Source organism: Pseudomonas sp. IT-P260, from assembly GCF_949768395.1.
In the GTDB taxonomy this organism is placed as follows: Bacteria; Pseudomonadota; Gammaproteobacteria; order Pseudomonadales; family Pseudomonadaceae; genus Aquipseudomonas; species Aquipseudomonas parakoreensis.
Genome location: NZ_CATKPO010000041.1, coordinates 1 through 112603 on the forward strand (window position 1 = coordinate 1; position 112603 = coordinate 112603).

Genomic DNA, 112603 nt, shown 5'->3' on the forward strand with positions numbered 1-112603 from the left:
TTTGATCGGTGGTGTACACAAAATCAATGTGGGAGCGAGCCTGCTCGCGAAGACGGCCGGCCAGACACCACAGATCTCGAATCTGCCCGCCCTCCCCCAATCCCCGTATAATCGCCCTCTTTTTCCCGAAGGCACCCCGCTCGTGGCAGACAAACGTTACAGCTGCATTGGTTTGTACAACCCCAAGTCACCGGAGAACGTCGGTTCGGTGATGCGCGCCGCAGGCTGTTACGGCGTGGCGTCGGTGTTCTACACCGGCAAGCGTTATGAACGCGCCGCCGACTTCGTCACCGACACCAAGCGTGTGCACTACGACATCCCGCTGATCGGCATCGACGACCTGAAAAAGATCCTCCCGCTCAACTGCGTCCCGGTCGCCGTGGAACTGGTCGAGGGCGCCCGCCCGCTGCCGGAATACACCCATCCGGATCGCGCGCTATACATCTTTGGCCCGGAAGACGGCTCGCTGGATAAAGAGATCCGCGACTGGTGCGAAGACGTTGTGTACATCCCGACCACCGGCTGCATGAATCTGGCAGCGACGGTCAACGTGGTGCTCTACGACCGCATGGCCAAGGGCCTGAATACCCGCTCCGGGCCGAAATTCCGCTGAAACGTCGCACATCCGATGGAACGAGCCGGCCGCTGCGGCAGTCAGCTTATCTATCTATTGCACATCGCCTGGGAGACAGATCATGACCGAACTCAAACGCGTCCAACGTATCGATTCCACCCCGTTCCAGAGCCCGACCGAGCAGAACGTACAGGGCTGGGAGCGCATCGGCTCGCTGGCCGGTGGCGTGATCATGGTCGGCAAGGGCCTGCGCCGTGGCGGCGTGTTCGGTCTGATTCAAGTGGCGATTGGCGGCGTGGCGATGGCCCGTGGCATCACCGGGCACAGCTCGGTGAAGAGCCTGCTGGAGAAAAGCCGTCAGGACATGAACAACGTGCGGGCGAAGATCGAGCGCGCCGGTGAAGAACTGAGCCAGCTCAAGGCCAATGCCGAGGCGGCGACCAGCACCGCGACGGTGACTGGCAATGATTCGGTGAAATCGCCGAAGGCCGGGGTTTAAAAGCAAAAGATCGCAGCCTGCGGCAGCTCCTACATGTGGAATGCGTTTCCCCTGTAGGAGCTGCCGCAGGCTGCGATCTTTTGATCTTTACTGCAACAATGCGCTATCGAGGACTTTGGAAGACTCGCCCAGAACACTCTCGGCCAGTTGCACAAACTCCTTGGTACTCACCATCCCCAGATGCATCGCCCCGCGCAACACATCATCCAGCGAACGTTTGTTGCGCGTCTTCAAGCGAATCTCGCGATCGAGTTCCTGCAGCACCACCACCGCTTTGGCAACTTGCGCCGGGCTGATCTGCTCGCCGCGCAGGGACGTGACTTTCTGACTGTCCTTGGTCAACTTCGCCTGCAACGCCTGATAACGCTCATCGCTCATGCCACCGGCACGGCGCACCAGTTCGATCGCGTAATACTCGGCAAAGCCTTCACTGATCCAGTCGCTGCGATGTTCATCGTTGATGCGCCCGAACACCTGCGCCAGTTCACGCACCAGCGCACTGCTGCCGCTCTCGCTGACCAGCGGCAAACGCGTATTCAGATAGATCGATTCATGCGCACCGAGACTGCCACGCCACATAGGGTCGTTGGCGCCGACAATCAGCAGTTTTTTCGGATGCCGGGGATAGACCGCTTGCACCTGCGGCCAGACGAACGTCAGCAGCGTCAGCACATCCATGCGGCGCATGCCCTGCCCTCGCGGTGAGGCCACGGTGACTTCGGTTTCGCCCAGGCGTGTACGACGGCTGCCGAGGTGACCGGCAAGCATCCAGCCGGTCGGGCGGTCGAACAGGCGCGAAGGGTTGTCGATGCGAAATGTGTTTTTGCCGATGCGCGGCCAGGCGGTTTCGACGCTTTGCCAGCCGTTGGGCAGTTCGAATTGCAGACGTGACATCAGCTCGACGCCATCCTGCTGATCGAGCCGGGCCGGCGGCACCAGATCATCACCGCGCAGCAGCGCCCAGGTCGGGGTCATGCGCGTGTCGAAGCTGCCGCTCTTGCGGCCGTGGCTGATGCTGACGCGGTAAGTCAGGCTGGGCTTGTCGCCGCTCGGACGCCAGAGGCCCCGAGCATGCTTGCCCGGAGACAATTGCCACTGACCATCGGCCTTGAAGTCGCTGTAGTGGCTACCATCGCCGAGGTCAAAATCGAGGCTGCGTACCGCTTCGCCCTTGGCCAGGGTCAGGCGCACTTCGGCCTGATCGCTTTGCGGCAGCAGGCGCACGTGGTAATCCAGATCGACTTTCTTTGCCGCCCACACCGGTGCGCTTAGCGCCAGCAGGGCGATCAGCGATGCCCGCAGCAATCCCCCAGCCATACACACTCCTTGTTCAATCCTGGAAACCCTGGGTACTTATCCGGCGCGGAAAATCAGATGATCTTCCCAGTCATCCTCCGGCACGCTGCCTTCGGCGAGCATGCGTCCGGACTGGGAAATCCGTTCGTGGTGCACGGCGTCACGATCGCCACACACCAGGTGGTGCCACAGCGGCAGATCCTTGCCTTCGCTGACCAGGCGATAACCGCAGGTCGGCGGCAGCCATTTGAATGATTCGGCCTGGCCCGGAGTGAGCTGAATGCAGTCCGGGACAAACTTGATGCGGTTCGGGTAGTCGCTGCACTGGCAGGTTTTCAGGTCCAGCAGTTTGCAGGCGATGCGCGTGTAATAGACGCTGTTGTCTTCTTCATCTTCGAGTTTCTGCAGGCAGCACAGACCGCAGCCGTCGCACAGCGATTCCCATTCCTCGTGATCCAGTTGCTCGAGGGTTTTGCGTTTCCAGAACGGTTCGACTTTGGCGGCCATGGCTCAAGCATCAACATCAGGTGGTGAAAAGGCCGCCAGTCTAGTGCCCAAGGCCTTGCGGGCCAAGCGCTGGCGACTGTCGGTAAATCGCGCTTGTCAGCCGAATCGCCGCCCAGTAGGGTTTTGCCACGAATTCATGACGCAAACACAGCAAGGAATCTTTTGATGAGTGCCAACCCTCGCGTTGCCGATTACGCCATTCACCCGCAGTTCACCGATCGCTGGTCGCCCCGCGCCTTCACCGGTGAAGCGATCCCGGAAGAAACCCTGCTGAGCTTTTTCGAAGCCGCACGCTGGGCGCCTTCGGCGTACAACTCGCAGCCGTGGCGTTTTCTGTATGCGCGTCGTGATACGCCGAACTGGGAGCGCTTCCTGGGGCTGCTGAATGAATTCAACCGCAGCTGGGCGCAACACGCGTCGGCGCTGGTGATCGTGATTTCCAAAACCACCTTCACCGCACCGGGCGCGACGGAAGAGAGCCCGGCGCTGTGGCACACCTTCGATACCGGCTCTGCTTGGGGCCACCTGGCGCTGCAGGCGAGCATCAGCGGCTGGCACACCCACGGCATGGCCGGTTTCGATCAGGAGCTGACCCGCAAGGAGCTGAATATTCCGCAAGGTTATGCGCTGCACGCGGCGGTCGCTGTCGGCAAGCTGGGTGACAAGGCGACCTTGGCCGAGTACCTTCAGGCCCGCGAAGAGCCGAGCCCGCGTCGCCCGCTGAGCGAGCTGGCTGCAGAAGGCAACTTCACCCTCTAAGCCAGCACAAAAACAAATGTGGGAGCGAGCCTGCTCGCGAAAGCGGTATGTCAGACAACGATGATGTTGGCTGACACTCCCCCTTCGCGAGCAGGCTCGCTCCCACAGTTTATTCGGCGAACATTCAGTAACCGCGGTTGAAATCCACTTCCCCGCGCAACGCTTCTCCCGCCTGATACGCCTTCAGATTCTCGACGAACAACTGCACCATCAACGCTGGCGACGTCGGTGCCGAGCTGTGTCCGGTCAGCAACAAGCCCCACGCCGTCCAGAACGGATGGCGTTGCGGCAACGGCTCCTGACGGCAGACGTCGATCACCGCACCGGCCAGATGCCCTTCCTTCAGGGCTTCCACCAGATCCGCATCAACCACCGCCACGCCGCGTCCGACGTTGATGAACAACCCCGTCGGCTTGAACTGCTTGAACAGCGCCGCATCGTAGATATCGTGGGTGTGCGCAGTGTTCGGCAGCAGGTTGACCACGTAATCGACCGCGCCCACCAGCCGTGGCAGATCCGCCATCGAACCGACTTCGATGAACGGCGCTTGCTCACGCGCGCTGCTGGCAATGCCGTACAACTCGACGCCAAACGGCAGCAGGAACTGCGCCACACTCTGACCGATATCGCCGGTCCCGACGATCAGCACCTTGCGCCCGACCAGGCTCTGGCCGGTGCGGTTATCCCACTTGCGTTCGACCTGGCTGACCAGCCGCGCCAGCACTTCCCGTTCATGACCGAGCATGTAGGTCAGTACGTATTCGGCCATCACCTGACCGAAGATCCCCACCGCGCGGGTCAGGCGGTAATCGCGGCGCAGACCATCAGCGAGCAGCGGCGTGATGCCGGCCCAGGTCGATTGCAGCCATTGCGGCTGGTGGCCCTGACGCAGCAGGGTCGCCAACAGGTCCGGCTGCCCCAGCCACACCGGGCAATCGGCAGCCTGACGCGCCAGTTCGGCAGAGTCGCCACTGGTCAGGACTTCAAGTTCGGGGGCCATCTGGCGCAGTAGCCGGGCGTACACCGCGTGGTCGTGTTCAGCAATCAGAACGCGCATCTTCAAACCTTTCGCAAACCGTGCAGGCAACCGCCGAAAGAGCCGTGCTCCTTCGTGGCGGTCGTCGCCGTAAAATCAGTTCCAGGGTGGCAAGAGGCCCAGAACAGGGCCTCGCAGATCAGACCGGGTCGTTGCGTCGCAGCAACTCTTCGGGCAAGTGTTCGATGTACTCGTCCTCGGCCGGTGGCATCTGCAGGTGATAGCCCTGCTTGTCGAGGTTTTCCAGGACCACGGTGATGTCCTCGCGCGCCAGTGTGCGCTCGGGGGTCAGTACCAGGTCAAAGGAATGCTTCGCCTTGCCGAAGGCCGCCATCAGCGCCTCGGGCACGCGCTCAAGCGCATCGCTCTTGAGCACATAAAGATACATCCCGGGTTTCTTCGAACTTTGGTAAATGGAGCAAATACGTTTCAAGGCTGTTCTCCGGCGGTGGCCAGGCTGTCGAGCAGCTTCTGGCCCATGAGTTCGCGGCGCCAGCCACGCAGCGACTCAGGCAATTGATAAGGGCCCTCGGGGAAGCCGCTTTTGACCAGCGCTTCGAGGGTTTTCTTGCGCAGCATCAGTTCCGGCGCGATGCCCAGGCGTTCGGCTTCGACCTGGCCGAGGGCGCGCAGTTGCTTGATCAGCGCCGCCGCTTCGACCGGCAATGGCTCCGGCACCGCCGGCGGCCATTGATCAGGCCCCACACTGCCAGAGCGCTTGATCAGATCAAGCAGAAATTGGCCGTCCTGACGCACGGTACGCGGGTGCATGTCTTCGATCTTGCCCAGCGCGGCGAGGTTGTCCGGTTGCGTGCGGGCCAGCGGCCACAGCGAGTGCTCACGGACAATGCGGTTGCGCGGCAGATCACGGGCACGCGCTTCTTTTTCGCGCCAGGCGCACAGTTCACGCAGCACCGCCAGTTGCGCGCGGGACAGTTTCCACGCCAGTTTGGCTTCGCGATAGACCTCGTACGGATCGGTCTCGCGGCGCAGGTTGGCGACCAGTTCGGCGCCGTCCTCCAGCACCCAGGCGAACTTGTCGCCGTACAGCTTCGGCCGCAGCTGTACGAAAACTTCCGCCAGATGCACCGCGTCTTCAGCGGCGTAGCTGATCTGCGTGTCGGACAGCGGGCGTTGCAACCAGTCGGAACGGGTTTCGCCCTTCGGCAGCTCGATACCGAGCACCTCCTGCACCAGCCGCGAATAGCCCATCGAGAACCCGAGGTTCAGATAGGCCGCGGCCAATTGAGTGTCGAACAACGGCGCCGGCAAGCTGCCGGTCAGACGCAACAGCACTTCGAGGTCTTCGCTGCAGGCGTGCAAGACTTTGAGCACCGCCGGGTTTTCCAGCAGCGCCGCCAGCGGTTGCCAGGCGTCGATGGTCAGCGGATCGATCAGGTAGGCGCGTTTGCCGTCACCGACCTGCAGCAAACCGGCAATCGGGTAGAAGGTGTCGACCCGCATGAATTCGGTATCGAGGGCAACGAACGGCAGTTGCTGCCACTCGGCGCAAAGCTGCGCGAGGCTTTCGTTGTCGCGAATCCAGTGAATATCGATGGCCACACGGCTCTCCCTTGAAGAATGGCGCGCAGTATATATCGCCGCCGGCGTTTTACGCGCCTGCGCAGGACCAGAGCTGTAACGAAATATCCTGCCAGAGATAAAGAATAGTCTGACAGCGTGGTCAGCACGAGGGATCCGAACCTCCCCGTGTAGGAGCTGCCGAAGGCTGCGATCTTTTGATCTTGTTTTTAAAAACCAACGTCAAAAGATCGCAGCCTTCGGCAGCTCCTACACAGGGGAGTGTTATTTAGTTTTTAAATAGTACTGGGGAAATCTGATTTGCCGATAAGTGCTGCGCGCCGCCTAATCGACAGCCTCCGCAATCCAGAGTCTGCCGATGGAAAACGTCCGTGCCACCTCCCGCCCCGCTGTCTGGCTGATGCTGGGCATCATCCTCGTCGCGCTCAATCTGCGCCCGTCCATGGCCGCCGTCGGGCCATTGTTGTCGGCGATTCGTGGCGATATCCCGCTGAGTTTCAGCGCGGCCTCGCTGCTGACCATGCTGCCGGTGATGGCGATGGGGCTGGCGATGTTTTTCGGCATAGGCATCAGCCGACGCCTGGGCGAGCAGCGCACGGTGATCCTGTCGTTGCTGATTATCGGGCTGGCGACGCTATCGCGGCTGTGGCTCGGTTCGGCACCGCAATTGATTGGCAGCGCGGTGCTGGCGGGGCTTGGCATCGCCTTGATTCAGGCGCTGATGCCGGCGCTGATCAAATCACGCTTCCCCGATAACGTGGTGCTGTGCATGGGCCTGTATGTCACGTCAATCATGGGCGGCGCCGCGCTGGCCGCCTCATTCTCGCCGCTGGTAATGGGGCAGACCGGCAGCTGGCGCACCGGGCTGGCGATCTGGGCAGGACTGGCCGTGCTCGCGTTGCTGGTCTGGTGGACACAGTCGACCCCATCATCCATCCACAACACGCCTGTAGGAAAAGAGTCCTTCACGCGTAATTCCCGTGCCTGGTTGCTCGCCCTCTTCTTCGGCCTCGGCACGGCGTCCTACACCTGCGTGCTCGCCTGGCTGGCGCCGTACTACGTGGAACAAGGCTGGAGCGAACAGCACGCCGGTCTGCTGCTGGGTTTTCTGACCGCCATGGAGGTGATTTCCGGGCTGCTGACGCCGGCCATCGCCAATCGCAGCCGTGATCGCCGTACCGTCCTCGCAGCGTTGCTGCTGTTGATCATCGGCGGCTTCTGCGGACTGATCCTCAGCCCGCAACACCTCAGCCTGCTGTGGCCGTGCCTGTTGGGGCTGGGCATCGGCGGCTTGTTCCCGATGAGCCTGATCGTCTCACTCGATCACCTCGACAACCCGCAGCGCGCCGGCAGCCTGACCGCATTCGTGCAAGGTATCGGCTACTTGATCGCCGGCCTTTCGCCGCTGCTGGCCGGAATGATCCGCGACCGGCTCGGCAGCTTCGAATGGGCCTGGTGGTCGCTGACTGCGGTAATGATGGTGATGTTGCTGATAGTGCTGCGTTTCGACCCTCGGCAGTACGCCCGACACATCCGTTGAAGCCAGATACCATCGCCGAGCTAGAGGCTTCTTGCCATCTTTTTGCGGTTTATCTGGCGACGTCGTGTTGCTAAAACTTTCTGTCCCACAACTGACATTGAATCGTCCTACAAGGCTTTGTCCTGGCACCATCGTTCCGTTACGATCATGCGCACACGTTTGCGCGGATTCAGCGCAAGGAGCACAGCGAGACGGAACGGATGCTGAACAGTAACTTGCTTCGAAAGCTCGACATGCAGGACCTCATGGTGTTTATCGCCGTGTATGAGCAAAGCAGCGTCACGGATGTCTCGGAGACGCTTTGCGTCAGCCAGTCCACTGTCAGCTACTGCCTGAAAAAATTGCGCACCAGTTTCGAAGACGATCTGTTCATCAACACCCGCACAGGCATGCGCCCCACCTACAAGGCCGGCACCATGTACGGCCATGTGCAGAAAATTCTCGAAAGCATCAACCTGTGCCACGCCGGTGCCCCGGCCTTCGACCCGACCCACCAAGCGAAAACCTTCAACATCTGTGCGCCGGAATACTTCGAGCAACTGGTGTTGCCGCGCCTGTTGAAGCGTTTCGACTTCGACGATTTGCCGGTGGTGGTCAACATGCACAAGTTCGAGACCGACGTACCCGCCGACGAACTGCGCGAAGGCAGCCTCGATCTGGTCATCTGTTTCGGCCCCAACTTCCACCGCAGCCACACCGACCTCAAGTCGCGAATGCTGCTGGAAGACGATCTGGTCTGCGTCTTCGACAAACGCGCCACGCCGCTGGAACCGCGCCTGAGCCTGCAGGCCTTCACCGAGCGGCGCCATGTGTTCCCGACACCGTGGACGTCCAGCACCAACATGGTCGATGGCTGGCTGGCGCGCCAGGCGCAGAAACGGCAGATCGTTGCGCGCTCCAACAGCTACAGCGCGGCGCTGAAAATGATCACCGGCACCGACTTCATCCTCACCCTGCCCCGGCGCATCCAGCGTCTGCTGACCAATGATGCGGTGTTCAATCACTGCGAAGCGCCGAACGGCCTGCCAGGGTTCACCCTCGACATGCAGTGGAGCCAGAACGCCGATCAGGACAGCGCCAACGTCTGGCTGCGCGAGCAGGTAATCAAGGTCTGCAATGAGCTGGAAGCGGCCTGAGTCCTACACGCCGATGGCGGTCTTGGTGTAGGAATCGCGGTCGATATCGAGCAACTCCACACAGAGCTGCACTTCAACCCCGGCCGGCCACTCGCACAGATCCTGCAACACCGCCAACAGACTTTCCGAGAGCTGCTTCTTGATTTGCGGCGAACGACCGCTGAGCAGCGCCAGCTTCACGTGGACAAAGGCGCGTTCGCCCATGCCGGTGCCCACCTTGAAAGTCTCGACCTTCACCGCCCGGCTTTTGATATCGAACTCCGCCGCGAACTGACCGGAACCCACCAGCGTGTTGTTGAGCCGGATCAACGCCACATCCGCGTTCAATTGCGGCAGGTTGGCGGTGTATTCCATGTGCAGATGTGGCATGGGGTGCTCCAGTCAGTCGGCAGAAAGGTCGTACATATACCACAGCATTGCCCTGCTCCCGTGCGGGTTTTTGCCTGCTCGCGATGAGGGCGTGTCAGTCACATCAATATTGTCTGATACTGCGCTTTCGCGAGCAGGCTCGCTCCCACAGGGGAGATTTGTGGTGGAATTCAGGGCGCGGTCAGCGGCCGTTCGCTCATGAATGCCTCAAGCCGTGAACGCAGCCAGCGTTCGGCCGGATCGCTGTCGACATGGCTGAGCCAGACCATCGACAGATCCAGCATCGGGGTCTTGAACGGGAACGGTTCCTTGAACAATCGACCAGAAGCCGCCATGGCTTCGGCGGTATAGTCCGGCAGGCTGGCGATCAGGTCGGTACCGGCGAGCAACGCCGGCAGCGCACTGTATTGCGGCACCGACAACACCACATGCCGGGTGCGGCCGATTTCCGCCAGCCACTCATCGGCATAGCCGCTGATGTTGGCCGTGTGCGACACCAGTACGTGCGGGCGTGAACAGTATTCGTCGAGGGTCAGCGGCGAATCCGAGGCGTCGGCACGCAGGATGCTCGGCTGGATATGCCGCAGCAGCTTGCGTTTGGCATTGGCCGGCAAGCCACGGGTCTGGCTGATGCCGACGGTAATGTCGCCGGCAGCCAGCAGATCGGGAATGCGCCAGTAGTCGACGTGTTGCACCACGAACACCACGCTCGGTGCCTCCTGGCGCAATGCCCGCAACAGCGGCGGCAACAGGCCGAACTCGACATCATCGGACAGGCCGATACGGAACGTCATGTTGCTCACGGCGGGGTCGAAGTCGTGAGTCAGGCTCAGCGCCACCGACAGCGAGTCGAGCGCCGGCGACAGATACCTGAACAACTCTTCGGCGCGGGCGGTCGGTTCCATGCGATGGCCGACGCGGATGAACAGCGGGTCATTGAACATCGCGCGCAAGCGATTGAGGGCCGAGCTGATGGTCGGCTGGCCGAGAAACAGCTTCTCCGCCGCCCGGGTGACATTGCGTTCAAGCATCAAGGTCTCGAACACCACCATCAGGTTGATGTCGGCCTTGCGTAATTCATTTCGATTCATCCATTGCCCCCGATCCCCAGACTGCTGGCAGTGTATGAAGTCCTTGGGATCGGCGTCTATCAGACGATTGGCGGTTTGTTCGACAACTTCACTGCACCGTCAGGGTTTGCAATCCCAGCCCCATGACTCGCGCATCGTCATTGAAGCCGAGCTTTTTCGGGCTGACCGCATCTGGCAGATGCAGCTGGACATTCAGATACTCCTCGGCGACCTGCGCCGCGCTGAGCGGAATTTCCAGCCGATTGCCCTGCACCTGGGTCAGACGCGTCGACAACGCCTCGACGCCATTGATGCTGACGATCACCCGCTGGCTGAGGTTCGGCGGCATGGCAAAGGCCAAGGCATCAATCACCAGCGCATGCGATCCGGGAGCGACGCGCAGCAGCAGTTCCGCATCTTGTCCATCACTCCAGGTGCCCCAGGCTTCCGGCGTGGACCAGCCTTTAACCAGTTGCCGGGTGCTGCGGTTGAACGTCTGCACCAGTCCCGGCTGGCTCAAGGGTATCGGCGACAGCGCCCGCCCCTGATCGACCATCGCCAGACAGTCATTACAGTGTTTCCAGCCCGGGGCCAGCACGACAAAGTCGTCGACCCGGGTCAACAGATCGGTGTCGCTGTGAATGCTCTTGACCGCCAGCTCCAGCGCGTCGTCATCGAGGATGTACAGCGAATCGCTGTCGTACCGGCCGCTGGCGACTTGGCTTTGCGTCGTGCGCAACAGCTTGTCCAGCGCCTTGGGGCTCGTACGCCCCAGGTAAGCCGCGTCGGTTTCCAACCCATGAGTGCCGGCAAAGTCGGCAATGGCCTGCCACTGATCAGGCTGATTTTTCGGCGTCACGGCACGGATGCTCTTGTAGTGCGCCGCTGCACTGACCCAGAACGGATCATGCATCGGGCTGGCCCAGGCCGAGGCTTCGGGGAGCATTTTCGCTGCTCTCAAACCTGCCCAGGCAATCCGGGTGTCGGCGACTTGCACCACCAACGCCAGCGCCAGCAGCCCCACGGCGATACGCGGCCGATAACCGCGCACCACCAGATAAGTGAGCAATATCACGATGGCGTAAAACACCGGCCAGAACATCCGGCCCGAAGCGCGAAAAATACTCGCTGCACGCAGCACGAATTCTGGCAGCGGATAGCTGAACGTCTGCAGGCCGAATCCGATCTGGTTCGACAGCGCGAACAGCGTTAATCCGATCAACGCCAACAACAAGAACGGGCGACTGCACAACAAAGCCTTCAACGAGATACCACTTTTGTACCAGCCGATAGCGGCCAGCGGCAGCAGCAACAGGACACCCAGCCCCAGGTAGTTGAAACCTTCGTAATCGCCTGCGCCCTTGGGGATGCCCGGCAAGACAAATGACCAACCGTCTGGATCCACCAGCGACAACAGGTTCATTCGATAAAAGCCGAAACCGCCGCCCGCCGCGCCATCGGTAATACTGAAATAACCCGCCTGCCAGCAGCACACGCTCACCAGCGCGAACAAGCCGCCCAGCTCGATCAGGACCTGACGGCGGATCAGCTTGCCGCCCCGCAGCTTGCCAAGCAGATCAGCCACCCAGATCAGCGCCACCATCCCCAACAGGTAGGCATGCACCAGCGCTGTCGCAGCCAGCAACATGCCCCATGCCAGGCGCCGCCGCTGCAGTGCCGGATGCAACGCCAGGTACAGCGCCGCAAGAATCAGAAAGTGCCCGGCCAGCGAAAGATGACCACCGGTGCGCAGAAACATCGGCGGCGAAAATACCAGCAGCCCGGTGCCGACCAAGCGCAACACGGGATTGTCGGTGATCAGTCCGAGCAGCTTCCAGGCAAACCAGGCCTGCAGAACGAAACACAGCAACAACCACATGCCGAAGTACTGGAATGTTTCCGGCAGCCACGCACTGAACGGCTTGAACAGCAACGCCAGCAACGGATTGGAATCGGAAAAAATGATCGCACTGCCCAACTCCATTCCATAGGACGGATTCAGCCCGAGCGGAAAGGTCCAGGGCGAGTGGCGAAAGAACGCCCAGCCCAGGTAATGCGTCGCCGGGTCGCCGTCCTTGAGCCAGGCAATGTTTTGCGGATCAAGGGCACGCGGGCCGATCACCAGAAAAAACGCCAGCGCTCCCAACAGGATTGGCAACAGCGCCAAGGCCGGATGCTTGTTCAAGCCTTTCATCGGTACGTCCAGAAATTGTGCAGCACAAAGGTGAACGCCGGAATGATCAGTGCCACGGCACCGATGCCCAGCAAATAGTGCAGTCCAGCCAATTGCGCTGCCCACGCAACGAACATCGCCAGCAAGAACCCGCCGAAGGACACCAGCATGAACCGCACCAATGTTCTGCCATGCAGCCGCGCGGAGAAACTCCAGGTGGTGTTGATCACGTAGGACACCACCGTCGCCACAGCGAATGCCACACCGTTGGCCAACGGCGGATGCGGGGCCACGAAGTTGATGAACAGCACCGCCACCAGCGCATGCAGAGCGGTGACGAACAGCCCGGTCACGGCAAAGCGCAAGCCGCGCTGGATCAACGCCGATCTATCGGCTGAAGTCACGGTTTGCACGCCAGCACAAACACGCTCAGACCAGCCAGACGGTTCATCCCCATCAGCGGCAGTTCAAGGCGGCAGAGGGTCTTGAGCACGCCGTTGACCAACGGATGATGACGCTTGAGTTGAGACTGCGGCGCGGCGGCCTGCGGGCCTTGGGGCAGCAAACGCAAGACCGCCGCGATCGGAAACACCGCACCGAAAAAGTAGGCACCGCGCTGCACAGTCAAGCCGGCGTCACGGGCCAGGGCTTCAAACTGCGCCAGGGTGTAGCGGCGTTTGTGTTCGAGGAAGTCGTCATGCCCGCTCCACAGAAACTGAAACGCCGGCACGGTCATCAGAAAACGGCTGCCGGACGGCACTTTATCGACGTAAGCCTTGAGCAGGCCGAGGTCGTCGTCGACATGCTCCAGCACGTCCATCAGCAGCACCAGGTCCGCGTCGACGGCGTCGATATCGCGGCGATAATGCACCGGTTTGCCGGCAGTGCTTGCATCAGAATCGGCGGGGTAGCTGATATCGACGCACCACGCCTCCTGCGCCGAGGTATGGGTCAACAGATGATGCGAAAAAAAACCCGATCCGGCGCCCACGTCGAGAATCCGCGTGATCGGTGCCTCACCGAGCAGGCGACGCGTTGCCGCCGCTTTGGAGCAGTAATACCAATGCTCGCCAATGCTGTCGCCGAGGATGTCGGTTTCCTTGAGATCCATGTATCAGTCCTTGGGGTCATAGACGCGGCGCACCAGAAAAACCGGCCGGCGTTTGGATTCGATGTAAGTGCGCCCCAAGTACTCGCCGAGTACGCCGATGCCGATCAACTGCAGGCCACCGAGGAACGTCACAGCCACCATCAACGAGGCATAACCGGGCATGTCGACGCCGTGGATCAGCGTGCGCACCACAATAAAAATGGCGAAGGCAAACGAGACCAGCGACACCGCCGCGCCGATGTAAGTCCAGATTCGCAGCGGTTCGGTACTGAAACTGGTGATGCCCTCCAGGGCAAAATTCCACAGCCGCCAGCCGTTGAACTTGCTCTGCCCTGCCACGCGCTCGGGCCGCTCGTAATCCACATGGGTGGTGCGAAACCCCACCCAGGCGAACAGGCCCTTCATGAAGCGCCGGGACTCGGGCAAGGTCAGCAAGGCATCGACCACACAACGGTCCATCAAGCGGAAATCGCCGACGTTTTCCGGCAGTGGTTGCTCGGCGATCTTGTTGTGCAGACGGTAGAACCAATGCGCCGAAGTCTGCTTGGCCCAGGTGTCGCTGCGGCGACTGATGCGATGACCGAGCACGACTTCATAACCTTCGCGCCAGCGCTCGATCATTTGCAGAATGACTTCGGGCGGGTCCTGCAGGTCGGCATCGATGGGGACAACGATCTGCCCGGTGGCGATCTGCAGGCCAGCTGACAAGGCGGCCTCTTTCCCGAAGTTACGGCTCAGATCGACGATGCGCAGCCGCGAGTCGTGCCGTTGCCGTTCCAGCAGCCCCTCAAGCGTGGCGTCGGTACTGCCGTCATTGACGAACACCAGTTCCAGAGCAATCGAGGTCTGCTGCCGGAAGACTTCGTCGATGCGCAGAATGAACGCGTCGAGACTGTCCTCCTCGTTAAAAACCGGGATAACCAGCGATAACGTGACCCGTGTGGCCTGTGCTGTTCCATGCTCAGTCAAGGGAATGCTCTTTTATAGTGTTTGTCGGTCGTCGAAGCATTTTCGACGCCATGAGCCGTCCCGTATTAAGCAGTAGCGCCGTTAACCTTGCAAGGCGCAAATGGCGACATTCCGGCCAATCCAGACGCCATTGCGCACGCTCTAGCCCGCACTCCTCAGAAACATCTGCCAACGATTGGAAACAAATACCCGATAGCGAAAAAAACTCGCTCCGCTAGGCTTGCGTCGATGCGACACACAGGTTGTCGCAAACACCATCGCAAGGAGCGAACTGAATGTATTTCGAGATCTACAGGCAATCCCGAGGCACCCCGAGCACCGGCAAAGGCCAATGGCGCTGGCGGCTGCGGGCGGGAAACCACGAGACGGTTGCCAGTGGCGAGTCCTATGTGAACAAGGCTGACTGTTTACACGTGATCGAGTTGATCAAGGGTGTGCAGAGCGATACGCCGGTGAAGGAGATCTGACCGCACCGTGCAGCACAGCGCTGCGTCCTACAGCCTCTTCCTTTTTTGCCTGCACCACTGGCGAAGCACTTCTGTGCCCCTACGCTCTTCCGCGTATGGGGCGATCCAGCCCTGTTAAGCCATATGACGTTCAACTCAAAAAAGGAGCCGCACCATGGCTAGAGACAAAGCGAAAGACGACAAACACTTCAACTGCACCCAAACACACGAAGCCGACTATGTCGCCAGCCTCTACCCGCACGCCAAGGATGAAGTGAAGACCTTCCTGGCCACGGCTTGCAAGGACAACACCCTGCGCAACTCGACGCACAAGGAAGTGTATGACTTGATCAAGCAGAAGCTGGGGCATTCACAGCCGTAAGTGGCTGAGGCGGGGTTCTCTAAAACCTGCAGAAACAAAAAAGCCCTGTAGCTTCTCAGCTACGGGGCTATTTGCTCTGTTCGGGAACGACGTACAACCTCCAGACCAGAATCAAGCTAGGCATGGGCCTCTCGGTCAAGAACATCCGCAACCCACTGATTAATGCTTTTTTGAGCCAATTGCGCTTTTACGGCAACAGTCGCATGAAGAGCTGGCGCCAAACGCAGACTGAGATTGCCCGAATAAGGCTTTTGAGGAGCACGGCCCAGTTTTGCGCAAGTCTCCAGATAGTCAGTAACAGCCTCTTCGAACGCTGACCGAAGCTCTTTTACAGATTCGCCATGAAAACCTACAACGTCCTTGATCCCAGCGATATGACCAACAAAAAGACCATCTTCATCACTGTATTCAATTCGGGCGGCATACCCGTTGTAATTCATCACGTTCATGGAGTGACTCCTGCTTGTTCAAGAAAAGCCCGAGCATCACGAACCTGATAGGGCTTTGCTTCTTTATCCGGGTGAGGTCGGTGGAACGTAGCGACCACACCTCTTAATTCAAACCGAACTCGCGAACCATTGCCTTCCAAGGTTCTGGCCCCGACCGCATTGAAAAGAGACTCGATGCGCGCCCATTCCAACGTGGCGGGTGGGTCGTGAAAATATAGCTGCGAGCGTACCGAGCTGTTTGTTGTTCATAGTATTACACCATGATACCGCGCAGGAAAAATTGCCAATCGCGATTCATATCGCTGATCGATGAAGCGCCCCCCTTTGAACAAGCGGACAACGCCACCCTCCAGGCTTGAAAAGCGGCGTCTTTTTCTCCGAATTTCGGTCAATATTGGGCACGCAGGTCAGGATAAGGAGTGATTTGAAACAGAGCTGTAGGTAGACTCCGAGAGTTACGTACGAACCGGCATCAATCGAGTCACATCCGATTATCGACTTTTCAACCTCGGGTTCCGGCGACAGGATTTGCTGATTACTCAAGCGAGCAGAAACAAAAAAGCCCCGTAACTCTTCAGCTACGGGGCTTTTTCTATGTAATGGCGGAGAGATAGGGATTCGAACCCTAGGTACCGGTGAAGGTACAACGGATTTCGAATCCGTCCCATTCGGCCACTCTGGCATCTCTCCAACGGCGCGCATCATAACAACACTTCTGTCGAAAGCAAACCCTCTTTCGAAAATTTTCTCCGTGCTATCAGATGCTTGCGTCGATTAAAGCGGTACACCCAGACGATTGGCGACTTCTTCGTAAGCTTCGATGACGTCACCGAGGCCCTGGCGGAAGCGGTCTTTGTCCATCTTCTTCTTGGTGTCCTTGTCCCACAGACGGCAGCCGTCCGGGCTGAATTCGTCGCCCAGGACGATAGAACCGTCGCTGAACACGCCGAACTCAAGCTTGAAGTCCACCAGCAAGAGGCCTGCGTCGTCGAACAGTTTGCTCAGGACTTCGTTGACCTTCAGCGACAGTTCTTTCATGCGCGCCAGTTGCTCGGCGGTGCCCCAGCCGAATGCCACGACGTGAGATTCGTTGATGAACGGGTCGCCCTTGGCGTCGTCCTTCAGGAACAGTTCGAAGGTGTACGGGTTGAGCTTCATGCCCTCTTCGACGCCCAGACGTTTTACCAGGCTGCCGGCAGCGTAGTTACGCACGACGCACTCGACCGGGATCATGTCCAGCTTCTTCACCAGGCACTCGTTGTCGCCCAGCAGCTTGTCGAATTGGGTCGGGATGCCCGCCGCTTCGAGTTTTTGCATGATGAAGGCGTTGAACTTGTTGTTCACCATGCCTTTGCGGTCGAGCTGCTCGATGCGCTTGCCGTCGAACGCCGAGGTGTCGTTGCGAAACAGCAGGATCAAGCGGTCAGCGTCATCGGTCTTGTAAACCGATTTGGCTTTGCCGCGGTAGAGTTCTTCACGTTTTTCCATGATGGGCTCCGCTTGCTAAGTAGATGGGCTAGGCGATATGGCGCCAGTCGAGCCCTGAATCTTGATCGGCCAGTTGCAGCCAGTCCGGGTCGCACCCGAGGGTGTCGACAAAACATTGCCGGGCCAGCTGCGGCAGGTTGTTCTTGCTGCTCAGGTGGGCGAGAACCAGATGCTGCAAGCCCTGCCACCCCAACTCGGCCACCAGGAATGCCGCCTGATGGTTGTTCAAATGTCCCAGCTCGCCGCCCACCCGCTGCTTGAGAAAGTACGGGTAATGACCACGTGCCAGCATGTCGCGGCAATGGTTGGACTCGATCATCAATGCATCGAGATCCCGATAACCGTCCAGCACCCGCTCGCAGTAGGAACCCAGGTCGGTCAGCAGGCCGAAGCGCCGCTGCTCGTTGTCACTGAATACATACTGAGTCGGCTCTTGCGCATCATGGGCCACGGCAATGACCCCGATGTTCAGTGCGCCGATCTGCAACTGCTCGCCGCCGGCGAGAAAGCCTGCGGGTTCGATCGGTTTGCGCATCCCGCGCAGTGTGCCGCGACTGAGGTAGACCGGCAGATTGTAGCGCCGAGACAGCAAACCCACGCCATGCACGTGGTCGGCATGTTCGTGGGTTACGAGTATCGCGCTCAATTGCGCCGGGTTCACACCCAGGCGCAACAGGCGTTTTTCGGTTTCCCGCAGGGAAAAACCACAATCCACCAGCACATACGTATCAGCGCTGGCGATCAGCGTGCCGTTCCCTTGGCTACCGCTGCCGAGAACGGCAAAGCGCATGTGATCAGCCCAGGTTGTCCTGAATCACGCTCAACACTTTGCGAGCCACATCGGCCGGCGCAACGGTGTTGATGTTCTTCTCGACGGTTACCTGAACGTTTTCGCCGACCTTGCTCAGGCGCACCTGATAACGCTCGGCGCGGGCTTCAACTTCTTCCTTGGTCGGCGCACTGCCGAACAGGCTACTGAAGAAACCAGGCTTCTCGTCCTTCTTCTCGGCTTTTTCGGCCAGGTTGATGTAATACAGACCCAGGCTGCGGTTGATGTCTTCAACGCGCCACTGACCTTGCTCCAGCGCACGACCGACGCTCGACCAGGCACGATCCAGATCCGGACCGACGTTCAACACCGGGTTGCCGCTACCGTCTTCGCTGAGGCTGACACGGCTTGGGGTATCGAAATCACGCGAAGCCAGCATCGACACCGAACCACCCTTCTCGGAGATCCGGCTCATGCTCGCCAGCATGTCGTCGACCAGCGCTGCGTCCAGGCCAGTGTTGACCGAACGGTTGGTGAAATCGACGTCAGCGGTGCTGCCGGCAGGACGCTCGGCGCTGACCACGTAGATTTCACTGGTGTTGCGCTGCACGCCCGGCTCGATGCGCACCCGCACGCGGGTTTCGCTGTCGGCGCCGACACCCGCTGCGCTCAGGCGCTTGGCCATGGCGGCGGAGAGCTCGTCGGAATGCTGCCAGGTGGTGGTGAATTCACCGGTTTGCGGACGCTGTTCATCCAGACGGAAACCGTTGTCCTGGAAGAACTGCACCGCCACTGGCCAGACTTCGGCTGGTGGGTGCTGGGCCACGACCCAACGCGAGTCACCGCTCTTCTGCAGCGAGTAGTCGGTTGCATCGGCAGCCGCCGTCAGCGGTTGTGGACGCGGCACCACGTATTCGCCCTTGGCAGTGTCATCGGCAACGTTGCGCGGGATCGGCAACAGCGGATCCAGACGCTTGGAGGTGCTGACATTCGGTGGCAATTGCATCGGTGCAGTCTGTTGCGCTTCCAGGTAATCGCTACCACGGTCACGGAAATAACCTTCCGGGCCCCAGACCCATCCGCAGCCACTGGTGCTGGAGATAATCAAGGCAAGTGCGGAAAGTCCGGCCATTCGCTTCATGCGTTGTACTTCCTCAATTAAACCAGGACGCTGCACTGGCGCAGGGCCGTGCGAAGCGTTTCATGACAAGGAGCGCTCAGCCAGGTCAGCGGCAGGCGGATGCCTTCGTGCATCAGGCCCATTTCAACCAAAGCCCACTTCACCGGAATCGGGTTGGCTTCGATGAACAGGTCCTTGTGCAACGGCATCAGTTTTTCATTGATTGCCCGTGCGGTCTCGGCGTCGCCTTTCAGCGCGGCCTCGCACAGGTCAGCCATTTCACGCGGGGCGACGTTGGCTGTTACGGAGATGTTGCCTTTGCCACCCAGCAGGATCAGCTCGACCGCGGTCGGATCATCACCGGACAGCACGATGAAGTCCTTGCTCACGCCGTCGATGATGGCTTTGGCGCGTTTCAGGTCGCCGGTGGCTTCCTTGATGCCGATGATGTTCGGCACGCTGGACAGGCGAATTACGGTCTCGGCCTGCATGTCGCAGGAGGTGCGGCCGGGAACGTTATAGAGAATCTGTGGAATGTCGACGGCTTCGGCAATGTGCTTGAAGTGCTGGTACAGGCCTTCCTGGGTCGGCTTGTTGTAGTACGGCACGACCAGCAGGCAAGCGTCGGCGCCGGCTTCCTTGGCGTTGCGGGTCAGCTCGACGGCTTCGCGGGTCGAATTCGCACCGGTACCGGCGATCACCGGGATGCGGCCTGCGACCTGTTTGACCACGGCTTTGATGACGGCGATGTGTTCTTCTACATCAAGGGTTGCCGACTCGCCGGTAGTACCGACCGCGACGATGGCATGGGTGCCGTTCTTGAGATGGAAGTCCACGAGTTTGCTGAGGCTGTCCCAGTCAAGACGCCCTTGTGCATCCATGGGAGTGACCAGTGCCACCATACTGCCCGCAATCATGAAACCGCTCCTGCCGGAAAAAGAGAGCGGTAATGGTACTGGCGCCAAGATGCTTGCACAAGCGAAGTACTGCGCCGCCATTCCCCTTGGCGTCGGTTTTCGCTACCCTTCAGACTTTGATCGGTACAGATCAGCTTGTACGCCGGGTTCCAGCCTCCCCTTTCGGCCTCCCAGGCCCCGTTCCAGTGTCGCTGCTGCACGTTCCGCCTTTATTGGAGCGAATTGCGAGCCAGGGTCCGGGGCTTTCTGAACGGGCACGCGCAGACGCATCCCGACGGCCAACGCCCATCGGCCTACCGACCGCTCATCGCTTTAGGAATGCTGCATGTCCACCCCCACAGTTCGCGAACAATTCCTTGTCATCAGTGCCCTTGGCGCCAACCCCATGGAGCTGACTAACGTCCTGTGCCGCGCCAGCCATGAAAATCGCTGCGCCGTCGTCACGTCCCGCCTGACCCGCCACGGCGAGTGCAGTGCTTTGGTACTGGAAATTTCCGGTAGTTGGGACGCCTTGGCCCGCCTCGAAGGCAGCCTGCCGACCCTGGCCAAGCGCCACGCCTTCACCGTCAACGTGGTACGCAGTGCGGCGCTGGAAAATCGCCCGCAGGCGCTGCCTTACGTGGCTTATGTCAGCTCGGCGTATCGCCCGGACATCATCAATGAGCTGTGCCAGTTCTTCATGGACCACAACGTCGAGCTGGAAAACCTGACCTGCGATACCTACCAGGCCCCACAGACCGGCGGCACCATGCTCAACGCCACCTTTACCGTGACTCTGCCGGCCGGCACCCAGATCAGTTGGCTGCGCGACCAGTTCCTGGATTTCGCCGACGCGATGAACCTGGATGCCCTCATCGAGCCTTGGCGCCCACAAAACCCAATGTAAGGAAGCTTTCATGGCCGTCGTCATCGACCAACCCGTTGCGGATTTCGAAGCACCTGCCACCAGCGGGCAGACCATCAGCCTGTCTGCCTTGAAGGGCAAGCAAGTGGTGATCTACTTCTATCCGAAGGACAGCACCCCGGGCTGCACCACCGAAGGCCAGGGTTTTCGTGACCAGTACGCGGCGTTTCAGGCTGCCAACACGGAAATCTTCGGGATTTCCCGCGACAGCCTGAAGTCCCACGAGAACTTCAAGTGCAAGCAGGAATTTCCGTTCGAACTGATCAGCGACAAGGACGAAGCGGTCTGCCAGCTGTTCGACGTGATCAAGCTGAAGAAGCTGTACGGCAAGGAATACCTGGGCGTCGATCGCAGCACGTTCCTGATCGACAAAAACGGTGTGCTGCGTCAGGAATGGCGCGGCGTGAAAGTGCCGGGGCATGTGGATGCGGTGCTGGCTGCGGCTCAGGCGCTGAATAAAGCCTGAAGATCAAAAGATCAAAAGATCGCAGCCTGCGGCAGCGCCTACATTGGAATGTGTTTCCCTGTAGGAGCTGCCGCAGGCTGCGATCTTTTTGCTTTTATAGTAACGGAGCCACTACAGGCTCCTTGCGCGGCCAGGCATCCAGCACGGCCTTGAACAGCGTCGCCAGCGGAATCGCAAAGAACACGCCCCAGAAGCCCCACAACCCGCCAAACAACAGCACCGCGCAGATGATGGCCACCGGGTGCAGGTTGACCGCCTCGGAAAACAGCAAAGGCACCAGCACGTTGCCATCCAGCGTCTGAATGATCCCGTAGACCGCCATCAGATAAATGAACTGATCGCTCCAGCCCCATTGGAATAGCGCGATCAGCAGCACCGGTACGGTCACCACCACCGCACCGACGTACGGCACGACCACCGACACCCCGACCAGCAACGCCAGCAGCGCCGCATAGTTGAGGCCGAGGGCGACGAAGGCGATGTAAGTCACGCCGCCGCAGATCACGATTTCGATGACCTTGCCACGAATGTAGTTGGCAATCTGCCGGTTCATTTCCTGCGCGACCCGGGTGATCAGCGCCCGCTCGCGAGGCAGATAGCCGCGCACCCACTCGCCGATCATGGCCCGGTCCTTGAGAAAGAAAAACACCAGGATCGGCACCAGCACCAGATAGATCATGATGTTGACCAGCAGGGGCAGGCTCGACAGCGAGAAGGTCAGCGCCCACTGCCCGAATTTGCCGATTTCGCCACGCGCGGCTTCGATGGCTTGCAGCACCTGCTCGTCAGAAACCAGATGCGGATAGCGCTCGGGCAGCAACAGCAGCAGCGACTGCCACTTGGCGAGCATGCCCGGCAGCTCGTTGAACAAGGTGATCAACTGATGCCAGAGCAGCGGCAACACCACCACGATAAACACCAGCAAGACGCCCATGAACAGCGCAAACACCAGGCCCACCGCCGCCGCACCAGGCACGCGCATACGTTCGAGGGCAAGCACCAGCCCTTGCATCAGGTACGCCAGCACCATCCCCGCCAGTACCGGCGCGAGCATGCCACCGAGCGTGAGCACTGCGGTGAAGGCCAGGAACAGCAGCACTGCCAGCACCACGGCTTCTTCGTCGGAAAAATAGCGCTGAATCCAGTCGCGTAATACTTTGAACATCAATAATCCCTGGGTCTTTTACGCGGTGGGTTTCAGGCTTTTTTCAACCAGTAACGGTAAACGCCCGCTTCGTCTTCTTCGCGCAGCAGCGTATGACCGGCCAAACGGGCAAAGGTGCGGAAGTCACGCTGCGAGCCCGCGTCCGTGGCGATCACCTTGAGTACGGCGCCGCTGGGCAGCTTGTTGAGTTCCATTTTGGCCTTGAGCAACGGCAACGGGCAATTCAGGCCACTGGCGTCCAGTTCACAATCATGGGCTACAGCGTCAGTCATTGCGTCACTCCGGTTCAGATGGTCGAGCGGCCTAGAATATCTGGTCGCGGGCCCGGTGTCCGGCTACAGTAAGGTCTTTGTCTTCTAAGGCTTTGTGCATGACATTTCTGCGCCCTACCCTGTTGACGCTCGCTTGCCTGCTCGCCTCACCGGGCTTTGCCGACGATCTGCCGTCACTTGGCGACGCCAGTTCTGCCATTGTCTCACCGCAACAGGAATATCAGCTGGGCCGCGCCTGGCTGGCGATGTTGCGTAGTCAGGTTGCACAACTCAACGATCCGCAACTCAAGGACTACGTCGAGTCCAGCGTCTACAAGCTGGTGGAAACCAGCCAGGTCACTGACCGCCGCCTGGAATTCATCCTGATCAACAGCCCGCAACTCAACGCCTTCGCGGCGCCAGGTGGCGTGGTCGGGGTCAACGGCGGGCTGTTCCTCAATGCGCAGACCGAAGGCGAATATGCCTCGGTACTGGCTCACGAACTGGCTCACTTGTCACAACGTCACTTTGCTCGTGGCGTCGAAGCTTCGCAACGGATGCAGGTACCGATGATGGCGGCGCTGCTGGCTGGCATCGTGATTGCCGCTGCCGGTGGTGGTGATGCCGGGATCGCGACCATTGCCGGCAGTCAAGCAGCAGCCATTCAATCGCAACGTACCTTCTCGCGCCAGAACGAACAGGAAGCCGACCGTATTGGCATCCTCAACCTGGAAAAGGCCGGATACGACCCGCGCTCAATGCCGACCATGTTCGAACGTCTGATGCGCCAATACCGCTTCGACGCCAAGCCGCCAGAATTTCTGCTGACTCACCCGGTGACCGAATCGCGTATCGCCGACACCCGTAACCGCGCAGAACAAGCGCCAGCGGGCGGCATCGAAGACAGCATGCGCTATCAGCTGATCCGCGCCCGCGTACAGCTGATCTACGAAGAAACCCCGGGGCTGGGCGCCAAGCGCTTCCGCGCACAACTGGATGAGAACCCGAAGAACGACGTGGCGCGCTATGGCCTGGCAATCGCCCAGATCAAGGGTGGTCAGCTCAATGAAGCACGGGAGAATCTCAAGCAATTGCTGGCCAAGTCGCCCAACGAGATCATCTACAACCTCGCGCAGATCGACCTGGACATCACCAACAACCGCCTGCCGGATGCGCAAACGCGGGTGGACCGGATGCTTACGCAATATCCGGGCAACTACCCGTTGAATCAGGTTCGTGTCGATCTGTTGCTGAAACAGAATCGCACCGCTGACGCGGAAAAAGCCCTCGACAGCTTGCTCAAATCTCGTCCGAACGATCCGGACGTGTGGTATCAGGTCGCTGAAACTCGTGGCCTGTCCGGCAATATCATCGGTCTGCATCAGGCTCGCGCCGAGTACTTTGCGCTGGTGGGGGACTATCGTCAGGCGATCCAGCAGCTCGATTTTGCCAAACGCAAGGCGGGCAGCAACTTCCCGCTGTCCTCGCGGATCGATGCGCGCCAGCGCGAGCTGATGGAGCAGGAGCGCATGATCAAGGACATGATGGGCTGAGTTCTCATCAGCGACATAAAAATTTCAGGCATAAAAAAACCGCCTCTTTCGAGGCGGTTTTTATTTCACCGCAACCGGGTTATTCAGCCAGTTTGAAGGTGATGAAGCTCGCGCGACCTTGACGCAGTACGCGCATCGACACCGAACGATTCTTCGGCAGTGCCTTGGCGATCTCGGTGAACTCCTTGGTGGACCCGATGGCCTGGTTGTTCAGGTGAGTGATCACGTCACCCGGCTGCAGACCGATCAGGGCCGCAGGACCGTCCTGAACCTCCTTGATCACTACCCCGCCTTTGAGGTCGTAGGTTTTCTTCTGCTCGGCGGTCAACTCGACCACCGAAACACCGAGGCGATTGCTGCTGCTTTCCGCGCCGGATTTCGGCAGCGCTGCCAGCTCTTTGTCCTCGTCCGGAATCGCGCCAACAGTCAGCTCGACATTCTTGCGTTTGCCGTCACGAATCACTTCAAGATTGGCCTTGGCGCCTGCCTTCAGTGCACCAACCAGATGTGGCAGGTCAGCGGACATGACGATCGGCTGACCATTCATGCTCAGGATCACGTCACCCACTTGCAAGCCGCCCTTGGCTGCCGGACCGTCATCCTGAATCTGCGCAACCAGCGCACCAGCCGGCTTATCGAGTCCGAACGACTCAGCCAGATCCTTGTTCACTTCCTGGATGACCACGCCCAGCCAGCCGCGGCTAACCTTGCCACCGCTTTTCAGCTGATTGGAAACGTCCATCGCCACATCGATCGGGATGGCGAACGACACACCCATGAAGCCACCGGAACGGGTGTAGATCTGCGAGTTGATCCCGACCACTTCACCGTTCAGGTTGAACAGCGGGCCACCGGAGTTACCCGGGTTGATGGGTACATCGGTCTGGATGAACGGCACGTAGTTTTCATTTGGCAGGCTACGGCCAACGGCGCTGACAATGCCTTGGGTCACGGTGTGGTCAAAGCCGAACGGTGACCCGATCGCCACTACCCACTGACCGGCTTTCAGATCCTGGGACTTGCCGAGTTTAAGCACCGGCAGATCCTTGCCGTCGATTTTCAGCAGGGCCACGTCGGAGCGCGGGTCGGTGCCGATCAGCTTGGCTTTCATTTCACTGCGATCTGCAAGACGCACGAGGATTTCGTCGGCGTCGGCAATCACATGGTTGTTGGTCAGGATGTAGCCATCCGAAGAAATGATGAAGCCCGAACCCAGCGATTGTGCTTCACGCTGACGGTCGCCGCGCGGCGAACGCTGCTGAGGCGGCATGCCGCGCTCGAAGAACTCGCGCAACATCGGCGGCAAGCCTTCCAGGTCAGGCATCTGCTGGTTCACCTTGCGGTCCGGCAGTTTCTGCGTGGTACTGATGTTCACCACTGCAGGCGAGGCCTGTTCAACCAGTTGGGTGAAATCCGGCAGGTCGGCCGCCTGGACAGCGGGGACAGCCTGACCCAGCACCAGCACGGTGGCGAAAATGGAGAGATAAGACTTCAAGCTAAGTATCGACATACAGCTCCCGTTACGACGAGCAGGGTTAAGCGATATGGAGCAAGGAACACCGGGAACCGCGGGCCGGTATTTTTGTTCCGGGAACAACAGACAAGGCCAGAGCCGTGAGGCTCTGACCTATAAAAAACTTTCGGGTGATTTGCAAATGAAAATGCTGAGCAAACATTTCATCTACGTCTCGACGAAGAGGTGGAAATGACTGAAATCAGCTCACTGCTTGCTGGTTGCAGTGCCATCGTTGCGCATCGACAAAGCAATGCGTTCAGCTGTGCCGATTGGAATTTCACCGACCACCGTGACCATCATTTCACCCTCGGGCGTAGTGAGACGGCGGGAAACGGCAACAGTTGGCCCCAACTGCGTGCGGGTATCGGTCACTGTTGCACCGTTCAACGGCTCAAGAAATACCGAAAAACGCGCAAGCCCGTCGTCGTACATCAGGCTGCTGACTTGAGTCTTGGTTTCCGGATCTTTGTGCGAGGTGCTGCTGGTCAGCACAAAACCCGGAGGGAGCCAGTCGGAATGCCAGACCTGAGCCGTCTTCACGGCAGAGGCCTTGTCACTATCAATAGTAACGGCCTTGCACTCGGCGCCAGCTTGAAGTTCTTTGTCCGACGGGACATCAGCGGTATCGAGGCTGGTGAACTGGAAACGCTCGAGTAGCTGCCCTTTGTCGTTGAGCAACAACGACTTCAATGGCAAACCGGTCTGTTTATCCAGATGCAGTTCGAAACCATAACGATGCTGGTCGCGAGGCGTCAGCGATACGATGACCGCATCACGCCCAGCCACGCGCGACTTGCCGATGACGGCAAGCTCATACCAGTTTTTCAGCTTTTGGGGGTCAAGCGAACGAGCGGTCGAGTTGGGAGAATCTCCCAACCCCGCAATCAGAGTGCCGCTGACGCATTGAGTATGCCCATCAACACGCACGACTTCCTGAGCCGAGCCGTCGAGCTGAAGCAAACGCTCGCGGACCTGACCGTTCTGGACACGATGCCAGATATTGTGGGTAGAAAAACTACCGTTACGCTCGTAAACGAAGGTGCCTTGAAAGCTTTGCTGCTGTTCGGCCTGGCCCAGACGGTTCAACCAGTCCTGGGCCTCATCAGCATGGGCTGGAACAACGAACCAGCCACTGAGCAGAAGCGAAAGTAAAGGTATGGCGCGCATGATCCTCCTTAACGGTTTTCCATGCTTGCTGCACGCGCATAAGGCAAGGCGCTTTCAGTACCTTTCAGCGCAGCCTGCTGGGCATGCTGGCGCAGATAACCTGGCAGACGCTGATCATGCCAGCCTGGCTGACCTTGCAGAACGCCATTGGCCATCGGACCGGTGGTTTCCGAGCTTTCCTTATAGCCTGCCAGCACTGCCGGGCCTTTGGCTTGTGGCGCTACCAGCGAAGGCTGATTGGACTGCTGAGCCAACTCGACACCCGCAATTTCGTCCTGGTTGTACAGACGAACACCGGCCAGTACGGCAACGGTCACCGAAGCGGCAACGGCCAGACGACCGAGGTTACGCCATGGACCACGGGATACTTTGGCTGGAGCCGTTTCGTCTTCCAGCGCAGCAGAGACTGCCGCAGCGATGTCCAGACGCGGAAGCAGCAGGTCCTTGTGCATGGCTGCCCGGGCGATCTGGTAACGAGCCCAGGTCTCACGGGTTTCAACATCGTCCAGCGCATTGATCACTCGACGCAATTCCAATTCGTCCGCTTCGTTATCCATCACTGCGGACAGCGATTCCTGCAGGGCTTCACGACTCATGGCGTTCCTCTCTTGGCTGTCGCCGCTGTCTCAGTTTTCCTGCAACAACGGCTGCAGGGCTTTATCGATGGCCTCCCGAGCGCGGAAAATCCGGGAGCGCACGGTACCCACCGGACACTGCATGACGCTCGCAATGTCCTCGTAACTCAGACCATCGAATTCACGTAAAGTTAACGCCGTACGCAAATCCTCTGGCAGTTGCTGAATGGTTCGATGGACGGTGCCTTCGATCTCATCCCGCAGCAACGCGCGTTCCGGTGATTCGAGATCCTTGAGGCCATGATCGCCATCGTAGAACTCTGCGTCTTCAGAACTTACATCGCTATCCGGCGGCCGGCGGCCGCGTGAAACCAGATAGTTTTTTGCCGTGTTGATGGCAATGCGGTAAAGCCACGTATAGAACGCGCTGTCTCCGCGAAAGTTTCCTAATGCTCGGTACGCCTTGATAAAGGCTTCCTGAGCGACATCCTGGGCTTCATGGGTGTCGTGCACGAAACGCACGATCAACCCGAGAATTTTGTGCTGATATTTCAGCACCAGCAGATCGAAAGCTCGCTTGTCGCCACGCTGAACGCGCTCGACCAGCTGCTGATCCTCTTCCTGGGTTAGCATGAACACTCCTCGATAAGCATGGAGGAGGCTTGCATAACTAAACGACCAGACTTGCAAACATAGACTCGGGCTTTTCGCAAAAGTTCTCCCCCTCCAGGCAAGTTTCCTGCGGGCTCTGATTTGGCACGCACGAAAAACGCAGCGCGGGATAAACCGGCTGCGCGAATAATCTTGTCATCGGTTCGCCGGCAAAAACCCAATCGCAGGTTCTGCATTGAAGCCGACACTGTCCCGTGTTTCTGGCAACTGTCTATTGATCTTGGGCCTCTGGCAAAAGTTCCAATTATTTATAGCCATGCTGGCGCGACATTGAACGACCGTGCGCTGAAAAAGCCTGTTTCATCCTCGATACAGTTGCCTTTTTCCAAAACGATGAAAAAAAACCTCCGACGAAACGTCAAGCTTTTGTCGTCACAGTAGTTTCACAATGCCATACAAGCCCGGCTATTGTGCCGCTCCACCCCTCTATATACTAGTGGGCTGTGTGGCTGTCTTGACTCGCCGATCCAGCTGTCTTGCGCCAACCCCGATCCGGGTCGCTTTGAGCGGAATCCTGAAATGAGCCAACAGTTTCAACACGATGTTCTGGTGATTGGCAGCGGCGCTGCCGGTTTGAGTCTCGCGCTGACCCTGCCGGGTCATTTGCGCATTGCCGTATTGAGCAAGGGTGATCTGGCCAACGGTTCGACCTATTGGGCCCAGGGCGGCGTCGCTGCCGTGCTGGACGATACCGACACTGTCGAATCCCACGTCGATGACACCCTGAACGCCGGCGGCGGTCTGTGCCATGAAGACGCGGTGCGTTTCACTGTCGAGCACAGTCGGGAAGCCATCCAGTGGTTGATCGACCAGGGCGTGCCGTTCACCCGCGACGAACAGTCCGGCACCGAAGACGGCGGCTTCGAATTCCACCTGACCCGCGAGGGCGGCCATAGCCATCGACGCATCATCCACGCCGCCGACGCGACCGGCGCAGCGATTTTCACCACCCTGCTCGCCCAGGCCAGAGAGCGCAGCAATATAGAGCTGCTGGAACAACGGGTTGCCGTTGATCTGATCACCGAGCGTCGACTGGGCCTGGACGGCGAGCGCTGCCTCGGTGCCTACGTGCTGAATCGCGCGACCGGCGAAGTCGATACCTACGGCGCGCGTTTCGTGATCCTCGCGTCCGGCGGCGCCGCCAAGGTTTACCTCTATACCAGCAACCCCGATGGCGCCTGCGGTGATGGCATTGCCATGGCTTGGCGCTCGGGCTGCCGGGTGGCAAACCTGGAATTCAACCAGTTCCACCCCACTTGCCTGTATCACCCGCAAGCCAAGAGCTTCCTGATCACTGAAGCCTTGCGTGGCGAAGGTGCGCACCTGAAGCTGCCCAACGGCGAACGGTTCATGCCTCGTTTCGACAAACGTGCCGAACTGGCGCCACGCGACATCGTCGCCCGCGCCATCGACCATGAAATGAAGCGCCTGGGCGTCGACTGCGTCTATCTCGATATCAGCCACAAGCCGGAAGCTTTCATCAAAAGCCACTTCCCGACTGTTTATGAGCGCTGCCTGGGTTTCGGCATCGACATCACCAAACAGCCGATCCCGGTCGTGCCGGCGGCGCACTACACCTGTGGTGGGGTGATGGTCGATCAACACGGTCGCACCGATGTGCCGGGGTTGTACGCCATCGGCGAAACCAGCTTCACGGGTTTGCACGGGGCCAACCGCATGGCCAGCAACTCGCTGCTCGAATGCTTCGTTTATGCCCGCTCGGCCGCAGCGGACATTCTTGCGCAACTGGATGCCGTCACCGCGCCAAACGCCCTGCCCGAGTGGGACGCCAGCCAGGTAACCGATTCCGACGAAGACGTGATCATCGCCCACAACTGGGATGAGCTGCGCCGCTTCATGTGGGACTACGTGGGGATCGTGCGCACCAACAAGCGCCTGCAACGGGCGCAGCACCGCGTGCGTCTGCTGCTGGACGAGATCGACGAGTTCTACAGCAACTATAAAGTCAGTCGCGACCTGATCGAGCTGCGCAATCTCGCGCAAGTCGCCGAGCTGATGATCTGCTCAGCCATGGAGCGCAAGGAAAGTCGCGGCCTGCATTACACACTCGACTATCCGAACCTGCTGCCCGAGGCGCTCGACACTATTCTGGTGCCGCCCACCTACGCCGGCTGAACTTGAGCCGCACTCGCAGGCGTCGGTGCACATCCGCCGCCTGCGAGTCTCGCGGCACACAGATCGAGCGCACCCGCCGCTCGCCGCGCAGACGAAAGCGCAGCACCACAATCAGGGGCAACGCCAGGCTGTCAGGGCACAGCTGTACGGCTTGCCACCCCACTGCCTGATTCCACAACTGCCAGCCATCGGCGTCGCGGCGTAATCGGCAAAAGGCCTGCGGATGCTTCAGCAGAATCTGCCGTGGCAGCACCCACGCGGCGTGCAGCACACAGGCAAAAGCTCCGAGCAGACTGGCCCAGAGTGGAATCGACAGGAGAAAAAACACGCCCAGTGCGAACGCCTGGGCCAACAGATACGCCGCCAGCAACTGCCGTGAGGCATGCCAGCGGCATTCGAAGGTGTTACTTGGGTTGAACACGGTCCAGGATCATCCGGACCATGCGCTGCAGTTCCGGGTCTTCGGATTCGCTGCGCTCCATGAACCAGCCGAACATGTCCTGGTCTTCACAGGTCAGCAGTCGGACATACAAGTCGCGATCGACCTGGTTGAGGTGCGGATAGACCTCCTGCACGAACGGCACCAGCAGTACGTCAAGTTCCAGCATGCCGCGGCGGCTGTGCCAGAAGAGGCGATTGAGTTCAACTTGTTCGACCATGGAGCCCTCCTCAAATAGGCGCGCAGTATACAGCCCCGGCGCGGGTCGCACAGTCGGCTTTGGTCGGGCACCACCGATCCTTTATCAACTACCCATTTCAACAACGCGCCCTTATGATGTGCCCCAGACTTTTTACCCTGCGATGAACCATGGCCGATTCTGCTTTTTTCTGCACCCTGTCTCATGAAGGCGTACTCGCGGTTCGCGGCGCGGATGCCGGCAAATTCCTGCAAGGCCAATTGACCTGCAACATCAATTACCTCAGCGACAGCCAGGCCAGCCTTGGCGCACGCTGCACGCAAAAAGGCCGGATGCAGTCAAGCTTCCGCATTCTGCTCGAAGGTGATGGCGTGCTGCTGGCGATGGCCAGCGAACTGCTGGAGCCGCAACTGGCAGATCTGAAAAAGTACGCCGTATTCTCCAAATCCAAATTGACCGACGAAAGCGCCGCCTGGGTGCGTTTTGGCCTGGAACACGGCGACGCCGCATTGGCCAGCCTGGGGCTGGACCTGCCGCGCGAAACCGACAGCGTGGTGCGCAACGCAGGCCTGATCGCGATTCGCGTCTCGGCGGATCGCGCCGAGCTCTGGGCACCGGCCGATCAAGCCAATGCCATCAAGGCCAAACTCGTCGCCGCCCTGCCGGAAGGCGAGCTGAACCAATGGCTGCTGGGGCAGATTCGCGCCGGTATCGGTCAGGTCATGCCGACCACCCGTGAGCTGTTCATCCCGCAGATGCTCAACCTGCAGGCCGTCGGCGGCGTGAGTTTCAAGAAAGGTTGCTACACCGGCCAGGAAATCGTCGCGCGCATGCAGTACCTGGGCAAGCTCAAGCGTCGTCTCTATCGCGTGCAACTGGACGCGAGCGAACTGCCTGAGCCGGGTACCCCGCTGTTCGCCCCAAGCCACAGCAGCGCCATCGGCGAAGTGGTGATTGCCGCCCGCGCCGCAGAAAAGATTGAACTGCTGGCGGTGTTGCAGGCCGAAGCTGCCGAAGCGGGTGATCTGCACCTGGGTGCCCCCGAAGGCCCAGCGCTGCATTTGCTCGACCTGCCCTACGAACTGGATCGCGACCGCGAAATCCAGCGCTGATCGCAGCTTTTGTTGCAACACCCTAGAGAATCTACATGAGCGAGCTGGCGGATAAGGTCCAACAGGATTTGGTTGAGGCCATCGATAACGATGACCTGGTTCTGCCAACGTTACCGGAAGTGGCCCTGCAAATTCGCAAGGCCGCCGAAGATCCGGAGATCAGCGTCAGCGATCTGAGCAAAGTCATTGGCCGCGACACGGCACTGTCGGCGCGCCTGATCAAAGTGGTCAACAGCCCGTTGCTGCGTGCAACCCAGGAAGTCACCGACCTGCACACCGCGATCACCCGGCTGGGGGTCAACTACAGCAGCAACCTGGCGATCGGGCTGGTGATGGAACAGATCTTCCACGCCCGCTCCGACGTGGTCGAACAGAAGATGCGCGAAGTCTGGCGCAAGAGCCTGGAAATCGCCGGCGTCAGCTACGCCCTGTGCCGCCGCCACACCCAACTCAAACCTGATCAGGCAGCGCTGGGCGGACTGGTGCATCAAATCGGCGTGCTGCCGATCCTGACTTACGCCGAAGATCACTACGAACTGCTGTCGGATCCGGTCAGCCTCAATCATGTGATCGACCACATTCACCCGCTGCTGGGCGACAAGCTGTTGCGGGTCTGGGAATTTCCCGAGCAACTGGTGGAGCTGCCTGGGCTGTACCTGGATTTCAAGCGCGACTCGGCACAGATCGATTACGTCGATCTGGTGCAGGTGGCGAGCCTGTACTGCCACAAAGACAGCGATCATCCGATTTCACGGATTGACCCGCTCAGTGTGCCGGCATTCAGAAAGCTTGGGATCGATCCGGAGAACGAACAATTGTGTGCAGATCTGGAAGAGTCGCGGACGATGTTTTACTGATCCTCGTGGCGAGGGAGCTTGCTCCCGCTGGGCTGCGAAGCGGCCCCAAACCAGACGGCATCCCTTCATCAGACAAACCTTGCACTCAGGGATCACGACTGCTGCGCAGCCGAGCGGGAGCAAGCGCCCTCGCCACAAAAGCCCTCTCGGCTGCTATCCGGCAATAAAACTCACCCGAACCTTCAAACCGGCCTGCTCGCCATCATGCAAGGTGATCTGCGCCAGATGCGCCCGGCAGATCTCTCCGACAATCGCCAGCCCCAACCCTGAACCCGCCACTTGTTGATTGCGCCGGTAGAAGCGTTCAAACACCCGATCACGCTCCTCCAACGGAATCCCCGGCCCGTCATCTTCAACCTCAAGCACCGCCGGTGCCGCGACCCGCAGAATCACGTTGCCGCCCGGTGGCGTATGCGCCAGGGCGTTGTCCACCAGATTGCTCAACAGTTCATTGAGCAACGTCGGCTCGCCGCGCAGCCATACCGGTTCATCCGCCTCCAGCGCCAGTGCGACGCCGCGCGCGTGGGCCAGAGGCGCCATGGCCATGCCCAGTTCGCGGGCCAACTGACTCAGATCCAATAATTGCGCGCCGCCCTCGGCAATCGCCCGGGCACCGTTTTCCACCCGTGCCAGCGACAGCAGTTGATTGGCCAGATGGGTCAGGCGATCGGTGCTTTGCGCCGATGACTCCAGGGTTGTGCGCCAGGTTTCCGGCTCGCTGGAACGCAGGCCCAACTCCAGCCGCGCCTTCAATGCTGCCAGTGGCGTGCGCAGTTCGTGAGCGGCATCGGCGATGAACTGCGCCTGCCGCTCGAACTGCCCACGCAGGCGCTCGGTGAAGTGATTGAGCGCGCGCACCAGCGGCCACAATTCATGTTGCACCTCCACCAGCGGCAGCGGCCGCAAATCATCGGGCTGGCGCTCCTCCACCGCCGTGCGCAGACGCTCCAGCGGGCGCAGCGCGGCACTCACCGCGAACCACACCAGCAACAACGCGCCGATGGCGAGCATGCCCAGACGCAGCAGCGTATCGGCCGCCAGACTGCGCGCCATGGCGACGCGCGCCTCATCGGTTTCGGCGACGCGGATTTCCGCCATGCCGTTCATGTTCGGTTCGGTGACCGCTTTGAGCAAGCTGACCACGCGCACGTTCTGCCCACGATAGGTCGCGTTGTAGAAGCGCGCGAGCGCCGGGTAATCGTCGGTTCTTGGCGTACCGGGTGGCGGCCCGGGCAGGTTTTCGTAGCCGGAAATCAGCTTCTGGTGGATGTCGTTGACTTGGTAGTAAATCCGCCCGGCGCTGTCGTAAGCGAAGGTGTCCAGGGCCACGTAGGGCACGTCGGCGCTGAGCGTGCCGTCGCGCTGCGAGAGGCCGGCGGCGATGGTTCGCGCCGAGGCCAGCAGGGTTCGATCGTAAGCCGTGTCGGCGGCTTCGCGACCGTTCCAGTACGCGCTCAAACCACTGGCGAGCATCAACACCACCAGCAACAACGCGAGGTTCCACAGCAACCGCCAGCGCAGGCTGCTGGGCTTATGCATCGCGGCTTTCCAGCAGGTAACCGAGGCCACGGAAAGTCACGATCGCCACAGGTTGGCCGTCGAGTTTCTTGCGCAGGCGATGCACGTAGATTTCGATGGCGTCGGGGCTGGCTTCTTCGTCGAGACCGAACACTTGCGCGGCGAGTTGCTCCTTGCTCATCACCCGTCCCGGGCGGGCGATCAATGCTTCGAGCACGGCCTGTTCGCGAGAGGTCAGGGTCAGCAATTCTTCGCCAAGGCTGAAACGTCGGGTGTCGAGATCATAGGCCAGCACGCCGCAACGCTGCTGGCGTTCGCCGCCGAGCACACTGCGTCGCAGCAGGGCTTTGACCCGCGCTTCGAGCTCGCTCAGTTCGAACGGTTTGGCGAGGTAATCGTCAGCGCCGAGATTCAAGCCGTGTACGCGGTCCTTCACATCGCTGCGCGCCGTCAGCATCAACACCGGCAGGTTCTTGCCGCGTGCGCGCAGGCGCGCCAGCACCTCGAACCCGTCCATGCGTGGCAGGCCGACATCGAGAATCGCCATCGCGTATTCCTCGCTGCCCAGCGCCAGGTCGGCGGCCACGCCATCGTGCAGCACGTCCACGGTCAGACCGGTGCTTTTGAGCGCCTGGGCGACGCTTTCGGCCAGCTGCAAATGGTCTTCGACGAGCAGAACACGCATGGATCTTTACCTCATTCAGGGATGGCCGACGCCATTCTTTGTCGCGGAGTTTACAGCCGCAACCGCCACTGTGAAGCCCGAAAACCGCGAAATCCAGCTGAAAGGTTAGCGAAAGGTTGGGCCGTTAGAGTCCGGTCACGGACAGTTTCGACTGCCGTCGCTGCTGCCACACAGCGCTACGAAAAACGCCTCGAAGCGTTTTCGACCAATAAGAACAATAAACGGAGTACACCGCGCATGCAGTCCTTGCAGACCAGGGCTTTCACGCCCGTTCGCCCTTTGCGTTTCAGCCACACAGCCCTCGCCAGTGCCGCCGCCCTCGCCGGTTTTTCACCGCTGAGCTACGCCGACTTCATCAAAGACAGTTCCGCCACCTTCGAAACCCGCAACATGTACTTCAACCGTGACTTTCGCGACGGCACCAGCGCCCAGCAAAGCAAGCGGGATGAATGGGCCCAAGGGTTCATGCTCAACCTGCAATCGGGTTACACCGACGGCACCGTGGGGTTCGGTGTCGATGCGCTGGGCATGTTGGGGGTCAAACTTGATTCGAGCCCGGATCGCACCGGCACCGGCCTGCTGCCGACCCACGATGACGGGCGCGCCGCTGACGAATATTCCAAGGTCGGCCTGACCGGCAAAGTGAAAATCTCTGCCACCGAACTGAAAATCGGCAGCCTGATGCCTGAATTGCCGATCCTCAAACCGAACGACGGGCGCATCCTGCCGCAGACCTTCGAGGGCGGTTTGCTGACCTCCAAAGAGATCAAGAACCTGACCTTCACCGGCGGGCGTCTGGAGAAAGCCAAGGATCGCGACAGCACCGATTTCGAGGACATTGCCCTCAACAACAAGAACAGCCGTTTCGCTGGCACCGTGGCCGGCAAGCATTTCGATTTTGCCGGCGTGGACTACAAGTTCACCGACAAGATCACCGGCAGTTACCACTTCGCCCAACTCGACGAAGTCTACAACCAGCACTTCTTCGGGCTGGTCGCCTCGCGGCCGATGGGCCCGGGCACATTCGCCACCGACCTGCGTTTTGCGGTCAGTGACGATCAGGGCGCGGCCCGTGGTGGCGAGATCGACAACCGCTCGCTCAATGGTCTGGTCAGCTATGCCCTGAGCGGCCACAAGTTCAGCGCCGGCTATCAGCACATGTCCGGCGACAGCGCCTTCCCGTATGTCGATGGCAGCGACCCGTATCTGGTCAACTTCGTGCAGATCAACGACTTCGCCGGCGCCGAAGAACGCTCCTGGCAGGCGCGTTACGACTTCGACTTTGCGCGCCTCGGCATCCCCGGCCTGTCGTTCATGAGCCGTTACCTGAGCGGTGACAACATCAAGCTCAAGAACGGCGATGAAGGCAAAGAGTGGGAACGCAACACCGAGATCAAATATGTAGTACAAAGCGGCGCCTTGAAGGACGTTGCCGTCCGCCTGCGTAATGCCACCTACCGTTCCAACTACTCCGCTCGCGATGCCGATGAAGTGCGTCTGCTGGTGAGCTATAGCGTTGCCCTTTGGTAATTCAGTACGTCCATAACAACAACTCCCAAGGAGACATAGATGAACTTATCACTGCGTAAAGTTGCTCTGGCCGCTGGCGTCATGCTGTTCGCCGGCCAACTGATGGCCGAACCGAAGCGCCCGGAATGCATCGCCCCGGCCTCCCCCGGCGGCGGTTTCGACCTGACCTGCAAACTGGCGCAGAGCGCGCTGGTCAATGAAAAACTGCTGACCAAGCCGATGCGTGTGACCTACATGCCCGGCGGTGTCGGCGCGGTGGCGTACAACGCGGTCGTCGCTCAGCGTCCGGCCGATGCAGGCACGCTGGTGGCGTGGTCCAGCGGTTCGCTGCTGAACCTGGCGCAAGGCAAGTTCGGCCGCTTCGATGAAACCAATGTGCGCTGGCTTGCAGCCGTCGGCACCAGCTACGGCGCCATCGCGGTGAAAAGCGATTCGCCCTACAAGACCCTCGACGATCTCGTCAAAGCCTTGAAGAAAGATCCGAGCTCGGTGGTCATTGGTTCCGGCGGCACCGTCGGCAGCCAGGACTGGATGCAAACCGCCCTGATCGCCAAGGCTGCCGGGATCAACCCGCGTGACCTGCGTTACGTCGCCCTCGAAGGTGGCGGCGAAATTGCCACCGCGCTGCTTGGCGGGCACATCCAGGTCGGCAGCACCGACATTTCCGACTCCATGCCGCACATCCAGAGCGGTGACATGCGCCTGTTGGCAGTATTCGCCGACAAACGCCTCGACGAGCCGGAAATGAAAGACATCCCGACCGCCCGCGAGCAGGGTTACGACATCGTCTGGCCAGTGGTTCGCGGTTTTTACCTCGGGCCAAAAGTCAGCGACGAAGACTACGCCTGGTGGAAAGACGCCTTCGACAAACTGCTGGCCTCGGACGATTTCGCCAAGCTGCGCGATCAGCGTGAACTGTTCCCGTTCGCCATGACCGGCCCGGAGCTGGACACCTACGTGAAGAAGCAGGTGGCGGACTACAAGGTGCTGGCCAAAGAGTTCGGCCTGATTCAGTGATCGCCTCTGTCTAGCGGCTGCGGCCTCGCGCATCGAGGCCTCGGCACAGGAGTTTCCCATGCTCTTACAACGCATTTTCGCCTCGGTGCTATTGCTGGCCTGCGTCGGCCTGGCGCTGATGGCGTGGCCGTATCAAGCGGCTTTTTCTTATGAACCGGTCGGCCCGCGTGCCTTTCCCCTGCTGATGCTCGGCCTGATGGGCCTGGCGCTGCTGTACATGGTGTTCCGCCCGGCCCCCATCAAACACAGCGCGGACGAACCGCCGCTGGATCGCGAAACCCTGATCAAGATCGGCATCTGCGTCGTCCTGCTGCTGGTGTTCGCCGGCACATTTGAATCGCTGGGTTTCATCATCGCCAGCGTCATCACCGGCATCCCGATGGCACGCCTGTACGGCGGTCGCTGGTTGCCGAGCGTGGCGATCATCAGCTTGATGGCCATCGGTCTTTACCTGCTGTTCGACCGTTTGATGGACGTTCCGCTGCCCCTTGGCCTGCTCAGCGTTCTGGAGAACTGATATGGATACTCTTGGCTATTTGGGTCAGGGTTTTGGCGTTGCGCTGAGTCCCTACAACCTGGTGACCGCGCTGTGCGGCACACTGATCGGCACTGTCGTCGGCCTGTTGCCGGGCCTGGGTCCGATCAACGGCGTGGCGTTGCTGATCCCGATCGCATTCGCCCTCGGCCTGCCGCCGGAGTCGGCGCTGATTCTGTTGGCGGCGGTGTATCTGGGCTGCGAATACGGCGGGCGGATCAGCTCGATCCTGCTGAACATTCCAGGCGAAGCCTCCACCGTGATGACCACCCTCGACGGTTACCCGATGGCCCGTAAAGGTCTGGCCGGTGTGGCGCTGTCGCTGTCGGCCTGGAGCTCATTCATCGGTGCATTCATTGCCACCTGCGGCATGGTGCTGTTCGCCCCGCTGCTGGCGAAATGGGCGATTGCCTTCGGCCCGGCGGAATACTTCGTGCTGATGGTGTTTGCGATTGTCTGCCTTGGCGGCATGGCCGGTGATCGTCCGCTGAAGACGTTTATTGCAGCGTTGATCGGCCTGTTCCTGTCGACCGTGGGCATCGACGCCAACAGCGGTGTGTACCGTTTCACTGGCGACAACATTCACCTGACCGACGGCATTCAGTTCGTGGTGCTGGTGCTGGGCCTGTTTTCCATCAGCGAAATTCTCCTGCTGCTGGAAAAAACCCACCACGGCCAGGAAGCGGTGAAAGCCACCGGCCGGATGATGTTCAACTTCAAGGAGGCGGCTTCGGTATTCGTGGTCAACGTCCGCTGCGGCGTGCTGGGTTTCATCATGGGCGTGTTGCCGGGTGCCGGCGCGACCCTCGCCAGTGCCGTGGCCTACATGACCGAGAAACGCATCGCCGGCACCAGCGGCAAGTTTGGTGAAGGTGATGCCCGTGGCCTCGCCGCGCCGGAAACGGCTATTGGCGGTGCTGCCTGCGGTGCGCTGGTGCCGATGCTGACCCTCGGCGTTCCCGGCTCGGGCACCACGGCGGTGATGATCGGCGCCCTGTCGCTGTACAACATCACTCCGGGGCCGCTGCTGTTCCAACAACAACCGGACATCGTCTGGGGCCTGATCGCTTCGTTGTTCATCGCCAACGTGATGCTGGTGATCCTCAACATCCCGATGATCCGCATCTTCACCCGCATCCTCGCCGTGCCGAACTGGGCGTTGGTGCCCGTCATCGCCATCATCACCGGGATTGGCGTGTATGCCGTGCATGCCACCACGTTCGACCTGTTCCTGATGATCGGTATCGGCATCTTCGGCTACATCCTGCGCAAGCTGGACTTCCCGCTGTCGCCGCTGTTGCTGGGCTTCATTCTTGGCGAACTGATGGAGCAGAACCTGCGTCGCGCCCTGTCGATCTCCAACGGTGCGCTGGAAATCCTCTGGTCGAGCCCGATCACGCTCGGCGTCTGGGTACTGACAGGGATCATGCTGCTGATGCCGATCATCCGCATCTGGCGCAAACGTGCGGCAGCGCAACGCGCCATCGCCGATGTCTGATCGCACGTCCCTCAGAAGCTGGTGGGCCACCCCGCTGGTCGGTCTGCTTGGCGGTTTTATCGCCAGCCAGATCGGCTGGCCACTACCGTGGATGGTCGGCTCGTTGCTGGCGATCATCCTGGTGCGCTGCCTGACCCCGTGGCAACTTACGGAAATCCCTGGCGGGCGCAAATGCGGCCAATGGATTGTCGGCATCGGCATCGGCCTGCACTTCACCCCGCTGGTGATGGAGCAGGTGCTCAGTCACTTCGGCCTGATTTTCTTCGGTGCGCTGGTCACCAGCCTCTCGGCGGTGGTCGGCGTGTGGCTGATGCGCCGCACCGGCGAGGATCGCGCCACGGCGTTTTTCTCGAGCATGCCCGGCGGGTCCGGGGAGATGGTCAATCTCGGCGCGCGCAATGGTGCGTTGCTCAGCCATGTCGCGGCCGGGCAGAGTCTGCGGGTGCTGGTGGTGGTGCTGTGCGTGCCGGCCGCGTTCAAGTATCTGCTGGGCGACGGCACGCCAATTTCCCACGCCGTCAACGTCGATTGGCGTTGGCTGGCGATTCTGTTTCCCACAGGCGCCCTGCTCGCCTGGCTCTGGCAGCGTTTGCGTCAACCCAATCCGTGGCTGTTCGGCCCGTTGCTGGTCAGTGCCACGGTGAGCATTGCCTGGGATTTGCACATTGGCCTGCCGGACGGAGGCAGCCAGATCGGCCAGTGGCTGATCGGCAGCGGACTGGGCTGTCACTTCAATCGGCAGTTCTTCCGGCGCGCGCCGTCATTCATGGGGCGTACGTTGATCGGCACGGCGTTGACCATGTTGATCGCCACCCTGGCGGCACTGGGCTTGAGTGCGCTGACCCATCTGGATCTGCGTTCGCTGACGTTGGGCATGATGCCCGGCGGCATTGCCGAAATGAGTCTGACGGCGGAAACCCTGCAACTGTCGGTGCCGCTGGTGACGGCGATGCAAGTGATGCGTCTGTTGTTTGTGCTGTTTCTGGCGGAGCCGTTGTTCAAGTATTGGAATCGTAATCCCGGGTGATACCGAGTCACTGTGGCGAGGGAGCTTGCTCCCGCTGGGCTGCGCAGCAGACCCGAGATCCTTGAACCGGGTACTTCTGGCCAACGAAATCACAGGTTTTGCGGCTGCTGCGCAGCCGAGCGGGAGCAAGCTCCCTCGCCACAGATTTACTCAGCCAGTCAAATCGGCGGCAACCGCCACTCGATCGGCGCTTCACCATTCTGCTCAAGAAACTTGTTGGTCCGGCTGAAATGCCCACAGCCCAGGAAGCCACGATACGCCGATAACGGCGACGGGTGCACCGAGGTCAGCACCAGGTGCTTGGTCGCATCAATCAGCTTCTGTTTGCTCTGCGCATGCGCGCCCCACAGCATGAACACCAGATGCGGCTGGCGTTCGCTGACCACCTCAATGATCCGGTCGGTGAAGAACTGCCAGCCTTTGTCCTTGTGCGCGTTGGCATTGGCGCGCTCGACGGTCATGGTGGTGTTGAGCATCAACACGCCCTGATCGGCCCAGCTCTGCAGGTAACCGTGATTGGGGATGTCGATGTTCAGGTCGCGCTTCAACTCCTTGTAGATGTTGACCAGCGATGGCGGCGCCGGCACGCCCGGCTGCACCGAGAAGCACAAGCCATGGGCCTGGCCCGGGCCGTGGTACGGGTCCTGGCCGAGGATCACCACTTTGACCTTATCCAGCGGCGTCGAATTCAGCGCGTTGAAAATCAGCGGCCCCGGCGGATAGATCTCCTTGCCGGCCGCCCGCTCCTGCTGCAGAAAATTGCGCAACTCTGCCATGTAAGGCTGGTCGAATTCAGCACGCAGTGCCTCCTTCCAGCTCGGTTCGAGTTTGATACGGTCGTCAGCAGTCATGGTCATACCCGGCAAAAACAATGGGGCGAACCCTAGGAAAGCCGACCACGCTTGTCAATTGATCTGACACAGATCCGGCACTTTCCCACACAGCGATCATACTGATCGTTCAAATTCCCGATCGAGGTCACGATGAATCTGCACTTCGAAGAACTCACCGGCACCGACGGCGCCCGCCTCGGGATCGCCAGCCTGGATGCTGAAAAGTCGCTCAACGCGCTGTCCTTGCCGATGATCAACGCCTTGAGCGACAAACTGAACGCCTGGGCCAAGGATCCACAAATCGTCTGCGTGCTGCTGCGCGGCAACGGCGCCAAGGCATTCTGCGCCGGCGGCGAAGTGCGCAGCCTGGTGGAAGCCTGCCGCGCTCATCCCGGCGAAGTACCGCCATTGGCCGCGCAGTTTTTCGCCGCCGAATACCGCCTGGACTACAGCCTGCACACCTACCCCAAACCGCTGATCTGCTGGGGCCACGGTTACGTGCTCGGCGGCGGCATGGGCCTGCTGCAAGGCGCCAGCACGCGGATCGTCACGCCGAGCAGTCGCCTGGCGATGCCGGAGATCACCATCGGTCTGTATCCGGACGTCGGGGCCAGTTGGTTTCTCTCCCGGTTGCCGGGCAAGCTCGGCTTGTTCCTCGGTCTGACCGGTGCGCACATGAACGGGCGTGATGCGATCGATCTGGATCTGGCCGACCGCTTTCTGCTTGAAGAGCAGCAACCGCAACTGATCGAAGGCCTGCTGCAACTCAACTGGCAGGAGCAAACTGATATGCAACTCAACAGTCTGCTCAAGGCCCTGCAACAGGAAGCCGTCGGGCAGATGCCCGAGGCGCAGTGGTTGCCGCGCCGCCAGCAGATCGACGAACTGCTCGACGTCAGCGACGTCACCTGCGCCTGGAAAGCCATCAGCCTGCAACGCGACAGCAACGACCCGCTGATCGCCCGCGCCGCGAAAACCCTGAGCGAAGGCTCGCCGCTGACCGCGCATCTGGTCTGGGAACAGATCCTCCGCGCCCGCTACCTGTCACTGGCGGAAGTCTTTCAGATGGAATACACCCTGAGCCTCAATTGCTGCCGGCATCCGGAGTTCAGCGAAGGGGTGCGGGCGCGATTGATCGACAAGGATCAGAAACCGCACTGGCATTGGCCGGATATCAACAATGTGCCGGATGCGGTGGTCGAGGCGCATTTTCACAAGGTGTGGGAAGGTCGGCATCCGTTGGCGGATCTGTCGCAGTATTAATTGGCAACTGCCCGCGATAGTCCCGCTTGTCGCCTGTCGCGGGCGAGCTTTAACTGACCTTATTGAACCTAACTATTCAACTCGTAAAACTTTACTATTTCCGCAATAGCGATTGACGATTCCTCGTTATTCTTGATCAGGATATCCTCCACATCCCTTAACGGAGGAAGAGGATGCAAACGTTCAGCAATTTCAGTGGCAGTATAGTCCTGAGTCGCCTTACCTCCGCTTCTAACTCTTATATAGCCGATGGCGCTTTCCCCTCCAGAAAAATGATTGGAAACCCGCACCTTCGGTGAAACACCGTAATTCACAACGATTACCAGATCATCACCTTCGCGGTGGAATTTCAATTGCCCGATATTCAAGTCAACATCTGAAAAATCGATTCCATCAATACCGCCGCCCGAGTTATCAATCACGTCCCTGCCAAGACCATCATATTTATATACATCATCGCCCGCACCGCCGGACAACGTGTCATTACCTGGGCCACCCAGCAGCACATCCTCGCCAGAGCTACCCGTTAGCAAATCATTACCGTGACCGCCCACCAGTGGCAGCGTTTGAGCATCTCGAAGAGATTGGGCAGTAGTCGCATCATCAATGACGACGGCATTGTGGTAAGAATCCGGGGCTGGGCCCAGTTGACTAGACTCCAGAAGAGTCTTAAGGCTGACGCTTGTGCCGTCGGCAAACCTTATGACTTCGATCCCGGAGCCCTGGAGGTCCCCTGCATTGGGTAAAACGATACGAACCTGCTGAGTCCCCCATTTAATATCGAGGGTCGAATAGAGCATCTTCGCCCGAGGTGGGTAGCGATAGTTGTCACGTGACGGATTGGGGGCCAATTCGATATTGACTGTTTCAATCGACGCCGCCCCCCAACTTAATTGCAGCTCGTCCAGCCTTGCCCCGTCTGGAAGAATGACAACATCTTGATCGATCAGCCCATACTCGTCTTTCCACCCCGTCACACCCACTTCCGGGCGGTGAAAAACAGGACTCAGTACATCCGCAATAATGGTCGTTGCGCCCGCGTGCGCTTGGACAGTGTAGGTGTCGGCACCATTTTCACCGTAGAGCCAATCAATCCCTGAACCGCTGATTAAATAATCGGCCCCCTCGGATCCGAGCAGCGTATCGTTGCCCGCTCCAGCCGACAGTATGGCCCCCGGTAATCTGTCATTTACCGAACCATAATCAACTGGGGTGAGCGCATAAGTGACTATCAGGTCATCACCCTTACCGCCATGAAAGGTATTTCCGACTTCCAGGTTCACTCGTCCGCCGCCGGCGTCACCTTGCACAGTCTTGTGCTTGATGGTTTCGGTCTTTACATCTCGGCGAAATTCTTTACGAACAGTTTCGCCAGCGTTGAAGCTTGCTGCAGGATAGATGTGCCAACCTTCGATAGTCCCTGACTTGTTTCTATCCTCTACCAGCACGTCTCCTGCTTTAAACGAAAACCCGCCACCCGAACCAGATCGATAATATTGAGGTTTGTGGTTCGATGGGTTTGCTGCCCCCTCAGCCTTTGTATTTTTGAAATAGGAGTGGGATGCAGAACTCGTCTGCCTGTCGCTGTACACAGCTCTGCCAGATGGAGCGTTCATCCACTGCGGGGTGTCAGACAAGGATCCGTTTTCGATGCTTTCATCAATCAAGTCGGTATAAGTGATGTAACCCGTATCAGTCGTGACAATCTGATTTCTGACCCAGACACCTTGATCATTGAGGGTGAAACCCGTGGCTTGCCTGTTTTTCGAACGCCTTCCTTGAATTTCCCCAAGGAATTTTTCCACCCCTTCAATGCCATTGCCCGATTCCGCCTCATTTCCTTCGCTCGAAACATCAATGGCTGACAGGACGGGAACGCTTGCGATACCGCTGTCTTCACCCGTGTCTTCTGTTTCTTCTATGTCTGCCTTGTCCACCACTTCCATTACCGGCGGTTCCATCACAACTACCGGAGCAAGCATTTTCTTGATGACATCCTGGTAGCTCAAGACCACTCCATCACTGAAACTGAAAGTTGAGTCTCGCCACGTCTCGTGATTTTTTATCAGAACGGCGTCACCTACTCCGTTGGCCAGCCGCAATACCAAACCCATTTCAATATCGATAATTTCAACTTTCAGATTATCCGCAAAAAAACCGGCTCCAAACTTCATGACATTGTTGCCACCGGCGTCTACAACTACATCAAGCCCATCACCGGCTCCGAAATAGTAAATATCATCCCCGTCCCCCGCTTCCAGGTAGTCGTTACCGGCTCCGCCCTCAAACACATTATTTCCTGAGTCACCGCGCAGGTAGTCCACACCCTCCCCGCCAAATAACGTGTCGTTTCCACCGCCGCCCAGCAACGTGTCATTGCCTGAACCACCGTCCAGATAATCTGCACCCTGTTCGCCTTCAGGCGTCTGCTCGTAGTCGCCAGACATCAAGTCATCGTCAGCACCGCCGTAAAGCGTGTCGGCGCCCAAGCCCCCCCAAAGGGTGTCGTTTCCGGCATCGCCTCGAACGAAGTCATCGTTGGTGCCGCCGGATGGCAGGTTTGGCTGATCGCCATCCAGAGCATCAGCGCCCGGCCCGCCTATGAGTGTGTCGGAGCCACCCAATCCTTGAAGCGTGTCGTCACCCATACCGCCATCAAGGAAATCATCACCGTGGTGGCGAATCGGATGGTCGTAGTAATCGCCAACCAGCTCGTCATTTCCTGCCCCACCAAACAGCAAATCATCAGCACCGCCGCCCCAAAGGGTGTCATCGCCCGCACCACCGTCCAGAAAGTCACGTCCGAAGAAATGGCTAGCGTCACCCGCCACACCATCCAATACCTCGTCATCCCCCTTCAGGACATCATTGCCGGGGCCGCCATACAAGACGTCGCTACCGCCGTTGCCAGCGAGAGCGTCGTCGCCACTGCCTCCCTCCAGCAGATCGTTGCCATGGTGTTTGCTTTGGAGTCCTCCACCCCAATCAAGGTTGTCTCCGAACAATGTGTCATTGCCACTGCCACCCGTCAGGGTGTCATCGCCTCCGTCGCCGCCCAGCTGATCATCTTCAGTTCCGCCATCCAACACGTCCTCGCCCCAACCGCCCGTGAGAACATCTCTCCCGCCTTGGCCGTACAGAACGTCGTTGCCTCCTTCCAATGCATCTGTCACGGAGGATTTGTCGAAGGTGGTGCGCAAGCTGATGACGCCTTGGGCAAGAACGACTTCATGTCGTTTATATTTCCAGTTTTGCTCCAGTACCCCAGTCGTATCGTCGCCGTGCAAGAAGTCATCACCCGCCCCCCCAGCCAGTGTGTCTCGACCGTTGCCACCGAGCAGCACGTCTCCAGAGGCAGTCCCCACCAGCAGATCATCGCCCTGCCCACCATCCAGCCAATCGCCACGACCGACCTTCCCCTTGGCGACACCATCAGCCAGAGCTTTTTCCAGGGTTGACTGTTTGTCTCCAAACAATCGATCGTTTCCAGCTTGTCCGAACAGTCGATCGGAGCCGCCAAGCCCAAGGAGGACGTCGTCTTTGGGCGATCCGTAAAGTGCGTCGGCCTTATTCCTCTGTTTTACATTTGGCAACAGCACAACGTTACCCAAGTCATCGTAGGAAAGCTGATCACCGGGAACATTGGGGTCCGTATCGGCGGCTCTCCAGTCACCCTGGATAACCAGATCGGGTGTTGAAAAGGTGTGGCCATCGAAGTCCGGGAGCTGAATACCCAGCATTCCCGGCCTGTAGTGCTTGATTACGATCAGATCGCTCTGGCCGTAGCGGATGTTCAGTGTGTTTTCCATGAGTTCTTCAATGAACGTCAACGTTATGGATCGGTCTTGCGTGAACCATGTGTTGCTCAGAAGAGCACTGCGTTTGACGGCGGGAATCGGACGGTCATTTATCAATAACTGCCCATCAGCATTTGCATCGAAAATTTCATCGATTCCATCACCACTGTAAAACGCGTATCGGTCATTACCCTCGCCACCGGTCAGAGAATCGTTACCCTTGCCGCCGATCAAAACATCATCACCCGCCATCCCGTATAACGCGTCATTGCCGTCGCCACCGCTTATCCAGTCGTTACCGCGAGCACCTTCGATAACGTCATTACCTGCCAGTCCACTGATCGAGTCATTGCCCGCACCGCCATACAGATGATCGGCATTTGTCGCGCCACCGAAAGATCGCCCTCCGTCGTCACCGAACATCACCAGCGGGTTGGATACGCCAGTGGTCATGGGCGCCTGTTTGCCCGATGCGATATCCGTGAAAGAAAATTTCTGCAGTGTGTTTTCTCCGAACGAACCATGGGTTCTGGATATCAACCGGGCCAACATGTCTGCGCGATCAGAAATCCACTGTTCGGTAATAAAGCCTTTGCCAGTTGCGGGGTCATAAAGCTCCAGTTCGCGACCCGGGAAACCGTCCTCTCGCTCCATGACTATTTCACTGAGCTGTTTCAGGGAATTGCGCAAAGCCATACCAAGCGGCGTGTCCTGAATGGCGAGGCGTGCCCATCCTGTGGCGCTGCCATATTCGCCAATGGTTTTGGTAACGATGCTTTGGGATTGCGTCGGGGCAAACCCTGAGAAAAATGCGTAGGCGTTGGCCGCGAACGTTTGATCGGTCGTAGGCGTGGTATCAGAGCCGCCGTCGTATGTTCGTCTGAACATGTCAAAAAATGCATTTTTGCCATATCGCAATATCAGATCAACGATGGGAGAAATGGGCGTGCCTTTCACCACATACTGGATTAATGGGTTGGTGTTTCCACTGGCCATTGCAATTTTTATTTGCTCGGGCACTACGGAAAACACGCTCTCAAGCACATTGAGGCCAAAGTTATTGACCGCCGCGCGAAGGCCGACACTGTATGAGTCAATGGCAAATAGAATATTCTTGAAATCATCGAGTCTATTAACTTTAGCCAGTTCATGATTACCTTTGATTTCTGAACTGGGGTCGCCTGCGGAAATCAGTCTCCAGGTTTCATACGGGGGTTTGCCACCTAACAGACTGAAACCGATGGTTCCAGACCAACCTGCGTTACGGCTTGTAGCGGTATCGTCCGTGCCAATATCATCAAATAAAACCCGTCCAATAGCACTCGCATCGATGGCGGCAATCTGGCTTATTGAAGGTACGGTCCATGGAGCCAAATCATACTCAACTGATCCATTAGCCAGAGTATTCATGAAATTTACAGCGACCTGATTAGAGGACTTCTGCATTTCCGAATCAGTAAACCTTTTACTAGATCTAAGCTCCCCTTGGCGCATGGTATAGGCACGAATCAAAGCAGAGTAAGCACCCTGCCCACCATTGGCATCAATTGCCACATCAAGCCAAAGCCTCGCGCTTTTCAAAACATCAACCACATCTTTTTCGAAGAAAATATCCTCAGAAATTTTTTCGCCAATGATTTTGGATAAAACCCGATAAAAGGAAGCGCAGTTTCGCCCTTCTTCCGCGAAAGCTATATATTGTTTAATTTTTTGGTCAAACCACATCCCCTCGGAAGCATTTGCAAACTGCAAAATCATTGATTTTTCTAGATCATTGAAAATATAACTCATAGTTACCTCCCTGTAATTATGGCGCGTGAAAGATAGTCACTAACAAATTTAATCGCATCAGGTGCACCTCGCAACGAACTTGTGTCCAGCCCGATACGTCCGATCCCACCTGCAAAATCAAAACTGTAGAGCTCGACTGTGCAGTAGGTCTGTAATTCTCCAAAATCCAGATTTTCCAATTGTTCTTTATTAAACTTCAGCAAGTCTAATCTGCCCAAACCAGCCGCCTGAATCTTGTCGCCAGGATAATTCAAACCATAGCAATTTATCGTCCGAGGTGTTCCGTCATGCCGACGCCAATCACGCATAACAAATCTGATAACGGAAAAGTCATTCTTGAAATGAGGCGGAGGAGCATCAAGCCAAAGTTCTAATCCTGGATAATTTTTCAGTACCACAATCAGATCATCCGGCCAATCTGTATGTCGATACCCCATCCTGTGCGGCTCAGTGCGTCCCGTCCGGGTAGAAAGAATGGCCGCGACCTGAAAGTATCCCCACCCGGCAGGCGGTTTTATCCCGCTCATCTCATACTCCGTACGAAGTTCCGTTCCCGTCCACCAAAACGAACCTTCAAGAATATCGGCAATGCACGATCCGTCACTCTTCAATGTCGATCCGAAGTGGAACCCCGGTATCCGGGTCCGATCGAGCAAACTCCCGCCCTTGATAGGAACCCGCTCCATACCGGCGAGCTTTTTGCTGCAGTCCCCTTGTTCCTTTTGGTAAATCGCCCTGCGCTCTGCTGCTTCCTCCCATTCGATATAAAAATCCACAACCCAATAACACATCAGCAGAATCAGACCGTACTTCACCAAGGCCTTGATTTTTTTCAAAGCATCCTTGCGTGAAACTTTGAACATTTCAAATCTCCATTTCAAAATAACGAAACGCGCCAATTAAAACCGACCCGCCACTGCATCTTCAAAAATCTGAAAGTAACCTTTCAAGCCATTATCTATAGAGAACCGGCTTGCTGTTCTCTTCGCCGCACCTCTGAGGTCATCGAGTTCTTTGAAAGACCTTAACCCCTCACATACTTTGGCCGCTATAGCTTCACTATCAAAAAAATCGACAATAAAACCATTAACCCCATCGACAACAACTTCAGTGACCGGGGCTGTGTCAGAGCCGATCACCACACAGTTAGACGCCATAGCCTCCAACAACGACCAAGACAGAACAAACGGATAAGTCAGGTATACATGCACCTTTGAAAGTTCCAGGACCGCTCTATATTTCTGGTAAGGCAGCCTCCCGGCAAAATGCACTTTTGAAGTATCGCAATCCACCTCCGACAACATTCGCTCTCGCCAATTATTGAAACCGACAGGCCTGCGTCCATAACTGACGTCATCTCCGCCGACGATGACTATTTGTGCGGTTGGACATTGGGCTTGAATATGGGGAATGGATCTCATGAATACATGAAATCCACGATAGGGTTCGAGGTTTCTGGCGACGTACGTCACAATGGGTTGACACGCTTTAATCACCACTCCATTGGGCAGTGTTACTGCCTCAACTTTTTCTGCATGCAGTGTTTGAATCACTCCCTCATGAATGACACGAATTTTGGGCTGATAGGCTTGAGGAAAAAGACTACGCTGCCACTGCGTAGGCGCAATTCCAACATCACACTGTTCAATATTCAGAAGATGCATGGAGTTCAAGACTCTTAATCGTGATGATGCATCCCACGCACCGGCAAATTCTCGATCAAAACCAGAGTCCGCTCCCTGTGCACGATAATAATATTCACAGAAATTAATCAGGGGCACATTCGAGTACACGTCTTTGACGAATAGCGATTCACCCCATCCTGGATGAGCAAGAATAATATCGGGTCGATATCCCTCACGCTTAAGCTTCTTCAGCAGTTCGAAAACACGTTGTCCATCTCGCACAGCCACTTCATAACCACGCAAGTATGGATGACCAATATTGAAGTCAATTCTTGAAGACCGATACTGACGCAGTTCTATACCAACGACACCCGGTGCCGTATCACGCCCAATCGCAAGTACTTTTATCCGCCTGCGAAGCGCTTCCAATACGACGTGACGAAATTGACCGGGGAAATTCTGATGAATAACAAGTAAATTCATACGTGAAGACTTCCATGTTTATACAACTCCGCAAAATTGAGTTCTTCCAACATCAATGGATTTTAATAAAACGCTATCAAACATTAAGAAATAAAACTGTAGGAACCTTCCGAGAGCTTCCTAGGAGATGTAGCTATCCATGCACTTTTCAGCAGGCACAAAAAAAGCGGCGCTCAATGCGCCGCTTTTTGGTTTGCGGTGAATCACCAGCGACCGCCTCGCCCGCCGTGGTCACCGCGGTTACCGTGATGATCACGGCCACCACGGTCCCGATCCCAACCCCCGCCGCGGTGCCCGTCCCAGCGCCCGCGATCGTTGTCGTGCCAGCGACGGCTTTCGTAGTAGCGCGGCGCTGGTTGGTAGTAGCGCGGCGCCGAGTAGTAACGTGGCGCTGGCTGGTAGTAACGCGGGGCCGCCTGGTAGTAGCGCGGTGCCGAGTAATACGTGCTGCCACCGCTGTAATACGTGCCGCCAGTGTTGTAGTACGCGGGAGCGGGTGACGTGTAGACCTCCGAGCTGTAGTAACTGTCTGCGTAGGAGTAAGGAGCGCAACCGGCAACGGAAAACATCATCGCAGCAAGTAGAAGAATTCGTCGATACATGGCGGCCTCCTGGACCGCGGGTAGCCGCACCAGCGACGCTGGCAGGCATCAGTCGGTTATTCGGTGACTGACGAATTATCTGACAGCGTTTTCCGAATCTGGTGCGCTTTCGTAACAAGTTGAAACATGTGATTGATGAAATCCTGTTCATTTGGAAAACGCTGTCATTCAGCCGCCGATCAGTGGTGCCCACCGTGATAGCCGCCGCCGTGGTAACCGCGTCCATAACCGCCGCGATAGCCGTGACCGCCGTAGTAATAGTGCCCGCCACCGTAGTAGCGCGGGCCGTAATAACCGCCGTAGTAATACGGTGAGTAATAGCCGGGATAGTAGTAAGTGGCAGGGTAAGCATCGTAAGGACCGGCGTAGTAATAACACCCGGACAGCCCCAAGCCGAGCACCGCTCCCAGCAGCACCCGGCGCAACAGTTTTGAAGTACTCATGACGGCCTCCTGAAAGACCAGCGGCCACAGCAAGACAGCGCAGCCGACACAGTTTTGACTGTCAGGTCCGGGGCAAGTGCCGGGCGCGGAAAGGCTTCAGATCAGCGGCGCCAGTCACACTGCCCACCTGTGGGAGCGAGCCTGCTCGCGAAGAAGGAGTGTCAGACGACATTTACGTTGGCTGACCCACCGCTTTCGCGAGCAGGCTCGCTCCCACAGTTAGCCTGCGTAATGTCCGGGAATACATCGGTGCCACCACCGTACATGCTCATGACACCTTGCATACCCTGCTGTCTCGGGCCGATCATGCGATGTAACGGGCCAAGCAAACCGGCCGTAATCGCACCTGCGTGGAAATGCCTCACTCGTCCTATGCCTGATTCCGACACTAAACCCGACCTCTGCCCGGCCTGCGGCGCACGCAACGATTGCAGCCTTGCCGACCCGCGCACCGCTGACCGAGCCTGCTGGTGCTACGGCGTGAGCATTGATCCTGCAGTCCTCGAAGCGCTGCCAGCGGCGCTGCGCGACAAATCCTGCCTGTGCCCGCGCTGCGCTCAGGTCGAAGCGCAGCTGCAAGCAGCGGCGCGGCCGATCACGTAAGATGCGCGCCCCTTTGTCCGCCGATTACTGACCATGCGTGTCGACCGCTTCCTCAGCAACCTGCCCCGCTATAACCGTCAGCAGGTTCGCCTGTTGCTGGTGGAAAAGCGCGTGCGGATCGACGGAAAAGTCGTCAGCGACCCGCACAGCGAAGTGCTGGAGTTCAGCCGCGTCGAAGTTGATGAAGAAGTCCTGCAACTCGGCAAACCGGCACGCTACTTCATGCTGCACAAGCCGCCGGGGTGCGTCAGTGCCACCCGCGATCCGCAGCACCCGACCGTGCTCGATCTGATCCATGAACCGGACAAGGACGACCTGCACATCGCCGGGCGCCTGGACTTCAACACCACCGGGCTGATGCTGATCACCAACGATGGCAGCTGGTCACGACGTCTGACCCAGCCACAGACCAAACTGCCAAAAGTCTATTACGTCGAAACCGAACAGGAGATCGGGCCGCAATACGCGATCACGTTTGCCGAGGGCCTCTACTTCGCCTTCGAAAACCTGACCACGCAACCGGCGCAACTCGAAGTGCTGGGCCCGAGAGCGGCGCGCCTCAGTATCGTCGAGGGTCGCTACCATCAGGTAAAACGCATGTTTGGTCATTTCAACAACAAAGTGTTGCGCCTGCACCGCGAATCCATGGGCCCGCTGTCGCTGGATAACGCGCTAAAACCGGGCGATTACCGCGCTTTGCGCACCGAAGAGATTCATTTGTTCTAAGCCGGCGACCGCTCAGCAGAAGTTGTCGAACAATTTACCAACGGCACTTGCGCGATCCCCATCCCACTGCTTGAATCAGGACGTCGGCCAAATTGTGACCGATTAGTCACAACATACATCCAAGAAACTTTTTGCCGGTCGTCAGCCCTCCGGGTTGCGCCTCAGCCGGCAGACTGCCCGCCAATAACAACACCCGTCGACCGCAGTCATGGATCGACATGGGCCAAGCAAATTCCAGGCGTATGCCTACCTGTCACAAAGCTCGTGCAATCTCTATTTGCGCGCATACCCGCTTGCTTGCCAGGAGTCTTATGACATGAGGCCAGAAATCGCTGTGCTGGATATACAGGGTCAGTATCGGGTTTACACGGAGTTCTATCGCGCAGACGCCGCAGAAAAGACCATCATCCTGGTCAACGGCTCGATGGCCACGACTGCGTCGTTTGCTCAAACCGTGAAAAATCTGCACCCGCAATTCAACGTGGTTTGCTATGACCAGCCCTACGCGGGCAGGTCGAAAATCCACAACCGTCACGAGAAACATCTGACCAAGGAAGTCGAAGGACAGATCCTGCTGGAGCTGATCGATCACTTCAGCGCCGAACATGTGCTGTCGTTTTCCTGGGGCGGCGCGGCGACTCTGGTCGCCTTGGCCCACCAGCCCCGGCGCATTGAAAAAGCTGTGATCAGCTCGTTCTCGCCAGTGATCAACGCACACATGCTTGATTACCTGGAGCGGGGTGTCGACTATCTAGGCCAGCGCGATGGCGATCGGGTCGGGCACCTGGTCAACAACACGATTGGCAAACACCTGCCGTCACTGTTCAAGCGCTTCAACTATCGTCACGTCAGCAGCCTGGCCGAGCACGAATACGGGCAGATGCACTTTCACATCAACGATGTGTTGCACAGCGATCGCCAGTGCTATTTGAATGCGGCGAAGAAGATCAACGTGCCGGTGCTGTTCCTCAACGGCGAATGGGATGAATACACCGCCGCCGAAGACGCCCGGATATTCGGTAACCACGTGGCGCACAGCACCTTCACCACGCTGCAGGCTACTGGGCACTTCCTCGACATGGAGCACAAGGCTGCGTGCCGCGATAGCCAGAACGCCCTGCTTGGTTTCCTGAAACCGTCACCGCAGTCGAGCCGAACGCGTTACGCGTTCGTTCAGGATCACCATGCACTGGCCATTTGAAAAAGCGTCGTCGCGAGCGAGTCTGTGGGGCTGAAAAACCAGCATTGGTTGCCCTGCAGATTTGCCCGCGAATGACCGTTTTCAATGCTGTAACGCGCTGCGAGGAAAAGAAAAACTTCAAATTCGCGCCCGACTCTGGTACAAAGTCAGCCGCTCTGAGCGGGTATAGTTTAGTGGCAAAACGAAAGCTTCCCAAGCTTTAGTTGAGGGTTCGATTCCCTCTACCCGCTCCACTCAATCAGATCTCACGTCGTGGTTATGACGGGGGATGCAGGAACAGAAAAAACCGGCCTACAAGGCCGGTTTTTTTGTGCCCGGGATTTGAGGCGGCTACTTGGTCGGCACCGAACCATTATGCAACGCACCGTTTATTGCAGATGCACCAGCCCTCTTTACGCTTTGATCGTTACTAACGCTTAAGCTAGAGCTTGGCAAAGACCTGCATGTCGATCTGCTCGTGAAGGATAATTCTGGACGCCTCTACAAGGCTGGTGTCGACAAGATTGACTACCATATCCCCGAGAAGCATACACCGACGGTTCTCACCGTCCCCACGACCCGCTCGCATTTCCCCATCACCCACCCCCCTCCCCCTGCGCGGCCATCGACGAATACGCGTTCTCACTTTCGAGGGACTCCATGGCGCGGCCCCTGCGCCGCTGATGACCGAACTCAAAAGAGCACTTCCCCCATGACGCAAAACATCTACGACGACCCCGAATTTTTCCACAGCTACAGCCAGATGAACCGCTCCATTGGCGGTCTCGGTGCCGCGCCGGAATGGCCGGCGCTCATGGCGTTGCTGCCATCGATGCACGACTTGAATGTGGTCGACCTCGGCTGCGGCTATGGCTGGTTCAGCCGCTGGGCCAGTGAGCACGGCGCCGCTCAGGTGCTGGGGCTGGATGTCTCGGAAAAAATGCTCGAGCGCGCGTGCGAAACCACTACGGCGACAAACATCCGCTATGAGCGCGCCGACCTTGAGCATCTCGACCTGCCGGTCTGCCGTTTCGATCTGGCCTACAGTTCGCTGGCACTGCACTACATCAAGGATCTGTCCGGGCTGTTCGCTCATTTGTACGCAGCACTGAAACCGGGTTCGCATTTTGTGTTTTCCATCGAACATCCGATCTTCATGGCCCCACGCAATCCGGGCTGGCTGGTCGACGGCGATGGCCACAAGCGCTGGCCCCTGGACAGTTATCAGATGGAAGGCGAGCGGGTGACCCACTGGCTGGCGGACGGGGTGATCAAGCAGCACCGCACGATGGGCACGCTGTTGAATTCGTTGATCGCGGCAGGTTTTGCCATCCGTCATGTCAACGAATGGGGGCCGAGCGATGCAGAGGTGGCCGCGCAACCGGCGCTGGCTGAAGAGCGGGAGCGACCGATGATGATGCTGGTGGCGGTGCAGCGCTGATCTGATCTGAACAAACAATATGTGGCGAGGGGATTTATCCCCGATAGGTGCGCAGCACCCGCTTAAAGGGCCTGCTGCGCAGTCCATCGGGGATAAATCCCCTCACTACAGGTGGCTGAAGGCTGGCTTCAGCGAGTCGCGACGATAAACAACCGCGGAAATGGCAACAGTACCGAGCCATCCGGCAACGCCGGATAAGCCTTGGCCACCGCCGCCAGATACTGCTGCAGGTATTGCGCCCGCTCCTCTTCAGTCAGCGGGTTCAAGAACGGAATCAAACCACTGCCCTTGAACCACTCCACCACACCCGCCGCTCCGCCTGACAACTGATGGTGATAGGTGGTGCGCCACACATCTACCCGCGAACAGTGCGGACGCAACATCGAGAAGTATTCGCTGGCACTTGCCATGTCGGTGCGTTGCCCGGCGGCGCCAGCCAGTCTGGCGGCCCATGGGCCATTGGCGGCGACTTCGCGCATCAGCCGATGGGAAGGCTCGTTGAGGTTGTCCGGCATCTGGATCGCCAGACTGCCTCCGTCCGACAGCTTACCCGCCAACGCCGGCAGCAACGTCGCGTGATCCGGCACCCATTGCAGCACGGCATTGGCGAAGATCACATCGAACGGCCCTTGATCCGCCCAGCTATCGATTTCCGTGACTTCGAACTGCACGTCAGGCAAGCGCTTGCGCGCCGCGTCAATCATGTCCGCCGAGCTGTCCAGTCCCCGGACCTGCGCCTGCGCAAAACGCTGCACCAGCAGCTCGGTGGAGTTACCCGGGCCGCAACCGATATCGACCACCGATCGCGCCTGAACCGTGGGAATCGCCGCCAGCAGATCACGGGCCGGGCGGGTGCGTTCATCTTCAAAAGCGACGTATTGTCTGGCGGACCAACTCATTGCGTTCTCCTGTCGGGACATTCCAGCGGTTCGTCACCATACAGGCAGCGCTGCGAGCAGTTCCAGAGAGGCTTATTGCCAAGAGTGTCTGGTTGCTCGCAATGATTGGCAGGTTTCAATTGTAAGTAGAATTTTCATCACATCCCGGATGTCTGAATTTCATGCACTCCCAATAAGGAACACCGCAATGAAATTCGCCAAAATCTCCCAGACCCTGGCCCTTTGGGCCGGCAGCCCGAAAACCTTCATGGGCGCGTTGATCCTGATTTTTCTGTGGGGGTTGAGTGGGCCGATTTTTGATTTCAATGACACCTGGCAACTGATCATCAACACCTCGACCACGATCATCACCTTTCTGATGGTGTTCCTGATCCAGAACACGCAGAACCGTGATACCGACATCCTGCATCTGAAGCTTGATGAGTTATTGCGGGTGAACAAGGAGGCGCAGAACGCGATGCTCGGGTTGGAATCGCTGGATCTCAAACAACTGGAGGCGTTGCGCAAGCATTACCGCAGCCTGGGGGAAAGCGAAGTATTCGATCTTGAAGGGCTGGGGGAGAAGAGCAAGCCGAAGCAGGATTTGAATGACTGCTAAGTAAAGTTGAACAAAGCAAAAGATCGCAGCCTGCGGCAGTTCCAACGTTCTATGTAGGAGCTGCCGCAGGCTGCGATCTTTTGATTGGCAGTTGGTGTCAGCGGCTGGCTTGCAGCGCCCGGGCCATTTGCAGATGGCTTTGCAGTTTTGGCAGTGTTTCGTCGGCAAACGCCTTGATTTCCGGCACATCGGTCGACTGCGCTTCCTGCTGGATCTGCTGGATGGCCTCTTCGGTCGCTTTCACTTGGCTGGCGGCGTAGGCCTGGTCGAAGGTTTCACCGTCCTTGACCTGCGGGATCATGCTCTTGGCCTTGTCGGCGATTTCTTCACGGGGCGCGACCGGCAAATCGAGTTTCTTGGCGATCTTCGCCAGATGCTGGTTTGCCGTGGTGCGGTCATTGATCACCACGATGGTGTAATCCTTGACCTCTTTGGATTCGGATTTCTGGTGCGCCAGACGGCTGGCTTCGATGTCGGCCATGCCTTTGGCAGACGCATCGTTGATGAAGTCGGCAGGCGACTGGGCGAATGCCGTGCCAGCGAACAAACCCAACAGGGTGGCAACACTTAAATGACGTATCTGCGTGGCCATCCGGCTCATGGTCGCGCCCTCCTATCTCTGCAAATTCAAGCGGGGGCTTGCGCCCCCGCCTCTCAATCAAAACAACCTCGCCGACTACTTCGACTTCTGAGCTGGCTTGCGGCCCATTTCGGCTTTCGCAGGCTCTTTGTCGACTGTCGTGGTGGTGGTTTTCCCACCTTTGCGACCGGCTTCAGAGGCCTTCGTTCGATCGTTGGCGAAGTTTCCCGAGTTGGAGTTTCTTGAATTAGGCATGATTCTCTTCCTCTTGGTGTTGATCGTTGGCGAGCAGGTGCCCGCCTAGATTGAGAATTGCCGGGCTGCCAAAGGTTTAGAAAAATTGCCCGCGCCGCGACGAACGGCGCGCACCGGTTCAGATATCAACCAGCCGATGATTGAGGCGTTTGGCGGTGTACATCGCCTGGTCGGCATGCCGGAACAGTTGCTGCTCCTCGCTGCCATGTTCGGGATAACGAGCCACGCCAATGCTTGGCTCGATGTGCAGGTTGTGACCGTCCAGCCGCATGGGCTGCACAAGCACCTGGCGGATTTTTTCGGCCACGCTGTCGGCGTCTTCAGCGGCGTGGATACTGTGCAGCAGCACCACGAATTCGTCGCCACCAATGCGCGCCACGGTATCGGTATCGCGTACGCAGCCCTTGAGCCGACTCGCCACGGTTTGCAACAGCATGTCGCCGACCGCGTGGCCGAAGGTGTCGTTGACCTGTTTGAAGCGATCCAGATCGACGTACAGCAACGCCATGTTTCCCGACGCGTCCCGGGCGCCGGCCAGTGCAGCCTTGAGACGGTCTTTGAGTAATCCGCGATTGGGCAACTGGGTCAATTGATCGTACTGCGCCATGCGCTTGAGCCGCGCGTACAGTTGCTGGCGCTCGATGGCGGTGGCGACCTGGGCGCAGACGTATTGCAGCAGTTCCTTGTCCTGTTCGGTGTAACGTTCGCCGCCGGGCAGGCTTTTGACGATCAACGCACCGATGGTGCCGTTTTTCGAATTCAGCGGCACACCGAGCCAGCACGGTGAATCCTGCCCCGCCACCAGCGCCGCGAAATCGGATGAGGCGTCGGGGCTGTCGGGCGTCAGCAGAATCGGCTGACCGCTGCGGATGACTTGCGCACACAAACGCCCGGTGACGGTACCCGGTTGCTCGGGCTGCAATTCGTGATCATCAACGTGATAGGGGAAATTCAGCTGCGCACAGTGCTCGTCGTACAGCGCCACGGAAAAATTCAGCGCCGGCAGCCATTCGCCGATGATCAGGTGAATACGTTTGAACAGCGCCAGCAAGTCTTCGGCGACATGCGCCGCTTCGGAGATCGCATACAGCGCAGCCTGACGCGATTCCGCCTGCTTGCGCTCGGTGATGTCGCGGGCCACGGCGATGCGCAGCTGATCGACCTCCGACCAGCGCGCCGACCACAGTATGTTCGCGATGCGCCCGTCCTTGCGCACGTAGCGGTTTTCAAAGTTGTGTTTCGGTTCACCGCCCATGATGTCACTGGCCGCTGCCAACGTGCGCTGGCGGTCGGCCGGATGCACCAGTTCGATCATCGGCCGGCCGATCAACTCGTCAGGCGTATAACCGAAAATGCGCTCGCAGGCGGCACTGACAAAAACGAAACGGCCCTGCCTGTCCACCGCGCAGACGGCATCCAGCAACAGGTCCATATAACTCGCCAACGGCGCGGAGTTTCGGCTTTCCATGGTTCAGCGTGGGTGTCCGGACAATGCAGCACTGTTCAACCATCCTTGCCCTTGATCAAGCATCCCTGCACACAATTTCAAGCCTTGTTCGGCAGCAATCCCGGTAGTGCGTGCACCAGTGCATTGATGGCAAAACCGATGAACATCACGCCACATAAACGCGTGATCATCAGCTCGTGGCGCTGATACAGCGTACGTACGCGGCGGGCGCCAACCACGCCGATCAGAATAGCGTAGGCCAGCAAACCGCCAAGAAAGCTCAGGGCGATCAGTGTCGGCAGCATCGACCAGTTGAGCAGTTCGGCACGACTCGACAGCAACGCGGTAAACGTCGCCACCGCCACCGGGTAGGCCTTGGGATTGGTCAAACCAAACAGGATTCCGTGCCAGAACGGCTGACGCGCAGCGCCCTGCGGCTGATCATCGCTGCGCCGCTGGGCGCGCACTGCGCGCCAGCCAAGCCAGAACAGGTACACGCCGCTGAGTACGCCGAGCACGTCAAAGGCCGTGCTGCCGATTTCCCGGGCGCCGACGATGGCGATCAGCGCGGTACTGCACCAGACCACATCACCAAGCAAATGCCCGCAAAGAAACCCCGCCCCGGCCCGACGGCCATGTGCCGCGCCGATGCCGAACACCGCCAGAACGCCCGGCCCGGGTGTGATGCCGTAGATGAAACCAGAGGCCAGAACGGCCATTAACAGCGATGGAGTCATGAAAAACCTGCTGTCGCCAGTACAAATGATGGCCAGTCTATATCAGCCTGCGACGCCTGATCATGACTCGTCGTAAAAACGCATCCCCGAGTACGGTTTCAAGCGACAGGCTGCCAGTCGCGAGGCCAGATCGCCGACGTGCGCTTCGAGCTTGTGGCCATCAGGATCAAGGAAGTAGAACGAAGCACCTTCGCTGCGGTTGTCACGCCACTCTCGCACGTTCGCCGCTTTTAGCGCTTGCACGAACAACGAAAAATTCGCCTCGGCCAGACTGAATGCGTAATGGGTGTAGTCGACGGACGGCTCGCTGCTGCGCTGTGCGTCCAGCGACAGACACACCCACAACCCCGGCAGCGACAGATAGGCACCGGTGTCCCACGTGGCTTCGACGCGCAGGCCCAGCACATCGCGATAGAACGTCAGGCTGCGGGGCAAATCGTTGACAGCGAGGGTCAGGTGGTTGAAGCCGGTGAGCATGGGTCAGTAACCTCTGAGGTCTTCAGGGACGTTGTACTGCTGGCCATCGTACGTCAGGGTGATCTGCTTTCTCTTCAACTCGGTGTTTGTCGAAACGCACTGACTGCCGGACCGGGTGTTTTTCATTTTGCTGCCGCTGGTGGTGACGATCAGATCGGCGAAACCATTGTGGCTCGTTGGAGCGATTTCGAGCGTCCGACGGATTTTTTTGCTGTAGCCCTCGCAATCATTCACGAACTCACCGTTGTTCTTGAAGACCACCAGGCCTTCAAGCACCGGACGTAACTCGTCGCCCTCACGCACATACAGCGCCAGATCGGTTTTCTCGTAGGGCATGGCTTGGGAACTGTGCGCGAATTTCGCTCGCAACCCAAAAGCCCGGACATCCGGGGTCAAACGGTAGCGCGCCGTATCGATGCGTACATCCTCCAGACGCACGGCATCGGAGTTGTACGCGCCCGGTTTATGGTAAGTGGCGATGGGTTTGGCGTTGCTCGCGTTGAGGAGCGCCAGCTCCAGATCGAACGCCCCGGCATCGTCGCCACCGGAGTCGGCGAGGTAGGTGGATTTGACCGAAATCGCCTGACTCGGAAATGCCGGCCATACGTTGCAACGCGACATGGATTTGCCGTCGAAACTCTTGGTGGTGCAGGCGGCGTGGGCCTGGGTGGTGATGGCCAGCAAACCGAGGGCGAGCAGGAGTCTGGTGGGGTTGAGCATGGTTCTTCCTTGATAGCTGTTGTGTATGGCTGGCGGGTTACAGGCCTTGGAAACCGTTTGGCAAAACGTAGGATTTTCCGTCGTAGTGCAATGTTGTCAAAACGGGTTTGTTGTCAGTGGTTTCAGTTTTACATGCGTCTCCCGTCCCCACACTTGTTGTGTCTTTCTCCAAGGTTTTGACAATCAGATCTGCATAGCCGTGAGAGCTCGTTTTAGCGATTTCTACTGTTCTTGAAATCTCATATCGCTCGCCTTCGCAGTCACCATCCCACTCGCCGCCATACCGATAAACCACTAATTTATCCAATACCGGGCGCAATTTTTCGCCCTCTTTCACGTAGAGCGAAAGCAGGTTTTCTTCCATCGGATTGATCCGGGATCCGTTAGTGGATAACGCACGTACGCCAAAGGCACGAAGATCGGTAGTCAGTATGTAGCGAGCCGTATCGAGCGTTATTTCTCGCAAACTGACGCCATCCAATACAAATGCAGCCGCTTTGTAATAAGTCGCAATGGGCTTCGATTGAGCGGTGTCCAGAACGGACAAGTCGAAATCGTAGGTACTCAGCGCCTCAGGGTCATCAGATGGGGATCCGCGCTTAAACTGTGCAGTGGCGTTGATGGTTAATCCTGGATATGCAGGCCACTCCTTGCAGACAGAAAGATCCAGATCTCCTGCCATCGGTGTTGGCACGCAACCAGCCCACACCTGCCCCGCCATCAACCACCCACTCAGGGCCACCCAGCCGATCCATCCAGACTTCACTGTCACACCCCACTCCTTGATAACGTTTTCAGCCGCGCACTATCCCCTCCTCAATCCGGCGATTCAACCAGTTCAACGCCTGATCCCCACCCCGGCGCTTATGCCACGCCAGCACAAACGTGAACGGCGCGATCTCGAACGGTGGCGGCAGCACAATCAATTCCTGCTGATCAATCTCGCGCACGCTGCGTGACGACACGGTGAGAATCAGATCCGTGCCGCTGATCAACTGCGGCGCGACGCTCCAGTGCGGCAGGCTGATGGCGACGCGGCGGCGTTCGCGCAATGCGGTCAGGGCCCGTTCGATTTCCGGGGTGCCGCTGCCGCGCATTTCCAGCAAGACGTGCGGGCGCGACAGATAGGTTGGCAAATCCAGTACGCCGTCGGCCGGCAAGCGTCGGCGATCCAGCAGGCAGACGTAACGTTCTTCGAACAGCACGCTGCTGCGCAATTCGTTGGGCATTTCCGGGAACACCCCGGCGGCCACGTCGATGTCGCCGTTGAGCACACCGTCGAGCATGCCTTCGCGGCTGGCGTGGCTGATCTGCAGGTCGATGCCCGGTGCCTCGCGGCGCAAGGTGCGGATCAGTCCAGGCAGGATGATGGCCGCGCCGTAGTCGGACATCGCCACGCGAAAGGTCCGCCGCGCGGTGGCCGGATCGAACGTGTTCGGCGCCAGCAGCGATTGCACCTGGGCCAGTGCTTCGGCCAGTGGCGCGACCAGTTCCAGCGCCCGCGCCGTGGGCACCAGCGTCGAACCGGCGCGCACCAGCAGCGGATCGCCCAGCACGTCGCGCAGACGCGCCAGCGCATGGCTGACCGCCGGTTGACTCAGGTGTAGCCGCTCGGCGGCGCGGGTGACGTGTTGCTCGCTGAGCAAGGCATCGAGGATCACCAGCAGGTTGAGATCGATACGGCGCAGATCATTCATCTTGTGCATGTTCTGGATGACAAAACGGAATTTAAATCTGCTCGACGAATACTCTACAGTCCAGCAAAACCTGTTGGAGTGTGATCATGAGTACGTTGCAGTGGGCCGGCCTGTTGCTGCTGGCCGCGTTTGCCGGGGCGGTGGTGCCGTTTCAAAGTGCGATCAACAGCAATCTGGCGCGGAGCCTCGGCCATCCGCTGTGGGCAACCCTGGCCTCGTTGCTGGTCAGTGTGTTGGTGTTGTTGCCGGTGATTCTGGCGTTGCGCCTGCCGCTGCCGTCGCTGGGTTTTATCAGCAAGGCGCCGTTGTGGGGTGGGCTGGCGGTGCGTTCGGCGTGTGCTTTGTGGCGCTGGCGGTGATGTTGCTGCCGAAGCTCGGCGCGTCGGGGTTTGTGGCGCTGGCGTTGGCCGGGCAGGTAATTGCGTCGATGGTGCTGGATCACTTCGGGTTGTTTGGGCTGGTGGAGAAACAGCTGACGGCATCGCGGGTGTTGGGCGCGTTGCTGCTGATTGGCGGGGTGGTGTTGATTCAGTTTGGTGGGGCGACGAGCAGGAATCTGGCACCTGCCGGGTAGGATTCGGAGGCGCCCGACACCCCATCAGAACATCGCCCTACAAGCAAATATCCAATTCCGCTCAGTATTGCGGGAAGTGTCTGATTCAGGCCCGAAGTCGTGTTCCGTAAAGTCTGGCAATACACACAAATTGCAACGACTCACGGATTGCTACGCTCAAGGGATGCCCTGATGAACCATATACAGCAAGCACCAAACCTTTATTCCAACTATCGAAAAGTCATCGCCCTGGCAAACCAGGACTGGGAAAACGCCGAGCTCGGAAAAGTCGCCGGGCTCAATGTCGAGGTCATGGGTTCCAACCACCTGCTCGATCAATACGGACGGGAATTACAACACTTCAGTACCACGTCCTACCTTGGCCTTGATCACCACCCAGCCCTGCTCCAAGGTGCAATCGCCGCACTGCAGGAAACCGGCACTCTGCGCGTCGCCAACTCAAAAAATCGCTGCAAGCTGGGGATTCTCGAAAAATACGAAACCGAGCTTTCGCAGTTGTTCGATGCAGTGTGCCTGACGACCCTGTCCTGCAGCGCTGCAAGTGCGGGGATCTTGCCGCTGCTGGCCAGCGGTGTATTGACCGAGAATCGCCCGCCAGTGATGGTCTTTGACCGTCACGCGCATTACTCGATGAATCACTTGAAAGCTGCCTGCGCCGACGAAGCCCGTGTGATGACCTGTCCACACAACGATATGAATTTTCTAGAAAAGATCTGTCAGCAATATGGTCGTGTGACCTATATTGGCGATGGCGCTGGAAGATGACTGTGTGATCGTCGCGTCGCTGGCCAAGTCATTTGGCGCCAGTGGTGGACTGGTGATGCTTGGCAACCAGCGCCAGAAAAAAATCATCCAGCGTTATGGCGGCCCGAGCAATTGGTCACAAAGTCTCAACTGTGCGGCAATCGGCGCCGGCCGAGCGTCGATTCGTCTACATTGCACCGCCGAATTCGCCGCTCTACAGGCCCGCCTCCAGGCTAATATCCGCCTCTTCGACAGTTTGATCAGTACTGAGCAATGCCACAGCGCGATGGCAATCCGCTTGATCGACTGCGGCCAGGCGGATCTGGCCAATCGCATCGCCAGCGAGCTGGCCGAGCAAGGCTTTTTCACCAGCGCAGTATTTTTCCCGGTAGTTGCCCAAGGTAAAGCGGCCATTCGGGTAACCTTGCGTGCTGATATGGAGCCGTCGCTGATCCGACGTTTCTGCGATGTAGTCAGCAAATTGTTGCACACACACCGCGTCGATTTCGACATCTGAGCCAAGGACGATAGATGAACGCCAGCGCCACCCTTCTTATCACCTGCTGCACTGTGTTCCTTGCACAGTTGGGCATGAGTATTTACCTGCCAGCGCTGCCGGAGATTGCCGGCCATCTGCATGCAGGGCCTGCGCAAGTGGCGTGGGGTTTATCGATTTATCTGGTCGGCATGGCGCTGCCAATGCTGCTTTGGGGATCACTGGCCCAGCGTATCGGGCGCAAACCTGTGTTACTCGCAGCATTGGGGCTGTATGGCGTGGCGAACCTGGCGTTACCGCTGGGTTCGACGTTGGAGTCGTTCCTGTTACTGCGCCTGATTCAGGGCGTCGGCGCCAGCGGGATTTCGGTGATGGCACGGGTGCTGATTCGCGACAGTTTTCGCGGCGACCTGCTGGCCAAGGCATTGTCATGGATTTCGATTTCGTTCGTGGTGGCTCTAGGCATCGGCCAGTACCTGGGTTCGATCATTCAGGTCACACTGGGCTGGCAGGCAATCTTCTACTTGCTCGGCATCACGTGCCTGCTGATGGCCATGATCGTATCCCGGGTCAATTTTGCGACATTGGAGGAGGCGCAAACCAATGCTTCGGCATGGATGATTTACCGGCGCATCCTGATCCATCGCGCGTTCCTGTTGCCGGCAGTGGCCGGAGGCCTCGGCTACGGGGTGATCATAGCCTTCAACACGGCTGCGCCACTGATCCTGCAAGGACCGTTCAATTGGTCCACGGTGGATTACGGTCTGCTCGGCTGGCCGATCAGTGCGGCATACTTTCTCGGGGCACTGGTGGTCAATCGCTTCGTTCTGCGCACGGGTCAACATCGGTTGATGACGCTGGGCGTGGTGCTGGTGATGGCGGGGTGCGGCGTGATGCTGCTGGGCAGTCTGACAGCCAGTTCCGTCGCGCTGATGCTGTGGCTGCCCTATTGCGTAGCGGTGTTCGGACAATCGCTGAACTACCCGATCAGCCTGTCCCGCGCCAACGATGGCGCACCGATTGCGGGTGCTTACGCAATGGCGTTGAGCGGATTTATTCATCAACTGATGGCGGCAATGATCGGCGCGATTGCCAGTCTTGTGGCTAGCCCTTCGGCGTGGCCGCTGGCACTATTATGCAGTCTGCTTGCAGTCGGCGCGATGCTCTGTGTGAGATTCACGCCGACGCGCGTCAGCCCTTAAAACGCATTACGGAAAATCTCCTCGATCTGCCGCTGATCCGCCGCCCGTGGGTTGGTCAGGCCGCACGCGTCTTTCAGCGCGTTGGTGGCTAGCACTGGAATATCGCTGAGCTTGGCACCGAGTTCGCGCAGGCCGCCAGGAATGTCGACATCCTTGGCCAAACAACGGATCGCATTGATCGCCGCCTGAGCGCCCTCCTCCGCGCTGAAACCACGAATGTCCGCGCCCATGGCGTGGGCGACGTCGGTCAGGCGTTCGGCACAGACCAGCGCGTTGAAGGTCTGCACGTGCGGCAGCAGCACGGCGTTGCACACGCCATGGGGCAAGTCGTAGAAACCGCCCAACTGGTGCGCCATCGCATGCACGTAGCCGAGCGATGCGTTGTTGAACGCCATGCCGGCGAGGAACTGCGCGTAAGCCATGTTCTCCCGCGCCGCGAGGTCGCTGCCGTCACGCACGGCCAGGCGCAGGTTGTTGCTGATCAGCGTCATGGCCTTCAGCGCGCAGGCATCGGTGATCGGGTTGGCGGCGGTCGAAACGTAAGCTTCGATGGCGTGGGTCAGCGCGTCCATGCCGGTGGCGGCAGTCAGGCTTTTCGGCATGGCGACCATCAGCGCCGGGTCGTTGACTGACAGCAACGGCGTCACGTTGCGATCGACAATGGCCATTTTCACGTGACGCGATTCGTCGGTGATGATGCAGAAACGGGTCATCTCGCTGGCGGTGCCGGCGGTGGTGTTGATGGCGATCAGCGGTAACTGCGGCTTGCTCGATTGATCGACGCCTTCGTAGTCGCGGATCTGCCCGCCGTTGGTCGCACACAGGGCGATGCCCTTGGCACAGTCATGGGGCGAGCCGCCGCCCAGCGACACCACGAAATCGCAGCGACTGTCCTTGAGCAGCGCCAGCCCGGATTCGACGTTGGCGATGCTCGGGTTCGGTCTGGCGCCATCGAAGATCACCGAGTCGATGTCCTGCATCGCCAGCTTCTCGGCGACCATGGTCGCCACGCCAGCCTTGGCCAGCCCCGCGTCGGTGACGATCAGCGCCTTGCGAAACCCATAGTTGCGGATCGCAACCATGGCCTCATCGAGGCATCCATTGCCCATGATGTTTACGGCTGGAATGAAAAAGGTGCTGCTCATGCGCGTCTCCTGACTGGGGCCGAATCGACTGCTCCGATCCGGCGGATGTGCACAGGATCGACTGATCGGTCACGGCCGATGTTGATCTGGCTCAACGCCCGCTCGTGATAAAGTCGCCGTCCATCCGCCCTTTGTTTTGAGACTTCCCACGCAATGACCGATTTTCTGGATGTCGACGCCACCCTCGAAGACTGGAGCGCCCTGCGTACCACCACTGACTTCAGTGGTCTGCTGGTGGGCAATGGCGCCAGCCGCGCGGTGTGGGACGACTTCGGCTACGACTCGCTGTTCGAAAACGCGCGCACGGTGGAAGAGAAACCGCTGAGCCCGTCGGAGCTGAGCGTGTTCGATGCGATGCAGACGCGCAGCTTCGAGCAAGTGCTCGGTGCACTGAAAACCACCAGTCGGGTCAACAAGGCGCTGGCCGTCAGCTCGGCGGCACCGCGCAATCGCTATTACGCGATCAAGGAAGCACTGATCAATACCGTGCACGCCGTACACATTCCGTGGCGGCTGGTACAGGCCTCGACCCTGGTCACGCTCAATGAGGAACTGGCGCGCTACCGCACGGTATTCACCACCAACTACGACCTGCTCAACCACTGGGCGATCCAGCACCGCAGCGAAGCCATCGACGACCTGTTCAACGGCTCCGACGCCAGTTTTGATCTGAGCGACAGCACCAGCACCAAACCGCGTCTGCTGTACCTGCACGGCGGTCTGCACCTGGTGCGCAATCAGGACGGCACCGCGCGCAAACTGACCTCGACCGAGGGCACCCTGCTCGGCAGTTTCGCGATCAACAACACGATCAAAACGCTGGACGACGTGCCGCTGTTCGTCAACGAAGGGCCGAGCGCAGACAAGCTCAAGACCATCCGCAGTTCGGATTATCTGTCGTTCTGTTATGAGCAGTTATTGGGGCACGCGCAGAATCTGTGCATCTTCGGTCATGCACTGGGCGAGCAGGATGCGCATATCGTGAGGGCACTGCGCCTGGCGAAGCCGGCGAGCGTGGCGATCTCGATCTATCCGCGCAGTGCGGCGTTCATTCAGCATCAGAAACGCCATTACGCGAAGGTGTTCGAGGGCACCGGGGTTGCGTTGCGGTTTTTTGATGCGAAGAGCCATGCGTTGGGCAATCCGAAGTTGTCGGTGCCGGTCGAGGTTTAAAGCAAGATCAAAAGATCGCAGCCTGCGGCAGCTCCTACACCGATCTGTGTAGGAGCTGCCGCAGGCTGCGATCTTTTGATTTTAAGGCTCATTCTTCGCTGCTGTGCACCACCACCAGCAACTGCGCCTGCACCTCGCCCACCGATCTGATCCGGTGTGGCTTCTGCGCATTGAAATGCAGCGCATCGCCACGCTCCAGCAGCACCCGTTCGTTCATGAAATCCACTTCCACCTGCCCTTCGTGGACGAACAGAAATTCTTCGCCCAAGTGCTCCTTGAAGGTCTTGTCGGTGAACTCGCTCGGCGGGTAGATGATGAACGGCAGCAGGTTGCGTTCGCTGACCTGATGCGCCAGCACCGCGTACCCCGGGCTCTGATCGTTGGCCGCCAGTGACTGGCGTTCGTGGCTGCGCACCAGGCTGTAACTGTCGAGGCTGACGTTGTCTTCGGAGAACAATTCCTCGACCTTCACGTTCAGCGCTTTTGCCAGTTTCAGCGCGGCCGCAATCGACGGGGTGTTCAACCCGCGCTCGACTTTCGACAGATAACTCTTGGTCATGCCGGATTTTTCGGCCAGTGCCTCAAGCGTTACCCCAAGTTTTTTTCTCAACAACTTCAAACGGATAGACATGCGCAGCGGTTATTCCATGAAGGAAGCAACGATTTGTGCTTGCCAATGACACTTTGTGTCATATAGCCTCTTTAGTGTCATTTGCACTCACTCAAAGGACACAGACATGGCCAAGACATTAGCACTACCTAAAGAACAACTGGTCAAGCAAGCGCTGACCCAAATGCAAAAAAGCCTGGCGGATAATACGTGGACTGACCGGCAAAAGCTGGCGCTGACCTGCCGGATCCTGTTCGAGAGCGGTCACGACTCCGGTCTGGCCGGACAGATCACCGCTCGCGGCCCGCAACCGGGGACCTATTACACTCAGCAACTGGGTCTGGGTTTCGATGAAATCACCGCGAGCAATCTGCTGCTGGTCAACGAAGACCTGGAAGTGCTCGAAGGTCACGGCATGGCCAATCCGGCCAACCGTTTCCACAGCTGGGTCTACCGCGCCCGGCCGGACGTGAATTGCATCATCCACACCCACCCGACGCACATTGCTGCATTGTCGATGCTGGAAGAGCCGCTGCAGATTTCCCACATGGATCTGTGCCCGCTGTACGACGACTGTGCGTTTCTCGAAGGCTGGCCGGGCGTGCCGGTGGGCAACGAAGAAGGCGAACTGATCGCCGGAGCACTGGGCGACAAGCGCGCCATTCTACTGTCGCACCACGGCCAGCTGTCGACCGGCAGCACAATCGAAGAGGCCTGTGTCATCGCCCAACTGATCGAGCGCGCCGCCAGACTTCAGCTGCTGGCAATGGCCGCCGGTACGATCAAACCGATCATTCCGGCACTGGGGCGCGAGGCCCATGACTGGGTGTCGAAACCCAAGCGCCACGCCGCCGCTTTCAATTACTACGCCCGGCAGAACCTGCGCCAACACGCCGATTGCCTGAACTGATTTCAGCTTTTCCCGGAGACTCATCATGTCCAATATTCACGGCATCATCGGTTACACCATCACCCCGTTCAGCGCCAACGGCGAAGGCCTCGATCTGCCGGCCCTCGGCCAATCCATCGATCGCCTGATCGACAGCGGCGTTCACGCCATCGCCCCGCTGGGCAGCACCGGCGAAGGCGCCTATCTGAGCGACGCCGAATGGGATCAAGTCGCCGAGTTCAGCATCCAGCACGTCGCCAAACGGGTGCCGACCATCGTCAGCGTGTCCGACCTGACCACCGCCAAAGCCGTGCGCCGCGCGCGCTTCGCCGAAGCCCACGGCGCCGATGTGGTAATGGTGTTGCCCGCCTCCTACTGGAAGCTGACTGAAGCGGAAATCCTCGCCCATTACCGCGCCATCGGCGACAGCATCGGCGTGCCGATCATGCTCTACAACAACCCGGCCACCAGCGGCACCGACATGTCGGTCGAGCTGATTCTGCGCATCGTCAATGCGGTGGAAAACGTGACCATGGTCAAGGAGAGCACTGGCGACATTCAGCGCATGCACAAGCTGCAATTGTTCGGTGAAGGTCAGGTGCCGTTCTACAACGGTTGCAATCCGCTGGCGCTGGAGGCGTTTGCCGCCGGGGCCAAAGGCTGGTGCACCGCCGCGCCAAACCTGATCCCGCAGCTGAATCTGGATCTGTATGCGGCTGCGCTGGCCGGTGATCTGGAGCGCGCACGCGAGCTGTTCTATCGCCAGTTGCCGCTGCTGGATTTCATCCTCAAGGGCGGTTTGCCAGCGACGATCAAGGCCGGACTGCGGGAGACGGGGCTGGAGGTTGGTGATCCGCGCTTGCCGGTGTTTCCGTTGAGCGAGGCGGGACAAACGCAGCTGCAAACCATCCTGAAAACCCTGCGCTGATCTCAGGCAAAACAAAAATCCCTGTAGGAGCTGTCGAGTGAAACGAGGCTGCGATCTTGTGATCCTGCTCTTTACCATCAAGATCAAAAGATCGCAGCGTACCGCAGCTCCTACAGAGGGATGTTCCGGGTTCAGAGCACCGGCAGGGTCTTGTCCTTGATCACTTTGCTTGGCCCGTTGGCCTTGACGCTGGCGATGCCTTTGGCACACGCGGTGTCGTTGGAGTAGGACTCGCTGCTGCCGATGATCTGGTGGTTGGCAGCCTTGAGGTTGAAGTAAGGATGACCATCCTTGGTGGTCTTTTTCTCGTAGCGTTCATCCAGCGGGCTGTTGGTCTGCACCGAAGCAATGCCGCTGTCGGCTGCCGCACGAGTGGTGTAGAGCTCGCTGGTGAGAATGGTTTCGGCGTTGGCGGCCTTCAGCACAAACCTGAACTGGCCGTTGCTGCTTTTGCTCACTTCGTACCATCCGGACATGCTCGATTCTCCTTGGCGGTTGAGAGGTTTTGCGCCAATGAGTAAAGACCAGCCCAAGATTTCTGTCGCCTGTAATGGCCTCTTCGCGAGCAAGCTCGCTCCCACAGTAGATCTCCAGTGATCACAAAAATAGGTGAGCACTCGGCAATCAATGTGGGAGCGAGCCTGCTCGCGAAGGCGTCACCCCGGTGTTGGCTATTTCACCACTGCTCGCACCACCGACAACTGCGGCTCCGTCACCCGCCGCTGACTCAGATAGCGTGTACAACTCACCCGCAGGAACGAAGCAAAGTTCACCACCTCCCCGCGATAATCCATCACCTCTTCATACAGCTTGGCGATCAACTGGTTGGTGGTCATGCCATCGACTTCGGCGATTTCGCTGAGGATGTCCCAGAACTGATTTTCCAGGCGCAGCGTCGTCACCACGCCGCAGATGCGCAGCGAGCGCGAGCGGGATTCGTAGAGAATCGGGTCGGCCTTGACGTAGAGCTCGCACATCGGCGAATCCTCGTTACAGGGTGATTTGGGTGCCGAGCAGGCCGAGGAAACCGGCCAGCCAGTTCGGATGCGCCGGCCATGCTGGCGCAGTCGCCAGATTGCCTTGAACGTGGCCGTCGGTCTCCGGGATATCGATGAACGTGCCGCCAGCCAGTCGCACTTCCGGGGCGCAGGCCGGATAAGCGCTGCATTCGCGACCTTCGAGAACCCCAGCCGCTGCCAGCAATTGCGCACCGTGGCAGACCGCCGCAATCGGCTTTCCAGCCTTGTCGAAGGCGCGCACCAGCTCCAGGACTTTATCGTTCAGGCGCAGGTATTCCGGCGCTCGTCCGCCGGGGATCAGCAGCGCGTCGTAATCGGCCTCGGCGACCTTGGCGAAGTCGAAGTTGAGGGCGAACAGGTGCCCGGGTTTCTCGCTGTAGGTCTGATCGCCTTCGAAGTCATGGATCGCGGTGCGCACGGTCTTGCCGGCGGCCTTGTCCGGGCACACGGCGTGCACGGTGTGGCCGACCATCTGCAGGGCCTGGAACGGCACCATCACTTCGTAGTCTTCGACGTAATCGCCGACCAGCATCAGGATTTTTTTCGCGGCCATGGGGAGGACTCCTCTGGGAATGGGCTTGCAGGAGTCTTCAAGGTAGACCTTATCCGTTCGGGCGGGTAACAACCGGCTACTACCTCGAAGACCGCGTTATCGTTCTTCGCGAGCAGGCTCGCTCCCACACTGGAATGCGATCCACTGTGGGAGCGAGCCTGCTCGCGAAGAGGCCCTCAAACTGTACGCCTAAGTCTGTGCCTAGCTGTAACAGCCCGGAGTCCACGGATTATGGCTAGATGAGGACACCTTCCAGCCACCTCAACATCTGGTCCCCCATCATGTCCTCACGCGAAAACACCGGCATGGCCCTCGGCCTGCTCGGGGTTGTGATTTTCAGCCTGACCCTGCCCTTCACCCGGATCGTGGTGCAGGAACTGCATCCGCTGCTCAATGGCTTGGGCCGTGCGCTGTTCGCGGCGATTCCGGCGGCGGCGCTGTTGCTGTGGCGACGCGAGAAATGGCCGAACTGGCAGCAGATCAAAGGCCTGAGCCTGGTGATCGCCGGGGTGATTCTCGGCTTCCCGGTGCTGTCGGCGTGGGCCATGCAGACCTTGCCGGCGTCCCACGGTGCGCTGGTCAACGGTTTGCAACCGCTGTGTGTGGCGCTGTATGCGGCGTGGCTGTCCCATGAACGCCCGTCGAAAGCCTTCTGGGCCTGCGCCGCACTGGGCAGTGCGCTGGTGCTCGGTTACGCGTTGTACACCGGGGCCGGCAGCATTCAGGCCGGCGACTTGCTGATGCTCGGCGCGATTGCCGTGGGTGGTCTGGGCTATGCCGAGGGTGGCCGGTTGGCCAAGGAAATGGGCGGCTGGCAGGTGATCTGCTGGGCGCTGGTGCTGTCGACGCCGCTGCTGATCGGACCGGTGTTGTACCTGGCGCTGCAGCATCACGGCGCGGTGTCAGCCAAGACCTGGTGGGCGTTCGGCTACGTGGCGCTGTTCTCGCAGTTTCTCGGCTTTTTCGCCTGGTACGCCGGGCTGGCGATGGGCGGGATTGCGCGAGTCAGTCAGATCCAGTTGCTGCAGATCTTCTTCACCATCGCGTTTTCGGCGCTGTTCTTTGGTGAACATGTGGAACCGATTACCTGGCTGTTTGCCTGCGGGGTCATCGCGACGGTGATGCTCGGGCGCAAGACCGCCATCAAACCCCATGTGGGAGCGAGCTTGCTCGCGAAGGGGCCCTAACAGTCGACATCATCGTTGACTGTCAGTCCGCTTTCGCGAGCAAGCTCGCTCCCACAGGATCAGAGGTAGCCGTCCGAACGCAACAGGGTTTCCAGGCAGTGCTCGCTGATGTTGTAGAAATCCTTGAGCTCCTGAATCTTCACCAGCAGCTGGGCCGGGTCCACCGGCTCGGCGCGTTTCACCGCGAGAATCATCTTGTTCTTGTTGGTGTGTTCCAGCGAGATGAATTCGAACACTTTGGTCTCGTAACCGCAGGCTTCGAGGAACAGTGCACGCAGGCTGTCGGTGACCATTTCCGCCTGTTGGCCCAGGTGCAGACCGTATTGCAGCATCGGCTTGAGCAGTGCCGGGCTCTGGATCTGCAGGCGGATCTGTTTGTGGCAGCACGGCGAACACATGATGATCGACGCGCCGGAACGGATGCCGGTGTGAATCGCGTAGTCGGTGGCGATGTCGCACGCATGCAAGGCAATCATCACGTCCAGTTCGCTCGGCGCCACGCTGCGCACGTCACCGCACTTGAACACCAGGCCCGGGTGCTCCAGTTTCGCCGCGGCGGCGTTGCACAGGTTGACCATCTCCTCGCGCAGCTCGACGCCGGTGACTTCACCCTCGGCCTTCAGCGTATTGCGCAGGTAATCGTGAATCGCGAACGTCAGGTAGCCCTTGCCCGAACCGAAATCCGCGACTCGCACCGGTTTGTCCAGCGCCAGCGGTGACGAGGTCAGCGCGTGGCTGAAGACTTCGATGAACTTGTTGATCTGCTTCCACTTGCGCGACATCGCCGGGATCAGCTCATGCTGCGCGTTGGTCACGCCCAGGTCCTTGAGGAACGGTCGGCTCAGGTCCAGAAAACGGTTTTTCTCGCGGTTGTGCTCGGCGGACGGCGCTTCACGCAATTGCTGAGGTTTACTCTTGAACAGCGAAGGCTTGCCCTTTTTGCTGTATTCGAGCTGGGCTTCGTCGGTCACAGTCAGCAAATGCGCATTCTTGAACGCCGCCGGCAACAGCTCGGCAATCACCGCCACGCCTTCGCTCAGCGGCAGGTTCTTGGTGATGTCGCGGGTCTTGTAGCGATAAACGAAGGACAGGTTGGGCTGCGCCTTGACCGTCACCGCTTTGATGATGATCCGCTGCAGCTCCGCCTCTTCGCCCACGTATTTGGCCAGCACCAGTTTGATGAAGCCGTTCTGTTCGAGGCTGGTTTGAAGCAGCTCGATGAACTGGGCGTGATGATCGGGCACCGGTTTGGCAGACGGCGCGGATGGGGCGTTAACGGACATGAACAAGCAGCCTCGGGCGGGGCGAAACGGGAATGGCGGGTATTTTAGGGGGGATGGCGGTTGGGGACACGCTCTTATTTACCCAACGGCAAAAATCAAAAGATCGCAGCCTGCGGCAGCTCCTACAGAAGACAGTGTAGGAGCTGCCGCAGGCTGCGATCTTTTGATCTATGCCAACACAATCAACCGATTGGGCAATTCATTCCTCACCTGCGTCACCGGCACATGCACCTTGAGCAATTCGCCGCAGGCCTCGATGCAGGTGATGAACCCCTCAAGCGTACGCCCCTGCCGCACCTGCTCGGTGAACGCGGCGACAATCGCGTCCCAGCTCTTGTTGTCCAGCCGCCGGGAAATCCCTTCGTCCACCAGAATCTCCACATAGCGCTCGGCCTCGCAGACAAAGATCAGCATCCCCGTGCTGCCGACGGTGTGGTGCAGGTTCTGTTCGAGAAACTGTCGCCGTGCCAGGTTCGATGCGCGCCAGTGCCGCACGCGGCGCGGGATCAGGTGGGTGGTGATCTTCGGCAGGCGAAACAGCAGGCACAGGACGATAAACAGCCCCCATTGCACCAGCAACAGGCTGCGCATCGTCATCCAGCCAGTCAGGTAATGAACGATGCCCGGCACCAGCAGCGCCAGCAGGCTGGCCCACAGCAACGGGATGTATGCGTAGTCATCGGCGCGCGCCGCCAGCACCGTTACCAGTTCGGCGTCCGTGTCACGCTCGACCCGGGCGATCGCCTCGGCGACTTTGCGTTGTTCGTGTTCGGTCAGTAATGCCATGTCGAAAAGTGCCTGATCATTATTGTTGTGTGTTCACCAGCCGCCGGACGATCCGCCGCCGCCAAAACTGCCCCCGCCGCCGCTGAAGCCCCCGCCTCCACCGCCGCCGCCAAATCCACCCCCACCGAAACCGCCGCCGCCACCGGAGCCGCCACGGCCGGCGGGAAGGATACCGAGCATCTGGCAGACAAACACCGTCAGGATGAACAACACCACCAGAAAAACGAACAACAACGGATGCCGCGAGACAAAATCGTTTTGCGGATCACCGCTCGACTCGTACACCGTGGACGGCTCGTCCAGCGGATTGCCGCCGAGCACCACGAGCATCGCCGCGACGCCGTCGCTGATGCCCTTGCTGAAATTGCCGGCCTTGAACGCGGGGGTGATCACTTGATGAATGATCACCGAACTCTGTGCATCGGTCAGCCGATCTTCCAGCCCGTAACCGACTTCGATGCGCAGCTTGCGCTCGTCCCGGGCGACGATCAGCAGCGCGCCGTTGTTCTTGTCCTTCTGGCCGATGCCCCAGTGCCGGCCCAGTTGGACGCCGTAGTCTTCGATGGTGGTGCCCTGCAGATCAGGCACCGTGACCACCACCAGTTGCTCGCCGGTAGCTTGCTCGTGAGCCTGCAATTGCTGGCTCAACTGGGCACGCACCGACGGCTCGATCATCTGCGCCTCGTCCACCACCCGCCCGCTCAGCGCCGGGAATGTCAACTCGGCCCGGGCGCTGACGGCGAACAGCCACAGCATCAGCACCAGGCCTATCTTCAACACACGCATGAATAACCTCGGGTCAGAACTTCACTTCCGGGGCCTTTTCCGCGCCGGGGGTGGTGGCTTCGAAGGTTTCGCGAATTGGCAGATCGCTGTACATCACGCTGTGCCAGAGGCGCCCGGGAAACGTGCGGATCTCGGTGTTGTACTTCTGCACCGCCAGAATGAAATCGCGCCGCGCCACGGCAATCCGGTTTTCCGTGCCTTCGAGCTGCGACTGCAAGGCGAGGAAGTTCTGGTTGGCTTTCAGGTCGGGATACCGCTCGGACACCACCATCAGCCGGCTCAGGGCACCGCTCAACTGATCCTGGGCCTGCTGGAACTGCTTGAGTTTTTCCGGGTTGTCGAGGGTGCTGGCATCGACCTGGATCGACGTCGCCTTGGCCCGCGCCTCGACCACGGCAGTCAGGGTCGCTTCCTCATGCTTGGCGTAGCCTCTGACGGTTTCCACCAGGTTGGGGATCAGGTCGGCACGGCGCTGATATTGGTTCTGGACTTGGCCCCAGGCGGCTTTAGCCTGTTCGTCGAGGGTCGGGATATTGTTGATGCCACATGCGGTCAACAAAGTGGCAAGCACCAGTAAAGTGGCGACCTGCAGACGCGAGCGGTAGGTTGGACTGACATTCATCAAAGTGATGCTCCCTGGCGTATTTCATAAAAAACCGACCGTGAAACCTTCTGCATCGGCGGTTGGGGCATAATCGGCCGCGCCACTGGATTGCAACGGGCCGATGGGCTAAAAAGAGGCCCTGCGCAAACGCTGCCGACGGTCGGCGGGCGTTTTTGGCTCGGTCATTTTGAGCCTGCACCCGAACAACAATAGTCGCTCCCTAACTTTTGGCTGGCCGGCATTGCATTGCCGTTTGGGCCCTCGAGAAAAATATTCATGAAGAAGCTGTGTTTGCTGGGCCTGTTCGTCAGCCTGGCCAGTCATCAAGTATTGGCCGCCACGACCCCGGTACCCCTGGAAAACAAGGACGCGTTCATCAGCAACCTGATGAAGCAAATGACCCTCGATGAAAAGATCGGCCAGTTGCGCCTGATCAGCATCGGCCCGGAAATGCCCCGCGAACTGATCCGCAAAGAGATCGCCGCCGGCAATATCGGCGGTACGTTCAACTCGATCACCCGCCCGGAAAACCGTCCGATGCAGGACGCGGCAATGCGCAGCCGCCTGAAGATTCCGATGTTTTTTGCGTACGACGTGATCCACGGTCATCGTACTATTTTCCCGATTCCGCTGGCCCTGGCCTCGAGCTGGAACATGGACGCCATCGGCCAGTCCGGGCGTATAGCCGCCAAGGAAGCGGCGGCCGACAGCCTCGACATTACCTTCGCGCCGATGGTCGACATCTCCCGCGATCCGCGCTGGGGCCGCAGCTCCGAAGGTTTCGGTGAAGACACCTATCTGACTTCGCGCATCGCCAAAGTGATGGTCAAGGCCTATCAGGGCGATACCCCGAGCGCCGCCGACAGCATCATGGCCAGCGTCAAACACTTCGCCCTGTATGGCGCGGTCGAGGGCGGTCGTGACTACAACACCGTCGACATGAGCCCGGTGAAGATGTACCAGGACTACCTGCCGCCCTACCGCGCCGCGATTGACGCCGGCGCCGGTGGCGTGATGGTCGCGCTGAACTCGATCAACGGCATCCCGGCCACCGCCAACACCTGGCTGATGAACGACCTGCTGCACAAGGACTGGGGCTTCAAGGGCCTGGCGGTCAGCGACCACGGCGCGATCTTCGAGCTGATCAAGCACGGCGTGGCCGCCGACGGTCGTGAAGCGGCGAAGCTGGCGATCAAGGCCGGCATCGACATGAGCATGAACGACACCCTGTACGGCAAAGAGCTGCCGGGGCTGCTCAAGTCCGGCGAGATCGAACAGAAAGACATCGACAACGCCGTGCGCGAAGTGCTCGCCGCCAAGTACGACATGGGCCTGTTCAAGGACCCGTACCTGCGTATCGGCAAGGCCGAGGATGATCCGGCCGACACTTACGCCGAAAGCCGTCTGCACCGCGCCGAAGCCCGTGACGTGGCACGTCGCAGCCTGGTGCTGTTGAAGAACCAGAACGACACCCTGCCGCTGAAGAAAGACGCGAAAGTCATGCTGGTCGGTCCATTGGCCAAGGCGCCGATCGACATGATGGGCAGTTGGGCGGCGGCCGGTAAGCCGGCGCAATCGGTGACCCTGTTCGACGGCATGAGCTCGGTGATTGGCGACAAGGCCAACCTGATCTACGCCCGTGGCGCGAACATCACCAGCGACAAGAAGGTTCTGGATTACCTGAACTTCCTCAATTTCGACGCCCCGGAAGTGGTCGATGACCCGCGTCCGGCCAACGTGTTGATCGACGAAGCGGTGAAAGCGGCCAAGGACGCCGACGTGATCGTCGCCGCTGTGGGCGAATCCCGTGGCATGTCCCACGAATCCTCCAGCCGCACCGACCTGAACATCCCGGAAAACCAGCGCGAGCTGATCCGTGCCCTGAAAGCCACCGGCAAACCGCTGGTACTGGTGCTGATGAACGGCCGTCCGCTGACTATTCTCGAAGAGAACCAGTCGGCTGATGCGATTCTGGAAACCTGGTTCAGCGGCACCGAGGGCGGCAACGCCATCGCCGACGTGCTGTTTGGCGACTACAACCCGTCGGGCAAACTGCCGGTGACCTTCCCGCGTTCCGTGGGCCAGATCCCGACCTACTACAACCACCTGAGCATTGGCCGGCCGTTCACGCCGGGCAAACCGGGCAACTACACCTCGCAGTATTTCGATGACACCACGGGCCCACTGTTCCCGTTCGGTTATGGCCTGAGCTATACCAGCTTCAGCCTGAGCGACATGGCGCTGTCGTCAACCACGCTGAACGCCACCGGCAAGCTCGAGGCCAGTGTGACCCTGAAAAACACCGGCAAACGTGACGGCGAAACCGTGGTGCAGCTGTACATTCAGGACGTCACCGGCTCGATGATTCGCCCGGTGAAAGAACTGAAGAACTTCCAGAAAATCATGCTCAAGGCCGGCGAACAGAAAGTCGTGCACTTCACCATCACCGAGGATGACCTGAAGTTCTACAACGCCCAGCTCAAGTACGCGGCTGAGCCTGGCAAGTTCAACGTGCAGATCGGCCTGGATTCGCAGGATGTGACGCAGCAGAGCTTTGAGTTGCTGTAACCGCAACAACACTGCAAAAACCCTGTGGGAGCGAGCCTGCTCGCGAAAGCGGTTACTCAGATAAACAATTGCTGACTGACACACCGCTTTCGCGAGCAGGCTCGCTCCCACATTGGATTCAGGGTGTATTCAAAATCGGTTTTAGCCGCGGCGATCGAGAATATTGACCACCAGCCGATCCACCCAGCCCCAGATCCGCTGCTTCACCCGCCGCCACAGCGGCCGGCGTTGCCACTCCTCCAGACTGACCTGCTGACTCAGGCCGAAGTCCTTCTCGAAACTCTGCACCACCGCTGCCGTCAACGACGGATCCAGTGCCTCCAGATTCGCCTCCAGATTGAAGCGCAGGTTCCAGTGATCGAAGTTGCACGATCCAATGCTCACCCACTCGTCCACCAGCACCATTTTCAGGTGCAGGAAACACGGCTGATATTCGAAGATCTGCACCCCGGCCTTGAGCAGGCGCGGGTAGTAGCGATGCCCGGCGTAACGTACCGACGGGTGATCGGTGCGCGGCCCGGTCAGCAGTAATCGGACGTCGACACCTCGGGCAGCGGCCTTGCGCAGCGAGCGGCGGATTTTCCAGGTCGGCAGGAAGTAAGGCGTGGCCATCCAGATGCGTTTCTGCCCGCTGTTCAAGGCGCGAAACAGCGACTGCAGAATGTCGCGATGCTGGCGGGCATCGGCGTAGGCCACGCGGCCCATGCCCTCGCCCATGTCCGGAACCTTGGGCAAGCGTGGCAGGCCGACATGCGCCGAAGGTTTCCACGCCCGGCGATGGCGGTTGGCGATCCATTGGCGGTCGAACAGCACTTGCCAGTCGAGCACCAGCGGACCGCTGATTTCCACCATCACTTCATGCCATTCGCTGCTGTCCTGCCCGGGCGTCCAGAACTCATCGGTGACACCCGTGCCGCCGACCACCGCCAGACGCTGATCAACCAGCAGCAATTTGCGGTGATCACGATAGAAGTTGCCGACCCAGCGCCGCCAGTTCAGGCGATTGTAGAAACGCAGTTCGACCCCGGCCTTGGTCAGGCGCTGACGCAGGTGCAGGGTAAACGCGAGGCTGCCGTAGTCATCGAACAGGCAACGTACCCGCACCCCGCGCTCGGCGGCCTGCACCAGCGCCTGCACCACGGCTTCGGCGCAGGCGCCCGCCTCCACCAGATACAACTCGAGTTCGACCTGTTCTTCGGCGCGGGCAATTTCCACCAGCATGCGCGGGAAGAATTGCGGGCCGTCGATCAACAGTTCGAAGCGATTGCCGTCCCGCCACGGGAACACCGCGCCGCGCATGTCAGCGCGCCGTGAAAATCAGCACCGCACCCACCGGTACCGACAGACTGATGGCCGACAGGCCGGCCAGGTTGCGCAGAGTTTCCAGACCCGGCACCAGGTCAAAATCCTCGGCGTTGATCACCAGTGGTTCCAGGGTCACCACTTGAAAACGCCGGTCATCAAGACGGGTGGCCAGCAACTGCGCCGGGTATTCGTGTTGCTTGCCGTGCAGGTTGACGGTCAGCGGCAGACGCAATTCCAGCTGCGCACCGGGGGCCAGATCGTTGATCGGGCGCAGGTCGATCCGGGTGCTGATGGTCGCTTCGGGGAATTGCTCGATCTGGAACAGCTCCTTGCGCATGCGCTCGTCGCGCAGCGGGATGCCGCTGTTGATCGAATCCAGCTCGACTTCGACTTCAGCGCGGCCATCCGGATCGACCTTGCCGTGCAACACCAGGAAGCGCTGCACTTCGGAAATGTGGGCGTTTTTCGTGCTGACGAACGACAGCCGCGACGACTCGCCATCCAGATACCAATTGGCCTGCGCCGGCAGCGCGGCGGCGGCCAGCAGCAGACTGGCGAAGGCTTTATAGAGGGAGCGGTTGAACATTGAATACTCGTGGGGGCGATAAACCTGCACGAACCTTAACCGCCCATAGGTTTATTGCAAACATTAAGATCAAAAGATCGCAGCCTGCGGCAGCTCCTACAAGGAATGCAAAACCTGTAGGAGCTGCCGCAGGCTGCGATCTTTCAAGGCTGTAAACGACAGCCTTGCCGTTCACCCAGCCACTGCGCGCGATTGCTGCGGCCCATGCCACTGACGGTGACGGTTTTGCTCGCGCTGTCATCGGTAAAACCGCTGGTCGGCAGCCACTGTTTCACATAACCCCGGCAATATTCAGCCTGGTTGTTCATCACGTAGCGACACGAACAATATTCCTTGGCCGTGTACGCACTGATGATGTCGGGGAACGCCCATAGATTGTCGCGTTCGAGCCAGATCCAGCCCAGCAGCACGATCAGCGCCAGCAGCAACACCCGCTTGAACAACCTCATGGCTGCACCGCCTGGATCACGCGCTTGAGCAGTTCGTTGTGGCGATAACTGCCGTCGCGATCATCGGCGTAACGCACGATCAGCAGTTTCTCGCTGGGGATTACATACAGCGCCTGCCCCCAATGACCGAGGGCGGCGAAGGTGTCGGGCGGCGCGTCGGGCCATGGCGCGGCGGCGCCATCCGCCGGGCGATTGAGCCACCACTGGCCGCCGGGCACCGCTTCGTCCTGATGAGCCTTGTAGCCGGCAAATGGCTCACGGTTGAAGGCGATCCAGTCCTTGGGTAGCAATTGCCGGTCGCGCCAACGTCCGTCGCGCAGCATCAACAGGCCAACCCGCGCCAGATCACGGGCGGTGAGATACGCGTAAGAGGACGCGACAAACGTGCCGCCGGCATCGGTTTCCCACACGGCATGGCGAATGCCCAACGGCTCGAACAGCGCCGTCCACGGATAGTCGGGATAACGCTCGGGGCCGACCATGTTCTTCAGCGCCGCCGCCAGCAAATTGCTGTCACCACTGGAATAACGGAACGCCTGCCCCGGCAGCGCGTAGGCGTCGTGATTGGCAGTGAACGCGGGCATGTCGCGCTGCCCACGGGTGTAGAGCATTGCCACCACCGAGGATTTCAGCGGGGCGTATTCGTAATCCTCCTGCCAGTCCAGACCGGAAGCCCAGTGCAGCAGGTCGGCAATTGTCATGGCCGGGTGTTTTTCCAGAGGCGGGTAGAACCTCACGGCCGGATCTTCGAGCCTGAACAAGCCTTCGCCATACGCCACACCAAGCACCGTGGCCATCAGACTCTTGCTGATCGACCAGGTCAGATGTGGCTTTTCGGCACGGGTCGGACCGGCATAGCGTTCGTAGATAACCTGACCGTCGCGAATGACCAGCAAGGCGTCGGTGCGGATGCCCTGGCGGGTGTCGTCGTCGCGGGGCGGGAAGGCGTAGGCCTCTAATGCCTCGACTGCTGCGCCGCTGATTTTTGCGCCCGTCGGCCATTGTTCATCCGGCCATTGCTCGGCCTGGACCGTGAAGCTGATCAGCAGCAGAAACAGGGACAGGCCTTTGATCATGGAAAAATCTCAACCGACGTGTGCAGAGATCATGGCCCAGAAAAATGACAATCTCCCGATCACTGTAGGAGCTGCCGCAGGCTGCGATCTTTTGATTGTGCATTTAAAGATCAAAAGATCGCAGCCTGCGGCAGCTCCTACAGGGGAATGTGCAGGGCTTTGGCCAAGCGCTTGGCCCGCGCGCCCGCCGCCAATTGCATCACCGACTGATCACGCTGCCACATCTGCGCCCACTCCGGGTTGCCCTCGGCCAACGCCTGATCGATCTCGTTCTTCAGCGCATCAAACTGCGCAAACAACCCACCCAGCAACACATGTCCGGCCGGATTGTTCGGCGGCTGGCGGCTCGCCTCCGCACAGCCGGCCAGCAGCGCCAGCAAACGCAACAGCAGCGGCTGCGACCAGCCACTGTCCTGACCGACGCCATACAGCCACGCGGTCATCGCGCTCAACACATAGACATCTTCCAGGGTGCGGAACGGCTTCACATAAGCATCCCAGCCATCCCCCGCGAGCAACTCGCACAACGCGCCGTCCAGGTGCAGACGACCGTGGCTGATGTCCGGCATCAACGGCAGTGCCGGGAGCTTTTCCACGCGCACGCCGGGCTCGCCGGGATAGACCACCGCCAGGCTCAGGCGCGGGGTTTCGCCGGGTTGTTCACTGCGCGCGGCGACGAGCAGCCAGTCGGCGGCATCCCCAGCGGTCACGAAATCCTTGCGCCCGCTCAGGCGCAAATCACTGAGACGGGTCTGCATGTCCGCCGGGCGCAAGCTGCGCTGTTCGGTCGCACACAACGCGCCAAGACTCGGCGGTGCGCTCGGCCAAAGCATGCGCAACGCCGCCTGATACCCCACCAGAAACGCCAGCCCCGGCGTCGCCATGCGCCGCCCTCCGGCCACCGCCAGTTCGAACGGCGTCACGTTGCCCACTTGCTGCAACAACGTGGCGAAACCTTCCGCCAGATCAGCCACGGCGGGCAGACGTTCATGACTTTCGAGCAGGCTGGGCCAGGGCATAAGAGGCTCCTTGAGGGCTGTCATACAAGCATCACCAAACGTTCATGGCGATGACACCGGGGCTACATAGCCTGACTTTGCACAACATGGCTGCATAAAGAAAGTCGATCGGCTGCAACCCACGACGGGTTCAAGGCCCGTACGGAGATTCAAATGACTCAGATCGCCCGCATCAGCGACACCGGCAATGAACGCCGCCTGCAAGCCGAACGCCTGATCGGCGCCGAGGCCTTGCAGCAAGCCCAGGCCTTGCGCTTCAGCGTCTTCAGCGGCGAATTCAACGCCAGGCTGAAAGGCGCGGAACTGGGTCTGGACATGGATGACTATGATGTTCACTGCAGCCACATCGGCGTGCGTGACCTGAACACCGGGCGTCTGGTCGCCACCACTCGTTTACTCGATCACACGGCTGCCAGCAGCCTGGGCAAATTCTACAGCGAAGAAGAATTCAGCCTGCACGGACTGGCCCATCTGCAAGGACCGATCCTCGAAATCGGCCGTACCTGTGTCGACCCGGCCTACCGCAACGGCGGCACCATCGCTGTGCTGTGGGGTGAACTGGCCGAAGTGTTGAATCAGGGCGGCTACAGCTACCTGATGGGTTGCGCGAGCATCCCGATGCAGGACGGCGGCGTGCAGGCCCACGCGATCATGCAGCGTCTGCGCGAACGCTACCTGTGCACCGAACACCTGCGCGCCGAACCGAAGAATCCGCTGCCATCGCTGGACATTCCGTCGAACGTGATCGCCGAAATGCCGCCGCTGCTCAAGGCCTACATGCGCCTGGGCGCGAAGATCTGCGGCGAGCCGTGCTGGGACGAAGACTTCCAGGTTGCCGACGTGTTCATCCTGCTCAAGCGCGACGAACTCTGCCCGCGTTACGCCAAGCACTTCAAGGCGGCCGTGTAATGAGCCGGCTGCGCGTGTACGCGCGAATCGCGCGGGTGCTGCTGGTGGTGACGCTGGGCCTGACCATGGCCAGCGTGTTCGGCGTATTCGAACGTCTGGGCCTGGCGCACTCGATGCAACGTCGGCAGCGCTGGTCGCGTTTCTTCATGGCACGTTTGAGCAATGCCCTGCCCTTTCGCGTAACGGTGCACGGCGAGTTGCCGCAGCAGCCAATGCTGTGGGTCAGCAATCATGTGTCATGGACTGACATTCCACTGCTGGGCATGCTCACGCCGCTGTCGTTTCTGTCCAAGGCCGAAGTGCGCACCTGGCCGGTGGCTGGCTGGCTGGCGGCCAAGGCAGGCAGCCTGTTCATCCGTCGCGGCTCGGGTGACAGCCAGTTGATCCGCAAACAGATGACCCGCCATTTGCAGACGCAGCATCCGCTGCTGATGTTCCCGGAAGGCACCACCACCGACGGCCGTTCGCTGCGCACTTTTCACGGTCGCCTGCTGTCGGCGGCCATCGATTCCGAGGTGATGCTGCAACCGGTGGCGATCCGTTATCTGCGCAATGGCGAGATCGACGCGCTGGCGCCGTTCATTGGTGACGATGATTTGCTGTCGCACCTGATGCGTCTGTTCAGCAATGATTGCGCCGATGTTGAAGTGCATCTGCTCAAGCCGATCGCCTGTCAGGGCCGCGAGCGTGCGGCACTGGCGTTCGAAGCGCAGCAGGCGGTGCAGAAGGCGTTGTTTGGTGATATCGCCAAAGCGGCCGAACCGCGTCGCGCCGGCGAATTGATCGCTGCCTGAAACACCGATTCCCCCCCTGTGGGAGCGAGCCTGCTCGCGAAAGCGGTGGATCAACAACATGAATGTTGAATGACACTGCGCTTTCGCGAGCAGGCTCGCTCCCACATTTAGATCTTCAGTGGCTCAGCTTTTTGGGCGAAGTCCTGAAGTTGCGGGTAGAACAACGCGAAGTCCTCACTCAGCGGCTCATACAACCGCCGCAATTCCTGCATCGCCATCGCCAGTTCCTCCGGCCGGGTCAGGCGCCGGGAGATCCCGCGCAGCACCTGCTCCAGCACTTCAAACGCCTGATACGAACCCAGCCAGTCGTTGGCAACCATGTACGGTGCGATCTTCGCCAGGCGTTCGGGCAATTGCCGTTCATTCGACAGCACCCGGTACACGTCGCGGGTGAAGTCCTCCAGCGGCTGATCGGCGTACAGCGTCCAGTCCCGCGCCAGGCAATGGTCGAAAAACACATCGAGGACAATCCCCGCGTAGCGCCGCCGGGTCTCGGTGAAACGCCCGAGGGCGATGTCCACCACGGGGTGGCGATCGGTGAACACATCAATCCGCCGATGCAGCTGAATCGCCGCTTCGATCTGCGGCGCAAATTGCCCTTGCAGGCGTCCTTTGACGAAATCGCCATACAGACTGCCGAGTAATTGCTCGGGGAGCTGGCCTCCGAGGTGTAAATGTGCGAGATAGTTCATGGGCGCAGCTTAGCACTGCGCGCTTTCATCGTTACAGCACACGTATCGTTATAACCCGATATACCGATTTATGCGGTCGTCAGATCAAATTCATATTGGTATATCGCGAAATACCGATTTAAAGTTCGCCTCATCGCGATATAGCGCTACACATCACGAGCACAAAGCCATGAACCTCGACCTCGACGAAATAATAAAAGCCCTGGCACACCCAGTACGGCGAGACATCCTCATCTGGCTGAAAGACCCCAAAGCCCAGTTTCCTGAGCAGATTCACAACCACGAGTACGGCATCTGTGCCGGGCAGATCGATCAACGTTGCGGCCTGTCGCAGTCGACCGTCTCCGCCCACCTGGCGACCCTGCAACGCGCAGGCCTGATCAGCAGCCAGAAAGCCGGCCAGTGGCACTTTTTCAAACGCAACGAGGACGTGATCCAGGCGTTCCTCGACGCCATCGTCAAAGAGCTCAGCGCTCCCACAAGGAATTGATTCAAATGCCCCTCTCGCTACTCATTCTGGCCTTGAGTGCCTTCGCCATCGGCACCACCGAGTTCGTCATCATGGGCCTGCTGCCCGATGTGGCGACCGACCTCGGTGTGTCGATCCCGGGCGCCGGCTGGCTGGTGACCGGTTACGCCCTGGGCGTGGCCATCGGTGCACCGTTCATGGCACTGGCCACCGCCAGACTGCCACGCAAGGCTGCACTGGTAGCGCTGATGGGCATTTTCATCGTCGGTAACCTGCTGTGTGCCATTGCCAGTGACTACAACGTGCTGATGTTTGCCCGTGTCGTCACCGCGCTGTGCCACGGTGCGTTCTTTGGTATTGGTTCTGTGGTAGCTGCCGGGCTGGTCGCGCCAAACAAGCGCGCATCAGCGGTGGCGCTGATGTTCACCGGCCTGACCCTGGCCAACGTGCTCGGCGTGCCACTGGGCACGGCGCTGGGTCAGGAAGCCGGCTGGCGTTCGACCTTCTGGGCGGTGACCGTGATTGGTGTCGTGGCGCTGATCGGTCTGATCCGCTTCCTGCCGGCCAAGCGTGACGAGGAAAAACTCGACATGCGCGCCGAACTCGCCGCCCTCAAGGGCGCCGGTATCTGGCTGTCGCTGAGCATGACCGCACTCTTCGCCGCGTCGATGTTCACCCTCTTCACCTACGTCGCGCCGCTGCTCGGTGATGTCACCGGTGTCTCGCCAAAAGGCGTGACCTGGACCCTGCTGCTGATCGGCCTCGGTCTGACGGTGGGCAACATCATTGGCGGCAAACTGGCGGACAAGCGTCTCGGCGCGACCCTGATCGGCGTGTTCGTGGCAATGGCGGTGGTTTCCACCGTGCTGAGCTGGACCAGCGTTGCGCTGATCCCGACCGAAATCACCCTGTTCCTCTGGGCCACCGCATCGTTCGCCGCCGTTCCGGCGCTGCAAGTCAACGTGGTGACCTTCGGCAAGGCGGCTCCGAACCTGGTGTCGACCCTGAACATCGGCGCTTTCAACATCGGCAACGCGCTGGGCGCCTGGGTCGGCGGCAGCGTCATTGCCCACGGTTTCGGCCTGACCAGCGTGCCCCTGGCCGCCGCCGCGCTGGCCGTGCTCGCGCTGCTGGTGACCCTGATCACTTTCCGTCAGAACGGCGATGCCGGCCTGGCCCCTGCTACCCACTGATTAACCACTTCACTGACGAGGGTTGTACACATGGCAACTATTTTCGATCCGATCAAACTGGGCGACCTCGAGCTGTCCAACCGCATCATCATGGCCCCGCTGACCCGCTGCCGCGCCGACGAAGGCCGCGTGCCGAACGCGCTGATGGCTGAATACTACGTACAGCGCGCGTCGGCTGGCCTGATCCTGTCCGAAGCCACCTCGGTCACCCCGATGGGCGTTGGCTACCCGGACACCCCGGGCATCTGGTCCAACGACCAGGTCCGCGGCTGGACCAACGTGACCAAAGCCGTGCACGCTGCCGGCGGCAAGATCGTCCTGCAACTGTGGCACGTCGGCCGCATCTCGCACCCGTCGTACCTCAACGGTGAAGCTCCGGTCGCGCCGAGCGCCATCCAGCCTAAGGGTCACGTCAGTCTGGTGCGACCACTGGCCGACTACCCGACCCCGCGCGCGCTGGAAACCGCTGAAATCGCCGAGATTGTCGAGGCCTACCGTACCGGCGCCGAGAACGCCAAAGCCGCCGGTTTCGATGGCGTGGAAATCCACGGCGCCAACGGTTACCTGCTCGACCAGTTCCTGCAAAGCAGCACCAACCAGCGTACCGACAACTACGGCGGTTCTCTGGAGAACCGTGCGCGCCTGCTGCTGGAAGTGACTGACGCGGCGATCGACGTCTGGGGCGCCGGCCGTGTCGGCGTGCACCTGGCACCCCGCGCCGACTCCCACGACATGGGCGACGACAATCTGGCCGAGACCTTCACTTATGTCGCTCGCGAGCTGGGCAAACGTGGCATCGCCTTCATCTGCTCCCGCGAGAAAGAAGGTGCCGACAGCCTCGGCCCACAGCTCAAAGAAGCCTTCGGCGGTGCGTACATTGCCAACGAGCGTTTCACCAAAGACAGCGCGAATGCGTGGCTGGCTGAAGGCAAGGCTGACGCCGTAGCGTTCGGCGTACCGTTCATTGCCAACCCGGACCTGCCGGCACGCCTGAAGGCCGATGCCCCGCTGAACGATCCGCGCCCAGAGCTGTTCTACGGCAAGGGCCCGGTCGGTTACATCGACTACCCGACGCTGTAAACGTTATTCAGTCCAAAGCAGCCGAAACGCAAAAGCCCCCGACTCGTGAGAGCCGGGGGCTTTTTCTTGGGCGTTCGGTACGGGGCAGCTAACATTCGTTCACAGGGACGACACAAAATCCCTACAAAATCCGTAGCTCGCTACGTTTAAACTCGCGGCTCGGGCGTCTATAAAAGCAGGCCAATTGACATAACCTGTGTCAATTACGCATTTTGTTTCATTTGCGCAGGCTGGGGCTCAGGCGCAGCATATCCAACCCTGTATCGACCCAACGCTCGGCCTCGGCATGCAGCTCAAAGCTGTCCGGCGCCAATAGCCATCCATACAGGAGGCCATCGATATACGCATGAATGCTGATGGCCGCGCGGGCAGTGTCGAGATCTTCCGGCAACTGGCCGCGATTGACCGCATTACGCAGGGTCAGTCCGATGCGCAGATTGCAATCGAGACTGGCCGTGCGGCGCTGCTGGCGCAGATCGCACATTTCATCGGTGAATTCGCACTTGTGAAACAGAATCTCGTTAATGCGACGGGTCTTCGGATCCAGGGCAACCTGATGGAACAGATGGATCAACAGCTTGCGCATGCACCCCAGCGGATCGAGTTCATCCTCGCTCTCGCTGGCCTTGGCCAATTCATCCAGCGGTTCGTGCAGGCTGTCGAGCATCGCCTGCACCAGATCGGCCTTGTTGCTGAAGTGCCAATAAATGGCACCGCGCGTAACGCCGGCCATTGTCGCGATATCCGCCAGGGTCGTGCGGGCCACGCCCCTTTCATAAAACGCTTTCTCGGCCGCTTCGAGAATCTGGCTGCGCGTTTCCTGAGCTTCCTCTTTGGTACGACGGACCATGGCAGTAAAACCTCAAACAGGATGTTTCAGGGATGGCTGAATATCCGCTGAATAAAGAGGGGGCCGATTTCTCACGAATCGGCTCCCCGGCCTACAATTTCAAACCTTGCGACGCATTTTGTAACAGGGTGGGTACGACGCCAAGCTATTTACAAACAACCATGAACGTAAGTATATTCCTTAGCAAGCTACTTATCCACTCGACCCGATTTTTTTACCCTTCCACACTTCTTGTGCGCATTTTGCGCGCCTGACCCGAGGATCTTCATGCAATTCAAGCCAGCTGTTACCGCTCTGGTCACTGCCGTCGCCCTGGCATCGCTGCTCAGCGGATGTAAAAAGGAAGAAGCGGCCCCTGCCGCTCCGCCTCCTCAGGTCGGCGTCGTCACCCTGCAACCACAAGCGTTCACCCTCACGTCGGAACTGCCGGGGCGCACCAGTGCGTACCGCATCGCTGAAGTCCGGCCACAGGTCAACGGCATCATTCTCAAGCGCCTGTTCAAGGAAGGCGCCGACGTCAAAGCCGGTCAGCAGCTGTACCAGATCGATCCGGCAGTCTATGAAGCGACCCTGAAAAGCGCCGAAGCCAATCTGCGCTCGACCAAGTCGATCTCCGACCGCTACAAGCAACTGGTCGACGAGCAGGCCGTGAGCCGTCAGGAATACGACACCGCCGTGGCCAACCGCATGGAATCGGAAGCGTCGCTGCAAAGCGCGCAGATCAATGTGAAATACACCAAGGTCTACGCGCCGATCTCCGGTCGTATTGGCCGTTCTGCGGTGACCGAAGGCGCGCTGGTCAGCAATGGTCAGGCCGACGCGATGGCGACGATCCAGCAACTGGACCCGATCTATGTCGACGTCACCCAGTCCTCGGTTGAACTGCTGGAACTGCGCCGCGAGCTGGAAAGCGGTCGCCTGCAGAAGGCTGGCGACAACTCGGCAGCGGTCAAGTTGACCCTGGAAGACGGCAGCCAGTACAAGCTCGACGGCAAACTGGAATTCTCCGAAGTGTCGGTTGATCCGACGACCGGTTCCGTGACCCTGCGCGCCGTGTTCCCGAACCCGGATCACACCCTGCTGCCCGGCATGTTCGTTCGCGCCCAGTTGCAGGCCGGCGTCAACGCCGCGGCCATTCTGGCGCCGCAACAAGGCGTGACCCGTGACCTCAAGGGCACCCCGACCGCACTGGTTGTCGGCCCGGACAACAAGGTCGAACTGCGTCAGCTCAAGGCCAGCCGCACCGTCGGCAGCCAGTGGCTGATCGAAGATGGCCTGAAAGCCGGCGATCGCCTGATCACCGAAGGCCTGCAATATGTTCGCCCAGGTGCTCAGGTCAACCCGACCGAAGCGACCAACGTCGCCAAGAACCCGGCCCCCGCTCAGGCAGCTGACAAAGCCGCTGGCGGCAAAGGGGAGTAACTCATGTCGAAATTTTTTATCGACCGTCCGATTTTCGCCTGGGTAATTGCCCTGGTGATCATGTTGGTCGGGGCACTCTCGATCCTCAAATTGCCGATCAACCAGTACCCGAGCATTGCGCCTCCGGCCATCGCGATCTCCGTGACCTACCCGGGTGCTTCGGCACAAACCGTGCAGGACACCGTGGTCCAGGTGATCGAGCAGCAGCTCAACGGTATCGACAACCTGCGTTATGTGTCTTCGGAAAGTAACTCCGACGGCAGCATGACCATCACCGCGACCTTCGAGCAAGGCACCAACTCCGACACCGCGCAGGTTCAGGTTCAGAACAAGCTGAACCTGGCGACCCCGCTGCTGCCGCAGGAAGTGCAGCAACAGGGTATCCGCGTGACCAAGGCAGTGAAAAACTTCCTGCTGGTGATCGGCGTGGTATCGCGTGACGGCAGCATGACCAAGGACGACCTGTCCAACTACATCGTGTCGAACATGCAGGACCCGATCTCGCGGACTGCCGGTGTCGGTGACTTCCAGGTCTTCGGTGCCCAGTACGCGATGCGCATCTGGCTCGATCCGGCCAAGTTGAACAAGTACAACCTGACCCCGGCTGATGTCAGCAGCGCGATCTCGGCGCAGAACGTTCAGGTGTCTTCCGGTCAGCTCGGCGGTTTGCCAGCGCTGCCTGGCCAGCAACTGAACGCCACGATCATCGGCAAGACCCGTCTGCAGACTGCCGAGCAGTTCAAGGCGATTCTGCTGAAGGTCAACCAGGACGGTTCGCAAGTGCACATCGGCGATGTCGCCGACGTCGGCCTGGGTGGTGAAAACTCGACCATCTCGGCGCAGTTCAACGGCAAGCCGTCGTCCGGTCTGGCGGTCAAACTGGCCAACGGCGCCAACGCCCTCGACACCGCCAAGGCGCTGCGCAAGACGATTGACGAACTCAAGCCGTTCTTCCCGCAAGGCATGGAAGTGGTGTTCCCGTACGACACCACGCCAGTGGTGACCGAATCGATCAAGGGTGTGGTTGAAACCCTGGTCGAGGCGATCGCGCTGGTGTTCCTGGTGATGTTCCTGTTCCTGCAGAACTTCCGCGCCACCGTCATCACCACGATGACCGTGCCGGTGGTATTGCTCGGCACGTTCGGCATCCTCGCGGCTGCCGGTTTCAGCATCAACACCCTGACCATGTTCGGTATGGTATTGGCCATCGGCTTGCTGGTGGACGACGCCATCGTCGTGGTGGAAAACGTCGAGCGGGTGATGGCCGAAGAAGGCCTGTCACCAAAAGAAGCGACCAAGAAGTCCATGGGTCAGATCCAGGGCGCTCTGGTCGGTATCGCCCTGGTGCTGTCGGCAGTATTGCTGCCGATGGCGTTCTTCAGCGGTTCCACCGGTGTGATCTACCGTCAGTTCTCGATCACCATCGTCTCGGCCATGGCCCTGTCGGTGCTGGTTGCGCTGATCTTCACCCCGGCGCTCTGCGCGACCATGCTCAAAGCCATCCCGAAAGGCGAGCACGGCACGCCGAAAAAAGGCTTCTTCGGCTGGTTCAACCGCAACTTCGACCGCAGCGTGCGCAGCTACGAGCGCGGCGTCGGCAACATCCTGCAGCGCAAGGCGCCGTATCTGTTGGCCTACCTGTTGATCGTGGTCGGCATGATCTGGCTGTTCACCCGCATTCCGACTGCGTTCCTGCCGGAAGAAGACCAGGGCGTACTGTTCGCCCAAGTGCAAACCCCGGCGGGTTCCAGTGCCGAACGGACCCAGGTCGTGATCGACGAAATGCGTTCGTATCTGCTGGAGAAAGAAGCGGGAGCGGTGTCCTCGGTGTTCACCGTGAACGGCTTCAACTTCGCCGGTCGTGGGCAGAGCTCGGGTCTGGCGTTCATCATGCTCAAGCCGTGGCACGAGCGTGATTCGAGCAACAGCGTGTTTGCCCTGGCCCAGCGCGCCCAGCAGCACTTCTTCAGTTTCCGCGACGCGATGGTGTTTGCCTTCGCCCCGCCAGCGGTACTGGAGCTGGGTAACGCCACCGGTTTCGACGTGTTCCTGCAGGACCGCGCCGGTATCGGTCACGAAAAACTGATGGAAGCGCGTAACCAGTTCCTCGGCATGGCTGCACAGAGCAAGGTGCTCTACCAGGTGCGTCCGAACGGTCTGAACGATGAGCCGCAATACCACCTGGAAATCGACGATGCGAAGGCCCGCGCCCTGGGCGTGAGCATTTCCGACATCAACAGCACCCTGTCGATCTCCTTCGGTAGTAGCTACGTCAACGACTTCATCGACCGCGGCCGGGTGAAAAAGGTGTACGTGCAAGGTCAGGCTGGCGCTCGCATGAGCCCGGAAGACCTGAAGAAGTGGTACGTGCGCAACAGCGCCGGGACCATGGTGCCGTTCTCCGCATTCGCCAAGGGCGAGTGGATCTACGGTTCGCCGAAACTGGCGCGCTACAACGGTGTGGAAGCGATGGAGATCCTCGGTTCCCCGGCGCCGGGTTACTCCACCGGTGAAGCGATGGCCGAAGTCGAAGCGATTGCCAAGAAGCTGCCGGCCGGTGTCGGTATCTCCTGGACCGGTCTGTCCTATGAGGAACGGCTGTCCGGCTCGCAGGCGCCAGCGCTGTATGCCCTGTCGCTGCTGATGGTGTTCCTGTGTCTGGCGGCGCTGTACGAGAGCTGGTCGATTCCGATCGCCGTGATGCTCGTGGTACCGCTGGGGATCATCGGCGCGCTGATGGCCACCAGCCTGCGCGGGCTGTCCAACGACGTGTACTTCCAGGTGGGTCTGTTGACGACCATCGGTCTTGCGGCTAAAAACGCCATTCTGATCGTCGAGTTCGCCAAGGAGCTGCATGAACAAGGGCGCAGTCTGCGCGATGCGGCGATCGAAGCGTGCCGCATGCGTCTGCGACCGATCATCATGACCTCGCTGGCGTTCGTTCTCGGTGTAGTACCGTTGGCGATCTCCACGGGTGCAGGTTCGGGTAGCCAGCATGCGATCGGTACCGGCGTGATTGGCGGTATGCTCACGGCCACGATCCTGGCGATCTTCTGGGTCCCACTGTTCTTCGTCACGGTTTCGTCCATGGGCCAGCGCAAAATCGCCGATCCGGACGAGACGACTGAAACTCCTAAAGAGGCTGGCCAATGAGCAAGTCGCTACTCTCCATCGCAGTCGCCGCCTTCGTGCTGAGCGGTTGCTCGCTGATCCCCGATTATCAGCAGCCTGAGGCTCCTGTCGCAGGTCAGTACCCGCAAGGGCCGGCCTATTCGCCGGCCCAGGCGCCGGCGCAAGCGGCTGCCGAGCAGGGTTGGAAGCAGTTTTTCCATGACCCGGCCCTGCAGCAGCTGATCCAGGTGGCACTGGAAAACAACCGCGACCTGCGTGTCGCGGCGCTGAACATCGACGCTTATGCGGCTCAATACCGCATCCAGCGAGCGGATCTGTTCCCGGCCGTTTCGGCCAATGCCAGCGGCAGCCGTCAGCGGATTCCGGCGCGAGCGTCGCAGACCGGTGATTCGACGATCACCAGCTCCTACACTGCGACCGTCGGCATCAGCGCCTACGAACTCGACCTGTTCGGTCGGGTGCGCAGCCTGAGCGAACAAGCGCTGCAACAATACTTCGCTACCGAAGAAGCGCGCCGCAGCACCCAGATCAGTCTGGTGGCCAGTGTGGCCAACGCCTACATGACCTGGCAGGCCGACAAGGAACTGCTCAAGCTGACGCAAGACACCCTCGGTGCCTTCGAAGAAAGCTACAAGCTGACCAGCCGCAGCAACGAAGTCGGTGTGGCCTCGGCGCTGGACCTGGCGCAGTCGCGCACCTCGGTGGAAAACGCCCGGGCACAACTGGCCAAGTACACCCGTCAGGTGGCTCAGGACGAGAACAGCCTGACCCTGCTGCTCGGCACCGGCATCCCCGCCAATCTGCAAGCGGCCAAACCGCTGTCGGATGATCTGCTCAGCGACGTACCGGCCGGCCTGCCTTCGGATCTGCTGCAACGTCGTCCGGACATCCTGCAAGCCGAGTACAACCTGAAAGCGGCCAACGCCAACATCGGCGCCGCCCGTGCAGCGTTCTTCCCGAGCATCAGCCTGACCGCCAATGCGGGCAGCCTGAGCCCGGACCTGTCCGGTCTGTTCAAAGGTGGTTCGGGCACATGGCTGTTCCAGCCGCAGATCAACCTGCCGATCTTCAACGCCGGCAGCCTGCGCGCCAGCCTCGACTACGCCAAGATCCAGAAGGACATTGGCGTGGCGAACTACGAGAAGTCGATTCAGACCGCCTTCCAGGAAGTCGCCGACGGCCTGGCCGCACGCCAGACCTACACCGAGCAACTGCAAGCGCAGCGTGACTTCGTCGCGGCCAACCAGGATTACTACCGCCTGGCCGAGCGTCGTTACCGCATCGGTGTCGACAGCAACCTGACCTTCCTCGACGCCCAGCGTCAGTTGTTCAGCGCGCAACAGGCACTGATCACCGACCGCCTCGCGCAGTTGACCAGTGCGGTCAACCTGTACAAGGCCCTGGGTGGTGGCTGGAATGCGCAGACCGCGCAGAACGAACCGCTGAAAGAAGAAGCACCGAAGATGAAGCTGTTCTGATCATCCGGTGAACACAAGGAGCCCACCGATTGGTGGGCTTTTTGTTGCCTGTCAGAAAAGTGTGTTGTTTGGGCTGCCCCTTTCGCGAGCAGGCTCGCTCCCACAGGGGATCGCATTCCAAATGTGGGAGCGAGCCTGCTCGCGAAGAGGCCCTAACAGACACCATAAAATCCAGCTGTATCTTGCGTTCGATAATCGCCCAAAACCTGCTTTCCCCGATTGAATCCCGCCTGCCGCCCCCCGCACCATTCGCTCCACAAAACCAATAACAACAGGTTCACACCATGCTCCCGCGCCCTGTCCCGTCCGGCTGATCGCCGCCGCTTCATTCCTGATCTGCAATGTCGTGCTCGCCCCAAAGTGGCGGCAGCGAACCCGTTCGTCCTCAAAAAAATAACAAGAGATCCTGCGATGACTCATCCCACTGCGCCGTACGCACTCCCCGGCCTGATCGCCCTGGCCCTGACCGGCGCCGCCCTGCCCGCCGCAGCCGAAGAAGCCGGTTTTATCGAGGGCGCCAGCGCCAACCTGAACCTGCGCAACTTCTACATCAACCGCAACTTCACCAACCCGACCAAGGCGCAGGGCAAGGCTGAAGAGTGGACGCAGAACTTCATCCTCGACGCCAAATCCGGTTTCACCCAGGGCACCGTCGGTTTCGGCATGGACGTGCTCGGCCTGTACTCGGTAAAACTCGATGGCGGTAAAGGCACCGGCGGCACGCAACTGCTGCCGCTGGATCACGACGGGCGTCCGGCGGACAACTTCGGCCGCACTAACGTCGCGTTCAAGGCCAAGCTGTCGCAGACCGAAATCAAGGTCGGCGAATGGATGCCAGTGCTGCCGATCCTGCGTTCGGACGACGGTCGTTCGCTGCCGCAAACCTTCCGTGGTGGCCAGATCACCTCGAAGGAGATTAACGGCCTGACCCTCTACGGCGGCCAGTTCCGCGCCAACAGCCCGCGCGACGACAGCAGCATGAGCGACATGTCGATGTTCGGTAAAGCGGCGTTCACCTCTGATCGCTTCAACTTCCAGGGCGGTGAATACCAGTTCAACGAAAAACGGACACAGATCGGTCTGTGGAACGCCGAACTCAAAGACATTTACAGCCAGCAATACGTCAACCTGACTCACAGCCAGCCACTCGGTGACTGGACGCTGGGCGCCAACCTCGGCTTCTTCTACGGCAAGGATGACGGCAGCGCCCGCGCCGGTGAACTCGACAACAAGACCTGGTCGGGGATGTTCTCGGCCCGCTACGGCGGCAACACCTTCTATGTCGGCCTGCAAAAACTCACCGGCGACAGCGCCTGGATGCGCGTCAACGGCACCAGCGGCGGCACCCTGGCCAACGACAGTTACAACTCCAGCTACGACAACGCCCAGGAACGTTCCTGGCAGGTGCGCCACGACTACAACTTTGCCGCCCTGGGCATCCCCGGCCTGACCCTGATGAACCGCTACATCAGCGGCGACAACGTACACACCGGCACCATCACCGACGGCAAGGAATGGGGCCGCGAATCGGAACTGGGCTACACCGTGCAAAGCGGTACCCTGCGCAACCTCAACGTGCGCTGGCGCAACTCGACCATGCGCCGCGACTTCAGCAACAACGAGTTCGACGAAAACCGCCTGATCATCAGCTATCCGATCAGCTTGCTCTGAACCCGCACGCCGGCGCTGCATGAGTGGCGCCGGCATCAACCACTGGTCAGCCCGGACTGGCGATTTGTCGAGGCGCAGATACAGTCAACAGGGTGTGTAAATTCTCCAGCCTGCTGTAGGAGCCCTTAGTTTTCTTCCGTTATCTCCGGATGCTGTACGCGAAGCTGCCTTGGCCACGGAGGTCAGGTATGAGCAAGCGAATAGTTATCGTCGGTGGCGGTGTAGGTGGAACCATGCTGGCCAATCAACTGGTCGGCAAGCTGTATCCGGAAGTTCTACGCGGCGACGTCTCGATCACACTGCTGTCCAGTTCCCCCGATCATTACTACAAACCTGCGTTCATGTACGTGGCGTTCAGTCAGTTCTTCGAAGAGGAACTCAAACGTCCGGAACGCTCACTGTTGCGCCCGGAAATCAGTTTCCACGTTGAAGAAGTCACCCGTTTCGACTTTTCCGGGCAGCAATTGCGCACCCGAACCGGCAAACGCTTCGCCTATGATTTTCTGGTGATCGCCACCGGCTGCGTGCCGGCGCCGGAACGTATCGAGGGTCTGCAAGAAGCCGGCGACCACTTCTATCAATACCTTCCTGCCCGGCAACTGGCGCAACGCCTGAACACCATCGAAAAAGGCCGGATTTTCATTACCGTGTCCTTCCCGCAGACACCGAACGTCCCGCACCAATGCGGCATCGCGCCCGTGGAAACGACATTGATGCTGGATGATTTGTTGCGTCGTCGAGGCGTTCGCGAGCAAGTGGAAATCATCTACACCTACCCGACGGTTGCCCAGCTATTGCGCAATTGTCTGTTCTTGCAGCGTCCCACCGGTGAAATTCTGCCGAGCATCTTTGCCCAGAAAAACATTCAATTTCAGCGCGGCTTCACCCTGAGCCATGTGGATCCTGATGCAAAAATCGCCTACTCAATCGAGGGCGATGCGCAACCCTTCGACATTCTGATGGCGACTCCACCCATCCAGGCCGTCGAGGTCGTGCGTGAGTGCGGCATCTCACAAGCCGCCAATGATGAAGGATGGCTGCCGACCAATCACGAAACGCTGCAGGTCTACGGTCTGGAGAATGTCTACGTGATCGGCGACACCGTCGACCTGCCGGTCAGCAAGGCCGGCGGCGCCTGTCATAACCAGGCGCCGGTGATCGCCAACAACATCACCGCGCAGATCCGTCTTGGCGCACCCAACTCGGTATACGACGGTCGGGTTCAGGCGGTAGCCCAAATGGGCCTGAATGCCGGGATGCCACTCTGGTACGACTACGCCCACGATGTATTGCCGACACCCCCGACCAAATTGGGCGGTCTGCTCAGAAACGGTTTCAATCGCGGTCTTTACTGGGCGGTGGCCCGGGGAATGCTTTGACCCTGCACAGGGAGGAGTGATTGCTCATGAACATGACCGAGGAAATGTCAGCCACGCCCGGGTTCACTGCGCTGATGGCAAAACTGCAGCCGTTAATCGACGGCGGACGCCTGGAGAATATCGTCGACCTGCTTTCCCTGGTTTCCGACATCGCCGATCTGCTCGACGCGGCCATGGTGGAAAAACTCGCGCAATTGTTCGAGAGCGGCACTGCCGCCACCTGGACAGTCAGTAATGCAGTGCGCATGGCCAAAGCCGAAGTATCGGCACAGTCAGCGGCGCCGGGCACTCTGACGTTGCTCAAACTGCTGAATGAAGAGGACACACGCAAAGGCGTGGCCGTTGTCCTGAAAACCCTCAACGTCATTGGACGACAACTGTAATCCGCCAGAGAGGACCTCCTCATGAGCGCCAAACTCGAAACGGCAGGGAACGCCTGCACTCACTGGGACGCCAAGGCGTACCAGCAGTTTTCCCGCCTCAGGCAACGCCCGGTCAACGAATTGCTCGACCGTGTCGACCTGCACGACCCCAAACACATTTATGACCTGGGCTGCGGCACCGGCATTGCCACGCAGTTGCTGGCCGAGCGCTGGCCGCGAGCGCAGTTGCTGGGCGTCGACAGCTCACGGCAGATGCTTGATCAGGCCCGAAGTCTGCCGATCAACGCCCGCTGGCAAGAGTGCGACTTGCTCGACTGGCACCCCGAGCAACCCGCCGACCTGCTGCTCGCGGCGGCGGTGCTGCATTTCATTGGCGATCATCAACAACTGCTGCCGCGCCTGCTTGGTCATCTCAAGCCCGGTGGCTGTCTGGCAGCACATATGCCGGACTGGCGCGATGCCTTGTGGTATCGACTGATGCTCGACACCCTCGACGATGCCGGCCCGGGACACACCCCCATCGGCACACCAAAACTGCGCCAGCGCATGGCCGCGCGGCCGTTGTTGGCATTGGAGGATTACTACCGCTTGCTGGCGCCGCTGACCACGTCGCTGGACATCTGGGAAACCGAGCAACTGCAAGTGGTGGACGGCAAGTCGCCGGTGTACGACTGGATAAAGGTCTCGGCGTTGCGAGCGGTGATGCAGGCGCTGACGTCACCGGAGCAGGCGCGGTTTATCTACCACTTCCTGATGCGCGTGCATGAGTATTATCCGCCGGAGAAAAACGGGCAGACGCTGTTTCCGTTCAAGCGGATTTTCATTGTCGCCAGGGTTTGAAGATCAAAAGATCGTCCGATCGCGGCCCGAGCCTTCGGCAGCTCCTACTTTGGAATGTACTCCCCTGTAGGAGCTGCCGGAGGCTGCGATCTTTTGATTCTAATGTTTATTTCCGAGACTCAATCCCAAGCTCATCCCACACCGACTCCGCCAGATGGAACGTCGCATTGGCCGCCGGAATCCCGCAATAAATCGCGCTCTGCATGATCACTTCCTTGATCTCGCCCCGGCTTACGCCATTGTTCGCCGCTGCGCGCAAATGCAGTTTCAGTTCGCCTTCGCGGTTCATCCCGATCAGCATGGCGATGGTGATCAGGCTGCGGGTATGCCGCGGCAGGCCCGGGCGCGTCCAGATGTCGCCCCAGGCGTGACGGGTGATCATCTCCTGAAATTCCGAGTTGAACTCGGTCAGTGTGGTCAGGCTGCGATCGACATGCGCATCGCCCAGCACCGCACGGCGTACTTGCATGCCTTCGTCATAACGTTGTTTCTCGTCCACAAAAAATTCCTCACTGAGCGTTCAGAAACGCCAACACACGATCACTGAATGCGGCACCGGCCTGCACGTTGGACAGGTGCGCGGCATGGAACTCGGCGTACTCGGCGCCGCGCACGTGCTCTTGAATGAAATGCCCACCAGACGGTGGCGTCACCGCGTCTTCGGTGCCAGCAATCACCAGCAGCGGCAAGTTGATCGAGGCCAGTTGCTCGCGGAAATCGGCGTCGCGCACCGCCGCGCAATTGGCCGCATAACCTTCAGGCGAAGTCGCCGCGAGCATGTCGGTGATCTTCTTCGCTGCAGCCGGATTGGCCGCGGAAAAGTCCGGGGTGAACCAACGGGCAATCGACGCATCACGCAGGGCGACCATCGCCGCCGGGCCATCACGCAGCACGGTGTCAATGCGTGGATTCCACACCGACGGATCGCCAATCTTCGCCGCAGTGTTGCACACGATCAGTTTGTGCAGACGATGGCCGGCATTGATCCCCAGCCACTGACCGATCAACCCGCCCATCGACAAGCCGCAGAAATGTGCGCGTTCGATATGCAGCGCATCCAGCAGACCCAGCACGTCGCGGCCCAATTGCTCAATGCTGTACGGCCCCGGCGTCACCAGCGATTGACCGTGACCACGGGTGTCGAAACGCAGCACCCTGAAGTGCTCGGTGAACGCCGGCATCTGCGCGTCCCACATGTGCAGGTCGGTACCCAGCGAATTGGACAGCACCAGCACCGGCGCATCGACCGGGCCTTCAATGACGTAATGCAGTTCGCCATCGGCGAGTTGAACGAAAGCCACAGCCCTCTCCTTTCAGACAGACAATGCGTTATGTTCGGCCACCGCGCGCTCGACCCAGGTTTGCGCCTGGCCGAGGTAATGCGCGGGGTCGAGCAGATGATCCAGTTCGGTGCTGCTCAGTTCGGCGGTCACTTGCGGCTCGTCACCAAGTACCGCACGCAGGTGGCGCTGTTCGGCCACCGCGCGCTTGCAGCATTGTTCGAGCAAATGGTGCGCGGTGTCGCGCCCGACCCGCTGGGCGAGGACGATGCTCACCGCTTCGGCCAGCACCAGCCCTTGGGTCAACTCGAGATTGCGCGCCATGCGTTCGGCATCGACCTCCAGCCCATCGGCCAGCAGGCGCGCCTGTTGCAGCGCACCGGACACCAGGCAGCAGATGTCCGGCAGGGTTTCCCATTCGGCATGCCACAGACCGAGGCTGCGTTCGTGCTCCTGGGGCATGGCGCTGAACATTGTCGAGACCAGCCCCGGGACCCGGGTCGCCGCGCCGATCAACACCGCCGCGCCGACCGGATTGCGCTTGTGCGGCATGGTCGACGAACCGCCCTTGCCCGGCGCCGACGGTTCGAACACTTCCGCGGCTTCGGTCTGCATCAACAGACTGACGTCGCGCCCGAGTTTGCCGAGGCTGCCGGCGATCAAACCAAGCACCGCGCCGAACTCGACGATGCGATCACGCTGGGTGTGCCAAGGTTGTTCAGGCAAGGCCAATTGCAGCTCTTCGGCCAGCGCCTGCGCGATCGGCAGCGCTTGCTCGCCGAGCGCCGCAAGGGTGCCGGAAGCGCCGCCGAATTGCAGCACCAGCAGCCGTGGTTTGAGTTCGCGCAGACGCTGACGGCTGCGGGTTACCGCGCCGAGCCAACCGGCAATCTTCATCCCGAGGGTGACCGGCGTGGCGTGCTGCAGCCAGGTGCGCCCGGCCAATGGCGTCGCCGCATGCCGTTGGGCCTGAGTGGCGAGCGAATCGGCCAGCGCTGCCAGGTCGCTTTCAATCAGTGCCAGCGCCTGACGCAATTGCAGCACCAGCCCGGAATCCATCACGTCCTGACTGGTAGCCCCCAGATGCACATAGCGCTCGGCCTCGGCACTGCGTGCGGCGATCTGCTTGCCCAAGGCCTTGACCAGTGGAATCGCCGAGTTGCCGGCCGTGGCAATCGCCTCGCCCAGCGCCCCGAAGTCATACAGACCGGCATTGCAGGCGGCGGCAATCGGCGCCACGGCGGACGCCGGAATCACCCCGACCCGCGCCTCGGCCCGGGCCAGCGCCGCTTCGAAATCGAGCATCGCCTGCACCCGGCCCTGATCGCAGAACACCTCGCGCATGTCGCGGGCCGTGAAGTAGGCATCGAACAATTGATTGCCCGGTCGCTGAGTCATAAACAGTCCTTGCCGACGCGGGCCAATGCGGCCCGCGCACATCGGTTTACAGATCGTGGTGCAAGTACGCCGCCTGTTTCGGCAGGCGCAGGCTGAACAGGAACGCCACCGCCATCATCACCGTGACGTACCAGTAGAAAGCGTTTTCCATGCCCCCGGCCTTCAGGCTCAGGGCCACGTACTCGGCCGAACCGCCGAAGATCGCGTTGGCCACCGCATAGGCCAGACCGACGCCGAGGGCGCGGACTTCCGGCGGGAACATCTCGGCTTTCACCAGGCCGCTGATCGAGGTGTAGAAACTGACGATCGCCAGCGCCAAGGTGATCAGCACAAAGGCCAGAATCGGGCTGCTGATGCTTTTCAGGCTCAACAGGATCGGCACGGTGAACAGCGTGCCGAGCGCGCCGAACCAGAGCATCGAATTACGTCGGCCGATCTTGTCGGCGAGCATGCCGAACAATGGCTGCATGCACATATACAGGAACAGCGCGCCAGTCATGATGTAGCTGGCGGTCTTGGCGTGCATGCCGGCGGTGTTCACCAGGTACTTCTGCATATACGTGGTGAAGGTGTAGAAAATCAGCGAGCCACCGGCGGTGTAACCAAGCACGGTGATGAACGCGGCTTTGTGATCACGGAACAGTGCGCGGATGCTGCCGGCGTCTTTGTTCTCGCGCATTTCCTTGCTGGTGGTTTCTTTCAGCGAACGACGCAGGAACAGCGAAATCACCGCCGCCACCGCACCGACCACAAACGGAATCCGCCAGCCGTAGGCACGCAATTCATCTTCACTGAGGAACTGTTGCAGGATCACCACCAGCGACACCGCCAGCAGTTGGCCGCCGATCAGGGTCACGTACTGGAACGAGGCGAAAAAGCCGCGCTGGCCCTTGAGTGCGACTTCACTCATGTAGGTCGCGGTGGTGCCGTACTCACCGCCCACCGACAGGCCTTGCAGCAGACGCGCGAACAGCAACAGCAGCGGTGCCCAGACGCCGATGCTGGCGTAGGTCGGCAGGCAGGCGATGAGCAATGAGCCGAAGCACATCATCAGCACCGAAATCATCATCGAGGTCTTGCGGCCCTTCTTGTCCGCCAGCCGCCCGAAGATCCAGCCGCCAATCGGGCGCATCAAGAACCCGGCAGCGAACACCCCGGCCGTATTGACCAGTTGCACCGTCGGGTTGTCGGAGGGGAAAAACGCCGGGGCGAAATAGATCGCGCAGAAGGCATAGACATAGAAGTCGAACCATTCGACCAGATTGCCGGACGAGGCACCGACAATGGCGAAGATGCGCTTGCTGCGCTCCTCGCCGGTGTAATGAGCGGTGGTAGTTGTCATTGTTTTTTACTCTGAAGGGACAGGTGAGAGTCTAGACACACTTCGCAACAGTCCCGTTCCACAGATACATCCACTAGGCATTACACAGCCCCTCTTCTGAAAGAGGGCTTTTGTGGCGAGGGGATTCATCCCCGATCGAGTGCGCAGCACTCGCAAATCCGGCAGACGCGGTGTGTCAGTTTCACCGTGAACTCCGGTTTTGGGGCTGCTTCGCAGCCCATCGGGGATAAATCCCCTCACCACAAACTCACTCCACTGGAATGAGGTGCGATCAATAATCGAAGAACACCGTCTCCGCCTCAGTGCCCTGCAAAATCACATTCCACTGATAAACCCCTGCCGCATCCGGCTTCGCCAGCAACGTAGCGCGACGCTCGGCCGGCACACATTCGAGCAGCGGGTCATTGACGTTCGCCGGCTCACCTTCAAAGTAGATGCGCGTCAGCAAGTGCTTGACCAAGCCACGGGCAAACACCAGCACCACCAGATGCGGCGCCTGGGTCGTGCCCTTCAGGCCCTCGACCGTGCCCGGTTTGATCGTGGTGAAACGGAAGCGCCCTTCGGCGTCCACCGGCACCCGGCCGAAACCTTCGAAATGCGGGTCCAGCGGTTTGTCCTGCTCGTCTTCCGGGTGTGCGTACTTGCCGGCAGCGTTGGCCTGCCAGACTTCGAGCATCGCGTCGTTGACCACATCGCCGTTGCCGTCAACGACTTGGCCGGTGATCGCCACGCGCTCGCCGAGGGTTTGTTCGACCGCGAGGTTTTCGCGATTCAGCCAGGTCAGCCCGATGTGGTAGTACGGCCCGACGGTGTGGGACGTGGTGGCAGTCAGCGTCATCTTATTTCTCCATCGGCGTGGCGTCGCGGCCGCGCAAGACGATGTCCCAGCGATAGCCGAGGGCGTAGGACGGAATGGTTTTTTCCAGATCGAAAGCGGCGATCAGACGTTCCTTGGCCGAAGTGTCCGGCACGCAGTTGTAGATCGGGTCGTAGGCCAGCAGCGGGTCGCCGGGGAAATACATCTGCGTCACCAGGCGGGTGAGAATGCTCGGCCCGAACAGCGAGAAATGGATGTGCGCCGGGCGCCACGCGTTGTGGTGGTTGCCCCACGGATAGGCACCGGGCTTGATGGTCTGGAACTGATACCAGCCGTCGGCATCGGTCACGGTGCGGCCAGTGCCGGTGAAGTTCGGGTCCAGCGGCGCGTCGTGCAGATCACGTTTGTGGTTGTAGCGGCCGGCGGCGTTGGCCTGCCAGATTTCCACCAGAATCCCTGGCACCGGCAAGCCGTTTTCGTCGAGCACACGGCCGTGAATGATGATGCGCTCACCCAACGGCTCGCCGTCGTGTTGGGCGGTCAGGTCGTTGTCTTTCTCGGCGACGCGTTCGGCACCGATGGTCGGGCCGGTGATCTCCGACAACGAATGCGGCAGAAACACCAACGGCTTGGACGGCGAGCGCAGGTTGGTGGATTGATACGTCGGGTGCAGGTATTCAGGCTGGGTGCCTTCCTGCGGACGACGGTAGCCAGGCTTGTCAGTCATTTCGCTTTCCTCTGTTCTTATCAGTCGACGCGCTGCGTCAGACGCGTTCGATGGCCAGGGCCAGACCCTGCCCGACGCCGACGCACATAGTCGCCAGACCTTTCTGGCCGCCGGTCTTTTCCAGCTGATGCAGCGCCGTCAGCACCAGTCGCGCGCCGCTCATGCCCAACGGATGGCCCAAGGCAATCGCGCCACCGTTCGGGTTGACCTGTGCAGCATCGTCGGCCAGACCCAGTTCACGCAGCACCGCCAGACCCTGGCTGGCGAAGGCTTCGTTGAGTTCGATCACATCGAAATCGCTGACCGCCACGCCGAGGCGCTCGATCAGTTTGCGCACCGCCGGCACCGGGCCGATGCCCATCACCCGAGGTGCGACACCGGCGCTGGCCATACCGAGCACCTTGGCGCGGGCGGTCAGGCCGTGTTTCTTCACCGCTTCGGCAGACGCGAGAATCAGCGCAGCAGCACCGTCGTTGACCCCGGACGCGTTGCCGGCGGTGACAGTCTTGTCCGGTCCGTTGACCGGTTTGAGTTTGGTCAGCGCTTCAAGCGTGGTGTCGGCGCGCGGATGTTCGTCCTGGCTGACCACGGTTTCGCCCTTCTTGTGGGCGATCCGCACTTCTACGATTTCCTCGGCGAAGTAACCCGCAGCCTGCGCGGCGGCCGTGCGTTGCTGACTGCGCAGGGCGAACGCGTCCTGATCGGCACGCGAAACCTTATAGTCGTCAGCGACGTTGTCGGCGGTCTGCGGCATCGCATCGACGCCGTACTGGGCCTTCATCAACGGGTTGATGAAACGCCAGCCGATGGTGGTGTCTTCCAGCTTCATGTTGCGCGAGAACGCTGCGTCCGCCTTGCCCATCACGAACGGCGCACGGGACATCGACTCGACGCCACCGGCAATCGCCAGCTCCATCTCGCCGCTGGCAATGGCGCGGAACGCAGTACCAATCGCGTCCATGCCCGAGGCACACAGACGGTTGAGGGTCACGCCCGGCACGCTCTCCGGCAGACCGGCCAGCAACAGCGCCATGCGCGCCACGTTACGGTTGTCTTCGCCGGCCTGGTTGGCGCAGCCGAGGAACACTTCATCGATTGCATTCCAGTCCACCGACGGATTGCGTTCCATCAGCGCCTTGATCGGCACAGCGGCCAGATCGTCGGCACGGACGGCGGCCAGTCCACCGCCGAAGCGGCCGATGGGCGTACGAATCGCATCGCAGATATACACGTCACGCATCATGCTTCTCCCGGTGCCTGGCCGTGGGCGGCGGCAGTGCGCGCTTCGAGATCGCGCAGTGCAGTCAGTTCGGTCTCGGTCGGTGCCGCCGTGGTTTCCACGTTGTCGGCAAAGCGAATCGCCCAACCGGTGGCGGCGACCACTTGCTCGCGGGTCACGCCCGGATGCAGTGCGGTGACCACGAATTCGTGGGTGCCCGCTTCCGGCTCCATGATGCACAGGTCGGTGATGATCCCGACCGGACCGGCACCCGGCAGGCCCAGACGCTTGCGCGAATCGCCGCCCTCGCCGTGACCGACCGAGGTAATGAAGTCGAGCTTGTCGACGAACGAGCGCGCCGACTGCTTGAGGATAATCAACACGCTCTTCGCCGAACCGGCGATTTCCGGCGCGCCACCGGCACCCGGCAGGCGCACTTTCGGCGCGTGATAGTCGCCGACCACAGTGGTGTTGATGTTGCCGAAACGGTCGACCTGCGCGGCGCCGAGAAACCCGACGTCGATGCGCCCACCCTGCAGCCAATAGCGAAAAATCTCACCGGTCGGTACCACGGTGTCGGCGGTCTCCGCCAGTTCACCATCACCGATCGACAGCGGCAGCACGCTCGGCTTGGCGCCAATCGGACCCGATTCGTAGATCAGCACCACGTCCGGCGACGACGTCAGGCGCGCAAGGTTGGCGGCTTTCGACGGCAGGCCGATGCCGACGAAGCACACCGAGCCGTTCTTCAGGCGCCGGGCCGCAGCGACGGTCATCATTTCATTGGTGGTGTAAGTCATTACTTGGCCTCCGAAGCAGCGGCCAACTTGGCCTGGAACGCGCTGAAGTCAGCGCAGCCATGGATGTATTCGTTGATCCACGCGGTAAACGTCTCACGGTCGCGGGCGATCGGATCCCACGCCTGATAGAAGCGATTGTCACGCTCGGTGTAACCGTGAGCGTAGGACGGATGCGCGCCGCCGGGTACGTGGCAAACCGCGCTCAAGGCCCAGGTCGGCAGCACGCAAGCGTTCATTGGTGCGTTGAGGTTGTCGACGATTTCCTCGACGGTGACGATGCAGCGCTTGGCCGCCAGTGCCGCTTCTTTCTGCACCCCGAGAATGCCCCACAACAGCACGTTGCCTTGGCGGTCGGCTTTCTGCGCGTGGATCACGGTCACGTCCGGACGCACCGACGGCACCGCGGCCAGCACTTCACCGGTGAACGGGCAGGTCACGGATTTGATCAGCGGGTTGACCTTCGGCAGGTCGGAACCGGCGTAGGCCCGCAGCACCGCGAACGGCAGGCCGGAAGCGCCGGCAACGTAGGCGTTGGCCAGGTCGGCGTGGCTGTGTTCTTCGATTTCCAGGGCATGCGGCCATTGTTTCTCGACCGCATCGCGCAGACGGTGCAGCGAACCCACGCCGGGGTTGCCGCCCCAGGAAAAGATCAGCTTGCGTGCACAACCGGCACCGATCAGTTGGTCGTAGATCAGGTCAGGCGTCATCCGCACCAGGGTCAGATCTTTCTTGCCCTGACGAATGATTTCATGACCCGCCGCCGTAGGGATCAGGTGAGTGAAGCCTTCGAGCGCGACGGTGTCGCCGTCGTTGACGAATTGCTTCACCGCGTCGTGCAGCGAAAGGATCTCAGCCATGGAGCAGGCTCCCGTTTTTGTAGTGAATCGCCAGTGAGAAAAAGGCGCGAGGTTCAGCGCCGGAGTCACTGCAGATTAAGCCGCTGAAAATCGCCAAACAATCCGATAATCGACTGAGTGTTCGTTTATCGAACGGATTGTTGTCACCCTATCGTTCCGTGTTGACCGCCAAAAGATCGCAGCCTGCGGCAGCTCCTACAGGGTTACGCGTTCACATGTAGGAGCTGCCGAAGGCTGCGATCTTTTCGCTTTACATCGAAATATCAGGTCGCATCCGCATGACTGACCACACCTTTGATTACCACCGCCGTCGTCGCCAACGCCGCCGGAATCACCAGCGCCGTCAGCACCTGTTCGAAGTTCCAGCCCAACCCCAGCAACGTCGCGCCCATCCACGCCCCGAGAATCGCGCCGAACCGGCCAATCCCGAGCATCCACGACACCCCGGTCGCCCGCCCTTGCGTCGGATAAAACCGCGCCGCCAGCGAAGGCATCGCCGATTGCGCACCGTTGACGCACATCCCCGCCACCAGCACCAGGGTCGCCAGCAATGTGATATTGCCCAGGCTCTGCCCCACCGCGTAGGCAAACACCCCGGCCAGCAGGTAGAACGTGCCGATGACCTTGTGCGGATTGAAGCGATCCATCGCCCAGCCGACAGCGACCGCGCTCAACACCCCGCCGAACTGGAACAACGCGCCGATAAACGCCGCCTGCTCCATGCTCGCGCCGCTGTCACGCATCAGAGTCGGCAGCCAACTGGTCAGCAGATAGACGATGACCAGGCCCATGAAGTAGGTCAGCCACAGCAACAAAGTGCCGACACTGTAAGTGCCGGAGAAAATCACCGCGAAGACGTTGCGCGCCTTGACGGTTTTCTGCTCCGGAACGCTGAAACTCGAGGCTTGCGCCACGGCGACCGGATCGATTGGCGACAGGGTCTTGCGCACTTTGTCGGTGCCGCGATTGCGCACCACCAGATAACGCGCCGACTCCGGCAGCCAGAACAGCAGCACCACCGCGAGGATCAGCGGCAGGATCCCGCCGATCAGCAGCAGGCTGTGCCAGCCGAACGCCGGGATCAATTTGGCGGAGATGAAACCGCCGCCGGCCATGCCGAGGTTGAAGCCACAGAACATGCTGGTCACCAGCAATGACTTTTTGCGCTCCGGGGTGTATTCCGAGAGCAGCGTGGTGGCGTTGGGCATGCCGGCGCCCAGGCCGAGACCGGTCAGAAAACGCAACACCAGCAATTGCTCGACGTTGGTGCTGTAGGCCGAGGCCAGGCTGAAAGCGCCGAACAGCAGCACCGCGCCGACCAGCACCACTTTGCGCCCGAAACGGTCAGCCAGAGGGCCCGAACCCAGAGCGCCAAAGACCATGCCGATCAACGCGGCACTCATCACCGGGCCAAGGCTGGCGCGGTCGATGCCCCAGTCCTGGGACAGCGCCGGGGAGATAAAGCCCATCGCCGCTGTGTCGAGGCCATCGAGAAACACAATCAGGAAACACAGGATCACCACCCGCCACTGATAGCGCGAGATCGGTTGGGCATTGATGAAGGTCTGCACGTCGAGGCAGTTACCTACAGCGGACTGAGGCTGGTTCATTATTTTTATTCCACGCAAAAAACGCAGTCGAACGGCGGCCGGCCAGAGAGCGGCACGGTCACAAGAATAGAAGGTCGGGATCAGGCGTTGCGGTGAATCCGGCAACAGGGAACGGAGCTGAGACAGTCGGGGAGCATGCGCATGGTGAGTTGCCTCTTGTCATTATTATGGGAGTCGACAATCCGGCAGGCTCATTCATATCGGCGCCGGATGACGCTGCCGCGACATTAATGATCCGAGGGTTTTAGCGTCAATTCGATAAACGCAACACTGTGCGTTTATCGAACAGCTTCATCAGGCGAACAGTTGTGCGCTGAGGTCGCGGCTGGCGCTGAGCAGGCCCGGCAGGAATCGTTGTTCCAGCTCGGTGCGGCTGACGCGGCCGGCGTGGGTACTGACGTTGAGCGCCGCCACCACTTGGCCCGATGCATCGTAGACCGGCACCGCAATCGAGCGCAGGCCCTGCTCCAGCTCCTGATCGACGATGCACCAGCCCTGTTGCCGCACTTCCTGCAGGCATGCGAGCAGACTTTCCGGGGTATGCAGGGTGCGGCTGGTCTTGGCCACCAGTTCGGCATGGTCTAAGTATTCGCGCAACGAAGTGTCGTCCAGCGCCGCCAGCAGGATACGGCCCATCGAGGTGCAATAGGCCGGCAGACGCCCGCCCACCGACAGATCCACCGAGATCAGCCGTTGCGTGGTCGCCGAACGGGCGATGTACAGAATGTCGTCACCTTCGAGCGTGGCCATGTTGCAGGCTTCGTGCAGTTGCTCGCTCATGCGGTCGAGGTACGGCTGGGCCGAGACCGCCAGCGGCGTCGACGACAGATACGCGTGGCCGAGGGTCAGCACTTTGGGCAACAACGAGTAAGTACGGCCATCAGTGGTGGCGTAACCCAGTTTGATCAAGGTGTGCAGACAACGGCGCACGGCGGCGCGGGGTATTTCCGTGCGATGGCTGATCTGGGCGATGGTCAGGTGCCGCTTGCGCTCCTGAAACGCCTGCACCACCGCCAGGCCACGGGCCAGCGAGGTCATGAAATCCGGATCGCCCGTCAGCGCCTGGATACGCTTGGCAGGCGACGCGACGATCGGCGGCGCCACGGAGGTGAAGGAGTTGCGCATTTGATCGTTCATTTTTTGTCCTTTTTTCCGGCACGGATCAATGGCCATACAAGCGGCTCGCCGGCAAATGCACAAGGACCGGGACGCCAAGATTGGGCGATTATCGAACCGTCGACCGATTATCGCAATCCGCGGCGCAGGCTCTTCATGGTTTGCCTGATTGACCATGGAACGGGTTAATCCAACTTTCCATCGTGCGTTAGTTGTTCGACTTAATGGCGTCAGAAACACAACACTGAGCGCATAAAGGTTTCAGCGGATTTCAACTAGCGATAAAAATTGTCAGTCACAAAAACAATCACACATCCGGAACCGTTTTTAACTTGGCAAAGATAGTCAATCCCGAATCGACCGCTATAATGCCTCTCAGTGGGGCCGGTTTATTCACCGAAGCCGCCACCTGCCGAAGCGATGCCAATCGCCGACAGCTCCGGCCAGCGCTGACGCGCATGACTCATGCAACGACAGCGCCCGCTGAAACAGGCAACTGATGCTGCGTCAGTTTTAATCTGGTGTCGCAGCCGCCTGCAACATGGAAGTCTTGACCGCCCTGCCGATAACTCCAATGCCTTTACGGGCATGACCTTTCGGTGGACGCGCTCAATCGACTCGTTGCCGTGCGTTTCACCAGACATTCATCTCAACTCAAACAGGTAGCACTGTGACGAAAGACGAACTGCGCGCGGAACTTGAGCGCCAGGAACAACGTTACAAGGAAGTTTACGGCGGGGAAGTCACCACCTACGCCGCTCAACCGGAACCGGAACGCAAAGCATGGCGTAAACGCCCCACTGTTCAGGATCAGGTTTTCCAGCAAGAACTGAAAAAGATGGAAGAAGAACTCAAAACCGAAGAGCCATGAACCGGCGATTGTGAGTTTTTCGAGGGTCTGCGTCGCCACCGGCTACAAGCGCGGTGACCCGACAATGCCTTGCGCGCCCGCTATCCGCGGGCAGCGGCCACCTCCCCCGTGTTGCGCGGGA

At 59.7% G+C, this 112603-nt stretch carries 111 protein-coding genes, 2 tRNA genes and 3 pseudogenes; 46 read left to right on the top strand and 70 right to left on the bottom strand.

The window, feature by feature from the left end:
- The first annotated feature begins 142 nt into the window (after positions 1-142).
- Both ACM6HV_RS21055 and ACM6HV_RS21060 read left to right on the top strand, forming a co-directional pair.
- A complete protein-coding gene (locus ACM6HV_RS21055; protein WP_007911337.1) occupies positions 143-613 on the top strand; it encodes an RNA methyltransferase in 471 nt (156 codons plus the stop codon).
- 82 nt (positions 614-695) lie between these two features.
- Positions 696-1073: a DUF2892 domain-containing protein gene (locus ACM6HV_RS21060; protein ID WP_041070334.1), complete on the top strand. Its 378-nt coding sequence runs from the start codon at positions 696-698 to the stop codon at positions 1071-1073.
- Positions 1074-1160: 87 nt separating this feature from the next.
- Here the strand turns inward: ACM6HV_RS21060 and ACM6HV_RS21065 are convergent, their stop codons facing one another.
- Both ACM6HV_RS21065 and ACM6HV_RS21070 read right to left on the bottom strand, forming a co-directional pair.
- The gene (locus ACM6HV_RS21065) at positions 1161-2390 is read right to left on the bottom strand and encodes a hypothetical protein (RefSeq protein WP_414905214.1); all 1230 of its coding nucleotides are present in this window, start codon (positions 2388-2390) and stop codon (positions 1161-1163) included.
- 36 nt (positions 2391-2426) lie between these two features.
- Positions 2427-2876, bottom strand: a complete 450-nt coding sequence (locus tag ACM6HV_RS21070; protein ID WP_086792005.1) for a YcgN family cysteine cluster protein — start codon at positions 2874-2876, stop codon at positions 2427-2429.
- A gap of 165 nt (positions 2877-3041) precedes the next feature.
- On the opposite strand from ACM6HV_RS21070, the gene ACM6HV_RS21075 reads away from it, so the two are divergent.
- Positions 3042-3635 (top strand): nitroreductase family protein, encoded by a 594-nt coding sequence (locus tag ACM6HV_RS21075; RefSeq protein ID WP_414905215.1) that lies wholly within the window; start codon positions 3042-3044, stop codon positions 3633-3635.
- A gap of 124 nt (positions 3636-3759) precedes the next feature.
- On the opposite strand, the gene ACM6HV_RS21080 is transcribed toward ACM6HV_RS21075, so the two are convergent.
- From ACM6HV_RS21080 to rnd, 3 genes are all read right to left on the bottom strand, one after another.
- On the bottom strand, positions 3760-4692 hold the full coding sequence (locus ACM6HV_RS21080; RefSeq protein ID WP_041070342.1) for a D-2-hydroxyacid dehydrogenase: 933 nt from the start codon (positions 4690-4692) through the stop codon (positions 3760-3762).
- A 118-nt stretch (positions 4693-4810) separates the two neighbouring features.
- Positions 4811-5104 carry a YcgL domain-containing protein gene (locus ACM6HV_RS21085; protein WP_003222599.1) on the bottom strand — a complete coding sequence of 98 codons (294 nt, stop codon included), beginning with the start codon at positions 5102-5104 and terminating at the stop codon, positions 4811-4813.
- Entirely contained in the window at positions 5101-6234 is a 1134-nt protein-coding gene (gene rnd / locus ACM6HV_RS21090; protein ID WP_414905216.1) for a ribonuclease D, read from the bottom strand. Before rnd ends, ACM6HV_RS21085 begins: the two co-directional genes overlap by 4 nt.
- Positions 6235-6571: 337 nt before the next feature.
- Between rnd and ACM6HV_RS21095 the strand changes: the two genes are divergently transcribed.
- Both ACM6HV_RS21095 and ACM6HV_RS21100 read left to right on the top strand, forming a co-directional pair.
- Positions 6572-7753: a cyanate transporter gene (locus tag ACM6HV_RS21095; RefSeq protein WP_414905217.1), complete on the top strand. Its 1182-nt coding sequence runs from the start codon at positions 6572-6574 to the stop codon at positions 7751-7753.
- Between the two features lie 200 nt (positions 7754-7953).
- Positions 7954-8889 carry a LysR family transcriptional regulator gene (locus ACM6HV_RS21100; protein WP_047292301.1) on the top strand — a complete coding sequence of 312 codons (936 nt, stop codon included), beginning with the start codon at positions 7954-7956 and terminating at the stop codon, positions 8887-8889.
- A 3-nt stretch (positions 8890-8892) separates the two neighbouring features.
- On the opposite strand, the gene ACM6HV_RS21105 is transcribed toward ACM6HV_RS21100, so the two are convergent.
- From ACM6HV_RS21105 to ACM6HV_RS21130, 6 genes are all read right to left on the bottom strand, one after another.
- Entirely contained in the window at positions 8893-9258 is a 366-nt protein-coding gene (locus ACM6HV_RS21105) for a 5-carboxymethyl-2-hydroxymuconate Delta-isomerase (RefSeq protein WP_041070350.1), read from the bottom strand.
- A 170-nt stretch (positions 9259-9428) separates the two neighbouring features.
- On the bottom strand, positions 9429-10349 hold the full coding sequence (locus ACM6HV_RS21110; RefSeq protein ID WP_041070352.1) for a LysR substrate-binding domain-containing protein: 921 nt from the start codon (positions 10347-10349) through the stop codon (positions 9429-9431).
- A gap of 88 nt (positions 10350-10437) precedes the next feature.
- Positions 10438-12522, bottom strand: a complete 2085-nt coding sequence (locus tag ACM6HV_RS21115; protein WP_414905218.1) for a DUF6311 domain-containing protein — start codon at positions 12520-12522, stop codon at positions 10438-10440.
- Positions 12519-12905 carry a GtrA family protein gene (locus ACM6HV_RS21120; protein WP_108184368.1) on the bottom strand — a complete coding sequence of 129 codons (387 nt, stop codon included), beginning with the start codon at positions 12903-12905 and terminating at the stop codon, positions 12519-12521. Before ACM6HV_RS21120 ends, ACM6HV_RS21115 begins: the two co-directional genes overlap by 4 nt.
- Positions 12902-13612 carry a class I SAM-dependent methyltransferase gene (locus ACM6HV_RS21125; protein WP_414905219.1) on the bottom strand — a complete coding sequence of 237 codons (711 nt, stop codon included), beginning with the start codon at positions 13610-13612 and terminating at the stop codon, positions 12902-12904. Before ACM6HV_RS21125 ends, ACM6HV_RS21120 begins: the two co-directional genes overlap by 4 nt.
- A 3-nt stretch (positions 13613-13615) precedes the next feature.
- Positions 13616-14581, bottom strand: coding sequence for a glycosyltransferase family 2 protein (locus ACM6HV_RS21130; RefSeq protein WP_108181958.1), 966 nt, complete (start codon positions 14579-14581; stop codon positions 13616-13618).
- A gap of 275 nt (positions 14582-14856) precedes the next feature.
- On the opposite strand from ACM6HV_RS21130, the gene ACM6HV_RS21135 reads away from it, so the two are divergent.
- Together ACM6HV_RS21135 and ACM6HV_RS21140 are read left to right on the top strand one after the other, a co-directional pair.
- Positions 14857-15048, top strand: a complete 192-nt coding sequence (locus tag ACM6HV_RS21135) for a YegP family protein (RefSeq protein WP_041070360.1) — start codon at positions 14857-14859, stop codon at positions 15046-15048.
- A gap of 154 nt (positions 15049-15202) precedes the next feature.
- Entirely contained in the window at positions 15203-15409 is a 207-nt protein-coding gene (locus tag ACM6HV_RS21140; RefSeq protein WP_145593341.1) for a hypothetical protein, read from the top strand.
- Positions 15410-15525: 116 nt separating this feature from the next.
- Here ACM6HV_RS21140 and ACM6HV_RS21145 read toward each other — a convergent pair whose 3' ends face one another.
- From ACM6HV_RS21145 to dapA, 7 genes and pseudogenes are all read right to left on the bottom strand, one after another.
- Positions 15526-15858, bottom strand: a complete 333-nt coding sequence (locus ACM6HV_RS21145) for a type II toxin-antitoxin system HicB family antitoxin (RefSeq protein ID WP_047598089.1) — start codon at positions 15856-15858, stop codon at positions 15526-15528.
- Positions 15855-16107 (bottom strand): annotated as a pseudogene (locus ACM6HV_RS21150) (type II toxin-antitoxin system HicA family toxin). Before ACM6HV_RS21150 ends, ACM6HV_RS21145 begins: the two are co-directional and overlap by 4 nt.
- Positions 16108-16458: 351 nt before the next feature.
- Positions 16459-16548, bottom strand: a tRNA-Ser gene (locus ACM6HV_RS21155).
- 84 nt (positions 16549-16632) lie between these two features.
- Positions 16633-17346, bottom strand: coding sequence for a phosphoribosylaminoimidazolesuccinocarboxamide synthase (gene purC, locus ACM6HV_RS21160; protein WP_007963288.1), 714 nt, complete (start codon positions 17344-17346; stop codon positions 16633-16635).
- A gap of 28 nt (positions 17347-17374) precedes the next feature.
- A complete protein-coding gene (locus ACM6HV_RS21165) occupies positions 17375-18136 on the bottom strand; it encodes an MBL fold metallo-hydrolase (RefSeq protein ID WP_102354439.1) in 762 nt (253 codons plus the stop codon).
- 4 nt (positions 18137-18140) lie between these two features.
- Positions 18141-19256, bottom strand: coding sequence for an outer membrane protein assembly factor BamC (bamC, locus tag ACM6HV_RS21170; protein WP_414905220.1), 1116 nt, complete (start codon positions 19254-19256; stop codon positions 18141-18143).
- A 17-nt stretch (positions 19257-19273) separates the two neighbouring features.
- Positions 19274-20152, bottom strand: a complete 879-nt coding sequence (gene dapA, locus ACM6HV_RS21175) for a 4-hydroxy-tetrahydrodipicolinate synthase (protein WP_027614465.1) — start codon at positions 20150-20152, stop codon at positions 19274-19276.
- A gap of 325 nt (positions 20153-20477) precedes the next feature.
- Between dapA and ACM6HV_RS21180 the strand changes: the two genes are divergently transcribed.
- Together ACM6HV_RS21180 and ACM6HV_RS21185 are read left to right on the top strand one after the other, a co-directional pair.
- Entirely contained in the window at positions 20478-21038 is a 561-nt protein-coding gene (locus ACM6HV_RS21180) for a glycine cleavage system protein R (RefSeq protein WP_007963284.1), read from the top strand.
- Positions 21039-21048: 10 nt separating this feature from the next.
- Positions 21049-21522 carry a peroxiredoxin gene (locus ACM6HV_RS21185; RefSeq protein WP_047292290.1) on the top strand — a complete coding sequence of 158 codons (474 nt, stop codon included), beginning with the start codon at positions 21049-21051 and terminating at the stop codon, positions 21520-21522.
- A 94-nt stretch (positions 21523-21616) separates the two neighbouring features.
- On the opposite strand, the gene ACM6HV_RS21190 is transcribed toward ACM6HV_RS21185, so the two are convergent.
- Complete coding sequence (locus tag ACM6HV_RS21190) at positions 21617-22687, bottom strand: AI-2E family transporter (protein WP_027614463.1); 1071 nt, start codon at positions 22685-22687, stop codon at positions 21617-21619.
- A gap of 32 nt (positions 22688-22719) precedes the next feature.
- Complete coding sequence (locus ACM6HV_RS21195; protein WP_007963279.1) at positions 22720-22959, bottom strand: sulfurtransferase TusA family protein; 240 nt, start codon at positions 22957-22959, stop codon at positions 22720-22722.
- A 98-nt stretch (positions 22960-23057) separates the two neighbouring features.
- Between ACM6HV_RS21195 and ACM6HV_RS21200 the strand changes: the two genes are divergently transcribed.
- Entirely contained in the window at positions 23058-24491 is a 1434-nt protein-coding gene (locus ACM6HV_RS21200; RefSeq protein WP_041070373.1) for a M48 family metalloprotease, read from the top strand.
- A gap of 79 nt (positions 24492-24570) precedes the next feature.
- Here the strand turns inward: ACM6HV_RS21200 and ACM6HV_RS21205 are convergent, their stop codons facing one another.
- The 4 genes from ACM6HV_RS21205 to rpoE all read right to left on the bottom strand — a co-directional run bounded on the left by ACM6HV_RS21205 (position 24571) and on the right by rpoE (position 28382).
- Positions 24571-26001: a DegQ family serine endoprotease gene (locus ACM6HV_RS21205; RefSeq protein ID WP_047598084.1), complete on the bottom strand. Its 1431-nt coding sequence runs from the start codon at positions 25999-26001 to the stop codon at positions 24571-24573.
- 210 nt (positions 26002-26211) lie between these two features.
- The gene (locus tag ACM6HV_RS21210) at positions 26212-27174 is read right to left on the bottom strand and encodes a MucB/RseB C-terminal domain-containing protein (protein ID WP_145593344.1); all 963 of its coding nucleotides are present in this window, start codon (positions 27172-27174) and stop codon (positions 26212-26214) included.
- Between the two features lie 8 nt (positions 27175-27182).
- On the bottom strand, positions 27183-27770 hold the full coding sequence (locus tag ACM6HV_RS21215) for a sigma-E factor negative regulatory protein (RefSeq protein WP_041070379.1): 588 nt from the start codon (positions 27768-27770) through the stop codon (positions 27183-27185).
- Between the two features lie 30 nt (positions 27771-27800).
- A complete protein-coding gene (gene rpoE, locus ACM6HV_RS21220) occupies positions 27801-28382 on the bottom strand; it encodes an RNA polymerase sigma factor RpoE (RefSeq protein WP_003172477.1) in 582 nt (193 codons plus the stop codon).
- Between the two features lie 558 nt (positions 28383-28940).
- Between rpoE and nadB the strand changes: the two genes are divergently transcribed.
- Entirely contained in the window at positions 28941-30557 is a 1617-nt protein-coding gene (gene nadB, locus ACM6HV_RS21225) for an L-aspartate oxidase (RefSeq protein WP_145593346.1), read from the top strand.
- Here nadB and ACM6HV_RS21230 read toward each other — a convergent pair.
- Positions 30526-30978 carry a protein YgfX gene (locus ACM6HV_RS21230; RefSeq protein ID WP_414905221.1) on the bottom strand — a complete coding sequence of 151 codons (453 nt, stop codon included), beginning with the start codon at positions 30976-30978 and terminating at the stop codon, positions 30526-30528. The two genes, nadB and ACM6HV_RS21230, sit on opposite strands and share 32 nt — an antisense overlap.
- Positions 30962-31216 (bottom strand): succinate dehydrogenase assembly factor 2, encoded by a 255-nt coding sequence (locus ACM6HV_RS21235; RefSeq protein WP_007963266.1) that lies wholly within the window; start codon positions 31214-31216, stop codon positions 30962-30964. Before ACM6HV_RS21235 ends, ACM6HV_RS21230 begins: the two co-directional genes overlap by 17 nt.
- Positions 31217-31365: 149 nt before the next feature.
- Between ACM6HV_RS21235 and ACM6HV_RS21240 the strand changes: the two genes are divergently transcribed.
- The gene (locus ACM6HV_RS21240) at positions 31366-32307 is read left to right on the top strand and encodes a YgfZ/GcvT domain-containing protein (RefSeq protein ID WP_414905222.1); all 942 of its coding nucleotides are present in this window, start codon (positions 31366-31368) and stop codon (positions 32305-32307) included.
- Between the two features lie 35 nt (positions 32308-32342).
- Positions 32343-33164: an HDOD domain-containing protein gene (locus tag ACM6HV_RS21245; RefSeq protein ID WP_145593349.1), complete on the top strand. Its 822-nt coding sequence runs from the start codon at positions 32343-32345 to the stop codon at positions 33162-33164.
- Between the two features lie 153 nt (positions 33165-33317).
- Here ACM6HV_RS21245 and ACM6HV_RS21250 read toward each other — a convergent pair whose 3' ends face one another.
- Both ACM6HV_RS21250 and ACM6HV_RS21255 read right to left on the bottom strand, forming a co-directional pair.
- Positions 33318-34703: a sensor histidine kinase gene (locus ACM6HV_RS21250; protein ID WP_086792025.1), complete on the bottom strand. Its 1386-nt coding sequence runs from the start codon at positions 34701-34703 to the stop codon at positions 33318-33320.
- Positions 34696-35367: a response regulator gene (locus ACM6HV_RS21255; RefSeq protein ID WP_041070394.1), complete on the bottom strand. Its 672-nt coding sequence runs from the start codon at positions 35365-35367 to the stop codon at positions 34696-34698. The genes ACM6HV_RS21250 and ACM6HV_RS21255 overlap by 8 nt, the downstream gene beginning before the upstream one ends.
- Before the next feature lie 237 nt (positions 35368-35604).
- Here ACM6HV_RS21255 and ACM6HV_RS21260 point away from each other — a divergent pair, with 237 nt between their 5' ends.
- Genes ACM6HV_RS21260 through ACM6HV_RS21280 form a run of 5 tightly spaced genes read left to right on the top strand, consistent with a single transcriptional unit; the run spans position 35605 to position 40974 of the window.
- Positions 35605-36897, top strand: a complete 1293-nt coding sequence (locus ACM6HV_RS21260) for an OprD family porin (RefSeq protein WP_414905223.1) — start codon at positions 35605-35607, stop codon at positions 36895-36897.
- Between the two features lie 39 nt (positions 36898-36936).
- Entirely contained in the window at positions 36937-37914 is a 978-nt protein-coding gene (locus tag ACM6HV_RS21265) for a Bug family tripartite tricarboxylate transporter substrate binding protein (RefSeq protein WP_041070529.1), read from the top strand.
- A 58-nt stretch (positions 37915-37972) separates the two neighbouring features.
- On the top strand, positions 37973-38431 hold the full coding sequence (locus tag ACM6HV_RS21270) for a tripartite tricarboxylate transporter TctB family protein (RefSeq protein ID WP_041070398.1): 459 nt from the start codon (positions 37973-37975) through the stop codon (positions 38429-38431).
- 1 nt (position 38432) lies between these two features.
- Positions 38433-39947 carry a tripartite tricarboxylate transporter permease gene (locus tag ACM6HV_RS21275; protein WP_041070400.1) on the top strand — a complete coding sequence of 505 codons (1515 nt, stop codon included), beginning with the start codon at positions 38433-38435 and terminating at the stop codon, positions 39945-39947.
- Positions 39940-40974: an AbrB family transcriptional regulator gene (locus ACM6HV_RS21280; RefSeq protein WP_414905224.1), complete on the top strand. Its 1035-nt coding sequence runs from the start codon at positions 39940-39942 to the stop codon at positions 40972-40974. Before ACM6HV_RS21275 ends, ACM6HV_RS21280 begins: the two co-directional genes overlap by 8 nt.
- Before the next feature lie 158 nt (positions 40975-41132).
- Here the strand turns inward: ACM6HV_RS21280 and ung are convergent, their stop codons facing one another.
- Positions 41133-41825: a uracil-DNA glycosylase gene (gene ung / locus ACM6HV_RS21285; RefSeq protein WP_097086750.1), complete on the bottom strand. Its 693-nt coding sequence runs from the start codon at positions 41823-41825 to the stop codon at positions 41133-41135.
- A gap of 132 nt (positions 41826-41957) precedes the next feature.
- Here ung and ACM6HV_RS21290 point away from each other — a divergent pair, with 132 nt between their 5' ends.
- Positions 41958-43070 carry an enoyl-CoA hydratase/isomerase family protein gene (locus ACM6HV_RS21290; protein ID WP_414905225.1) on the top strand — a complete coding sequence of 371 codons (1113 nt, stop codon included), beginning with the start codon at positions 41958-41960 and terminating at the stop codon, positions 43068-43070.
- A gap of 68 nt (positions 43071-43138) precedes the next feature.
- On the opposite strand, the gene ACM6HV_RS21295 is transcribed toward ACM6HV_RS21290, so the two are convergent.
- The 5 genes from ACM6HV_RS21295 to ACM6HV_RS21315 form a co-directional block, all read right to left on the bottom strand.
- Positions 43139-48658, bottom strand: coding sequence for a calcium-binding protein (locus tag ACM6HV_RS21295; RefSeq protein WP_414905226.1), 5520 nt, complete (start codon positions 48656-48658; stop codon positions 43139-43141).
- 2 nt (positions 48659-48660) lie between these two features.
- Positions 48661-49521 carry a hypothetical protein gene (locus tag ACM6HV_RS21300; protein ID WP_414905227.1) on the bottom strand — a complete coding sequence of 287 codons (861 nt, stop codon included), beginning with the start codon at positions 49519-49521 and terminating at the stop codon, positions 48661-48663.
- Positions 49522-49557: 36 nt separating this feature from the next.
- Positions 49558-50766 carry a glycosyltransferase family 4 protein gene (locus ACM6HV_RS21305; protein WP_414905228.1) on the bottom strand — a complete coding sequence of 403 codons (1209 nt, stop codon included), beginning with the start codon at positions 50764-50766 and terminating at the stop codon, positions 49558-49560.
- Between the two features lie 203 nt (positions 50767-50969).
- Entirely contained in the window at positions 50970-51368 is a 399-nt protein-coding gene (locus ACM6HV_RS21310) for a hypothetical protein (protein ID WP_007963255.1), read from the bottom strand.
- A 179-nt stretch (positions 51369-51547) separates the two neighbouring features.
- Positions 51548-51811 (bottom strand): hypothetical protein, encoded by a 264-nt coding sequence (locus tag ACM6HV_RS21315; RefSeq protein WP_041070412.1) that lies wholly within the window; start codon positions 51809-51811, stop codon positions 51548-51550.
- A 372-nt stretch (positions 51812-52183) separates the two neighbouring features.
- Between ACM6HV_RS21315 and ACM6HV_RS21320 the strand changes: the two genes are divergently transcribed.
- The 5 genes from ACM6HV_RS21320 (at position 52184) to ACM6HV_RS21340 (ending at position 55761) form a co-directional block, all read left to right on the top strand.
- Positions 52184-52414: a cysteine-rich CWC family protein gene (locus ACM6HV_RS21320; protein WP_041070414.1), complete on the top strand. Its 231-nt coding sequence runs from the start codon at positions 52184-52186 to the stop codon at positions 52412-52414.
- A gap of 33 nt (positions 52415-52447) precedes the next feature.
- Positions 52448-53140: a pseudouridine synthase gene (locus tag ACM6HV_RS21325; RefSeq protein ID WP_414905229.1), complete on the top strand. Its 693-nt coding sequence runs from the start codon at positions 52448-52450 to the stop codon at positions 53138-53140.
- Positions 53141-53456: 316 nt separating this feature from the next.
- Entirely contained in the window at positions 53457-54341 is an 885-nt protein-coding gene (locus ACM6HV_RS21330; RefSeq protein WP_145593360.1) for an alpha/beta fold hydrolase, read from the top strand.
- Between the two features lie 159 nt (positions 54342-54500).
- Positions 54501-54574, top strand: a tRNA-Gly gene (locus ACM6HV_RS21335).
- A gap of 458 nt (positions 54575-55032) precedes the next feature.
- The gene (locus ACM6HV_RS21340; protein WP_414905230.1) at positions 55033-55761 is read left to right on the top strand and encodes a class I SAM-dependent methyltransferase; all 729 of its coding nucleotides are present in this window, start codon (positions 55033-55035) and stop codon (positions 55759-55761) included.
- Positions 55762-55889: 128 nt separating this feature from the next.
- Here ACM6HV_RS21340 and tam read toward each other — a convergent pair whose 3' ends face one another.
- Positions 55890-56660, bottom strand: a complete 771-nt coding sequence (tam, locus tag ACM6HV_RS21345; protein ID WP_414905231.1) for a trans-aconitate 2-methyltransferase — start codon at positions 56658-56660, stop codon at positions 55890-55892.
- A gap of 187 nt (positions 56661-56847) precedes the next feature.
- Here tam and ACM6HV_RS21350 point away from each other — a divergent pair, with 187 nt between their 5' ends.
- A complete protein-coding gene (locus ACM6HV_RS21350; protein WP_027614440.1) occupies positions 56848-57258 on the top strand; it encodes a low affinity iron permease family protein in 411 nt (136 codons plus the stop codon).
- A 97-nt stretch (positions 57259-57355) separates the two neighbouring features.
- On the opposite strand, the gene ACM6HV_RS21355 is transcribed toward ACM6HV_RS21350, so the two are convergent.
- From ACM6HV_RS21355 to ACM6HV_RS21390, 8 genes are all read right to left on the bottom strand, one after another.
- Entirely contained in the window at positions 57356-57859 is a 504-nt protein-coding gene (locus ACM6HV_RS21355) for a DUF4142 domain-containing protein (protein WP_047292232.1), read from the bottom strand.
- Positions 57860-57934: 75 nt separating this feature from the next.
- Complete coding sequence (locus ACM6HV_RS21360; protein ID WP_080963245.1) at positions 57935-58093, bottom strand: KGG domain-containing protein; 159 nt, start codon at positions 58091-58093, stop codon at positions 57935-57937.
- Positions 58094-58211: 118 nt separating this feature from the next.
- The gene (locus ACM6HV_RS21365) at positions 58212-59561 is read right to left on the bottom strand and encodes a GGDEF domain-containing protein (protein ID WP_145593365.1); all 1350 of its coding nucleotides are present in this window, start codon (positions 59559-59561) and stop codon (positions 58212-58214) included.
- A 77-nt stretch (positions 59562-59638) separates the two neighbouring features.
- Entirely contained in the window at positions 59639-60277 is a 639-nt protein-coding gene (locus tag ACM6HV_RS21370; protein ID WP_414905232.1) for a LysE family translocator, read from the bottom strand.
- A 60-nt stretch (positions 60278-60337) separates the two neighbouring features.
- The gene (gene fos, locus ACM6HV_RS21375; protein WP_414905233.1) at positions 60338-60754 is read right to left on the bottom strand and encodes a fosfomycin resistance glutathione transferase; all 417 of its coding nucleotides are present in this window, start codon (positions 60752-60754) and stop codon (positions 60338-60340) included.
- A 3-nt stretch (positions 60755-60757) separates the two neighbouring features.
- Entirely contained in the window at positions 60758-61474 is a 717-nt protein-coding gene (locus ACM6HV_RS21380) for a hypothetical protein (RefSeq protein WP_414905234.1), read from the bottom strand.
- A 37-nt stretch (positions 61475-61511) separates the two neighbouring features.
- Complete coding sequence (locus ACM6HV_RS21385) at positions 61512-62246, bottom strand: hypothetical protein (protein WP_414905235.1); 735 nt, start codon at positions 62244-62246, stop codon at positions 61512-61514.
- Between the two features lie 22 nt (positions 62247-62268).
- Positions 62269-63180, bottom strand: a complete 912-nt coding sequence (locus tag ACM6HV_RS21390; protein WP_414905236.1) for a LysR family transcriptional regulator — start codon at positions 63178-63180, stop codon at positions 62269-62271.
- A gap of 77 nt (positions 63181-63257) precedes the next feature.
- On the opposite strand from ACM6HV_RS21390, the pseudogene ACM6HV_RS21395 reads away from it, so the two are divergent.
- The 3 genes and pseudogenes from ACM6HV_RS21395 (at position 63258) to ACM6HV_RS21405 (ending at position 66187) form a co-directional block, all read left to right on the top strand.
- Positions 63258-63745: pseudogene (locus tag ACM6HV_RS21395) on the top strand (DMT family transporter).
- Between the two features lie 171 nt (positions 63746-63916).
- Positions 63917-65006 (top strand): annotated as a pseudogene (locus ACM6HV_RS21400) (aminotransferase class I/II-fold pyridoxal phosphate-dependent enzyme).
- A gap of 14 nt (positions 65007-65020) precedes the next feature.
- Positions 65021-66187: an MFS transporter gene (locus tag ACM6HV_RS21405; RefSeq protein ID WP_414905237.1), complete on the top strand. Its 1167-nt coding sequence runs from the start codon at positions 65021-65023 to the stop codon at positions 66185-66187.
- On the opposite strand, the gene yiaY is transcribed toward ACM6HV_RS21405, so the two are convergent.
- The gene (gene yiaY, locus ACM6HV_RS21410; RefSeq protein WP_414905238.1) at positions 66184-67332 is read right to left on the bottom strand and encodes an L-threonine dehydrogenase; all 1149 of its coding nucleotides are present in this window, start codon (positions 67330-67332) and stop codon (positions 66184-66186) included. The two genes, ACM6HV_RS21405 and yiaY, sit on opposite strands and share 4 nt — an antisense overlap.
- Positions 67333-67485: 153 nt before the next feature.
- Here yiaY and ACM6HV_RS21415 point away from each other — a divergent pair, with 153 nt between their 5' ends.
- The gene (locus ACM6HV_RS21415) at positions 67486-68505 is read left to right on the top strand and encodes a DUF4917 family protein (protein ID WP_414905239.1); all 1020 of its coding nucleotides are present in this window, start codon (positions 67486-67488) and stop codon (positions 68503-68505) included.
- 88 nt (positions 68506-68593) lie between these two features.
- Here ACM6HV_RS21415 and ACM6HV_RS21420 read toward each other — a convergent pair whose 3' ends face one another.
- On the bottom strand, positions 68594-69136 hold the full coding sequence (locus ACM6HV_RS21420) for a helix-turn-helix domain-containing protein (RefSeq protein WP_003222480.1): 543 nt from the start codon (positions 69134-69136) through the stop codon (positions 68594-68596).
- 106 nt (positions 69137-69242) lie between these two features.
- Between ACM6HV_RS21420 and ACM6HV_RS21425 the strand changes: the two genes are divergently transcribed.
- A complete protein-coding gene (locus ACM6HV_RS21425) occupies positions 69243-70025 on the top strand; it encodes an aldolase (RefSeq protein WP_145593376.1) in 783 nt (260 codons plus the stop codon).
- Positions 70026-70047: 22 nt separating this feature from the next.
- Positions 70048-70932: a dihydrodipicolinate synthase family protein gene (locus ACM6HV_RS21430; RefSeq protein WP_262948962.1), complete on the top strand. Its 885-nt coding sequence runs from the start codon at positions 70048-70050 to the stop codon at positions 70930-70932.
- A 131-nt stretch (positions 70933-71063) separates the two neighbouring features.
- Here ACM6HV_RS21430 and ACM6HV_RS21435 read toward each other — a convergent pair whose 3' ends face one another.
- The 3 genes from ACM6HV_RS21435 to ACM6HV_RS21445 all read right to left on the bottom strand — a co-directional run bounded on the left by ACM6HV_RS21435 (position 71064) and on the right by ACM6HV_RS21445 (position 72504).
- The gene (locus ACM6HV_RS21435; protein WP_108181923.1) at positions 71064-71408 is read right to left on the bottom strand and encodes a YegP family protein; all 345 of its coding nucleotides are present in this window, start codon (positions 71406-71408) and stop codon (positions 71064-71066) included.
- Positions 71409-71603: 195 nt separating this feature from the next.
- Positions 71604-71909: a ribbon-helix-helix domain-containing protein gene (locus ACM6HV_RS21440; protein ID WP_003222468.1), complete on the bottom strand. Its 306-nt coding sequence runs from the start codon at positions 71907-71909 to the stop codon at positions 71604-71606.
- A gap of 13 nt (positions 71910-71922) precedes the next feature.
- Positions 71923-72504 carry a DJ-1/PfpI family protein gene (locus ACM6HV_RS21445; RefSeq protein ID WP_414905240.1) on the bottom strand — a complete coding sequence of 194 codons (582 nt, stop codon included), beginning with the start codon at positions 72502-72504 and terminating at the stop codon, positions 71923-71925.
- 281 nt (positions 72505-72785) lie between these two features.
- Between ACM6HV_RS21445 and ACM6HV_RS21450 the strand changes: the two genes are divergently transcribed.
- Positions 72786-73691: a DMT family transporter gene (locus ACM6HV_RS21450; protein WP_414905241.1), complete on the top strand. Its 906-nt coding sequence runs from the start codon at positions 72786-72788 to the stop codon at positions 73689-73691.
- A gap of 59 nt (positions 73692-73750) precedes the next feature.
- Here ACM6HV_RS21450 and ACM6HV_RS21455 read toward each other — a convergent pair whose 3' ends face one another.
- The 4 genes from ACM6HV_RS21455 to ACM6HV_RS21470 all read right to left on the bottom strand — a co-directional run bounded on the left by ACM6HV_RS21455 (position 73751) and on the right by ACM6HV_RS21470 (position 77168).
- The gene (locus tag ACM6HV_RS21455; RefSeq protein WP_145593380.1) at positions 73751-74974 is read right to left on the bottom strand and encodes a class I SAM-dependent methyltransferase; all 1224 of its coding nucleotides are present in this window, start codon (positions 74972-74974) and stop codon (positions 73751-73753) included.
- Positions 74975-75142: 168 nt separating this feature from the next.
- Entirely contained in the window at positions 75143-75760 is a 618-nt protein-coding gene (locus tag ACM6HV_RS21460) for a TPM domain-containing protein (protein ID WP_414905242.1), read from the bottom strand.
- Between the two features lie 33 nt (positions 75761-75793).
- The gene (locus ACM6HV_RS21465; protein WP_414905243.1) at positions 75794-76546 is read right to left on the bottom strand and encodes a TPM domain-containing protein; all 753 of its coding nucleotides are present in this window, start codon (positions 76544-76546) and stop codon (positions 75794-75796) included.
- Positions 76547-76559: 13 nt separating this feature from the next.
- Positions 76560-77168: a LemA family protein gene (locus tag ACM6HV_RS21470; protein ID WP_007963199.1), complete on the bottom strand. Its 609-nt coding sequence runs from the start codon at positions 77166-77168 to the stop codon at positions 76560-76562.
- Between the two features lie 258 nt (positions 77169-77426).
- Here ACM6HV_RS21470 and bglX point away from each other — a divergent pair, with 258 nt between their 5' ends.
- Positions 77427-79718: a beta-glucosidase BglX gene (gene bglX / locus ACM6HV_RS21475; RefSeq protein WP_414905244.1), complete on the top strand. Its 2292-nt coding sequence runs from the start codon at positions 77427-77429 to the stop codon at positions 79716-79718.
- A 141-nt stretch (positions 79719-79859) separates the two neighbouring features.
- Here bglX and ACM6HV_RS21480 read toward each other — a convergent pair whose 3' ends face one another.
- The 5 genes from ACM6HV_RS21480 to ACM6HV_RS21500 all read right to left on the bottom strand — a co-directional run bounded on the left by ACM6HV_RS21480 (position 79860) and on the right by ACM6HV_RS21500 (position 84153).
- On the bottom strand, positions 79860-81017 hold the full coding sequence (locus ACM6HV_RS21480; protein ID WP_115988050.1) for a phospholipase D-like domain-containing protein: 1158 nt from the start codon (positions 81015-81017) through the stop codon (positions 79860-79862).
- A gap of 1 nt (position 81018) precedes the next feature.
- Positions 81019-81609, bottom strand: coding sequence for a YceI family protein (locus ACM6HV_RS21485; RefSeq protein ID WP_041070474.1), 591 nt, complete (start codon positions 81607-81609; stop codon positions 81019-81021).
- Positions 81610-81752: 143 nt separating this feature from the next.
- A complete protein-coding gene (locus ACM6HV_RS21490) occupies positions 81753-82058 on the bottom strand; it encodes an amidase (protein ID WP_414905245.1) in 306 nt (101 codons plus the stop codon).
- Positions 82055-83134: a serine hydrolase domain-containing protein gene (locus ACM6HV_RS21495; protein ID WP_414905246.1), complete on the bottom strand. Its 1080-nt coding sequence runs from the start codon at positions 83132-83134 to the stop codon at positions 82055-82057. Before ACM6HV_RS21495 ends, ACM6HV_RS21490 begins: the two co-directional genes overlap by 4 nt.
- Positions 83135-83271: 137 nt before the next feature.
- Complete coding sequence (locus ACM6HV_RS21500; RefSeq protein WP_414905247.1) at positions 83272-84153, bottom strand: acyl-CoA dehydrogenase; 882 nt, start codon at positions 84151-84153, stop codon at positions 83272-83274.
- A 153-nt stretch (positions 84154-84306) separates the two neighbouring features.
- Between ACM6HV_RS21500 and olsB the strand changes: the two genes are divergently transcribed.
- Entirely contained in the window at positions 84307-85062 is a 756-nt protein-coding gene (gene olsB, locus ACM6HV_RS21505; RefSeq protein ID WP_145593387.1) for an L-ornithine N(alpha)-acyltransferase, read from the top strand.
- Entirely contained in the window at positions 85062-85856 is a 795-nt protein-coding gene (locus ACM6HV_RS21510) for a lysophospholipid acyltransferase family protein (protein WP_145593388.1), read from the top strand. The genes olsB and ACM6HV_RS21510 overlap by 1 nt, the downstream gene beginning before the upstream one ends.
- Positions 85857-85963: 107 nt before the next feature.
- Here ACM6HV_RS21510 and ACM6HV_RS21515 read toward each other — a convergent pair whose 3' ends face one another.
- Positions 85964-86548, bottom strand: a complete 585-nt coding sequence (locus tag ACM6HV_RS21515; protein ID WP_414905248.1) for an ACP phosphodiesterase — start codon at positions 86546-86548, stop codon at positions 85964-85966.
- A 169-nt stretch (positions 86549-86717) separates the two neighbouring features.
- On the opposite strand from ACM6HV_RS21515, the gene ACM6HV_RS21520 reads away from it, so the two are divergent.
- Genes ACM6HV_RS21520 through ACM6HV_RS21530 form a run of 3 tightly spaced genes read left to right on the top strand, consistent with a single transcriptional unit; the run spans position 86718 to position 89290 of the window.
- Positions 86718-87038: an ArsR/SmtB family transcription factor gene (locus tag ACM6HV_RS21520; protein ID WP_003222436.1), complete on the top strand. Its 321-nt coding sequence runs from the start codon at positions 86718-86720 to the stop codon at positions 87036-87038.
- Between the two features lie 5 nt (positions 87039-87043).
- A complete protein-coding gene (locus ACM6HV_RS21525; protein WP_145593390.1) occupies positions 87044-88210 on the top strand; it encodes an MFS transporter in 1167 nt (388 codons plus the stop codon).
- A gap of 30 nt (positions 88211-88240) precedes the next feature.
- On the top strand, positions 88241-89290 hold the full coding sequence (locus tag ACM6HV_RS21530; protein ID WP_047292174.1) for an alkene reductase: 1050 nt from the start codon (positions 88241-88243) through the stop codon (positions 89288-89290).
- A 217-nt stretch (positions 89291-89507) separates the two neighbouring features.
- On the opposite strand, the gene emhR is transcribed toward ACM6HV_RS21530, so the two are convergent.
- Positions 89508-90140, bottom strand: a complete 633-nt coding sequence (gene emhR / locus ACM6HV_RS21535) for an efflux system transcriptional repressor EmhR (RefSeq protein ID WP_008080104.1) — start codon at positions 90138-90140, stop codon at positions 89508-89510.
- 267 nt (positions 90141-90407) lie between these two features.
- Here emhR and emhA point away from each other — a divergent pair, with 267 nt between their 5' ends.
- The 7 genes from emhA (at position 90408) to ACM6HV_RS21570 (ending at position 100445) form a co-directional block, all read left to right on the top strand.
- The gene (emhA, locus tag ACM6HV_RS21540) at positions 90408-91562 is read left to right on the top strand and encodes an efflux RND transporter periplasmic adaptor subunit EmhA (protein WP_041070493.1); all 1155 of its coding nucleotides are present in this window, start codon (positions 90408-90410) and stop codon (positions 91560-91562) included.
- A 3-nt stretch (positions 91563-91565) separates the two neighbouring features.
- Positions 91566-94715, top strand: a complete 3150-nt coding sequence (gene emhB / locus ACM6HV_RS21545; RefSeq protein ID WP_086792071.1) for an efflux RND transporter permease subunit EmhB — start codon at positions 91566-91568, stop codon at positions 94713-94715.
- The gene (emhC, locus tag ACM6HV_RS21550; protein ID WP_041070497.1) at positions 94712-96172 is read left to right on the top strand and encodes an efflux RND transporter outer membrane subunit EmhC; all 1461 of its coding nucleotides are present in this window, start codon (positions 94712-94714) and stop codon (positions 96170-96172) included. Before emhB ends, emhC begins: the two co-directional genes overlap by 4 nt.
- A 411-nt stretch (positions 96173-96583) precedes the next feature.
- Positions 96584-97843, top strand: coding sequence for an OprD family porin (locus ACM6HV_RS21555; protein ID WP_121184142.1), 1260 nt, complete (start codon positions 96584-96586; stop codon positions 97841-97843).
- A gap of 188 nt (positions 97844-98031) precedes the next feature.
- Positions 98032-99222 (top strand): FAD/NAD(P)-binding oxidoreductase, encoded by a 1191-nt coding sequence (locus ACM6HV_RS21560; protein WP_145593392.1) that lies wholly within the window; start codon positions 98032-98034, stop codon positions 99220-99222.
- Between the two features lie 26 nt (positions 99223-99248).
- Complete coding sequence (locus ACM6HV_RS21565) at positions 99249-99605, top strand: hypothetical protein (RefSeq protein ID WP_145593393.1); 357 nt, start codon at positions 99249-99251, stop codon at positions 99603-99605.
- A gap of 21 nt (positions 99606-99626) precedes the next feature.
- A complete protein-coding gene (locus ACM6HV_RS21570; RefSeq protein WP_145593394.1) occupies positions 99627-100445 on the top strand; it encodes a methyltransferase domain-containing protein in 819 nt (272 codons plus the stop codon).
- Between the two features lie 106 nt (positions 100446-100551).
- Here the strand turns inward: ACM6HV_RS21570 and pcaC are convergent, their stop codons facing one another.
- The 11 genes from pcaC to pcaR form a co-directional block, all read right to left on the bottom strand.
- On the bottom strand, positions 100552-100944 hold the full coding sequence (gene pcaC, locus ACM6HV_RS21575; RefSeq protein WP_145593395.1) for a 4-carboxymuconolactone decarboxylase: 393 nt from the start codon (positions 100942-100944) through the stop codon (positions 100552-100554).
- 10 nt (positions 100945-100954) lie between these two features.
- Entirely contained in the window at positions 100955-101746 is a 792-nt protein-coding gene (gene pcaD, locus ACM6HV_RS21580) for a 3-oxoadipate enol-lactonase (RefSeq protein ID WP_414905249.1), read from the bottom strand.
- 12 nt (positions 101747-101758) lie between these two features.
- On the bottom strand, positions 101759-103123 hold the full coding sequence (locus ACM6HV_RS21585; protein WP_414905250.1) for a 3-carboxy-cis,cis-muconate cycloisomerase: 1365 nt from the start codon (positions 103121-103123) through the stop codon (positions 101759-101761).
- A 46-nt stretch (positions 103124-103169) separates the two neighbouring features.
- Positions 103170-104465: an MFS family transporter gene (locus ACM6HV_RS21590; RefSeq protein WP_414905251.1), complete on the bottom strand. Its 1296-nt coding sequence runs from the start codon at positions 104463-104465 to the stop codon at positions 103170-103172.
- 271 nt (positions 104466-104736) lie between these two features.
- The gene (gene pcaG, locus ACM6HV_RS21595) at positions 104737-105303 is read right to left on the bottom strand and encodes a protocatechuate 3,4-dioxygenase subunit alpha (RefSeq protein ID WP_047292153.1); all 567 of its coding nucleotides are present in this window, start codon (positions 105301-105303) and stop codon (positions 104737-104739) included.
- A 1-nt stretch (position 105304) separates the two neighbouring features.
- Entirely contained in the window at positions 105305-106009 is a 705-nt protein-coding gene (gene pcaH / locus ACM6HV_RS21600) for a protocatechuate 3,4-dioxygenase subunit beta (protein ID WP_027614394.1), read from the bottom strand.
- A 37-nt stretch (positions 106010-106046) separates the two neighbouring features.
- Complete coding sequence (gene pcaF / locus ACM6HV_RS21605; protein WP_414905252.1) at positions 106047-107252, bottom strand: 3-oxoadipyl-CoA thiolase; 1206 nt, start codon at positions 107250-107252, stop codon at positions 106047-106049.
- Complete coding sequence (locus ACM6HV_RS21610) at positions 107249-108028, bottom strand: CoA-transferase subunit beta (RefSeq protein ID WP_095667332.1); 780 nt, start codon at positions 108026-108028, stop codon at positions 107249-107251. Before ACM6HV_RS21610 ends, pcaF begins: the two co-directional genes overlap by 4 nt.
- Complete coding sequence (locus ACM6HV_RS21615) at positions 108028-108885, bottom strand: CoA transferase subunit A (RefSeq protein ID WP_041070518.1); 858 nt, start codon at positions 108883-108885, stop codon at positions 108028-108030. The genes ACM6HV_RS21610 and ACM6HV_RS21615 overlap by 1 nt, the downstream gene beginning before the upstream one ends.
- A 263-nt stretch (positions 108886-109148) precedes the next feature.
- Positions 109149-110495: an MFS transporter gene (locus tag ACM6HV_RS21620; RefSeq protein WP_414905253.1), complete on the bottom strand. Its 1347-nt coding sequence runs from the start codon at positions 110493-110495 to the stop codon at positions 109149-109151.
- Positions 110496-110789: 294 nt separating this feature from the next.
- A complete protein-coding gene (gene pcaR / locus ACM6HV_RS21625) occupies positions 110790-111632 on the bottom strand; it encodes a pca regulon transcriptional regulator PcaR (RefSeq protein WP_041070522.1) in 843 nt (280 codons plus the stop codon).
- A gap of 649 nt (positions 111633-112281) precedes the next feature.
- On the opposite strand from pcaR, the gene ACM6HV_RS21630 reads away from it, so the two are divergent.
- On the top strand, positions 112282-112482 hold the full coding sequence (locus ACM6HV_RS21630; RefSeq protein ID WP_003222398.1) for a hypothetical protein: 201 nt from the start codon (positions 112282-112284) through the stop codon (positions 112480-112482).
- The last annotated feature ends 121 nt before the right edge of the window (positions 112483-112603 follow it).

Excerpts from the sequence above, each read along its gene's own strand:
- ACM6HV_RS21510 (WP_145593388.1), top strand. The coding sequence starts at position 85,062 with ATGAGCCGGCTGCGCGTGTACGCGCGAATCGCGCGGGTGCTGCTGGTG.
- ACM6HV_RS21465 (WP_414905243.1), bottom strand. The coding sequence starts at position 76,546 with ATGCGTGTGTTGAAGATAGGCCTGGTGCTGATGCTGTGGCTGTTCGCC.
- ACM6HV_RS21295 (WP_414905226.1), bottom strand. The coding sequence starts at position 48,658 with ATGAGTTATATTTTCAATGATCTAGAAAAATCAATGATTTTGCAGTTT.
- ACM6HV_RS21095 (WP_414905217.1), top strand. The coding sequence starts at position 6,572 with ATGGAAAACGTCCGTGCCACCTCCCGCCCCGCTGTCTGGCTGATGCTG.
- ACM6HV_RS21275 (WP_041070400.1), top strand. The coding sequence starts at position 38,433 with ATGGATACTCTTGGCTATTTGGGTCAGGGTTTTGGCGTTGCGCTGAGT.
- ACM6HV_RS21405 (WP_414905237.1), top strand. The coding sequence starts at position 65,021 with ATGAACGCCAGCGCCACCCTTCTTATCACCTGCTGCACTGTGTTCCTT.
- ACM6HV_RS21525 (WP_145593390.1), top strand. The coding sequence starts at position 87,044 with ATGCCCCTCTCGCTACTCATTCTGGCCTTGAGTGCCTTCGCCATCGGC.
- ACM6HV_RS21485 (WP_041070474.1), bottom strand. The coding sequence starts at position 81,609 with ATGTTCAACCGCTCCCTCTATAAAGCCTTCGCCAGTCTGCTGCTGGCC.
- ACM6HV_RS21560 (WP_145593392.1), top strand. The coding sequence starts at position 98,032 with ATGAGCAAGCGAATAGTTATCGTCGGTGGCGGTGTAGGTGGAACCATG.
- ACM6HV_RS21365 (WP_145593365.1), bottom strand. The coding sequence starts at position 59,561 with ATGGAAAGCCGAAACTCCGCGCCGTTGGCGAGTTATATGGACCTGTTG.
- ACM6HV_RS21105 (WP_041070350.1), bottom strand. The coding sequence starts at position 9,258 with ATGCCACATCTGCACATGGAATACACCGCCAACCTGCCGCAATTGAAC.
- fos (WP_414905233.1), bottom strand. The coding sequence starts at position 60,754 with ATGCTCACCGGCTTCAACCACCTGACCCTCGCTGTCAACGATTTGCCC.
- ACM6HV_RS21075 (WP_414905215.1), top strand. The coding sequence starts at position 3,042 with ATGAGTGCCAACCCTCGCGTTGCCGATTACGCCATTCACCCGCAGTTC.
- rpoE (WP_003172477.1), bottom strand. The coding sequence starts at position 28,382 with ATGCTAACCCAGGAAGAGGATCAGCAGCTGGTCGAGCGCGTTCAGCGT.
- ACM6HV_RS21260 (WP_414905223.1), top strand. The coding sequence starts at position 35,605 with ATGCAGTCCTTGCAGACCAGGGCTTTCACGCCCGTTCGCCCTTTGCGT.
- ACM6HV_RS21495 (WP_414905246.1), bottom strand. The coding sequence starts at position 83,134 with ATGATCAAAGGCCTGTCCCTGTTTCTGCTGCTGATCAGCTTCACGGTC.
- ACM6HV_RS21070 (WP_086792005.1), bottom strand. The coding sequence starts at position 2,876 with ATGGCCGCCAAAGTCGAACCGTTCTGGAAACGCAAAACCCTCGAGCAA.
- emhC (WP_041070497.1), top strand. The coding sequence starts at position 94,712 with ATGAGCAAGTCGCTACTCTCCATCGCAGTCGCCGCCTTCGTGCTGAGC.
- ACM6HV_RS21530 (WP_047292174.1), top strand. The coding sequence starts at position 88,241 with ATGGCAACTATTTTCGATCCGATCAAACTGGGCGACCTCGAGCTGTCC.
- ACM6HV_RS21355 (WP_047292232.1), bottom strand. The coding sequence starts at position 57,859 with ATGAGCCGGATGGCCACGCAGATACGTCATTTAAGTGTTGCCACCCTG.
- ACM6HV_RS21500 (WP_414905247.1), bottom strand. The coding sequence starts at position 84,153 with ATGCCCTGGCCCAGCCTGCTCGAAAGTCATGAACGTCTGCCCGCCGTG.
- ACM6HV_RS21325 (WP_414905229.1), top strand. The coding sequence starts at position 52,448 with ATGCGTGTCGACCGCTTCCTCAGCAACCTGCCCCGCTATAACCGTCAG.
- ACM6HV_RS21290 (WP_414905225.1), top strand. The coding sequence starts at position 41,958 with ATGAATCTGCACTTCGAAGAACTCACCGGCACCGACGGCGCCCGCCTC.
- nadB (WP_145593346.1), top strand. The coding sequence starts at position 28,941 with ATGAGCCAACAGTTTCAACACGATGTTCTGGTGATTGGCAGCGGCGCT.
- ACM6HV_RS21360 (WP_080963245.1), bottom strand. The coding sequence starts at position 58,093 with ATGCCTAATTCAAGAAACTCCAACTCGGGAAACTTCGCCAACGATCGA.
- purC (WP_007963288.1), bottom strand. The coding sequence starts at position 17,346 with ATGGAAAAACGTGAAGAACTCTACCGCGGCAAAGCCAAATCGGTTTAC.
- bglX (WP_414905244.1), top strand. The coding sequence starts at position 77,427 with ATGAAGAAGCTGTGTTTGCTGGGCCTGTTCGTCAGCCTGGCCAGTCAT.
- ACM6HV_RS21460 (WP_414905242.1), bottom strand. The coding sequence starts at position 75,760 with ATGGCATTACTGACCGAACACGAACAACGCAAAGTCGCCGAGGCGATC.
- ACM6HV_RS21190 (WP_027614463.1), bottom strand. The coding sequence starts at position 22,687 with ATGTTCAAAGTATTACGCGACTGGATTCAGCGCTATTTTTCCGACGAA.
- ACM6HV_RS21140 (WP_145593341.1), top strand. The coding sequence starts at position 15,203 with ATGGCTAGAGACAAAGCGAAAGACGACAAACACTTCAACTGCACCCAA.
- ACM6HV_RS21300 (WP_414905227.1), bottom strand. The coding sequence starts at position 49,521 with ATGTTCAAAGTTTCACGCAAGGATGCTTTGAAAAAAATCAAGGCCTTG.
- ACM6HV_RS21440 (WP_003222468.1), bottom strand. The coding sequence starts at position 71,909 with ATGTGCGAGCTCTACGTCAAGGCCGACCCGATTCTCTACGAATCCCGC.
- ACM6HV_RS21490 (WP_414905245.1), bottom strand. The coding sequence starts at position 82,058 with ATGAGGTTGTTCAAGCGGGTGTTGCTGCTGGCGCTGATCGTGCTGCTG.
- ACM6HV_RS21110 (WP_041070352.1), bottom strand. The coding sequence starts at position 10,349 with ATGAATCGAAATGAATTACGCAAGGCCGACATCAACCTGATGGTGGTG.
- ACM6HV_RS21245 (WP_145593349.1), top strand. The coding sequence starts at position 32,343 with ATGAGCGAGCTGGCGGATAAGGTCCAACAGGATTTGGTTGAGGCCATC.
- ACM6HV_RS21620 (WP_414905253.1), bottom strand. The coding sequence starts at position 110,495 with ATGAACCAGCCTCAGTCCGCTGTAGGTAACTGCCTCGACGTGCAGACC.
- ACM6HV_RS21380 (WP_414905234.1), bottom strand. The coding sequence starts at position 61,474 with ATGCTCAACCCCACCAGACTCCTGCTCGCCCTCGGTTTGCTGGCCATC.
- ACM6HV_RS21200 (WP_041070373.1), top strand. The coding sequence starts at position 23,058 with ATGACATTTCTGCGCCCTACCCTGTTGACGCTCGCTTGCCTGCTCGCC.
- ACM6HV_RS21470 (WP_007963199.1), bottom strand. The coding sequence starts at position 77,168 with ATGAATGTCAGTCCAACCTACCGCTCGCGTCTGCAGGTCGCCACTTTA.
- ACM6HV_RS21165 (WP_102354439.1), bottom strand. The coding sequence starts at position 18,136 with ATGCGCTTTGCCGTTCTCGGCAGCGGTAGCCAAGGGAACGGCACGCTG.
- ACM6HV_RS21305 (WP_414905228.1), bottom strand. The coding sequence starts at position 50,766 with ATGAATTTACTTGTTATTCATCAGAATTTCCCCGGTCAATTTCGTCAC.
- ACM6HV_RS21590 (WP_414905251.1), bottom strand. The coding sequence starts at position 104,465 with ATGACAACTACCACCGCTCATTACACCGGCGAGGAGCGCAGCAAGCGC.
- ACM6HV_RS21370 (WP_414905232.1), bottom strand. The coding sequence starts at position 60,277 with ATGACTCCATCGCTGTTAATGGCCGTTCTGGCCTCTGGTTTCATCTAC.
- bamC (WP_414905220.1), bottom strand. The coding sequence starts at position 19,256 with ATGAAGCGAATGGCCGGACTTTCCGCACTTGCCTTGATTATCTCCAGC.
- ACM6HV_RS21125 (WP_414905219.1), bottom strand. The coding sequence starts at position 13,612 with ATGGATCTCAAGGAAACCGACATCCTCGGCGACAGCATTGGCGAGCAT.
- ACM6HV_RS21340 (WP_414905230.1), top strand. The coding sequence starts at position 55,033 with ATGACGCAAAACATCTACGACGACCCCGAATTTTTCCACAGCTACAGC.
- ACM6HV_RS21480 (WP_115988050.1), bottom strand. The coding sequence starts at position 81,017 with ATGCGCGGCGCGGTGTTCCCGTGGCGGGACGGCAATCGCTTCGAACTG.
- pcaF (WP_414905252.1), bottom strand. The coding sequence starts at position 107,252 with ATGATGCGTGACGTGTATATCTGCGATGCGATTCGTACGCCCATCGGC.
- emhA (WP_041070493.1), top strand. The coding sequence starts at position 90,408 with ATGCAATTCAAGCCAGCTGTTACCGCTCTGGTCACTGCCGTCGCCCTG.
- ACM6HV_RS21135 (WP_041070360.1), top strand. The coding sequence starts at position 14,857 with ATGTATTTCGAGATCTACAGGCAATCCCGAGGCACCCCGAGCACCGGC.
- ACM6HV_RS21420 (WP_003222480.1), bottom strand. The coding sequence starts at position 69,136 with ATGTCTATCCGTTTGAAGTTGTTGAGAAAAAAACTTGGGGTAACGCTT.
- emhR (WP_008080104.1), bottom strand. The coding sequence starts at position 90,140 with ATGGTCCGTCGTACCAAAGAGGAAGCTCAGGAAACGCGCAGCCAGATT.
- ACM6HV_RS21145 (WP_047598089.1), bottom strand. The coding sequence starts at position 15,858 with ATGAACGTGATGAATTACAACGGGTATGCCGCCCGAATTGAATACAGT.
- pcaH (WP_027614394.1), bottom strand. The coding sequence starts at position 106,009 with ATGACTGACAAGCCTGGCTACCGTCGTCCGCAGGAAGGCACCCAGCCT.
- ACM6HV_RS21250 (WP_086792025.1), bottom strand. The coding sequence starts at position 34,703 with ATGCATAAGCCCAGCAGCCTGCGCTGGCGGTTGCTGTGGAACCTCGCG.
- ACM6HV_RS21565 (WP_145593393.1), top strand. The coding sequence starts at position 99,249 with ATGAACATGACCGAGGAAATGTCAGCCACGCCCGGGTTCACTGCGCTG.
- ACM6HV_RS21315 (WP_041070412.1), bottom strand. The coding sequence starts at position 51,811 with ATGAGTACTTCAAAACTGTTGCGCCGGGTGCTGCTGGGAGCGGTGCTC.
- ACM6HV_RS21270 (WP_041070398.1), top strand. The coding sequence starts at position 37,973 with ATGCTCTTACAACGCATTTTCGCCTCGGTGCTATTGCTGGCCTGCGTC.
- ACM6HV_RS21455 (WP_145593380.1), bottom strand. The coding sequence starts at position 74,974 with ATGTCCGTTAACGCCCCATCCGCGCCGTCTGCCAAACCGGTGCCCGAT.
- yiaY (WP_414905238.1), bottom strand. The coding sequence starts at position 67,332 with ATGAGCAGCACCTTTTTCATTCCAGCCGTAAACATCATGGGCAATGGA.
- ACM6HV_RS21080 (WP_041070342.1), bottom strand. The coding sequence starts at position 4,692 with ATGCGCGTTCTGATTGCTGAACACGACCACGCGGTGTACGCCCGGCTA.
- ACM6HV_RS21570 (WP_145593394.1), top strand. The coding sequence starts at position 99,627 with ATGAGCGCCAAACTCGAAACGGCAGGGAACGCCTGCACTCACTGGGAC.
- ACM6HV_RS21585 (WP_414905250.1), bottom strand. The coding sequence starts at position 103,123 with ATGACTCAGCGACCGGGCAATCAATTGTTCGATGCCTACTTCACGGCC.
- ung (WP_097086750.1), bottom strand. The coding sequence starts at position 41,825 with ATGACTGCTGACGACCGTATCAAACTCGAACCGAGCTGGAAGGAGGCA.
- ACM6HV_RS21255 (WP_041070394.1), bottom strand. The coding sequence starts at position 35,367 with ATGCGTGTTCTGCTCGTCGAAGACCATTTGCAGCTGGCCGAAAGCGTC.
- pcaR (WP_041070522.1), bottom strand. The coding sequence starts at position 111,632 with ATGAACGATCAAATGCGCAACTCCTTCACCTCCGTGGCGCCGCCGATC.
- pcaG (WP_047292153.1), bottom strand. The coding sequence starts at position 105,303 with ATGACGCTGACTGCCACCACGTCCCACACCGTCGGGCCGTACTACCAC.
- ACM6HV_RS21390 (WP_414905236.1), bottom strand. The coding sequence starts at position 63,180 with ATGCACAAGATGAATGATCTGCGCCGTATCGATCTCAACCTGCTGGTG.
- ACM6HV_RS21185 (WP_047292290.1), top strand. The coding sequence starts at position 21,049 with ATGGCCGTCGTCATCGACCAACCCGTTGCGGATTTCGAAGCACCTGCC.
- ACM6HV_RS21240 (WP_414905222.1), top strand. The coding sequence starts at position 31,366 with ATGGCCGATTCTGCTTTTTTCTGCACCCTGTCTCATGAAGGCGTACTC.
- ACM6HV_RS21425 (WP_145593376.1), top strand. The coding sequence starts at position 69,243 with ATGGCCAAGACATTAGCACTACCTAAAGAACAACTGGTCAAGCAAGCG.
- ACM6HV_RS21435 (WP_108181923.1), bottom strand. The coding sequence starts at position 71,408 with ATGTCCGGATGGTACGAAGTGAGCAAAAGCAGCAACGGCCAGTTCAGG.
- olsB (WP_145593387.1), top strand. The coding sequence starts at position 84,307 with ATGACTCAGATCGCCCGCATCAGCGACACCGGCAATGAACGCCGCCTG.
- ACM6HV_RS21450 (WP_414905241.1), top strand. The coding sequence starts at position 72,786 with ATGTCCTCACGCGAAAACACCGGCATGGCCCTCGGCCTGCTCGGGGTT.
- ACM6HV_RS21515 (WP_414905248.1), bottom strand. The coding sequence starts at position 86,548 with ATGAACTATCTCGCACATTTACACCTCGGAGGCCAGCTCCCCGAGCAA.
- tam (WP_414905231.1), bottom strand. The coding sequence starts at position 56,660 with ATGAGTTGGTCCGCCAGACAATACGTCGCTTTTGAAGATGAACGCACC.
- ACM6HV_RS21320 (WP_041070414.1), top strand. The coding sequence starts at position 52,184 with ATGCCTGATTCCGACACTAAACCCGACCTCTGCCCGGCCTGCGGCGCA.
- ACM6HV_RS21195 (WP_007963279.1), bottom strand. The coding sequence starts at position 22,959 with ATGACTGACGCTGTAGCCCATGATTGTGAACTGGACGCCAGTGGCCTG.
- ACM6HV_RS21115 (WP_414905218.1), bottom strand. The coding sequence starts at position 12,522 with ATGAAAGGCTTGAACAAGCATCCGGCCTTGGCGCTGTTGCCAATCCTG.
- ACM6HV_RS21205 (WP_047598084.1), bottom strand. The coding sequence starts at position 26,001 with ATGTCGATACTTAGCTTGAAGTCTTATCTCTCCATTTTCGCCACCGTG.
- ACM6HV_RS21445 (WP_414905240.1), bottom strand. The coding sequence starts at position 72,504 with ATGGCCGCGAAAAAAATCCTGATGCTGGTCGGCGATTACGTCGAAGAC.
- ACM6HV_RS21100 (WP_047292301.1), top strand. The coding sequence starts at position 7,954 with ATGCTGAACAGTAACTTGCTTCGAAAGCTCGACATGCAGGACCTCATG.
- ACM6HV_RS21610 (WP_095667332.1), bottom strand. The coding sequence starts at position 108,028 with ATGACTTACACCACCAATGAAATGATGACCGTCGCTGCGGCCCGGCGC.
- ACM6HV_RS21065 (WP_414905214.1), bottom strand. The coding sequence starts at position 2,390 with ATGGCTGGGGGATTGCTGCGGGCATCGCTGATCGCCCTGCTGGCGCTA.
- ACM6HV_RS21615 (WP_041070518.1), bottom strand. The coding sequence starts at position 108,885 with ATGGCTGAGATCCTTTCGCTGCACGACGCGGTGAAGCAATTCGTCAAC.
- ACM6HV_RS21330 (WP_145593360.1), top strand. The coding sequence starts at position 53,457 with ATGAGGCCAGAAATCGCTGTGCTGGATATACAGGGTCAGTATCGGGTT.
- ACM6HV_RS21215 (WP_041070379.1), bottom strand. The coding sequence starts at position 27,770 with ATGAGTCGTGAAGCCCTGCAGGAATCGCTGTCCGCAGTGATGGATAAC.
- ACM6HV_RS21265 (WP_041070529.1), top strand. The coding sequence starts at position 36,937 with ATGAACTTATCACTGCGTAAAGTTGCTCTGGCCGCTGGCGTCATGCTG.
- ACM6HV_RS21350 (WP_027614440.1), top strand. The coding sequence starts at position 56,848 with ATGAAATTCGCCAAAATCTCCCAGACCCTGGCCCTTTGGGCCGGCAGC.
- ACM6HV_RS21235 (WP_007963266.1), bottom strand. The coding sequence starts at position 31,216 with ATGGTCGAACAAGTTGAACTCAATCGCCTCTTCTGGCACAGCCGCCGC.
- ACM6HV_RS21520 (WP_003222436.1), top strand. The coding sequence starts at position 86,718 with ATGAACCTCGACCTCGACGAAATAATAAAAGCCCTGGCACACCCAGTA.
- ACM6HV_RS21555 (WP_121184142.1), top strand. The coding sequence starts at position 96,584 with ATGACTCATCCCACTGCGCCGTACGCACTCCCCGGCCTGATCGCCCTG.
- ACM6HV_RS21415 (WP_414905239.1), top strand. The coding sequence starts at position 67,486 with ATGACCGATTTTCTGGATGTCGACGCCACCCTCGAAGACTGGAGCGCC.
- ACM6HV_RS21060 (WP_041070334.1), top strand. The coding sequence starts at position 696 with ATGACCGAACTCAAACGCGTCCAACGTATCGATTCCACCCCGTTCCAG.
- ACM6HV_RS21310 (WP_007963255.1), bottom strand. The coding sequence starts at position 51,368 with ATGTATCGACGAATTCTTCTACTTGCTGCGATGATGTTTTCCGTTGCC.
- ACM6HV_RS21280 (WP_414905224.1), top strand. The coding sequence starts at position 39,940 with ATGTCTGATCGCACGTCCCTCAGAAGCTGGTGGGCCACCCCGCTGGTC.
- dapA (WP_027614465.1), bottom strand. The coding sequence starts at position 20,152 with ATGATTGCGGGCAGTATGGTGGCACTGGTCACTCCCATGGATGCACAA.
- ACM6HV_RS21210 (WP_145593344.1), bottom strand. The coding sequence starts at position 27,174 with ATGCGCGCCATACCTTTACTTTCGCTTCTGCTCAGTGGCTGGTTCGTT.
- emhB (WP_086792071.1), top strand. The coding sequence starts at position 91,566 with ATGTCGAAATTTTTTATCGACCGTCCGATTTTCGCCTGGGTAATTGCC.
- ACM6HV_RS21180 (WP_007963284.1), top strand. The coding sequence starts at position 20,478 with ATGTCCACCCCCACAGTTCGCGAACAATTCCTTGTCATCAGTGCCCTT.